The sequence below is a fragment of the Nocardioides sp. URHA0020 genome (genome assembly GCF_000620705.1).
Lineage (GTDB): Bacteria > Actinomycetota > Actinomycetes > Propionibacteriales > Nocardioidaceae > Nocardioides.
The window spans coordinates 141,143-256,485 of sequence record NZ_KK211171.1; the positions used below are offsets into that span (position 1 = coordinate 141,143).

The following is a 115,343-nucleotide window of genomic DNA, read 5'->3' on the forward strand; positions in this document are numbered from 1 at the left end:
TCGGGTGCGGGGGTCTCGACGACGCTCGCTGGCGCTCGCTGCTCGACCACCGGTTGTCCCGGGTGCCGGGGTGGTTTCGAGGCTCAGGCCTGGCGGCCTTCGCACCTCGACCAGCGGATGGTGCGGGTGCGGAGGTCAGCCGGCCAGGTCGGTGAGGGTCTCGGCGACGAGGTGGATGCCGCGCTCGACCTCGGCGAAGGAGGTGGAGAGCGGGGAGAGGCCGAGCCTCAGGCCGCCGGGGTCGCGGTAGTCGGGGATGACGTCGCGCTGCCAGAGGGCGGCGGTGACCTCGCGCATCAGGGGGTGGTTGAACGTGACGTGGCCGCCGCGGTCGGCGTCGGCGCGGGGCGAGGCGAGGACGACGCCGAGCGGCGCGAGGACCGACTCACCCAGCGAGATGGCGTACGACGTGAGCGCGACCGACTTCTCGCGCACGGCGTCGATCCCGGCCGATGAGACGAGCGAGATCATGTCCTGCATCGCGAGCATCCCGACGACGGCCGGCGTCCCGGAGACGAAGCGGCGGATGCCCGCGGCCGGCGCGTACGACGGGCCCATCAGGAAGGGGTCGACCGAGCCGAGCCAGCCCTGGATCGGCTGCGACAGCGACGACAGGTGCCGCTCGGCGACGTAGCAGAAGGCCGGTGAGCCGGGACCGCCGTTGAGGTACTTGTAGGTGCACCCGACCGCCAGGTCGACGTCCCACGCGTCGAGCTCCACCGGCACCGAGCCGGCCGAGTGGCACAGGTCCAGGAGCATGAGCGCCCCGGCGTCGTGGGTGATCCGGGTGAGCAGCGCCGCGTCGGCCAGCCACGACGAGCGGTAGGCCACGTGCGACAGGACGACCAGGGCCGTCGACGGTCCCACCGCGGCCGCCAGCAGGTCGGGCGTCACGCCGGCGTCGAGCGAGACGTCGATCCACCGCAGCGTCAGACCGCACTCCTCGGCGATGCCGGCGGCCAGGTAGCGGTCGGTCGGGAAGTTGTCGCGGTCGATCACGATCTCGGTGCGACCCGGCCGCGCGGCGACGGCGGCGCGCATCAGCTTGTAGAGCAGCACCGTGGTGGAGTCACCGATCGTGGTCTGCCCGGGCGCGGCGCCCAGCGTCACCCGGCCGAGCTCGTCGCCGATCTCCTGCGGCAGCGACATCCACCGCTCGTCCCACCCGCGGATCAGCCGCCCGCCCCACTCCTCCTCGACGAACCGCGCCAGCCGCGGGCCCGTGGCCGAGAGCGGCCGACCGAGCGAGTTGCCGTCGAAGTAGACGAGGTCGGAGGAGGCACCGACGAAGAGGTCGCGGTACGACGCCAGCGGGTCGGCGGCGTCGAGCGGGTGCGTCACGGCCGCACGGCCGTCAGGTCACGGACGTCGGCGTACCGCACGCGGACCGACGGGGTCGGCTCCGCCTCGGTCGACACGACCCCCGACAGCGGCCAAGCCGGCGGCTCGTCGCCGCCCGCGAGCACCCAGGCGGCCTGCCGCGCCGCCCCTCGCGCGACGTACTCCCCCGGCTCGGGCACCGTCACCGGCAGCCCGAGGACGGCCGACGCGATCTCGCGCACGGCGCGCGAGCGGGCCGCACCGCCGACGAGGATGATCCGCTCGACCGGCGTGCCGAGCGCGCGGACGGCGTCGACCGCGTCGGCCAGGCCGCAGATCATCCCCTCGACGGCGGCGCGGGCGAGGTACGCCGGGTTGGCGGTCTCGAGGCGCAGCCCGTGGACCGCACCGGTGGCGTCGGGCTTGTTGGGGGTGCGCTCGCCCTCGAGGTAGGGCACCAGGACGAGCCCGCCGGCGCCGGCCGGGGCCGACAGCGCGAGCTCCGAGAGCTCCTCGTGCGAGACGCCGAGCATCCGGCAGGCGGCGTCGAGCACGCGCGCCGCGTTGAGGGTGGCGACCAGCGGCAGGAACCGCCCGGTCGCGTCGGCGAAGCCGGCCACGGCGCCGGTCACGTCGCCGACCGGTGCGTCCGCGACCGCGCACGCCACGCCCGACGTGCCGATCGACACGACGACATCACCCGAGACCGCCCCCAGGCCGAGGGCCGCGCCGGCGTTGTCGCCGGTGCCGGGCCCCAGCAGGGCTCCGGAGGGCATCGAGAGTCCGGACTCGGCCGGACCGAGCACCCGCGGGAGGATCACGTCGTGCCCGAGGCCGAGCGCGAGCAGGTCGCGGCGGTAGTCCCCCGTCGCCGGCGACCAGTAGCCGGTGCCGCTCGCGTCGCCGCGGTCGGTGACCAGGGCGTCCAGGCCGGGGGCGCCCGCGAGCCGCCAGGTCAGGTAGTCGTGGGGCAGGCAGACGGCCGCCGTACGACGCGCGTTGTCGGGCTCGGCGTCGCGCAGCCAGCGGAGCTTGGTGACGGTGAACGACGCGACCGGCACCAGCCCGACGGCCTCGACCCACGCCTGCGGGCCGCCGAGCTCGTCGATCAGGTCGAGGGCGGCCTGGGCCGAGCGGGTGTCGTTCCACAGCAGCGCCGGGCGTACGACGTCGCCGGCCTCGTCGAGGCAGACCATCCCGTGCTGCTGACCCCCGACCGCCACGGCGGCGACGTCGTCGAGCCCGCCGGCCGCCGCGATGGCGGTCTGGAGCGCGTCCCACCACGCTTCGGGGGCGACCTCGGTGCCCTCGGGGTGGGGCGCGTGGCCGCTGCGGACCACCTCCCCGGTCTCGGCGTCGCAGACGACGACCTTGCAGGACTGGGTGGAGGAGTCGATCCCGGCTACGAGAGGCACGTGCAAACCCTAGGGTGTCCCCGTGCGTGCTGCCGCGGGTCTCCCGCTCTCCGTGTCCCACGGCCCTTACCAGGCCGAGATCGTCACCGTCGGGGCGTGCCTGCGCACGCTGACGCGCGACGGCGTCGACCTGGTCGCCGGCTCCGAGCCCGGGGAGATGTGCCGGAGCGCTCGCGGCGCCGTGCTGATGCCCTGGCCCAACCGCATCGCCGACGGCGCCTACGACTTCGCCGGCAGCCACTACCAGCTGCCGCTCAGCGAGCCGGCCAAGCACAACGCCATCCACGGCCTCGCGCACTGGGTCGCGTGGGAGGTCGCCGAGCACACCGCCGACCGGGTGGTGCTGACCTACGAGCTGCAGCCGCAGACCGGCTACCCGTTCGCGCTCGACCTGACCGCCGACTACCGGCTCGGCGACGACGGGCTCACCACGACGCTGTCGGCCACCAACGTCGGCAGCACCACCGCGCCGTACGGCGCCGGCCTGCACCCCTACCTCACCGTCGGGCGCCGGGTCGACGAGTGCCTGCTCACCGTCCCGGCGACGACGTGGTGCGAGATGAGCGAGCGCGGCCACGCGGGCCCGGCCGAGCCGGTGGCCGGGACGGCGTACGACTTCCGGGAGCCGCGCCCGATCGGTGACATCGTCCTGGACCACCCGTACGGCGGGGTGGTCGACGGTGCGACCGCGACCCTGGTCGACCCCGACACCGGTCGCGGCGTCTCGCTGACCGGGCGGGAGGGCATCGGCTGGCTGCACGTCTTCACGGGCGACACGATCAAGGGCCGCGAGCGCGAGGCGCTCGCCGTCGAGCCGACCACGGCACCGCCCGGCGCCTACAACTCCGGCGTGGACCTGGTCGCCATGGCGCCCGGGGAGAGCCACCGCGCCACGTTCACGATCGCGGCGGTCACTGGAAGCTGACGAACCGCACCGTCGGCCGGACGGCGCGCACGTGGCGGGCCCTCATCCGGTGGACGTCCTCGTCGTAGAACAGCTTGAAGCCCATCCGGAACTGCCGCGGCCGGGCCACCGCGTGGTAGGTGCCCAGCTTCTGCCGCCGGGTGCCGTACCCGTCGACGTGCTGCACCATGGCGAGCTCGGGGCGGCGCTGGATCCGGCTGATGTGGTGCACCATGTCGACGCGGAACTGGTGCAGCACGAAGAGCTTCTGCGGCAGCCGCTCGCGCCGGGTCAGTGCGGCCAGCCAGGCAGCGGTGCGGTTGACCTCGGAGGCGTCGACCTGCCCGACGGTGCGACCCGGGACCTGGTGCCGGCCCATCCGCCACTCGGGGTCGAGGGCGAGCCCGACCCACGGGTCGCGCAGCGCCCACGCCCAGCGCTTGGCCACCGTCGTGAAGCCGGAGCGGCCGGGCTGGAGGTCGAGGAGCAGCAACGCGTTGTTGCGGTGGGCGGCCCGGATGTAGCGGCGTACCTCCGCGCGAGGGATGTCGTGGTTGTAGTCGCGGCCCGGCCCGGGGTGCGCGTCGGCGATCGTGACGATCAGCTCGTAGACGTAGCGCAGCGGCTGGCCCGGCCGCCGGAAGGACGCAGCCGCGCGGTGCAGCCGACGGTCCATCCGGGCGGGCGAGGTCTCGCCGAGGACGCCGAGCGCCCCGCTCTGGGCGGTCCCGTAGTAGGCCACCAGGAAGCGGTTGCCCCCGAAGACCCGCGTGCCGCCGCCGGGCAACGTCGGCGCCGCGGCCGCGGGGGTCTCGACGCTCGGCGCCGGCGTGCCTCCCTGCTCGACCACCGGTGGGGCGCTCGGGTCCACGGACTCACCGCCTCGCGTGGGCGCGGGAGTCTCGACGGCGCCGGGCGCGGGCGCGCCGCGCTGCTCGACCGACGAGGGGTGGTTGACGCCCCAGGCGATGACCAGCAGGCCGACCATCATCAGGAGGACGAGGAAGAGGACCGGTCCACGCTGGTCGGGCGGGCGTCCGGACGACACGTCAGCCGGTGATGGCGCCGTGCGCGGCGGACTGCACCATCTTGGCGTACTTGCCGAGCACGCCGCGGGTGTACTTCGGCGGCAGCGGCTCCCAGCCGACCTTGCGCTGCTCCCACTCTGTCTCGTCGACGCCCTCGATCTCGAGCAGCCGGTTGGCCACGTCGAGCGTGATGGCGTCGCCGTCGCGGACGTAGGCGATCGGCCCGCCGTCGACGGCCTCCGGTGCGATGTGGCCGACGCACAGGCCGGTCGTGCCGCCCGAGAAGCGGCCGTCGGTGATCAGCAGGACGTCCTTGCCGAGCCCGGCGCCCTTGATCGCGCCGGTGATGGCGAGCATCTCGCGCATGCCCGGGCCGCCCTTGGGCCCCTCGTAGCGGATCACGACGACGTCGCGGGCCTCGATCTGCCCGGCCTCGAGCGCGTCCATCGCGGCGCGCTCGCCGTCGAAGACCCGGGCGGTGCCGTGGAAGACCGAGTCGTCGAAGCCGGCGGTCTTCACGACCGCGCCCTCGGGGGCCAGCGAGCCCTTGAGGATCGTCAGGCCACCGGTCGCGTGGATCGGTCGGTCGAGCTTGCGGATCACGTCGTCGTCGAGCGCCGGCGGGGCGAGCTCGGCGAGGTTCTCCGCCATCGTCTTGCCGGTGACGGTGAGCACGTCGCCGTGCATCAGCCCGGCGTCCAGCAGGGCCTTCATGACCACCGGGATGCCGCCGATCTTGTCGACGTCGTTCATCACGTAGCGGCCGAAGGGCTTCAGGTCGGCCAGGTGCGGGACCTTGTCGCCGACCCGGTTGAAGTCGTCGATGGTCAGGTCCACCTCGGCCTCGCGGGCCATCGCCAGCAGGTGCAGCACGGCGTTGGTGGAGCCGCCGAGGGCCATCACCACGGTGATGGCGTTCTCGAACGCCTCCTTGGTCATGATCTGGCGCGCGGTGATGCCCTGGCGCAGCAGGTTGACGACCGCCTCGCCGGAGCGGTGGGCGAAGCCGTCGCGGCGCCGGTCGACGGCCGGCGGCGCGGCCGAGCCGGGCAGCGACATGCCGATCGCCTCGCCGACGGCGGCCATCGTGTTGGCGGTGTACATGCCGCCGCAGGCACCCTCACCGGGACAGATCGCCTTCTCGATCCGGGTGACCTCCTCGCGGCTGATCTTGCCGGCGAGGCAGGCTCCGACGGCCTCGAAGGCGTCGATGATCGTGACGTCGTTGCCGTCGACCTGGCCCGGCATGATCGAGCCGGCGTAGAGGAAGACGCTCGAGAGGTCGAGCCGCGCGGCGGCCATCATCATGCCGGGCAGCGACTTGTCGCAGCCGGCCAGCAGCACCGAGCCGTCGAGGCGCTCGGCCATCATCACGGTCTCGACCGAGTCGGCGATGACCTCGCGGGAGACCAGCGAGAAGTGCATGCCCTCGTGGCCCATCGCGATGCCGTCCGAGACGGAGATGGTGCCGAACTCGAGCGGGTAGCCGCCGGCCGCGTGCACGCCGTTCTTGACCGCCTGGGCGAGCCGCTGGAGGGAGAGGTTGCAGGGCGTGATCTCGTTCCAGCTCGAGGCCACCCCGATCTGCGGCTTCTCCCAGTCGTCGTCGCCCATGCCCACGGCCCGGAGCATCCCTCGCGCGGCGGTCGACTCCAGACCATCGGTCACGTCGCGGGAGCGGGGCTTGATGTCGGGCTCGGTCATGGCCCCAGCGTATTCGCCGTGGGGTCACCGGTCGCGACCTGCCCGGCACCCGAGAGGCGGACCTCACTGCGCCGAGGCGGCCCGACCCCTAGCCTTTGCGGGTGAACCCCGTGACGTGGTCGGACTATGACGCTGTGCTCTTCGACCTCGACGGCGTCGTGACGCCGACCGCCGAGGTCCACATGCGGGCGTGGGGAGAGATGTTCAACGCCTACCTGGAGTCGTACGACGGGCCGGGCGACTCCTCCCCCTACACCGACGACGACTACTTCGCGCACGTCGACGGCAAGCCGCGCTACGACGGGGTCCGCGACTTCCTCGTCTCACGCGGGCTGCCCGCGCCCCAGGACCTCGTCGTCGAGCTCGGCGACCGCAAGAACGACGCCTTCAACCAGGTGCTCGAGCGCGACGGCGTCGCGGCGTACCCCGGATCGGTGCTGCTCCTCGACCACCTGCGCGACCTCGGGCTGCCCCTGGCGGTCGTCTCGTCGTCGGTCAACGCGCCGGCCGTGCTGGCCGCGGCCGGGCTGGCCGACCGCTTCCGGACGGTGGTCAGCGGCGCCGTCGCGACCGAGCTGGGGCTGCCCGGCAAGCCGGCCCCGGACACCTTCCTGCACGCCGCGGCCGAGCTCGGCGCCACGGCCGCGACGTCGGTCGTGCTGGAGGACGCCGTCTCGGGGGTGCGGGCCGGGGCCGCGGGCGCCTTCGTCCTGGTCGTCGGGGTCGATCGCGGCGTGGGCGCCGCGGCCCTCACGGAGGCCGGTGCGACGATGGTCGTCCAGGACCTGGCCGAGCTGGTCCCGACGGAGGGCGCAGCATGAACGGTCACGCCGTGGGACCGAACCCGCTCGACCGGGGACGGTTCCCGATCGAGCCGTGGGCGCTGGTCGAGACGGGCTACCGGCCCGACGACCTGGGCGTCACCGAGACCCTCTTCTCGGTGGCCAACGGCTACCTGGGCATGCGCGGCAACCCGGAGGAGGGGCGGCCGTCGTACGCCCACGGCACCTTCCTCAACGGCTTCCACGAGACCTGGCCGATCCGCCACGCGGAGGCGGCCTTCGGCTTCGCCCGGACCGGTCAGACGCTGGTCAACGTGCCCGACACCAAGGTCATGAAGATCTACGTCGACGACGAGCCGCTGACCTTCGGCACCGCCGACCTGGAGCACTACGAGCGCTGTCTCGACTTCCGTGACGGCGTGCTGCGGCGCAGCCTGATCTGGCGTACGCCGTCGGGCAAGCGCGTGCGCATCGACTCCACCCGCATGGTGTCGATGACCCAGCGTCACCTGGCGATCATGACCCTCGAGGTCGAGGTGCTGACCGGTGACGCTCCGATCGTGATCTCGTCGCAGATCCTCAACCGCCAGGACGGCGTCGACGAGTACCGGATGCCGTCGTCGGCCGCCGGCGAGGTCGTCGACCCACGCAAGGCCGGTGCCTTCGGCGCGCGCGTCCTGCTCCCCCGGATGAGCTACGCGACCGACGACCGGCTGATGCTGGGCTACCAGTGCGCGCACTCCGGCATGACCGTCGCCGTGTCGGCCGACCACTCGCTGCACACCAGCGACGAGTTCGAGATCGTGGCCCGCGCCGAGGACGACCTGGCCAAGGTCGTCTACCGGGTCGACGCCACGCAGGGCACCACCATGCGGCTGCAGAAGACCGTCGCCTACCACTCCTCGCGCGGGGTGCCGGTGCGCGAGCTGTCCGACCGCTGCGACCGGACCCTCGACCGGGCCGCCCGGCACGGCCTGGCGCACTACGTCGCCGACCAGCGTGGGTGGTACGCCGACTTCTGGGACGCCGCCGACGTCGAGATCGGCGGCGAGAGCGACGAGCAGCGGGCGGTGCAGCAGGCGACCCGCTACAACCTCTTCAGCCTCGCCCAGGCCAGCGGCCGGATCGACGGCCTCGGCGTGCCCGCGAAGGGGGTGACCGGCTCCGGCTACGAGGGCCACTACTTCTGGGACACCGAGGTCTACGTCATCCCGTTCCTCACCTACACGCAGCCGGAGGTGGCGCGCAACGCGCTGCACTTCCGCTCGGTGATGCTGCCGGCCGCCCGCGAGCGGGCGCGCGAGATGGCGCAGAGCGGAGCGATGTTCCCGTGGCGCACCATCAACGGCGAGGAGGCGTCGGCGTACTACGCCGCCGGGTCGGCGCAGGTCCACATCGACGCCGACATCGCCTACGCCCTGATCAAGTATGTCCGGGCCACCGGCGACGAGGGCTTCCTGGTCCGCGAGGGCATCGACATCCTCGTCGAGACCGCCCGGATGTGGGCCGACCTGGGCTTCTGGCGCAGCAACGGCGACGAGTCCTTCCACATCCACGGCGTGACCGGGCCGGACGAGTACACGACCGTCGTCAACAACAACCTCTTCACCAACGTGATGGCGCGCTTCAACCTCGAGCAGGCCGTCGCCTCGGTCGAGCGGATCCGGAGCGCCTACCCGCAGGACTACGTCCGGGTCGCGGCCCGGCTCGGCCTGTCCGACGAGGAGACCGAGGAGTGGCGGGCCTGCGCGGCCGGCATGACGATCCCCTTCGACGAGGGCCTCGGCATCCACCCGCAGGACGACTTCTTCCTCGACCGCGAGGTCTGGGACCTGTCCAAGACGCCGTCGGAGCTGCGGCCGCTGCTGCTGCACTACCACCCGCTGGTGATCTACCGGTTCCAGGTGCTCAAGCAGGCCGACGTCGTGCTCGCGCTCTTCCTGCAGGGCGACCGCTTCTCGCTGGAGGAGAAGCGCGCCGACTTCGAGTACTACGACCCGATCACCACCGGCGACTCCACCCTCTCGGCCGTCGTGCAGTCCGTGATCGCGGCCGAGGTCGGCTACCACGAGGCGGCCCTGCACTACTTCCACGAGTCGTTGTACGTCGACCTGATGAACCTGCACGGCAACACCGTCGACGGCCTCCACGTCGCGTCGACCGGCGGCGTCTGGAGCGCGCTGGTCTTCGGCTTCGGCGGCATGCGCGACCACGCCGGCCTGCTCAGCTTCGACCCGCGCCTGCCCGCCACGTGGCCGGCGCTGCGCTTCCGCTTCTGCTGGCAGGGCTCGCGGGTGCTCGTCGACCTGACCGAGGACCGGATCACGTTCAGCCTCGCCGACCCCTCGTCGGCCGACGTGGCGCTGAGCGTGCGCGGCACGTCGTACGTCGTCACCGGTGCGGCGCCGCTGGTGGTCGCGCTCGACGACCAGGGGGACCGGATCGACGGGCTCCTCGGCGACCACCCGGTCATCGGCGGCACCCGCGCCGACGGCAGCACGATCACCGCCGGCGTGCCGGACCCGATCCTGCCGCCCGACGAGTTCGAGGCCACCGGCGAGCTGCCGATCTACGCACCGGAGATCACGGCCTCGCAGGCGTCGCAGTTCTGACGCGCCCGGGTCAGGCGGTGAGCCGCCAGCCGGCGACGTCGAGCAGGAAGTGGGAGAGCACGAGCGCGCCCAGGTAGAACGTCGACACGGCCAGGGCCGCACCGGTGCGCGCCGGCAGCGAGCGGTGCCGGACGTGGGCGAAGGCCGTGGCGGCCGCCCAGCCCAGCGCCGCCTCCGCCGGTACGACGTACACCGCCACCCCGAGCAGCCGGTGGGTGTCCCCCGTCGGCTCCCACAGTCCCAGGGTCGGGGCGAGGAGCTCGGCACCGAGGAAGATCACGCCCGCGAGCACCGCGGCGTGCCCCGGCCGACCGCCGCTCAGGGCGACCGCGGCGAAGAGCGGCGCCACCCACATCGCGGCCATCGCCAGCGGGATCACGTCGTCCACGCGGGGACCGCCGTGGTCGGGGAAGCGCAGCGTGCCGACCAGGTCGGCGAGCACCCAGTCCGGCAGCACCTGGAAGACCGAGACCAGTGCGACGAACCCGGCCAGCGCCAGCAGGTCGGCGCGACCCGTCGCGCGGCAAACCGCGAGCAGCGCGACGACGTACGCCACGACGAGCAGGAGGACCCCCCAGCCCTGCGCGGGCGCACCCAGCGACAACGCGACCGCGCCCCCGACCAAGAGCCCGGCGTGGACACCGATGATCGGCCCGAGTCCCTCGCGGGACGTGAGGTCGGGCGGGCTGAGGGTCGCGGTCACGCTCGCCAAGGTAGCGGTGACCAAACCCGCGGATCCGTGAAATCGCGGTGCCGGGAGACGATCTGTGATCAGGACTCGGCGACCTTCTTGAGCCGGGTCGGTCCCTTCTCGACGTCCTTGCCGCTCATGCCGGGATCCTCGCGGCCCGGACGACCATCACGTCGGGCAGGTCGGCCACGACCTGGCTCCAGGTCTCGCCCTCGTCGGCCGTGCTCCAGACGGCGCCGTTGCGGGCGCCGAAGTAGAGCCCGGCGTGCTCGTGGTCGTCGGCGCACATCGCGTCGCGCATCACCGCGACGTAGAAGGAGTCGGGCAGGCCCTGGCCGAGCGGCTCCCACGTCTCCCCGGCGTCGCGGGAGCGCCAGACGCGGGCCTTCGCCTCGGGCGGGTAGCGCTTGTCGCCGCCGTTGATCGGGAAGACGAAGATCGTGTCCGGCTCGTGCGGGTGCACCACGATCGGGAAGCCGAAGTCGGCCGGGAGCCCGTCGGCGATCGACTTCCAGACCTCGCCCTCGTCGTCGGAGCGGTAGACCCCGCCGTGGTTCTGCAGGTAGAGCCGCTCGGGGCGGCTCGGGTGCCGGGTGATCTTGTGGACGCACTGCCCGAACTCCGGGTACTGCTGGCCCTCCGGCAGGAACTCCGCCCGGATCCCGTGGTTGCGCGGGTCCCACGAGGCACCACCGTCGCTCGTGCGGTAGACGCCGCCGGTCGACAGCGCAGCGATGACGCTCTGCGGGTCGGTGGGGTGCGGCAGCACGGTGTGGAAGGCCTGGCCACCGAAGCCGGCCTCCCACTGGGTCCGGTGCGGGTGGTCCCACAGCGCCTGCTCGAGCCGGAACGTCTCACCGCGGTCCGACGAGCGCCACACCGCTGCGGGCTCGGTGCCGGCGTACACGACGTCGTCCTCGGCACCCGGCACCAGCTGCCAGACCCGCTCGACGGTGGCGTCGGCGCCCTCCGGGAAGCGGACAGCGCCGTTGGGCGTCTCCTGCCAGCTCGCACCCAGGTCGTCGGAGCGCCACACCTGAGGGCCGAGCCAGCTCGACGAGGACCCGACGAGCAGCCGGGGTACGGCGCCGCGGGTGTCGACGAGGCAGGAGTAGACCTCCTCCATGTCGAAGTGCGGTCCGCTGAACTCCCAGTCCACGCGGTCCTCGTCCGACGTGCCGATCCACAGGCCCTTGCGGGTCCCGACCATCAACAGCGTCCGGTCTGCCATGCCGCCTCCTCGGTCCGTCGAGCATTCTCCTAGATTGACCCGGTGACCGGTAGAGACTCATCGCTTCGCCTGGTCTCCCCCGTCTGGCTGGTCCTGGTCGGGATCCTGTCGGTGCAGTTCGGGGCCGGCATCGCCAAGAGCCTCTTCGACGAGATCTCCCCGACCACGATCGTGTGGCTGCGGCTCGTGACCAGCGCCGTCGTGCTGGTCGCCATCGCCCGACCGGTGCTGCGTGGTCGCTCCCGCTCGGACTGGATGGTCGTGCTGGCCTTCGGCGTCTGCCTCGGGGTGATGAACTGGGCGATCTACCAGGCCTTCGCCCGGATCCCGCTCGGCATCGCGGTGACGCTGGAGTTCATCGGCCCGCTGACCCTGGCGGTGATCGGGTCTCGGCGGGTGCGCGACCTGCTGTGGGTGCTGCTGGCCGGGCTCGGTGTCGCGGTGCTCGGGCTGGAGGGCGGCGGCGACGTCAACCTGGCGGGCGTGCTCTTCGCGCTGCTCGCCGGGGCGATGTGGGCGTCGTACATCCTCCTGGCCGGGCAGACCGGGCAGCGCTGGCCCGGCTTCGACGGACTGGCGCTGGCCAGCGTCGTGGCCACCGTGCTGCTGACGCCGCTCGCGATCGGCGAGGGCGGCGGCGACCTGCTCGACCCGCGGATCCTGCTCCTGGGCGCCGCGGTCGGGCTGCTGTCGTCGGTGGTGCCCTACTCGTGCGAGCTGGTCGCGCTGCGCTCGATCAGGGCGTCGGTCTTCTCGATCCTGATGAGCCTCGAGCCCGCGGCCGCGGCCCTGGCCGGGATCATCGTGCTGGACGAGTTCCTCACCTGGGAGCAGTGGCTCGCGATGACCTTCGTCGTCGTCGCCTCCGTCGGCGCCACCCGCTCCTCCCGCACGCTCGCCCCCGCGCCGGACTGAGACCGGCCCGACGAGACCGGGAGACCGGTGCCGCATGGAGTCCCGGCCGGGGGCTACCAGGCGGCATCCGGTCGCTGGCTGCCTCGGGAGCGCGGACGTCATGGGAGAGCGGCCCGGGTACTCCAACGTCCTAGGGAAGACCATGAGGAGAACATCACGCACCATCGCGACATGTCTGGCAGGGGCGATCGCCATCACCCTGCCGGTCCCGGCCCACGCAGCCACCGACCACCACCCCGACCAGCGCAGCCGGTTCACCGGGCCTCGCAGCGAGCCACCCCGGGTCGCCCCCGACCACCGCTTGCTGCCGGTCACCCGCTGGGACCGCTCACCGGCCGTCGAGCGGCGGGTGAACGCCCTGCTCGCGCAGATGACGACCGAGGAGAAGGCCGATCTCGCGACCGGTGAGCTGAACAACAACTTCGGCTTCTACAACAACCCGATCCCGCGACTGGGCATCCCCGCCCAGACCATGGCCGACGGACCCATCGGCGTACGCGTCGCCAACCCCGCCGTCGACCGCAGGACGACCCAGCTCCCCTCCGGATCCTCCCTGGCCGCCAGCTTCGACACCAGCCTCGCCCGCCGGTACGGCGTGGTCCTCGGCCGCGAGTCGTTGCGCACCGGTCACAACGTGCTGCTGGGGCCCACCCTCGACATCACCCGGACGCCCCTGTGGGGACGCTCGTTCGAGGGCTTCGGCGAGGACCCGCTGGTCTCCGGGCTCACCGGCAGCCAGGTGGCGCTCGGCATCCAGGACTACCCGGTCATCGCGACGCTCAAGCACCCCTTCGCCTACAACCAGGAGACCGACAGGTTCGACGTCGACGCCCGGGTCTCGGAGCGGGCGCTGCAGGAGATCTACCTGCGACCGTTCGGCATCGCGCAGCGCAAAGCCCACCCGGGAGCGATGATGTGCTCCTTCAACCAGATCAACGGCGCCCACGCATGCGAGAGCCCGCTGATGAACACCCTGCTCAAGCAGCAGCTGCGCTTCCGCGGGTTCGTGATGAGCGACTACAACGCGACCCCGAGCACGGTCCAGGCCGCCAACAACGGGCTCGACCAGGAGCAGCCGGGCGACCAGGGTCCCGGCTCGGCGAACTTCGGGGAGCGCCTCGTCGCGGCGGTCCAGGCGGGCGACGTGTCCATGGCCCGGCTCAACGACATGGCGCGACGGATCCTGCGACCCATGATCGGTCTCGGTCTGCTCGACACGCCGGCGACCGTCGGCCCGTGGCCGAAGAAGGCCGACGACACGACCGCCCGCACCATCGCCGCGCGCGGCATGGTGCTGCTGAAGAACGCCGAGAAGGTGCTGCCGCTGCGGAGGAACGGACGGTCGATCGCGGTCATCGGGCCCGACGCCGACAACATCTCCGCCCAGGGAGGCGGCTCCTCGCAGAACACCTTCCCGACCGCCTCCGTCAGTCCGCTGGAGGGGATCCGGGCCGCCGCACGCGGGTCCCAGGTGACGTACTCGCCCGGCGTCGACGGGATCTCCGAGGGCGACCTGCTGCCGGGACCGGCTCCCGTGCCGTCCACGGTCCTGAGCCCCGCGGCCGGGAGTCGCGAGGACGGGCTCACGGCGCAGTACTGGTCGAACGCCAGCTTCTCCGGTGAGCCGCACCTGAGCCAGGTGGATCCGAACGCCAACGTGAACTTCGGGTTCCAGAACTTCCCCGGCTTCAACGCCGCGTCACCGAAGATCCCGACCGTGCGCGGGGACTTCGCCCTGCTCGGCGACCTCTCCGCGCGGTGGACCGGGGTCTTCACGGCACCGAGGGCAGCGACGTACACGCTGGGACTCACCGCCCGCGGCGACGCCACCCTCTACGTCAACGGCACCCGCTTCGTGCAGCACACCGGCGCACTGTCATCGGTCTCGAAGCAGATCCGCCTGCGCAAGAACCAGGAGCTCGACATCCGCATCGACTACTCGGCAGCCGCGGCGAGCTCCTACCAGGGCGGCCAGGTCCGGTTCTTCTGGAGGCACCCGGACTCCGTCACGACACCGAAGATCGACGCTGCGGTCGCGGCCGCACGCCGGGCGCGCACCGCCGTGGTCGTCGTGCGTGACTACGAGACCGAGGGCTACGACCGCCCCAGCCTGGTCCTGCCCAAGGAGCAGGAGCAGCTGATCCGGAAGGTCGCGGCGGTCAATCCCCGCACGGTCGTGGTCGTCGAGACCGGCACCGTGTCCCGGGTGTCCCCGTGGATCGGGCGGGTCGAGGGCGCGATCCAGGCCTGGTACCCGGGCCAGCGACAGGGCAACGCGATCGCCGACGTGATGTTCGGGCGGGTGAACCCGTCCGGCCACCTGCCGGCGACGATCCCGCAGAGCGACCGCCAGGTGCCCAAGATCGGGACCGGCGTCACCCGCTTCACTGAAGGCGTGTTCGTCGGCTACCGCGGATATCTGCGCAGCGGAGCGCGGCCGAGCTTCGCCTTCGGCCACGGTCTGTCGTACACCCGGTTCCGGTTCGACCGGCTCAGCGCCCGTCTCGCCGCGGGTGCGAACCCGGACATCCTGGTGCGGCTCCGCCTGCGCAACGTCGGCGACCGGACCGGCCGGGCGGTCCCGCAGATCTACCTGGGACGTCTCCCGGGCGGGCCGGCCACGCCGACGCGTCAGCTCGCCGGCTACCGGTCCGTGCCGCTGAGGGCGGGGGCGAGCCGGGTCGTGACGATCCGGGTGCCCCGGGAGGCCGCCTCCTACTGGGACAGCCAGCGGGACCGCTGGGTCACCCCCCACGGCCGCCTGCGGGTGGTCGTCGGGCACCGGGTGACCGATGTCGCCGACTCGACGACGGTGCGGGTCACCCGCTGACGCCGCCGTCCTACTGAGCACGTGGGCCGCCCGAGGACCGGGCGGCCCACGTGTGCGCGCGGCCGGATCCGTTCACCCAACCGTCACACGACGTTGACCGCAGAGGAGCCGTCGACCTCCTAGCGTGGGAGCACGTTGTCACTCGGGGACACTGATGGGGAGCTCGCGATGCACCTGCTACCGCGCCGCGCCGCACGACCGGTCGACCGAGCGGTGGCGGCCGTACGACGGTGGCCCGTCGAGTCCCAGCAGCGCTCTCGCCGCAACGCCATGATCGCCTCCACCGCTCTCGCACAACGGCGTGCGGAGCTCCACGACGTCGAGGACTTCCTGGCCGCCCGCGGTCACTCCCCGGCGCCGGAGGTCGCAGCCCAGGCTGCACACGGCTGAGCCTGCCGGGCTGGAACGGCCTCTCCCCGGTGCCGTCCGGCGGGCTCAGCCTCACCTGCGCGTGCGTAGGGTTCCGACATGAGACGCCTCGCCGCCCTCGCCAGCGCCGCCGCCCTCACGACGGCCGGGCTGACCGCCTGCAGCAGCGACGGCAGCGACGGGCCCAGCGCCACGGTGACCGCGACGCCGCAGTCCCAGGCTGCGTCGCCGACCCCGTCCGACGCCGGCCCGACCGCGTCGGCGTCCCCCACCAGGGACACGACCCCACCGAAGGTCGTCGGCACCGTCGCGACCGGCCTCGCCACGCCGTGGGGCATCGCCTTCCTCCCCAACGGCGACGCGGTCGTCACCGAGCGCGACACGACCAAGGTCCTCCTGCTGACGAGCCCGTCGTACGACGTGAGCGAGGTCGGCACCATCGCGGACGCCGTGGGCCTCGGTGACCAGGGCGGCGAGGCGGGGCTGCTGGGCGTCGCCGTCTCACCCGACTTCGCGAGCGACCGGATGCTCTTCTTCTACGTCAGCACCGCCGACGACAACCGGATCGTCAAGGCACCGCTGCGCGGCAAGCGGCTCGGCAGGCCGACGGCGATCCTCACGGGCATCCCCAACGGCTTCATCCACGACGGCGGGCGCCTGGCGTTCGGACCCGACGGCTACCTCTACGCCTCGACCGGCGAGACCGGCTCGTCGGAGCTCGCGCAGGACAAGGGCACGACCGCCGGCAAGGTTCTGCGGATCACCACCGACGGCGACCCCGCGCCCGGCAACCCGTTCGACGGATCGCCGGTCTGGTCCTACGGGCACCGCAACGTGCAGGGACTCGCCTTCGACGACCAGGACCGGCTCTGGGCCTCGGAGTTCGGGCAGAACACCTACGACGAGCTCAACCTGATCAAGGCGGGCAAGAACTACGGCTGGCCGACCGTCGAGGGCCGCGGCGGTGGCCCCGGGATGGTGGACCCGCAGGTGGTGTGGGACACCGACCAGGCCTCCCCGTCCGGTCTGGCCTGGCTCGACGGCAACCTCTGGCTGGCCGCGCTGAAGGGCGAGCGGCTCTGGCGCATCGACGTCAGCGGCGCGCGGGCGCGGCGCCCGGTCGACTTCTTCGTGGGCAGGTACGGCCGGATGCGCACGGTCGTCGCCGCCCCCGACGGCAACCTGTGGGTGACGACCAGCAACACCGACGGCCGTGGCAGCCCGCAGCAGGGCGACGACCGGATCCTGCTCATCCGGCCCTGACGGCTCCGGTCACGGTCGCCCGGCGCGCCGCACGCCGCAGGGTCGCGAGGATCGCCGGCCCGAGCAGCACGATCGCGACCGCGGTGGTGATCGCGCGCATCGTGTCCCAGCTGGCCGTCGAGGTCAGCAGCGTGTAGACGAGGAAGCGGTGCAGGTTGTCGACGAGGTCGGCCCCCGGCACGTAGGACAGCGACCCCTCGTGACCGGCCACGGCGATCCCTGCGACGAACGGCCAGCCGGAGAGGTTCATCAGCAGGCCGTAGGCGTACGACGCGAGCACGGCGTAGCCCGCGAGCAGCGCGATCTCGGCGCGGCCGGTGAGGCGCCGCGGCAGCAGCCCGGCGCCCATCCCGATCCACGCCGAGCAGAGCATCTGGTAGGGCAGCCACGGGCCGACGCCGGCGGTCATCAGCGCCGAGGCGAAGAGCGACGTGCAGCCGAGCACGAACCCGAAGCCGGGACCGAAGACCCGGCCACCCAGGATCAGCAGGAAGAACGTCAGCTCCACCCCCGCCGTCCCCGGCGAGATGCCGCGCAGGATCGCGTTGGCGGCGCTCAGCACCCCGAGGACCGCCAGGACCCGCGGGTCCAGGCCGCCCTCGTTGAGCTCGGCGAGCACGACGGCGATCACGACCGGGAGCAGCCCGAGGAAGAGGAACGGCGGGTCGACGCGCTCACCGGTCCCGGCCCGCAGCAGGAGCGGCCAGCACAGCATCATCAGGCCGGCGACCGACGCGACGGCGAGGACCGTCGCGGACCGTGGCGAGATGCGTACGGCGACGGTGCTCATGCGTCCAGCCTCGCGACGACCTCGTCGATGCGCAGCCACGGCACCCCGAGCACCTTGGTCACCTGGGGCGCGAACGCCGGCGACTCCGCGACCACCCGGCGCACCGGCCCCGACGAGACGACCTCGCCCTCGGCCAGCACGACGACGTCGTCGGCCGCCTGCGCCACGAACTCCACGTCGTGGGTCGCGACCAGCACTGCATGACCCTCGGCCGCGAGACCGCGCAGGATCCCGGCCAGCACGTGCTTGGCGGCGTAGTCGAGCCCGCGCGTCGGCTCGTCGAGCAGCAGGACCCGCGGCCGCGCCACCAGCACCAGCGCCAGCGCGAGCGCGAGCCGCTGGCCCTCGGAGAGGTCGCGCGGGTGCTGCCCGCCCGCGATCCCGGGGACGAGCCGGTCGAGCAGCGCGCGGCACGCGCCGGACCCGCCGTCGGCGGCGGCGCACTCCTGGTCCACCGTCTCGAGGTAGAGCAGGTCGGCGGCGTTCTGCGGCACCAGCCCGACCAGCGCCCGCCGGCCGGCCGGGGCCAGGGCGGCGGGGTCGCTGCCGGCGACGTCGACCCGGCCCGCCGTACGCCGGCCGCTGCCCTGCACCGCCCACAGCAGCGAGGACTTGCCGGAGCCGTTGCGCCCCATCAGGGCGGTGACCCGGCCGTCGGCGAGGTCGAGGTCGAGCGCGCGGACGGCGATTGTCTGGCCGTGCACCACGTCGAGGCGTCGTACGGCGGCCGCGGTGGTCGTGGCGGCGTCGACGGGCTCAGGCGGCGGCCCGAGCCGGTCGGCGAGCGGGCGCGACAGGCGGCGGGCGTCGCGGACGCTGAGCGGCAGCGGGTCCCACCCGGCGGCGCGACCGAGCTCGACGATCGGGGGTACGACGGGCGAGGTGGCCAGCAGGGCGGCGGGCTCGCCCACGGTGACGTGACCGTCGCCGGTGAGCAGGCACATCCGGTCGGCGAAGGGGATGACGCGCTCCAGCCGGTGCTCGGCGAGCAGCACCGACACCCCGAGGTCGTGCACGAGCCGGGTCAGGGTGGCGAGCACCTCCTCGGCGGCGGTCGGGTCGAGCGCGGAGGTGGGCTCGTCGAGCACGAGCAGGCGCGGGTGCATGGTCAGCACGGAGCCGATCGCGACCCGCTGCTGCTGCCCGCCCGAGAGGGTGCGCAGGTCGCGGTGGCGCAGCTCGGCGATGCCGAGCAGGTCGAGCGTCTCCTCGACCCGGCGGCGCATCGTCTCGGGCGGCAGCCCGAGCTGCTCCATGCCGTAGGCGAGCTCCTCCTCGACGGTGTCGGTGACGAACCCGGCGGCCGGGTTCTGCCCGACGTACCCGATCGCGTGCGCCCGCTCGCGCGGCGGCGCGTGCACGATGCTGACGCCGTCGAGCAGCACGTCACCGTCGAGCGTGCCGCCCGAGAAGCGCGGCACCAGGCCGGTCACGACGCCGAGCAGGGTGGACTTGCCGGCACCGGTCGGGCCGGACACCAGCACCAGCTCGCCCTCGTCGACGACCAGGTCCACGTCGGCGAGGACCGGTGCGTCGTCGTAGGCGAAGGTGATCCCCCGGAGCTCGATCATGCGGCCACCACGGCTCGCGCCGCCGGCGGGGAGCAGAGGGCGCCGAAGAGCGCGATGGCGCCGGCCGCGAGCGCGGCCGCGCTCAGGGTCGGGAACTCGTCGAGCGGAGGGTAGGCGACCAGCACCTGGTAGCGGCTGACCCACCACCCGATCCCGGCCACCGCGAGGCCGGCGGCGACCACCGCGAGCTCGGGCGAGCGCCAGGGGTCGGGCCGGTAGCGGGTGCGTCCCACGCGGCGTCCGGCGCTGCGCAGCCCGGCGACGGCGGCGGCCAGGCCGATCGCGAGCATCGGCAGCGCGAGCAGCCGCGGCGCGGTGCGGTCGAGGACGGCGTACGTCCCGACGCAGATGCCGACCAGCCCGAGCAGCATCAGGGCTCCGGTCGTACGACGTTGCGCGGGCGTGGCGGCACCCGAGCGACCGTAGCCGCGGGAGTCCATGCCGGCGGCCAGCGCGAGCGAGCGCTCGAGGGCGTCCTCGAGGACCGGCACCAGCAGCCGGCGCAGTCCGCTGACCCGGCCGGTCTCCCCTGCCCGCAGCGCCTGGGCGGCCCGGACCCGGCGGACGCTGTCGGCGAACTGCGGGAAGATGCTGACCGCCACCACCAGCGCGGTGCCGATCTCGTAGAGCGCCGGCGGCACCGAGCGCAGCAGCCGCTTGGGGTTGGCGAGCGAGTTCGCGGCCCCCACGCAGATCACGATGGTGGCGAGCCGGAGCCCGTCGTACAGCGCGAACAGCAGCGACTGCGCGTAGATCGGGCCCAGCAGCGTGACGCCGTCGACCCAGCCCGGCAGCGGGATCGTCGGCAGGTCGAGCAGCACCGGGCCGTCGAAGCTGCCGCTGAAGACGAGGCGGAAGGCGACGCGCACCACCACGATGACGACGCCGAGCCAGACGTAGAGCCGGAAGGACTGGCCCCACGGCTGCTCCGAGCGCCGCAGCGACACGACGAGGGCCGCGACGCCGATCAGCATGAGCAGGATCAGCGGGTTGGTGGTCAGCGACGCGGCGACCGACAGCCCGATCGCCCACAGCCACCAGGCGACCGGATGCAGGTCGCGGGCGCGGATCACGGTGCCGGGCTCCCCCGACGGCGTACGACGGCGACGGCCGCCCCGGCCCCGAAGAGGAGCACGACCACGACCGGACCGACCCACGTCGGCAGGCCACCGTCCGACGGGTCGGCGGGGTCGGAGGACGCCACGGGTGCGGTCGCCGGGCCGATCGAGGACGATGCCGAGCCGCTGGGGGTCGGGCTCGCGGTCGGCGTCGTGGTGGGCGTCGCGCTGGTGCTCGGCGTGGAGGTCGTCGTCGGCGTCGGGGTGGCCGACTCCGGCACCATCTGACCGACCTCGTCGTCCGGGGTGCGGGTCGGCTGGCTGACGGAGCCGGGCGCGGTGGTCGAGGTGGTCGAGGTGGTCGACGGCGGCTTCCTCGTCGGTTTCTTCGAGGGCTTGGCGGACGGCTTGCTCGTGGGTCGAGGCGTCGCGGTCGCCTTCGGGTGCGGTGCCGCGGCGGGGCCGGGGACGGCGCGCGAGCCGGTGCTCCACGACAGCGCGACGTACCCGCCGTCGGGGATCGTGAGCCCGTCGACACCGCTGGACGCGTAGGTCCAGCTGCCCGAGGTGCCGTCGGACCACCACAGACCCCAGTAGGCGTCGGCCGGTGGCGTCCGCTGGCACGGCTCGGCCTCAGCGGAGGGCCGACCCGAGACGCGGCAGACGAAGCCGGGTTGGCTCTGCACGCGAGTGAGGGAGAAGCCGGCCGCCGGGAAGAGGTCCGCGGCCAGGTCACCGCCACCTCCGCGCACGCACGTGGTCCGGGCACCGCCGCCGAGCTCGTGGAAGTCGACGACGACGCTGACTCCGTCGGCGCTGGAGCAGGTGCCGGCCGTCGCGGGAGCCGCCGACCCGACGACGCCCGCCGCCGCGGCCAGGAGGCACGCGGCGGCGAGGCGTACGCCGATCCTCATGGTCAGCGGACGACCTTGAAGGTCTTGCGGTTGGTGCGGTTGCTGAACTCGCCGGTCACGGTGACGGTGACCTTGCGAGGCTTGCCGGTGGCCTTGACCCTGGCGTTGAACGTGCCCTTGCTGGTCGCCTGTCCGCGCTTGACCTTGCCGAGCACCCGGACGGTCACCGACTCGGCCGGTGCGAGGCCGCTCACGCGCACGGACTGGTAGCGGCCCGTGCGGACCTTCGCCTTGACCGTGAAGGGGACCTTCGTGGCACCGAGACCGTGGATCAGCGCGGTGCCGATCTTCTTCTCGACGCCGGAGACGGCCACGCTGCTGGTCGCCGTGGTCGTCGGGATCTTGACCGCCAGCGAGGCGGCGCCGCCGGCGGTGGCCCACCGGATGACGCGCTGGGTGCCGAGCCGGGCGCAGAGCTGCTCGCCCGGGTCGACGCCGGTGACGCCCACCGTCTGGGTGGTGCCGCCGCGGACGTACTCGGCCGTGAACAGCACCTTCGGCGTGCCGCCCTCGGGCGCCCACTTCAGCGCGGGCGCCGCCTGCGCCGTGGCGCGGAGCCACTTGGCGTAGCTGCCGGTCGTGATGCCGTCCTTGAGAGCGGCGGCCCGGTCCACGTCGTCGTACCCAATGGCACCGGACGCACTTGCCCGGAAGGGCGCGCACCCGCTCTGGACGTTGATCTGGTGCTGACGGACCCAGATCGCGCCCTTCGCGGCCGCCTGGGCAGAGCCGGTGGAGCCCAGCGCCTGCGTGGCGACACCTGTCGAGTTCGCGTTGGGAGTGCCGGCGGCACCGTCGCTCGTGAAGCCACCGGAGCTCTGCTGCACGGACTTCAGCCACGTCGTCGCCTTGATGACGGCAGCGTCGGCGTCCTCACCACCGACCTGTGCCAGGGCGATGACCGCCAGGGCAGTGGCGTCGACGCTGGTTGACGAGAAGGTGGTGGCGTCGCAGGTCTGGGCGACCTCCTCGCCCGGCAGGCCCTCCTGGAAGGAGCCGTTCTCGCACTGGAGCCGCCACAGGTAGTCGGACGCGACGGCTGCCTCTGCGCTGCCAGCCGATGCCAGTCCACGGACCGCGAAGCTCTGACCGATCACGTTCGTGTAGCCGTTCGCTGACGGCGCTCCGTCGGTGGTCTCCGGGGAGATCGCCCGGCCGGCCAGGTCGTCACCGGCATTCCGCACCAGACCCTCGAGCCTGGTGACGACGCCGCTGCTGTCGGTCCCGGCGGCCTGGAGCCCGACCAGAGCCTTTGCGACAGCGCCAGCACTGGTGCCAGCGATCGCGTGCTCGCCCTCAGGGCACGGCGGCGTCCCGTACGTCACGTCGCAGTAGGCGTAGTCCGTGTAGGCGGTCAGGTGGTCCGCGACCCCGGCACCGATCGCCTGGACCGTCGACTCGTGGCCACCGAGAGCGTCAAGGGCCAGTTCCTGGTCGATCGTGTTGCCGATGGCGAACGAGCCGTAGTCAGGTGCCTGCAGCGCCAGCCAGCCGGCCGCGGCAGCGGCCGGGGCGGGCAGCGGCGCGGGGACGGCCGAGGCCGTCGGGGGGGCCGCCACGAAGGCGAGGGTGACGAGGGCCGGCGCGGCCACGAGGGCGGCGGCACGGCGTACGAAGTGGTGCATGGTTCCTTCCCGCTGCTCAGCGGGAGGTGCTCGGAGGTGGATCCCCGGGTCGCCACCCGCTGTTTTCCACGACAGCGATGTGATCAGGACGCGTCGCGACAGGTGCTCCGGCTCGCCGCCACCTCGGGGAGGGACGGCCTACGGTTGCGGGTCAGCGCCGGACTCGGACCGGCTTCCCCCACCACGGGCGTGCAGTATTGGTCGTGCCCGCGCAGCATAGCTCCGCCGCGCGGGCAGCAACGACTCAGGAGAGCTTCTCGAGCACCAGCTCGCGCACCCGGCCGGCGTCGGCCTGGCCCCGCATCTCCTTCATGACGGCCCCGATCAGGGCGCCGGCCGCGGCCACCTTGCCGTCGCGGATCTTGTCCGCGACGTCCGGGTTGGCGGCGATGGCGGCGTCCACCGCTGCCGAGAGCGCACCCTCGTCGGAGACGATGGCGAGCCCGCGGGCCGCGACGATCTCCTCGGGGGTGCCCTCGCCGGCGAGCAGCCCGTCGAAGACCTGGCGCGCCAGCTTGTCGTTGAGCGAGCCGCTGTCGACCAGGGCCTGGACGGCGGCCACCTGGGCGGGCGTCACGTCGAGGTCGGTGATGTCCAGGCCGGCGTCGTTGGCCCGCCGACCGAGCTCGGAGAGCCACCACTTGCGCGCGGCCTGCGGCGAGGCGCCGGCCGCGACCGTCTCCTCGATCAGGCCGACCACCCCGGCCGCGATCACGTCGCGCATCTCGAGGTCGGTGTAGCCCCAGTCGCCCTGGAGCCGGGCACGCTTGAGCAGCGGGTTCTCCGGGAGGGTGCCACGCAGCTCCTCCACCGACTCGCGCGACGGGGCGACCGGCACCAGGTCGGGCTCGGGGAAGTAGCGGTAGTCCTCGGCGTCGGACTTCTCGCGACCACTCGTGGTGATCCCGGTGTCCTCGTGCCAGTGGCGGGTCTCCTGCAGGATCGAGCCGCCCGCGTCGAGGATGCCGGCGTGGCGCTGCATCTCGTAGCGCACCGCCCGCTCCACCGAGCGGAAGGAGTTGACGTTCTTGGTCTCGGTGCGGGTGCCGAGCACCCCGGAGCCCTTCGGCGCCAGGGAGAGGTTGACGTCGGCCCGCAGGTTGCCCTGGTCCATCCGGGCCTCGGAGACTCCCAGGGCGAGGATCAGGTCGCGCAGCTGGGAGACGTACGCTCGCGCCACCGCCGGCGCCTTCTCCCCCGCACCCTGGATCGGCTTGGTGACGATCTCGATGAGCGGGATGCCGGCCCGGTTGTAGTCGACCAGCGAGTGGTCGGCGCCGTGGATGCGACCGGTGGCGCCGCCGACGTGCAGCGACTTGCCGGTGTCCTCCTCCATGTGGGCGCGCTCGATCTCGACGCGGAACATCTCCCCGTCCACGTCGACGTCCAGGTAGCCCTCGAAGGCGATCGGCTCGTCGTACTGGCTGGTCTGGAAGTTCTTCGGCATGTCCGGGTAGAAGTAGTTCTTCCGGGCGAAGCGGCACCACTCGGCGATCTCGCAGTTGAGCGCGAGGCCGATCCGGATCGCCGACTCGATCGCCTTGGCGTTGACGACCGGCATCGCGCCGGGCAGGCCGAGGCAGGTCGGGCAGACCTGGGTGTTGGGCTCGCCGCCGAAGACCGCGGGGCAGCCGCAGAACATCTTGGTGTTGGTGTTGAGCTCGACGTGGACCTCCAGGCCGAGCGCGGGGTCGTACGACGCCAGCACGTCGTCGAAGCCAACCAGCGTGTCCGTCATGGTCATGCACCTTCCAGGGCGGGAGCCTTGTCGAGCAGGGGTCCGCCCCACTGGGCGAGCAGCGCGGCCTCGAGGGCGGCGCCGACGCGGTAGCAGCGGTCGTCGGCGAGCGCCGGCGCCAGTATCTGGAAGCCGGCCGGCAGGCCGTCCTCCTCGGCCAGGCCGCTCGGCACCGAGATGCCGGGCACGCCCGCGAGGTTGGCGGGGATGGTCGCGAGGTCGTTGAGGTACATCGCGATCGGATCGTCGAGCTTCTCCCCCAGCTTGAACGCCGTGGTCGGCGCCGTCGGGGAGACCAGCACGTCGGCCTTCTCGAAGGCGGCCTCGAAGTCGCGCGAGATCAGCGTGCGCACCTTCTGGGCCTGGCCGTAGAAGGCGTCGTAGTAGCCGCTGGACAGGGCGTAGGTGCCGAGGATGATCCGGCGCTTCACCTCGTCGCCGAAGCCGGCGTCCCGCGACGCGCGCATCACCTCCTCGGCGCTGGCGTCGGGCTTGCCCTCGGGCCAGACCCGCAGGCCGTAGCGCATCGCGTCGAACTTCGCGAGGTTGCTCGATGCCTCCGCCGGCAGGATCAGGTAGTACGCCGCCATCGCGTGCACGAAGTTGGGGCACGAGACCTCGACGACCTCGGCGCCCGCCTTCACGAGCAGGTCGACCGACTCCTGGAAGCGGTCCATCACGCCCGGCTGCCAGCCGTCGCCCGAGAGCTCGGTGATCACGCCGACGCGGACGCCGCTCAGGTCCCCGGTCGCGCCCAGGCGTGCCGCCGCGACGAGGTCGGGCAGCGGCTGGTCGATGCTGGTGGAGTCCTTGGGGTCGTGGCCGCCGATCACCTCGTGCAGCAGCGCCGAGTCGAGGACCGTGCGGGTCACCGGGCCGGCCTGGTCGAGGGAGTTGGCGAGCGCGACGAGCCCGTAGCGCGAGACCCCGCCGTACGTCGGCTTGACGCCGACCGTGCCGGTCACGGCTCCGGGCTGGCGGATCGAGCCGCCGGTGTCGGTGCCGATCGCGAGCGGCGCCTCGAAGGCGGCCACCGCGGCCGCCGAGCCACCGCCCGAGCCGCCGGGGATCCGCTCCAGGTCCCAGGGGTTGTGGGTGGGTCCGTACGCCGAGTGCTCGGTCGAGGACCCCATCGCGAACTCGTCCATGTTGGTCTTGCCGAGGATCGGCAGGCCGGCCGCGCGCAGCCTCGCGACGACGGTCGCGTCGTACGGCGGGATCCAGCCCTCGAGGATCTTCGACCCGCAGGTCGTCGGCAGGCCCTCGGTCGCGAGCACGTCCTTGACCGCGATCGGCACGCCGTCGAGCGCGGACAGCAGCGCGCCGGCCGCGCGGCGGGCGTCCGACTCGGCCGCCTGCGCGAGCGCGCCCTCGGCGTCGACGTGCAGGAAGGCGTGGACGACGCCGTCGACGGCCGCGATCCGGTCGAGGTGGAGCTGGGTCAGCTCGACCGAGGTGGTCTCACCGGCGGCGAGCGCGTCGGCCAGCTCGGCCGCGGTCCTCTGGATGAGGCTCATCAGGCCTCCTCGCCCAGGATGCGCGGCACGGAGAAGCGCTGCTCGTCGACTGCCGGGGCTCCGGAGAGCGCCTGCTCGGGCGTCAGGCTCGGGGTCACGACGTCCTCGCGGAAGACGTTGGTGAGCGGGAGTGCGTGGGACGTCGGCGGGATGTCGTCACCGGCGACGCCGCTGATCGAGGCGACCGACTCGAGGATCACCGACAGCTGCGGGGCGAGATGGTCGAGCTCGGCGTCGGAGAGATCGATCCGGGCGAGGTTCGCCAGGTGGGCGACCTCGTCGCGCGTGATTTCGGGCATGGGGTCAATCCTAGGAGAGATGGGCCCGACCCAACCGATCGGGCCGATGCGGCATCTTGTCGGGTGACCGCTCGAGGAGGATCGATGGCGAGAACACTGACGGACGAGGAGTTCGCCGAGTTCGTGCATGCCGTCTGGCCGGCGCTCTACCGCACCGCCTACCTGATGCTGGGCGAGCACCAGCTCGCCGAGGACCTGGTGCAGACGTCGCTGGCCAAGACCTACGCCTCGTGGCGCAAGGTCAAGGAGCCCGCCGCCGCACCGGCGTACGCCCGCGTGGTCCTCGCCAACACCGCGGCCTCGTGGTTCCGGCGGCGCTCCTGGCGCAACGAGCACCCGACCGAGGTGCTCCCCGACGCCGGGCGCGACCTCGACCCCAGCACCCGGCCCGCGGTGGAGACGGCCCTGGCGACCCTCGCTCCCAGGCAGCGGGCGGTCGTGGTGCTCCGCTACTACGACGACCTCAGCGTCCGCGAGGTCGCCCACGCCCTCGGCATCTCCGAGGGCACCGTGAAGAGCCAGACCTCCGACGCCCTCGCGCGGATGCGAGCCCTCCTGGGCGACGACGTCGTCCCCTCGACCGAGGGAGCACACCATGACTGAACGACTCTCGAGCCTGCTGCACGACGAGGCGACGGCGCTGGCCGTGCCACCTCCGGCGGCCGATCGCGTCCTGGCGCAGGGACGGGCGCTCCAGCGGCGGCGCCGTACGACGCTCGCTGTCGCGTTCGCCGCCGTCGTCGTGCTCGTCGCCGGGGTCACGGTCGGCGCGGTCGTCGGCGACCGCAGCGACGACCAGCTCCAGCCGGCCGGGCCCGCGGACCAGAAGGCGTACGTGGAGAAGGGCGCCTGGGCGACCGGCGACGAGGTGCACATCGGCAACCACGTCGTCACGGTGCCGCACGTGGGCCTGCTGTCCTACACGTCCGTGGGGGTGCTCGTCTGGTCGCCGAGGTTCACGAAGAAGCCGGCCCCCGACAACATCCGCAGCGTCACCATCCTGGTGACCCCCGACGGCAAGACCCACCCGATCGACCACCCGGGGATCACCAGGCTGGGCGCGGCTCCGGCCAGCGACCCCACCTCGCCGTACATCGCGTACACCCGCCAGTCAGCCGGCTCGAAGGCCTCGGAGCTCGTCGTGATCAACCTCCTCACCGGTCGGGAGCAGGTGGTCAGCACCCCCGCCGCGCAGCGGGACGAATACCGCATCGGCCAGGCCGCCCTCGACGGTGACGTGGTGATCTACACGGGCACCGAGGACGAACGGGTCCAGGTCGACTGGCGCACCGGTCGGCAGCTGCCGCTCAACGACAGCCACGGCATGATCATCGCGCGGGGCGGCTATCAGCAGGGCCGCGGACTCGCCAGCTACATGGGCGAGGGTCGGTGGGAGGTGTGGTCGGCTGTCGACGACGAGCTGCTGCTCAGCGTCACGGTCCGGTCGGCGGCGTACGACGTCGGCGCCTCCCTGTCGCCGAACGGGAAGTACCTCGCGGTCCCCAACGGCAGGAAGGGGATCCGGGTCTACAGGGTGGACACCGGCGACTTCGTCCTGCTCGGCGGCGACCGCGACGTCAGCGAGTACGGCTGGACCCCGGACGGTCACCTGGTCGGCAAGAAGTACCTGCAGCAGCGGTCCGAGGTCGAGACCTGCGACCCCGACACCGGGAAGTGCACCGGCACCGGCATCGAGGTCACCCCGCAGGTGCGGCTGGTGCAGGGCGCCCAGGGCCTGCCCGTCTAGGGCAGGCCCGGGCACCCGCCGGGATCAGCAGCGACCGATCTTCGTCACCTTGACCGGGCCGCCGTCACCCATCTGACCCTGGAACTGTCCGGCGCCCAGGGTGTAGCCGGCGTTGCGCGGGAAGACGACCTTGCCGGTCTTCGAGGTCTTGCCCTTGGCGATCAGCGGCGAGTGCCACTCCGAGCGCGTCTTCGATCCCTTGGTGACCATGAGGGCGGCACCGATCTCGGCCTTGTTGCCGTTGACCAGGCGGGTGTAGATCACGAAGGCCTTGCCCTTGCGGATCGACACCTTGCACGCCTGGTGCTTGGCGCCCTCCCACTTCGCGATGGTGGTCCAGGACTTGCCGGCGCGCGCAGGCGCGGCGTCGGCCGAGGTCACGGCGACGGTGGGGACGGAGACGAGGGCGGCGGTCAGGGCGGTAGCGGCGAGGCGCTTGATGGTGGTCACCGTCACAAGGTTTCACGACGATGAGCGTCCGGAGGGCAAACGGTCAAACTCCCACCCCTAGGGGTGGTGTCAACCATTTGCAGCCGGCGGACCGTCCGCCAGCAGCGCCTTGAAGGCGGCCTCGTCGAGGATCGGTACGCCGAGCTGCTCGGCCTTCTCGGCCTTCGACCCAGCGTTGTCGCCGATCACGACGTAGTCGGTCTTCTTCGACACCGAGCCCGCGGCCTTGCCGCCGCGGATGAGGATCGCCTCCTTGGCGGAGTCGCGGCTGAAGTCGACCAATGAGCCGGTCACCACGACCGTGAGTCCCTCGAGCGTGCGCGGGGTCGACTCGTCGCGCTCGTCGGCCATCCGCACCCCCGCCGCCGTCCACTTCTCGACGATGGTCACGTGCCAGGGGATCTCGAACCAGGCGATCACGGCCTCCGCGATCGTCGGCCCCACCCCCTCGGCCGCGGCCAGCTGCTCCTCCGTGGCCGCGCGGATCGCGGCCATCGACCCGAACTCCTGGGCCAGGGCACGCGCGGCGCTCGGGCCGACGTGCCGGATCGACAGCGCCACCAGGACCCGCCACAGCGGCACGTCCTTGCGGTCGCCGAGGTTGTCGAGCAGCCGCTGGCCGTTGGCGGAGAGCTGGGGGCCCTCCTCGTCCTTCTTCGGCGCCCGGGTGAAGAGCGGAGCCCGCAGCAGCTGCTCGGCGGTGAGGTCGAAGACGTCACCCTCGTTGGCGACGACCCCGGCGTCGAGCAGCGCCGTCGCGGCCTCGTAGCCCAGCCCCTCGATGTCGAACGCGCTGCGACCGGCGACGAAGTAGACCCGCTCGCGGACCTGACCGGGGCAGAGCTCGTGGTTGGGGCAGCGCCGGTCCTTGTCGCCCTCCTTCTGCTCCACCAGGGGGGTCCCGCACGAGGGGCACTCGGTGGGCGGCACCCACTCCGCGAGGCCCTCCGGGCGCAGCGCGAGGACCGGTCCGAGGATCTCGGGGATCACGTCGCCGGCCTTGCGCAGGATCACGGTGTCGCCGGGGCGCACGTCCTTGCGCACCACCTCGTGGAAGTTGTGCAGCGTGGCGTTCTCGACCGTCGAGCCGGCGACCAGCGTCGGGACCATGACGCCGTACGGCGTGACCCGGCCGGTGCGTCCGACGTTGACCCGGATCTCGAGGAGCTCGGTGTTGACCTCCTCGGGCGGGTACTTGAAGGCGATCGCCCATCGGGGCGCCCGGCTGGTGGAGCCCAGGCGGCGCTGCAGCGAGACGTCGTCGACCTTCACCACGACGCCGTCGATCTCGTAGGGCACGATCGTGTGGCGGTGCTCGCCGGCGTGCTCGATGTAGGCCTCGACGTCCTTGAGCGTCGGGACGACCTTGACCTTGTCGCTGACCGGCAGCCCCCACGCCTGGAGCGCGTCGTAGGCGTGCGACTGCGCCGTCGGCTCGAACCCCCGGCGCTCGCCGATGCCGTGGCAGACCATGCCGAGCGCGCGGCTGGCGGTGACCCGCGGGTCCTTCTGCCGCAGCGACCCGGCGGCAGAGTTGCGCGGGTTGGCGAACGGCGCCCGGCCCGCCTCGAGCAACGACTCGTTGAGCCGCTCGAACGCCTCGACGGGCAGGAACACCTCGCCGCGCACCTCGATCAGGTCCGGCACCGGGAACTCGTCGGTCCCGGTGAGCCGGTCGGGCACCGACGCGATCGTGCGGACGTTGGGCGTGACGTCCTCCCCCGTGCTGCCGTCGCCGCGGGTCAGCGCCCGCTTGAGCCGACCGCCCTCGTAGAGCAGGTTGATGGCGAGGCCGTCGACCTTGAGCTCGCACAGCAGGGCCGGCTGCTCGACGCCGTCGCGCGCGAGACGGGCGTACCAGGACTCGATCTCGTCGTACGAGAAGGCGTTGTCGAGGCTCTCCATGCGGCGCAGGTGGTCCACCGCGGTGAACTCGGTGGAGACGGCACCGCCGACCTTCTGCGTCGGCGAGTCCGGCGTACGCAGCTCGGGGAACTCCGCCTCGAGCTCCTCGAGCCGGCGCATCCGCCGGTCGAAGTCGGCGTCGTCGAGGGTCGGGTCGTCCAGCACGTAGTAGCGCCAGCGGGCGTCCTCGATCTCCTCCGCGATCCGTCGGTGCTCGACCTGCGGCTCGGACGGGGTGCTCATGGCGTCCATTCTGCCGGTCGGCACCGACGGTCGGCACCCGCCCCGACGGGCCCTCGCCGGGGCGCTGAAAAAAGTCTGAGAAATATTCGCTGGAGCGGAATGAACCGGGCGGTCTAGCCTGTTGGGGATGAAACGAAACCGTTTCGTTTCATCCAGGTTAACGAAGAATGAACACCCGAGGACCCCACCGATGACCCCCACGAACGAGCGCCCCCGCATCGAGGGCGAGCGCGAGCAGGAGATCCTCGAGGCGACCCTCCAGGTCCTCGCCGACGTGGGCTACGACCGACTCACCATGGACGCGGTCGCCGCCAAGGCGAAGGCGTCCAAGGCCACGCTGTACCGACGGTGGACCAACAAGGTCAGCCTGGTGATCGAGGCGCTCCAGCACACGAAGAGTGCCCGCGACCTCCCCGACACGGGCTCCCTGCGCGGCGACCTGCAACAGGTCTTCTGCGGCGTCGGGGGCTTGGTCGACCCGACCGCCGTCGCGATGTTCGCCAGCGTGCTGACCGCGATCACCCGTGACGCCGACTTCGCCGCGGCCTTCCGCCGCGACGTGATCGCGCCCAAGATCGCCGTCTCCCGCCAGCTCTGGGAGCGCGCCCGCGACCGGGGCGAGCTCCGCGACGACATCGATGTCGACCTCCTCGAACCGGCCCTGGCCGGGATCGTCCTGCACCGCGTCTTCGTGATGGGCGAGATCCCCGGGCCCGACCTGATCACCCGTGTGATCGACCAGATCATCTTGCCGGCCGCCACCCGCGACCCGGCCACACTCCAGACGACCCAGAAGGAAGACTGATGACTGAAGTCGCCAGTGTCGAGAGCACCGATGCTCCCGGCAAGAAGCTCAACCTGACGTGGGCACTCGTGCTCATCTCGATGGCGCAGCTGATGGTGGTGCTCGACGCCTCCATCGCCAACATCGCGCTGCCCTACATCGGCGAAGACCTGAACATCAGCAGCGCCAACCTGACGTGGATCGTCACGGGCTACGCCCTGTCCTTCGGCGGCCTGCTGCTGCTCGGCGGACGCCTGGGTGACCTGTACGGCCGCCGGAAGGTCTTCATGATCGGCCTGTCGGTCTTCGCGATCGCCTCGCTGCTCGGTGGTCTCGCCCAGAGCGAGGGCCTGCTGCTCGCGTCCCGCGGCCTGCAGGGGCTGGGCGCGGCGCTCGCCTCGCCCGCCGCCCTGGCCCTGATCACCACCACCTTCCCGGCCGGCCCCGCGCGCAACCGCGCCTTCGCGGTGTACGCCGCGATGTCCGGCGCCGGCGCGGCGGTGGGCCTGATCCTCGGTGGCTGGCTGACCGGCACCAACAGCTTCCTCGGGCTCGTCGACATCGACGGGTGGCGGATGACGTTCCTCATCAACGTCCCGATCGGCCTGATCGCCGCGGCGCTCGCCCCGCGCTTCCTCAACGAGTCCGAGTCGCACCCCGGCCAGCTCGACGTCCCCGGCGCCATCACCGGCACGCTGGGCCTGCTCGGCCTGGTCTACGGCTTCAGCCGCGCCGGCCAGGCCGCGCACGGCTGGGACGACCCGTGGACGATCGCGTCCCTCGCGGCCGGCGTCGTGCTGCTCGCGGCGTTCGCGTTCATCGAGTCTCGTGTGAAGCACCCGCTCCTGCCGGTCCGGGTCTTCGCCAACCGCACCCGGGCGACCAGCTTCCTGGTGATGATGGTCGTCCCGGCGGCGATGTTCTCGATGTTCTACTTCCTGAGCCTCTTCATCCAGCTGGTGATGGGCTACAGCCCGCTGCACGCCGGCTTCGCGTTCTTGCCGTTCTCCTTCGGCATCGTGATCGGCGCGGCAGTCTCGTCGAACCTGGTGAACCGGATCGATGCCCGCTTCATCGCCGGTACCGGCACCCTGATGGCCGCGGCCGCCCTGGTGGGCTTCTCGCAGCTGTCCGTGCCGGACTCGGCGAGCGGCGTGCTCGAGGCGATGCAGGGCGGCGCCCTGGGCGACAGCGTGAACTACTGGACGGAGATCTTCCCGTTCATCGTGCTGATGTCGATCGGCATGGGCGCGGTGTTCGTGCCGCTCACCCTCACCGCGGTGCACCACCTGCGCTCCGAGGACTCCGGCATCGGCTCCGGCGTGCTCAACACGATGCAGCAGGTCGGCGGTGCCCTGGGGCTCGCGATCTTGAGCACCGTCGCGCTGAGCGCGGCCAGCGACAAGAAGTCGGAGCTGGCCGGTGCCTTCACCCAGCAGGGCCTCCCGACGGAGCAGGTCGGCCAGCTGGCCTACCTCGGCTCGTTCACCGACGGCGCCACCGCGGCCTTCCTGGTCGGCGCGGCGCTGATCTCCATCGGCTCCCTGGCGACGTGGCTCTTCCTCAACGTCAAGCACCAGGAGCTCGCCACCGACGGCCCGGAGGACGTGCCGGTCCACGTCGGCTGACCGCACGGGTCGGCGCCGGATCGCAGTCGGGTCGGCGTCAGGTCGCACCTCAGGGTGCAATCTGGCGCCGACTCGGCGATTTCAGGACAGGTTGGCGGCGGCGGCCCTCAGCAGGGCGAGCGACGAGCGCGCCCACGCCGGCGAGGCTCCGGCCAGCCCGCAGGTCGGGCTCAGCACCAGCCGCTCCCCCACCTCGGTGGGGTCGAGCCCGAGCATGTCGAGCCAGCGCAGCACCCGCTCGGTGAGCTCGGTCTCCGTCGGCGCCGTCGCGGGGTCGAGGGTGGGTACGACGCCGAGCGCCACCGTGTCCCCGGCCTCGAGCGCCTCACCGAGCGCGTCGTGGTCGGCGGCCGTCATCAGCCCCAGGTCGACCGCCAGACCGCGCGCGCCCGACGTGCGCAGCAGCGCCAGCGGGGTCCCCGCCGCGCACGTGTGCACCCACGGCTCCGCCCCGGACCCGGTGACGGCGTCGAGCACCCAGGCCAGCGCCTCGGACGCCTCGGGCGGGTGCACCATCCGGTGCCGGCCGAAGCCGGAGGCGGTCGGCACCTTCGCGCCGAGCACGGCTGCGAGCGCCGGCTCGTCGACCTGCACGACGAGGCGGTCGACGCCCGGCAGGCGGCGGCGTACGTCGGCGACGTGGGTCCGCAGCCCCTCGGCCAGCGCCTGCGCCAGCTCGCGCCGGGCACCGAAGTCGCTGAGCACCTTGTCGCCACGGGGCTTCTCGACCGTCGCGGCGAGGGTCCACGGGCCGGCGACCTGGATCTTGAAGGCCCCGGTGTCGCCGGCGGTGAGGTCCTCGAGGGTGTCGAGGTCCTGGCCGAGCAGGCTGCGCGCGCGTCGGTGGTCGACCCCCGGCGCGTCGGTGAGCCGCCAGCCGGCCGGCTGCAGGTCCGCGCCGAGGTCGGCCATCACGGCCAGCGCCCGCCCGGTCATGGTCGCGGTCGCGCCGCGACCGGGGACCTCCGGTAGGTGCGGCAGGTCGGGCAGCTGGTCGAGGACGAGCCGGACCGCGTCGTCGTACGCCGCCTGGTCCTCCCCGGGCATCGACCCGATGCCGGTGGCGATCGTCATGCGCTCACTCTCTCCGCGACCGCGATGGTCGCGGAGCCGACCACCCGGCTGCCGTCGTAGAGGACCGCGGCCTGGCCGGGGGCGATGCCGTACGCCGGGTCGAGCAGCTCGATGTCGACACCGTCGTCGGTCACCGCGACGACGGCTCGGTGCTCGTCGCCGTGCGCACGCAGCTGGACCGTGACGCCGGGACCCTCGAGCCGGTCGGGCACGGAGCCGCACCAGCGCGGGCGGATGCCGCGGATCCGGGCGACCGCGAGCCGCTCACGGGGCCCGACCGTGACGGCGCCCGAGACCGGCTCGATGTCGAGCACGAAGCGCGGCTTGCCGTCCGGGGCGGGACGTCCGATCCGCAGGCCCTTGCGCTGGCCGATGGTGAAGCCGACCGTGCCGTCGTGCCGGCCCAGCACCTCGCCGCTCGCCTCGTCGAGGATCTCGCCGCCGTGGTTGGGCGCCCGGTCGCCGAGCTTCTCGCGCAGCCACCCCGCGTTGTCGCCGTCGGCGACGAAGCAGATGTCGTGACTGTCGGGCTTGTCGGCGACCAGCAGGCCGCGCTCGGCCGCCTCGCGGCGCACGTCGGGCTTCGTCGAGTCGCCGAGCGGGAAGAGCGAGTGCGCCAGCTGCTGCTGGTCGAGCACCCCCAGCACGTAGGACTGGTCCTTGCCGTGGTCGATCGCGCGGTGCATCTCGATCAGCCCGTCACCGCCGGTGCGCAGCTGCGCGTAGTGCCCGGTCGCGACCGCGTCGAAGCCGAGCGCGAGCGCCCGGTCGAGCACCGCCTCGAACTTGATCTTCTCGTTGCAGCGCAGGCAGGGGTTGGGCGTGCGGCCGGCGGCGTACTCGTCCATGAAGTCGACGACCACGTCCTGGTGGAAGCGCTCGGAGAGGTCCCAGACGTAGAACGGGATGCCGATCACGTCCGCGGCACGGCGAGCGTCGTTGGCGTCCTCGATCGTGCAGCAGCCGCGGGCACCGGAGCGGTACGACGCCGGGTTGCGCGAGAGCGCCAGGTGGATGCCCGTGACGTCGTGGCCGGCCTCGACCGCACGCGCCGCGGCGACGGCGGAGTCGACGCCGCCGGACATGGCAGCGATGACCCTCATCTGTGGACGGCCCTGGCCCGTTCGACCACGGGGGCGATCGCCTCGACGACCGCGTCGACGTCCGCCCGGGTCGAGGTGTGCCCGAGCGAGAAGCGCAGCGAGTGTCGCGCCGCCTCGTGGTCGCGACCCATCGCGAGCAGCACGTGCGAGGGCTGCGGGACCCCGGCCGAGCAGGCGGAGCCGGTCGAGCACTCGATGCCGCGGGCGTCGAGCAGCATCAGCAGCGAGTCGCCCTCGCACCCGGGGAAGCCCAGGTGGGCGTTGCCGGGCAGCCGCTCGCCGCCGTCGAGGGAGGCCCCGTGCAGGTGGGCGTCGGGGACCTGCTCGATGATCCGGCGCACCAGGTCGTCGCGCAGCCCCGAGACCCGGGCGGCGTGCTCGGCCTGCTGCTTGACCGCCAGCTCGACGGCCGCGGCGAAGCCGGCGATCGCGGGCGGGTCGATGGTGCCGCTGCGGATGTCGCGCTCCTGACCGCCACCGTGCACGAGCGGGGTGACCTCCAGCTCACGGCGTACGACGAGCGCGCCCACCCCGAAGGGACCGCCGACCTTGTGCCCGCTCAGGGTCAGTGCGTCGACGCCGGAGCGGGCGAACGCCACCGGCACCGAGCCGACCGCCTGCACGGCGTCGGTGTGCACCGGGATCCCGTGCTCGGCGGCGATCGCGACGACCTCGTCGATCGGCTGCAGCGTGCCGACCTCGTTGTTGGCCCACATCACGGAGATCAGCGCGACCGAGCCGGGGTCGCGCTCGACCGCTGCTCGCAGCGCGTCGACGTCGAGCCGGCCGTGGGTGTCGACGGCGAGCGGCCAGATCGCAGCGCCCTCCGTCTCCTCGAGCCAGTGCAGCGGGTCGAGCACGGCGTGGTGCTCGACCGCCGTGGCGAGGATGCGGGTGCGACGCGGGTCGGCGGCGCGCCGCGACCAGTAGACGCCCTTGAGCGCCAGGTTGTCGGCCTCGGTGCCGCCGGAGGTGAAGACGACCTCGCCCGGTCGGCAGTCCAGGGCCTGGGCGATCGTCTCCCGAGCCTCCTCGACGACGCGCCGGGCGTGGCGCCCCGACGCGTGCAGGGAGCTCGGGTTGCCGACCTCGAGCAGGTGCGCGACCATCGCGTCGACCGCCGCCGGGACCATCGGAGTGGTCGCAGCGTGGTCGAGGTAGACGGTCCGGGCGCTCATGGCAACGACCAGCGTACGGCTGTCAACCCGAGACCGCCGAGGCGAGGTTGCCCAGCGAGTCCTCCAGTGCCGACACCGGGACCAGCGGGAAGCCGATCTGGGCGAGCAGCGCCCGGTCGGTGACCTTGCCCCAGTCGTAGGTCAGCGTGACCGCCGTGGCCTCGGACCCCTCGGGCGTCAGCTCCCAGACCCACTCCCATCCGGGCGGCTCGGTGCCGGCCGGAGCGGTCTGCCAGGCGAGCAGGTGGTTCTTGTCGTAGCCGGTGACCGTGTTGTCCGTCTGGTAGTCACCCCCCATGTGGGGCCCGGACATGTTCATCCGGAAGACCTGCCCGGTGCCGGTGATGCGGTCGGACCTCTCGTCGCTGAGGACGAAGCCGGATCCGTCGAGCTCGGCGTGGCGCTCCGGGTTCGACAGGACGTCGAACAGGGCCTGCGAGGAGGCGTCGATGGTGCGCTGGACGGAGATGCTCGTGTCGGTGGTCATGCCTCCACCGTTGCTCGCGACCTCGGCGAACTCAAGGTCCCGGACGGACGACGCCCCGCGCCGGACGTGGCGAGCGGCCCCCGTGTCGCGCTGAAGGTCACTTCATCGCGACGGTCGCCACCACCCCACGGTGGTCGCTGCCGGGCACGGCGACGGTGCCCTGGTCGAGCGCCGCCAGCCGGTCGCCGACCAGGACGTGGTCGATCTGCGCGAGCGGCATGCCCGCGACGTCGAAGACCCCCCGCGTCGGCCAGGTCGGCTGCCATCCCTGGTTGGCCAGCTCCCCCGCGTCGCGGTAGCCGGCGTCCGCCAGCGCGCGCATCGGGGCGTGGTCGACGGTCGCGTTGAAGTCGCCGACCACGAGGTCGGGCTCGAGCTCGGCCACCGTGCGGGCCACGACCGCCTGGTCGTCGTACCACCCGTCGGCGTCCGTGGGCGGGCGCGGATGGACGGCGGCCACCCTCAGGTCGCCCATCGAGAAGGTCCACCCGCCGAAGTACGTCGGCAGCGACGTCGCGTCAGAGAGCTGGACCCGCGAGAAGGCCATCGTCCCCGAGGCGCCGACGCCCGGAGCGCCGGCGCGGTAGGGCAGCAGGTCGCCGAGCCCGGCCCGGTCCATGTCCGCGAGGACCGCGAGGGTCACCTCCTGGACCACGAGCAGGTCGACGTGGGCCTCGGACGCCTCGCGGACGACCTCGATCCCGTCCGCGCTGCCGACGAGCAGGTTGGCGCTCATCACCACGATCTCGGCGGCGCCGTCCTCGGGCGGCGGGCTGGCGCCGGTCAGCTGCGGGGCGAACCACCAGGCGTGCAGGACCAGCCCGGCCACGGCGAGCAGGGCGACCGGCAGCGCCGCGGTCCGCCACCGGCGCCGCAGCAGGATCCGCGCCGCCACCAGCACCAGCGCGACGGCGTACAGCGCGAGCCCGAGGGGGGTGAAGGCCTCCACCTTGATCCAGAAGCCACCGCGGGGCTCGACCAGCCGGGTGAAGGTCAGCAGAAGGGCCGGGACGAGGCAGACGGCGACGACCGACCAGAAGACCACCACCCGCGCACGCACGAGCCGCAACCTACCGGTCCGGGTGCTGCCTCAGAGCAGCACGAGGTCGTCGCGGTGCACGACCTCGCGCTCGTAGCCCGCGCCGAGCTCGCGCTTCAGGTCGCTGGAGGTGCGGCCGAGCAGCTGGGGCAGCTCCTCGGCGTCGAAGTTCACCAGGCCACGGGCGACCGGGGTGCCGTCGGGGTCCACGATGTCGACCGGCTCCCCGGCGTGGAACGTGCCCTCGACCGCGGTGATCCCCGCCGCGAGCAGCGACGCGCGACGCTCGACCACGGCGCGCACGGCGCCGGGGTCGAGCACGAGGCTGCCCTTGGGCTCGGTCGCGTGCGCCAGCCACAGCAGTCGCGTGGGCCGCCGGCGGCCGGTGGTGTGGAACAGGGTGCCGACCGGGTCGCCGGCCAGGGCCGCGCCGGCGTTGTCGGCGGAGGTCAGCACGACCGGGATGCCGGCACCGGTCGCGATCCGGGCCGCGTCGACCTTGGTCTGCATGCCGCCGGTGCCCAGGCCGGCGGCCCCGGTCCGGCCGATGCGTACGTCGCCGAGGTCGTCGACCGACCGCACGTCGGTGAGCATCGAGCTGGCCGGATCGCTCGGGTCGGCGTCGTACAGCCCGTCGACGTCGCTGAGCAGCACCAGCAGGTCGGCGTGCACCAGGTGGGCGACGAGGGCGGCCAGCCGGTCGTTGTCGCCGAACCGGATCTCGCTGGTCGCGACGGTGTCGTTCTCGTTGACGATCGGCAGCACGCCGTACTCGAGGAGCTTGGCGAAGGTCTGGTAGGCGTTGCGGTAGTGGGAGCGCCGGGTGACGTCGTCCACCGTCAGCAGCACCTGGCCCGCGATCACGCCGTGCCGGGCGAGCTCCTCGGTGTAGCGGTGCACCAGCAGGCCCTGGCCGACCGAGGCGGCCGCCTGCTGCGCGGGGAGCGCCTTCGGCCGCTTCTTCAGCCCCAGCGGCGCGAGCCCGGCAGCGATCGCGCCCGAGGACACCAGCACCACCTCCGCACCGCCGGTGCGGAGCTTGGCCAGCACGTCGACGAGGTCACGCATCCGCGCCGGGTCGATGCCGCCGGCGGCGGACGTCAAGGAGGAGGACCCGACCTTGACGACGATCCGCTTCGCCCCGGTCACCTCGGCGCGGGCGGTCACTTCCCGGGGTCGTTCTCGGCCCAGTCGGGGTCCTCGGCGCTGCCGATCTCGTACGACTTGGGGCCGTACGTCTCGGGCTTGTCCAGGCGACGGGCGACGTCGGCGCGGGTCTCGCCCTCGGCCCGCTCGGGCAGGGCCTCGTGGATCGCCCGGCGGCGGTGCGCGGCGGGACGGTCGTCGTCGAAGCGCTGGTCCTCGCCACGGCGGCTGAGGATCTCGACGCCCGCGTCGATGCCGGGCTTGAAGTCGAAGACGACGGCGTTGTCGGGGTGGCCGATGAGCACGGCGTCGCCCTCCTCGGCACCCAGCTTGAGCAGCTGGGTCTCGACGCCGAGCCGGTTGAGCCGGTCGGCGAGGAAGCCGACGGCCTCGTCGTTGCTGAAGTCGGTCTGCCGGATCCAGCGCTCGGGCTTCTCGCCCCGCACCCGCCAGCCGTCCGGCGTCGAGGTGATCGCAAACTCCTCCTTGCCGTCGGCCGACGGCGGGCGCAGCACGATGCGGGTCGCCTCGACGGACGGCTTGGCCGCCCGCGCCGACTCGACGATGGAGGCCATCGCGAAGATCAGCTCGCGCATGCCCTCCCCCGACGCGGCCGAGACCTCGAAGACGTCGAGGCCGCGCTCGCGCAGCTCGTCGACCACGAAGCCGGCGATGTCGCGGCCGTCGGGGACGTCGATCTTGTTCAGCGCCACCAGGCGGGGCCGGTCCTCGAGCCCGCCGTACCGGCTGAGCTCGTTCTCGATGATGTCGAGGTCGTCCACCGGGTTGCGGCCCGGCTCGATGCTCGCGGCGTCGATGACGTGCACCAGCGCGGCGCAGCGCTCGATGTGGCGCAGGAAGTCGTGACCCAGGCCGCGGCCGTCGCTCGCGCCCTCGATCAGGCCGGGGACGTCGGCGACCGTGAAGGTCGTGTCGCCCGCGGTCACCACACCCAGGTTGGGCACCAGGGTGGTGAACGGGTAGTCGGCGATCTTGGGCCGGGCCCGCGAGATCGCGGCGATGACGCTGGACTTGCCGGCGCTCGGGAAGCCGACCAGACCGATGTCGGCGACGACCTTGAGCTCCAGGACGATCTCGAGCTCGTCGCCGGGCTCGCCCAGCAGCGCGAACCCGGGGGCCTTGCGCTTGGAGGAGGCGAGGGCGGCGTTGCCGAGCCCGCCGCGGCCGCCCTGGGCGACCACGAGCTCGGTGCCCGGGCCGACGAGGTCGGCCAGGACGTTGCCCTGCGGGTCGGTCACCAGGGTGCCGTCGGGGACGGGGAGCACCAGGTCGGCGCCGTGGCCGCCGTTCTTGTGGTCACCGGCTCCGTGGCCACCGGACTCGGCGCTGCGCTTGGGGCTGTGGTGGTAGTCGATCAGGGTGGTGACGTCCTGGTCGACACGGAGGATCACGGAGCCGCCGGGGCCGCCGTTGCCTCCGTCGGGGCCGCCGAGCGGCTTGAACTTCTCACGGTGGACCGAGGCCACGCCGTGCCCGCCGCGGCCGGCGCTGATATGCAGCGACACCCGGTCGACGAAGGTGGGGACAGCCATGGTTCTCAACTTTCGGTGGGTGAGGAGGTCGCTGGACAACCGACTCGGAAAACAAAGAAGGGCGGCCCCGGAGTTCAGGGACGCCCTTCGAAGGTGAAGCGAATGTGGGTGAGCGTCAGGTCACTCGCCCGGGACGATGTTGACGACGCGGCGACCGCGACGCGTGCCGAACTCGACGGCACCGCCGACGAGCGCGAACAGGGTGTCGTCGCCGCCGCGGCCGACACCGGCGCCCGGGTGGAAGTGGGTGCCACGCTGGCGCACGATGATCTCGCCCGCGTTGACCAGCTGACCGCCGTACCGCTTGACGCCGAGGCGCTGGGAGTTTGAGTCGCGGCCGTTCTTGGTGGACGCCGCGCCCTTCTTGTGTGCCATGTCGTGTCCTTCAGTGAGTGCCTGGAGACCTCGAGCCCGGAGCTCAGAGGGAGATGTCGGTGACCTTGACCTGGGTGTACTTCTGGCGGTGACCCTGGCGCTTCTTGTAGCCGGTCTTGTTCTTGTACTTCTGGATGATGATCTTCGGGCCCTTGGTGGCGCCGAGGATCTCGACGGTCACCGACGCCTTGTCGAGCGCCTTCGCGTCCGAGGTGACGGTCTCACCGTCGACGACGAGGACCACGGGGAGGTTCACCGAGTCGCCGGCCGCCGTGGCGACCTTGTCGATCTCGATGACGTCGCCGACGGCAACCTTCTGCTGCTTGGCGCCTGCGCGCACGATCGCGTACACCGCGGTCTCCTTCATCGTTCTTCGGGCTGTTCAGGAACGTCTGGGTCTGGGGCGCAACGCTCGGCGCCGCACAGAGACAGTGCGCACGAAATGCGCACCGAGGTTCAATAGTACGGATCCGGGCGACGTACGGCAAAACTGCGGCCCGTCGCCCGGACCCGGTGGCTCAGCGCTTGCGTGAGCCCTTCTTCTTGATCGGGACGTGCTCGACGTGCGGCTGGTCGCCGTCGGCGTGCTCGTCGTCGTTGCTGGAGTCGTCACCGGTCGCGTCGACCGGCTCCTGGGGCGCCACCTCGACCGGCGGGCCGGCGGGCCGGGAGGCCGCCCGGCCACGGGTGCGGGTGATGACCTTCGGGGGCTCCGGCGGGGCGGGGGGCGCCTCGACGGCGGGCTCCTCGACCACGGGCGCCTCGACCACAGGCTCCGCGACGGGCTCGGCGACCACGACCGGAGCCGGCTCGGCGGCCGCGCGCGGTGCGCTGCGACGACGACTGCGGGTCGTCACCTTCGGCGCGGCCGGCTCGGCTGCGGGGGTCTCGACGGGCTCGACCACCGAGGCGGGCTCGACCACCGGGGCGGTGTCGACGGGCTCGACCACCGGGGCGGTCTCGACGGGCTCGACCACCGAGGCGGTCTCGACGGGCTCGACCACCGGAGCGGTCTCGTCCACGAGGGCCTCGGCCGATTCGGCCTCGGGCCGGGCCATCGCGGCGACGTCCTTGGGCGACGGCGGCTTGACGCCACCACCGGTGTCGCCGCCACCGTTGCCGCCGCCGGAGGCGTTGTCGTCCTGCCCGCGGCCACGGCCGCGGCCACGACGGCCACCACCACTGCCACTGCCGCCGCCACTGCCACCGCCGCCACGACGGGGCTCATCGTCCGACTGCCGGGGCTCGACCGGGGTGTCCTGGATCACCAGTCCGCGGCCCTGGCAGTGCGAGCAGTTCTCGCTGAAGGCCTCGACCAGGCCGGTGCCGATCCGCTTGCGCGTCATCTGCACCAGGCCGAGCGACGTGACCTCGGCGACCTGGTGGCGGGTGCGGTCGCGGCCCAGGCACTCGACGAGGCGCCGGAGCACCAGGTCGCGGTTGGACTCCAGGACCATGTCGATGAAGTCGACGACGATGATGCCGCCGATGTCGCGCAGCCGGAGCTGGCGCACGATCTCCTCGGCCGCCTCGAGGTTGTTCTTGGTGACGGTCTCCTCGAGGTTGCCCCCGGAGCCGGTGAACTTGCCGGTGTTGACGTCGACGACCGTCATCGCCTCGGTGCGGTCGATGACGAGCGAGCCGCCCGAGGGCAGCCAGACCTTGCGGTCCAGACCCTTGGCGATCTGCTCCTCGATGCGGTACTCCGCGAAGACGTCGGCCTTGCCGCCCCGGCCGTTGGCGCCGGGCTCGTAGCGCTCGAGGCGGCTCTCGAGGTCCGGAGCGACGTGCTGGACGTAGCCCTGCACGGTGTCCCAGGCGTCGTCGCCCTGGATGACGAGCTTGGAGAAGTCCTCGGTGAAGAGGTCGCGGACGACCTTGAGGGTCAGGTCGGGCTCGCCGTACAGCAGCTGCGGGGCCTGGCCCTTGACGTGCGCCTCGATGTCCTCCCAGCGCGCCTTGAGCCGCTCGACGTCGCGGGTGAGCTCGTCCTCGCTGGCACCCTCCGCCGCGGTCCGCACGATGACGCCGGCGGTGTCCGGGACGATCTCCTTGAGCAGCGTCTTGAGACGATTGCGCTCGGTGTCGGGCAGCTTGCGCGAGATGCCGCTCGTGGTGCCGTCGGGCACGTAGACCAGGAAGCGGCCGGCCAGGCTGATCTGGCTGGTCAGGCGGGCGCCCTTGTGGCCGACCGGGTCCTTCGAGACCTGCACCAGGATGGACTGTCCGGAGGACAGGACCGACTCGATCTTGCGGGGCTGGCCGTCCTTGTGGCCGAGCGCCGACCAGTTGACCTCGCCGGCGTACAGGACCGCGTTGCGGCCCTTGCCGATGTCGATGAACGCGGCCTCCATGGAGGGCAGCACGTTCTGCACGCGACCGACGTAGACGTTGCCGATGAGCGACGTCTGCGAGGCGCGGGCGACGTAGTGCTCGACCAGGACCTTGTCCTCGAGGACGCCGATCTGGGTCAGCTCGTCGCGCTGCCGCACGACCATGACCCGGTCGACGGCCTCGCGACGGGCCAGGAACTCGGCCTCGCTGACGATCGGGGCGCGGCGGCGACCGGCCTCGCGGCCCTCGCGGCGACGCTGCTTCTTGGCCTCGAGACGCGTGGAGCCCTGGATCGAGGTGATCTCGTCCTCGGCGGAGCGCTGGCGGCGGACCCGGGTGACGGTGTTCTCCGGGTCGTCACCGCCCTCTCCACCGCCGTCCTCGCCGGTCCGGCGGCGACGACGTCGACGGCGCGACGACGGGCTGTCGCCACCGTCCTCGCCACCGGGAGCGGACCGGTCGCTGGAGCCCTCGGCGGACTCGTCGCTGGAGCCGCTGGAGTCGCTGGAGTCGTCGGAGTCCTCCGAGTCACCGTCGCCCGTAGCGTCGCCGGGCTTGCGGCGACGGCGACCGCCGCGGCGGCGCCGGCGGCGGGCGGGGCCGGAGCCGTCGCCCGACTCGTCGCCGTCGGCGGACTCGTCGGTCTCGTCGTCGACGTCGCTGGTCTCGTCCTCGTCCTCGTCCACCGGAGGGGCGGCCTTGGCGCCCTGGCGACCGCCCGAGCGCGACGCGGACCGCTTCCTCGGGGTGCGCGGGGCCTGCTCGGCGGCGTCCTCCTCGGACGGCGCGGCGGGGGCCTCGACGTCGGCGGGCGCCTCGGCAGCGGCGGCCTCGGCGGCGCGCTCGGCGGCGGTCTTGCGCGGGCGACGGGCCGCGGTCTTCTTGGTCGGCTCGGGAGCCTGGAAGAGCAGCGCCGTCGGGGAGGCCTCGGCGGGGGTCTCGACCGGAGCCTCGGCCGGGGTCTCGGGGGTCACCTCGTCCGCGGCCGGGGCCGGGGCGGCCTTCTTGGCGGCCCTCTTGGCGGGTGCGCGCTTGGCGGCCTTCTTGGCCGGCGCCGCCTCGACGCCCAGGTCGAGCTGGGCCTCGCCGGGCTCGGCCTCGGCCGTCTTCGCCGCAGCGGTCTTCTTGGCCGCCGTCTTCTTCGCGGCCGGCGCCTTCTTGGCGGCGGCCTTCTTGGCCGGCGCCTTCTTGGCGGCCGCCTTCACGGCGCTCGCCTTCTTGGCCGGCTTGTCGGCCGCGGGGTCGGCCCCCGCGGCGGTGGTGTCGTCTGCTCCGGGCTGGAGGTCGTCGGCCATCTGGTCACTCCTAGCGCCTGGCGCCTCGCGCCGGGCGGTCCGACGTTGCTCACCCGAGCACTCAGGGTGACCAACGCAAAGCCTTCGGGTGGCGGCGACACCCTCCGCAGGTGCGTCACCCGGGAGCACCGTCCGGCGCCTGCCGCGGTCGCTGGTCCGGGTCCGGTAGGACCACTCGGTTGGTCGCTGTCACCGACCCGCCGGCCGCGTCGCGGTCTGGCGACGATCGAGCCTCAAGGTGTGCCGGGCCACAGGGGGACCGGCCGAGAACGTCGTCGGATCACACCGAACTGTCCGGTGCAACCACGCCGAGTATCGCACATGACCCCGCGGGAGCCGTCAACCTCGCACGACGAGCGGGTCGCCGATCTCCCCGGTGGCCTCGTCGAGAGGTCCCTGCGCGAGGCGGGTCAGCAGCGGCGAACCCGTGGAGACGAGGCCCGTGAGGGCGCCGAGCCCGCTGAGCACGTCGTCGGGTCGCACGGCCGGCACGGCGTGTCGCAGCACGAGGTCGAACCGGGTGCCCGCGCCGTACGCCGCCGCCGACATCGAGATCACCGCGGCCCGGCAGTCGAACTCGCGCAGGCCCTTCTTGGTCATCCGCTCGACGGTGACGGTCTCGGCGGCCAAGAAGGCCGCGACCGCCGCGACGCCCGCGTCGGGGTCGGTCGCCAGGTCCACGAGCCAGTGGCTGCCGGTGAGCAGGTCGGACAGGGAGCCGCCCGCCGACTCGACGACCTCGAGCACGTCGAGCCCGTCGGGCAGGGACTCCTCGAGCTGCGCCCGGATGACGGCGGGGTCGACGACCTGGGCCAGGCCGATCTCGAGGTACTCGGCCTCGCTCGCGGCCCCGGTCGGGGACGCGCCGGCGTACGAGATGCGCGGGTGCGGGTTGAAGCCGGAGGAGTACGCCATGGGCAGGCGGGCGCGGAAGATCGCGCGCTCGAAGGCCCGGCTGAAGTCGCGGTGGCTGGTGAACCGGAGCCTCCCGCGCTTGGCGTAGCGGATCCGGAGCCGCTGGACGGGTGGGGCTTGTTGCTCGGGCTGCTCACGCACCGGTCAAGGCTACGGGGCGAGGGCGCTCTTCATCGCAATCGACGGGTAGACGGTGCTCACGCGGTGACCGGCCAGCCAGTCGGTGAGGCGCGCGGCCTCGCCCGCCAGCGCGGCGCGCGCCTCGGAGCCGACGTCCTCCAGCACGTTGAGCGCGACGACGCCGTCGGGGTCCTGCACCCAGCAGCCGACGATCCGGCCGTCCCACCAGGCCGTCGTGCCGGCGTTGCCGTTGGTGTCGAAGAGCGCCGGTGCGTGCGGGCCGAGGTAGAAGTCGCGCAGCTTCCATCCCATCACCGTCGGGTCGAGCACCGGGAGCAGCGCCGCCCACGGCTCGACGGTGGGCACGGGCTCGCAGTCGTCGGCGAGGAGCCAGCCGGTCGCTCCGCCGTCGAGCGCCACCTCGACGGCGGCGACGTCGGCCAGGGCGGCGCGCACGGCGCCCTTGGTCGCGCCCAGCCACCAGACGATGTCGGCCTCGGTGCCGGGGCCGAAGGTGACCAGCCAGCGGCGGACCAGCTCGGCGTACCCCTCGCGCTCCCCGGCCGGCTCGGGCACCTCCCCCAACCACGTCTGCATGGCGGTCCACTGCGGCCGCGCGGTGCGCCAGTGACCGCCGTTGCGGCCGCGCACGATCCTCGCCTCGACGCCGAGCTGGGTCAGGACCCGCGGCGCGATCGGCACGTTGACGCCGTACGACTTGCCGGGTGAGAGATCGAGCCGGCCGGCGAGCTCGGGGATCTCCTCGCGCAGCTGCTGGGCGGAGCGCTCGACACCGCCGGCGAGGTGCGCGAGCGTCGCGGCCTCGGCGGGCTCGACCCAGGCGGCGCCGTCCGTGGCCAGCCCGGCCGCCTCGACGTCCTTGGCCAGCCGCGCGCGATGGGCGGCGGCGACCCGGGCCGACGCACTCCCCCAGGCCGCCGGCAGCAGGTCGCGCGGGAAGACGAAGAGCGTGCGGCGCATCGCGAGCTGCTTGACCAGCGTGCGGTCGTCGTACAGCGCCCGGTCGACGTCCGCGACCGTCACCCCGTCGACGCGGGCCCAGACCGAGAGGTAGACCGACGGCGCCTCGGTGGCGTGCAGGACGGTCATCGCCCGGGTCGCCGCCTCGGGGTCGGCGGCCCGGTGTGCGGGGGCCAGCGCGTGGCGGCGGGCGAGTCTTCGGCGTCTCTCGTCGTCGTCCACCTGCCGCATTCGTCCCATCCTGCCGGAGACCGCCGACCGTGGTGCTGAGAGCATCGGGCGAGTGACTGCACCTCGCCGTACGTCGATCCTCGTGCTGGTCGGCCTGATCGCCCTCTCCTTCAACCTCCGCCCCGCCGCCGTCAGCATCGGCCCGGTGCTCGCCGAGGTCCGCTCGGCGTTCGGGATGTCACCGGCCACCGTCGGCCTGCTGACGTCGCTGCCGGTGATCGCCTTCGCGATCTTCGGGGCCCTGGCCCCGGCCGCAGCCCGTCGGATCGGCATCCACCGGGTCACCGCGCTCGCGACGCTGGCCGCCGTGGCCGGGCTGCTCGGCCGGGCGGTCACCCACAGCGAGGCGCTCTTCCTGGCGCTCTCCCTGCTGGCGCTGGTCGGCATGGCGATGGCCAACGTGCTGCTGCCGTCCCTGGTGAAGCTGCACTTCCCGGACCGGATCGGTCAGGTCACCGCGATCTACACGACCGCGCTGTCGATCGGCCTGACCGCGGCGCTCGTCTTCACGGTCCCGATCTCCGACGCGCTCGGCGGCTGGCGCTACGGGCTCGGCGCGTGGGCGGGGCTGGCCGTGCTCGCCGCGATCCCGTGGGTGCCGCTCGCCGCGAAGGACCGCCACCTCGAGCGCACGCCACGCTCGATCACCTTCCGCGACGTCGCCCGCACCCGTCTGGGCGTGGCGATGGCGCTCTTCTTCGGGCTCCAGTCGCTGCAGGCGTACGCCATCTTCGGGTGGGTCGCCCAGCTCTGGCGCGACAGCGGCTACTCGGCCACGGTCGCCGGGGTGCTGGCCGGGCTGCTCGCCGGCACCGCGATCCCGCTGTCGCTGTGGCTGCCCAACGTGCTCGCCCGCAGCCCCGACCCGCGCTGGGTGATGTTCGCGGTGATCGCGTGCTACCCGATCGGCTACGTCGGACTGATGATCGCGCCGTACCGGCTCGCGCCGCTGTGGGCCGTCATCATCGGCATCGCGACCGTGACCTTCCCGCTCATCCTGACCCTCATCGGGCTGCGAGCCCGCACGCCCGAGGGCACCGCCGCGCTCTCGGCCTTCACCCAGTCGACCGGCTACCTGATCGCCGCCGCGGGACCCTTCACGATCGGGGTGCTGCACTCCGCGACCGGCGGGTGGACCGTCCCGTTGGCCGTGCTCCTCGTCCTGTCGCTGCCCCTCTTCGCGCTGGCGGCGTACGTCGCGAAGGTGGTGTACGTCGAGGACCAGATGCGGGCCTGACCGCTCAGTGGGACTGGGTCGCGTCCCACGCGAAGGTCAGTGACGCCGTCGAGCCCTGGTAGCTGTTGCCGGCCGAGCCGGGCAGGGCGACGGTGATGTCGTAGGTGCGCTTCTCGTCGGGCTTCCAGGTGCCGAGCCGGACCGAGTCGAAGTCGGCGAGCGCCCCGGTGTAGACGACCGCGCCCCCCGGCGACTCGACGACTCGCAGGGTGAGCACCTCGGACAACGTGCCGCCGCCCGGTCCGGGCCGGTCCTCGAGGGCCTCGCCGGAGAGGGTGAAGTCCCCCGAGGCGTCGCCGGCGTTGGTGATCGAGGCCGATCCGGTGGTCGACTGACCGGGCACCAGGTCCTTGCCCGTCAGGATCGCCTCGTCGTCCGCGGTGCTGACCTGGGTCATGCTGCCCGAGGTGAGCAGGTTCGACGGGTTGGCCGACGACGAGGTGAACACGCCGTAGGTGTAGCTGACCGCCACGGCGACCGCGAGGAGCAGCAGCACCAGGGCCAGGAGCCACACGCTGAGGTGGCGCACCAGCCACCGGAGGCGCTCGGCCGCACCGGGGTCGCTCATGGCTCCGTCCCCCAGATCAGCGTGCCGTTCAGGTACGCCGTGACGCGCGGCGTGACGGCGTACTCGGTGTTGGATCCGTGGCTGTGGTCGTCGGTCTCGTCGAAGTCCGAGAAGTCGGACTTGTTGAACCTGAGCTGGATCACGCCGGATGTCCCGCCGACCTCGACCGTGCCGCCAGTGAAGCCCGCCTGGAGATAGCTGTCGGCCCCTGGCCGCGCCGGGCTGACGGCTGCGAACGAGGTCGTCACCTTCGAGCACCCGAGCTGCGCGTAGTCGCAGAAGCCCTGGAAGGTCCCGTCGCCCGAGTCCTTGGTGAACCAGTAGCGCAGCGTCACGTCGGCGAGCGCGAGGTCGGTGGTGCCGGTGTTGTGGAGGCGCAGCCCCGGCTTGATCTGGGCGTCGTGGTCGTTGCCGTCGAGGTTGGCGTAGGCCACCTCCAGCGAGGTGGTCACCGGGGCCACCGCGGGCTCGGTGCCCCAGACCAGGGTGTCGCCGACGTACACGGTGACGGTCGGGTTGTCCGTGAAGCTCCCCCGGTCCAGGAAGCTGTAGTGGCTGGACTGGACGAAGGTGCCGCCGCTCTGGTCGCGGAACGCGAGCTGGTCGAGCGTGGCCGCCGCTCCGGCGGCGAGGCTCCCGTCGTCGAAGGACACCTGGAGGTAGCGGTCCGCGTCGACCCGGACGGGGCGGACGGTCTTGATCGCCAGGCTCAGCCGGTCGCAGCCGAAGGCGGCGAAGTAGCAGTCGGGGACGATGCTGTCGCCGCCGCCGTCGTTGGCGAACCAGTAGCGAATCCGCACCGTCGACAGGTCGACGGCAGCCGTGCCGGTGTTGCGGAGGTTGATGCCGAGCTGGACCTGCGAGCCGCTGGCCCCGCCGTCGTTCGTCCGCGACTGTGCCGTGAGGGTCGGTTCCCCGGTCGGATCTGGGTCCGGGAACGGCGAGACCGCGGTGAAGGTCTGCGGGTTGCTCGCCCCCGAGGTGAAGGCCGCCACCGCCGCGCTCGTGAGGGCGACGAGGAGCAGGACGACCGCGGTGGCGACCACGGGCGCTCGCCTCATGACGCGACCTCCTGCGACTGCTCGGCCGCCGCGCGCTCACGTTCCTCCAGGACCGCTGCCCCCGCGGTCCGCCAGAGCGCGAAGCCCAGGTAGATCGCGATCGCGAGCGCCGGGAGACCGATCAGGAGCAGCTGTACCCAGCCGTGGTTGAGCAGCATGTAGACGTAGCCGACGTACGCGATCGTGTGGACGACGCGTGCCTGGTCCGGTCCCTCGAGCACCATCGTCCACTGGTCCTCGGCGGCGTTGGCGTCGCCCCGGGTGCGGAAGGTCCGCTCGCCGTCGTCGGTGGTGCCGATCTCCACGATGCGGTGCGTGACCGGGTCGTCGATGCCGTACTCCGCCGGAGGGACGAAGGTGATGATGTCGCCGACCTCGAGCTCTCCGACCGGGACGACCTCGTCGTACACCACCGATCCGACGGAGATCGTGGGCTCCATGGAGCCCGACACGATCACGTAGCGCTGCATCCCGAGAAGGGTCGGAAGCACCAGGATCCCCGCCACCACCATCGAGGCACCGAGCAGGACCCAGCTCGCGATCCTGCCGGTGCGGCCCCAGGCGCCACGCCGGCCGCCGTGCGGGTGCCCGCTCATGCGACGGACTCCGCGCGCCAGTCAAAGGAGAAGGTCACGTCCGCGCCCTGCAGGGACGGGTCGTCCTCGTCCGCCGGCCAGCGGACGGCGATCTCGTACGAGCGGCTCTCCCCGCGCTCGAAGGTCCCGAGCGCGACGGAGGCCAGGTTGCTCAGCCTGCCGTCGTAGACGGTCCGGGTGGACGGGCTCGTCTGGGTGACGACGACCTGGAGGACGTCGGCCAGCCGCGAGCTCGCGCTCAGGTCACCGGTCCCCAGTGTGACCGCGGAGCGGTGCCCGCCGTTGGTCACGGTCTGCGTCCCGGCCTCGCTCGCACCCGGGAAGAGACCGGCGCCGTCGATCAGGGAGCCCGAGCGGGCGAGGTCGAGCTCGACCGTGGCGGCGGTGAAGGCGTTGTCGGGCGAGGTCGACCGGGACGAGAAGTAGGCGCCCGAGAAGCCGATCACGCTGACGACGACCAGCGCCATCACCCCGAAGGCGATGAGCATCGACAGCAACCACCGGTCGCGCAGCAGCGCCCCGGAGCGGCCGACGGGGTCCGGCGGCGGCCCGAGGTGCTCAGGAGTCGACACCCGGAGCCGATCAGTCGGTGCTCTGCTCGGCGTTCCAGGTCAGGTCGAGGGTCGTCGAGGCGTTCTGGTACTCGTTGCCCGCGGCGGCGTCGAAGGTGACCGTGAACGTGAAGTCGTGCTTCTCGTCGCCCGCCCAGGTGCCGAGGTCGACGGTCGACAGGTCGGCGAGCGGTCCGTTGTAGACCTCCTGCGAGCCGTCTGTGACCACCAGCGTGAGGGCGCTCGACAACGCCGGGTCGGCCGGGTCGTCGCTGAGGTTGGACGCCGTCAGGCTGAACTCGCCGTCGCTGTCACCGACGTTGGTGATCGAGACGGTTCCGTCGGCTCTGTCGCCGGGGAGCAGGTCCTCGGCGGTCAGGATCGCCCCGCCGTCCGCCGAGTTGTCCTGGGTCATGATCCCGGAGGTGGCCACGTTGCCGGGGTTGGCCGACGAGCTGGAGAAGAGGCTGAACGAGAAGGTCGCGACCACGACGGCGACCAGGATCACGACCAGCGAGATGATCAGCAGCCGCGAGTTCTTCGCCAGCCACGAGAACCGCTCGCCGGCCGTGGGCTGCGTCTCGTCGACCGTCACCGGCTCAGGGGTCGGATCCGCCACGCTGGACTCCTTCAGTCACCGAGCGTCGACCGTGAGCCCTCCGATGGCAGCCCGATCTCGCACCGTCGTCCCAACGTAGGACGGGTCCCGGGGCGCCTGCTCACCCGCTTCGGGTGATCGGGTCCTCGCTGGGGGTCGTCAGACGACGGCGAGCGGCAGCAGCTGCCGGCCCGTCGGGCCGATCTGGATCTCGGTGTTCATCTCCGGGCACACGCCGCAGTCGTAGCAGGGCGTCCAGCGGCAGTCCTCGACCTCGACGTCCGAGCTCCCGTCGGCGACCGCGAGGGCGTCCTCCCAGTCGGCCCAGAGCCAGTCCTTGTCGAGCCCCGAGTCGAGGTGGTCCCAGGGCAGCACCTCGTCGTACTCACGCTCGCGGGTGGTGTACCAGGCGACGTCGAGGCCCGTGCCGGCCAGCGCGGTCTCGGCGCTCTCGACCCAGCGGTCGTAGGAGAAGTGCTCGCTCCAGCCGTCGAAGCGGCCGCCGTCGCGCCACACCTGCTCGATGATGGCGCCGACACGACGGTCGCCGCGCGAGAGCAGTCCCTCGATGATGCCGGGCTTGCCGTCGTGGTAGCGGAAGCCGATCGCGCGGCCGTACTTCTTGTCGTCGCGCACGGTGTCGCGCAGCTTCTTCAGCCGCGAGTCCGTGGTCTCGTGGTCGAGCTGCGCGGCCCACTGGAAGGGGGTGTGCGGCTTGGGCACGAAGCCCCCGATGGACACGGTGCAGCGGATGTCGTTGCGCCCCGAGACCTCGCGGCCCTTGGCGATCACCTTGCGAGCGAGGTCGGCGACCTGGAGGACGTCCTCGTCGGTCTCGGTCGGCAGGCCGACCATGAAGTAGAGCTTCACCTGGCGCCAGCCGTGGGAGTACGCCGCGGCGACGGTCTGGATCAGGTCCTCCTCGGTGACCATCTTGTTGATCACCTTGCGCATCCGCTCGCTGCCGCCCTCGGGGGCGAAGGTCAGCCCGGAGCGCCGGCCGTTGCGGGAGAACTCGTTGGCCAGCGAGATGTTGAAGGCGTCCACGCGCGTCGACGGCAGCGACAGCGAGACGCTGGTGCCCTCGTAGCGGTCGGCCAGGCCCTTGGCGACCTCGCCGATCTCGGTGTGGTCGGCGCTCGACAGCGAGAGCAGGCCGACCTCGTCGAACCCGGACTTGCGGATGCCGTTCTCGACCATGTCCCCGATGGTCTCGATGGACCGCTCGCGCACCGGGCGGGTGATCATGCCTGCCTGGCAGAAGCGGCAGCCGCGGGTGCAGCCGCGGAAGATCTCGACCGAGAAGCGCTCGTGCACGGTCTCGGCGAGCGGCACCAGCGGCTTGGCCGGGTAGGGCCAGGCGTCGAGATCCATCAGCGTGTGCTTGCGGATCCGGAACGGGATGCCGGGACGGTTGGGCACGACGGCCTCGATGGTGCCGTCGGCGGCGTACGCCACGTCGTAGAAGCGCGGCACGTAGATGTTGCCGCTCACGGCCAGCCGGCGCAGCACCTCGTCGCGGCCGCCGGGGCGGCCCTCGCTCTTCCAGTCGCGGACCACCTCGGAGATGGCCAGGACGACCTCCTCCCCGTCACCGAGCACGGCTGCGTCGAGGAAGTCGGCGACCGGCTCGGGGTTGAACGCGGCGTGGCCGCCGGCGAGCACGATCGGGTCCTCGTCGGTGCGGTCCTTGCTGTGCAGCGGGATGCCGGCCAGGTCGAGGGCGTTGAGCATGTTGGTGTAGCCGAGCTCGGTGGAGAAGCTCAGGCCGAAGACGTCGAAGGCCCGCACCGGGCGGTGCGCGTCGACGGTGAACTGCGGGATCGGACCGGCGGCGTCGCCGGTGCGCATCACCTGCTCCATGTCGGGCCACACGGCGTAGGTGCGCTCCGCGACGATCCAGTCGCGCTCGTTGAGCACCTCGTAGAGGATCTGCACGCCCTGGTTGGGCAGGCCGACCTCGTAGGCGTCGGGGTACATCAGCGCCCAGCGGACGGTCTCGCCGCCGTCCGGCGCGCAGTCCCAGTCCTTGACGGTCGAGTTGAGCTCGCCGCCGACGTACTGGATCGGCTTCGAGACCGACGGGAGCTGGGGCTCGAGGCGGGCGAAGACCGACTCGGGTGCGCTCGCGAGCACGGGCATGGAACTGACCTCGCAGGCTGTGCTGGGGAGTGGGGAAGCCCCCAGCGTACGACGCGCAGGTGCCGCGCAGCGAACCCTCAGTCCGCGTCGGGCGCGAGCTCCTCGAGGGCCTGCCGGGCGATCGGCAGCTCCTCCTGCGCCAGGGTGATCAGGTCCTCGAGCCCACCGACGCCGTACCGGTTGGCGATGTGCTGCACGGCCTCGACGATCTCGGGCTCGTAGTCACGCTGCGTCATGGCTCCATCCAACACGACGTCTCCCTCAGGCGGGCGGCTCGCCCCCCTCGGCGCGCGCGGCCACGCTGGCCGACGTGGCGCGGAGCTCGACCGAGGGAAGCAGCAGCAGGATCAGGAACGCGAGCAGGCCGACCCCGGCGGCGAGCATGAAGACCAGGTCCATCGACTCCGCAAAGCCGACCTTGAACGGGTGGGCGAAGACCGGGTGCAGCTCCTCGACGAACGACGAGTCGTCCTGGAACCGGGCCGCGACCGCCGGGTCGAACGCGTGCCCCTCGGCCACCGTCTGCCGCCACTCCGGCGTCTGGGACTCGGCCGTGATCGCCGTCTCGATGTTGCCGCCGACCGTGCCGAAGAGCACGGAGAGGAAGATCGCGACGCCGAGCGTGCCGCCGATCTGCCGGAAGAACGTGGACGAGCTGGTGGCGACGCCGATCTCCGTGGGCGGCACCGCGTTCTGCACGATCAGCAGGATCGGCTGCAGGCAGTTGCCGAGCCCGAGTCCCAGCACCAGCATCGACAGGCTGACCCACACCAGCGCGGTGTCGGCCCCGCACCGCGACAGCAGGACGAGCCCGACGACCAGCACGGCCGAGCCCACGATCGGGAAGAGCCGGATGTGACCGGTCCTGGAGATCACCTGGCCGGCACTGATCGAGCCGGTCATCATGCCGACCACCATCGGCAGCATCAGCAGACCGGCCTCGGTCGGGCTGGCGCCGTGCACGATCTGCATGTACTGCGGGATGAGCATGATCGCGCCGAACATCGCCATGCCGACGATGACGCTCGCGGCGATCGAGACCGCGACCGCGCGGATCCGGAAGATCCGCAGCGGGATCAGCGCCGCGTCGCCCATCCGGTGCTCGGCGAGCAGGAACGCCAGGACGCCGGCCGCGCCGACGACGTACGCCGTGAGCGAGCGGGGCGAGTCCCAGCCCCAGGCCCGACCCTGCTCGGCGACGGTCAGCAGCGGCACCAGGGCGACGACGAGGAACAGCGCGCCCCACCAGTCGATGCGGACGTGGCGCGGCGTGTGATGGATGTGCAGGGTGCGGTAGACGACGAGCAGCGCGACGATGCCGATCGGGACGTTGACCAGGAAGACCCAGCGCCAGCCGTCGATGCCGAGGATGACGGCCTGCCCGGCGAAGAAGCCGCCGATGAGCGGCCCGAGGACGCTCGACGTGCCGAACATGGCCATGAAGTAGCCGGTGTAGCGGGCCCGTTCGCGGGGCGACACGATGTCACCGATGATCGCGAGCACGAGCGTGAAGAGCCCACCGGCACCCAGCCCCTGGAAGGCGCGGAACACGGCGAGCTGGGGCATCGACGTCGCGAACGAGCACAGCGCCGAGCCGGCGACGAAGACCGTGATCGCGAACATGAAGAGCTTCTTGCGGCCGTAGTTGTCGCCGAGCTTGCCGTAGATCGGGGTCGTGATCGTCGCGGTGATCAGGTACGACGTGGTCACCCACGCCTGCATCGAGAGCCCGTTGAGGTCGTCGGCGATCGTGCGGATCGACGTGCTGACGATCGTCTGGTCGAGGGCGCCCAGGAACATGCCGAGCATCAGTCCGGACAGGATCGTCAGGATCTGACGGTGGGTGTACTCCCCCGCCGCGGAGTCAGGTGCCGGCGCAACCGCCGGGCTCGCGTTGTCGGTCATCGGAAGCGCAGCCTATTGCGCGACGGAGCGGATCCGGTGTCCGTGCCTGACCTTGGCGGCGAGGTAGCGCCCGTTGCTGCCCGACAGGTGGGCCGCGGTGGGCACCAGCGCCGCCACCTCGATGCCGAGCGCCACGAGCTGCTCGGCCTTGTCGGGGTTGTTGGTGAGCAGGTCGACGCGACGCACGCCCAGCGCCTGGAGCATCTGCGCGGCGACGGTGTAGTCGCGCTCGTCCTCGCCGTACCCGAGCGCCAGGTTGGCCTCGTAGGTGTCCAGCCCCTCGTCCTGCAGGGCGTAGGCGTCGAGCTTGGCGTACAGCCCGATCCCGCGGCCCTCCTGGCGGAGGTAGAGGAGGTAGCCGCCGGCCTCGGCGATCCGCTCGACCGACTCGCGCAGCTGCGGGCCGCAGTCGCACCGGGCGCTGCCGAGCACGTCACCGGTGAGGCACTCGCTGTGCACCCGGACCAGGGGCGTACGGCGTGCCGGCGGTCCCCACCGCAGCGCGAGGTGCTCGCGGCCGTCGGCGAGCCCGTCGAAGCTGATCACGTCCGCGGTGGTCGACCACCCGTCGTGGAAGCGCATCGGGAGCTCCAGCTCGGTGCGGATCGTGGCTCTCACCCGGCCTCCTCGAAGCGCTCCGACAGCTGGTAGCGCAGCAGCACGACCTCGCCGATGCGGCGTACGTCGGCCAGGGTCGCGGGGTGCCCGGGGCGGACCGGGAACGGCCCGTCGTCGACGAAGCGACGCGCCGCGGAGTCGCCCACGAAGAACGGCGCGACGACCAGCTGCAGCTCGTCGGCGAGGCCCTCGGCGAGGAACTGGGTGTGGATCGTCCCGCCGCCCTCGACCATCAGCCGGCCGACGCCGCGCTCGTGGAGGTCCTCGCTCAGGGCGCGCATGGTCAGCCGGGCTCCGCCGTCGACGACGGTCGCGACCGCGCCCAGCCGGGAGCGGGCGGCGTCGACGTGGGCCGACGGGCTGTAGACGAGCTTCTCGGCGTCACCGGTCGTGAAGAACCGCCCGGTCGGGTCGAGGTCGGCGCGACCCGTGACGGTCACCTTCGCCGGCGACGGCTTCAGCCCGCGGGCGACCCGCTCGAGCTGTCGGTCGGGGCGACGCACCAGCAGCCGCGGGTTGTCCTTGCGCACCGTCGTGGCTCCGACCAGGATCGCGTCGCACCCGGCGCGCACCTCGTCGACCCGGTCCAGGTCGGCCTCGTTCGACAGGATCAGCCGCTCGTCCTCGGCGCTGTCGAGGTAGCCGTCGATCGACATGCCGCAGCTGAGCAGGGTGTAGGGGCGGTCAGGCACGGACCGCTCCCCTCGCCAGCAGCACGGCCCCGGGCAGGGTCGCGACCAGGGCGAGCACGCCGTAGAGGACCGCGACCGTCGCGCCCTGGGCGGCACCCAGCCCGGCCGCCGCGAACGCCCACGCCGCCATCCCCTCGCGCGGTCCCCAGCCGGCGACGTTGAGCGGGAGGGCGGCCGCGAGCAGCACGAGGAGCGCCAGCGGCACCAGCTCGGCCAGCGGGGCGTCGGTGCCGGCTGCCCGCGCCGCGACCAGGAAGACGAGCAGGTGACCGCCTGAGGACAGCAACGACGCCGCGACCACCTGCGGCCAGCGCAGCAGTGCCAGGCCCAGCCCGGTCGTCAGCAGCACCGACGCCCACGGCGCCGGACCGATGAGCAGCACGGCCCCGGCCGCGACGACCTGGACCGCCTGGCCGGACCCACGGTCGGCGACGACCGGCAGGGTGCCGTGCCGCACCGCCCGGTGGACGTCGCCGAGCACGCCGGTGGGCAGCGTCGCGTTGAGGAACTGCGAGCGGTAGTACGCCGCGACCGCGTCGCGCAGCGGGACCTCGACGCCGAGGCCGCGGGCCAGCACCCGCCAGCGCCAGGCACAGCAGACGGTGGTCACCGCCGTCAGGACGAGTGCGACGGCCAGCGCGACCGGGCCGACCGAGCGCACGGCCGCGACGAACGGCTGCGGACCGAGCCACCGGATGACGGCGCCCAGGATCAGCACGCCGCCGGCGAGCCTGGCCCAGCGGCTCACGAGGCGGCCTCCTCGAGCGCTCCCGCGACCAGTGCGGTGGTGAGGGACCAGTCGGCGAGCGCCGTACGCCGTGCTCGTGCCGCCGCCCGCAGCGCCGCCCGGTGGTCCGCGTCGGTCAGCCACCGCCGCAGCGCGTCGGTCAACGCCTCGGCATCACCGGGCGGCACCAGGACCGCGGCCCGGCGGGCCGCCTCGCGGACGCCGCCCACGTCGCTGACGATGACCGGCACCCCGTGCGCGAGCGCCTCGGTCACGACCATCCCGTAGGTCTCGGCGCGGGAGGCGAGCACCAGCAGGTCGGCCTCGGCGTACGTCGCGTCGAGCTCGCAGCGGCTCAGCGGACCGGTCAGCCGGATCGTCCCGCCCAGGCCCGCGGCGAACGTCGGCTCGACCTCCGTCGACCCGACGCCGCGGCACGACCAGGTGAGGTCGCCGAGTCCGTCCAACGCGGCCGACAGCACGTCGTACCCCTTGAGGAACGTGACCGCCCCGACGCAGAGCAGCACGCTGCCGGACGCGGAGCCGGGGGTCAGCGCCGACGGCTCGACCCCGGGCTCGGCGACGCGCACGCGCGACGGGACCAGGTCGTACCACTCCAGCAGCCGGCGCCGGGTCCACCGGCTGGTGGTCACCACTCCCGCCGCCGCCCGGAGCACGTCGCGCTCCCAGGGCACCGAGGTGCCGCGCGGCAGGTGGACCAGGACAACGAGCCGCAGCCGCGCAGCCTCGTCCCGGAGCTCGGGGGTCAGGAGGAGTCCGTCGACCAGCGTGAGCGCACCGTCCGGGACGGTCGCCGTCGCGGTGTGCTCGTGCACCGTCCAGCCGAGACCGGTGAGGCCGGAGATGACCCGCCGGTCGTAGACGTTGCCGCCGCTCGGTCGGGCCGGGTCGTCGATCCCGGCGGGCACCACGACGTGGACCACGCTCACAGCGACCTCTCGTAGCCCGCCCACGCGACGTGGGACTCGCGCAGGGTCACCTGGAGCCGTCGGGCGTCGCCGCCGAGCTCGCCGATGCGCCCGGCGATCCGGTCGGCCACCACGCGGGCGAGCACCTCGGTCGAGGTGTTCACGCCCGCGAGCTCGGGCTCGTCGTCGAGGTTGCGGTAGGTCAGCGCCCCGAGCACCTCGTGCAGCACCTCGGTGGCTCGGCCGATGTCGACGAGGATGCCGTCCGGTCCCAGCTCCGGGCCGGAGAAGGTCGCGTCCACGACGTACGTCGCCCCGTGCAGCCGCTGGGCCGGTCCGAAGACCTCGCCGCGCAGGCTGTGGGCGATCATCATGTGGTCGCGGACGGTCACCGTGAACACTCAGGGCTCCTCGGGGTAGCGGATCGTGTGGCACAGCGCCGGGAGCTCGCCGGACGCCAGGGCCGTGAGCACCGCCGGCAGGTCGGCGAAGTCGGAGTCGCCGGTCAGCAGCGCGTCGTACGCCGGGTCCGCGAGCAGCCGCAGCGCCAGGGCCAGCCGGTCGGCGCTGCTGCGCGTGTCGCGCCGGGCCGGGGCCACCCGGCCGACCTGGCTGGCGCGGATCGCGAGACGCCGGGAGTGGAACGCGCCCCCGAGGGACAGCTGGACGGGCTGGTCGCCGTACCAGCTGAGCTCGAGCACCTCCCCCTCCGGACGCACCAGCTCCAGCGCCAGTCCGAGCCCGGCGCCGGTCCCGCTGGTGTGCACCACGGCGTCGCGCTCGCGCGGCGCCGCGTCCGGGCCGGCGAAGCCGACGCCGAGCGCCGACGCGGCCGACGCCAGGCCGGGGTCGACGTCGACCAGGGTGACCTCCACGCCGGGGACCTGCACCAGCAGCCGCGCCACGGCGCAGCCGACCATGCCGGCTCCGACGACCGCGACCCGGTCGCCCACGAGGGGCGCCAGGTCCCACAGCGCGTTGACCGCGGTCTCGACGGTCCCGGCGAGCACCGCCCGGCGAGCCGGCACGTCCTCCGGGACGACGGTCACGGCCGCGGCCGGCACGACGTACGCCGTCTGGTGCGGGTGCAGGCAGAAGACGGTGCGCCCGCGCAGCGTCGCCGGGCCCTCCTCGACGACGCCGACGGAGAGGTAGCCGTACTTCACCGGCCCGGGGAAGTCGCCCTCCTGGTGCGGCGCGCGCATCGCGTCCCGCTGCTCGGGCGGCACGCCGCCGCGGTGCACGAGCAGCTCGGTCCCGCGGCTGATGCCGGAGTGCAGCGTGCGCACCCGGACCTCACCCGGCCCGGGTGGCGGCAGCGGCTCCGGGCGCAGCTCGCCGTGGCCGGGGCGGCGCAGCCAGTACGCCGTGGCCGTCCGGGTGTCGGTGAACCGCTCGGGTGCGGTCGCCGTATGGCTGGTCACACCCCACACACGGAGGCACGGTGCTCAAGGTTCAGCACCCGGCGAACGTCATCACGTCCGTGCGGGCCGTCCTGGCCGTCACGGTCGCCGTCATCGGCCCGACGGGCCCCGGCCTGGTGCTGGTCGTGGTCGCGCTGTCGCTGGACTGGGTGGACGGGCAGGTGGCTCGCCGGACGGGCACCGCCAGCGCGTTCGGCGCCCGCTTCGACATGGAGACCGACGCCTTTCTGATCCTGGTGCTCAGCGCGTACGCCGCGGCGTCGTACGGCTGGTGGGTGCTGCTGATCGGCGCTGCCCGCTACCTGCTCTGGCTCGCCGAGCGGGTCTGGGCGTGGCTGCGTCGTCCCGTCCCGCCGCGCTACTGGCGCAAGGTCGTCGCTGCGGTCCAGGGCATCGTGCTGACGGTGTCGGTCTCGGGACTGCTGCCGGCTGCGGCGGACCAGGCCCTGCTGCTCGTGGCGTCCGCGCTGCTGGCCGAGTCGTTCGGGCGTGACGTCTGGTGGCTGTGGTCGACCCGCTCGCACCACGTGCCCTACCCCGTGGGCGGCGGTGCCACCCTGCTCGCTCTCGGCGCGGTCTGGGTCGCCCTGGTGCTGCCGCACGAGCCCGGCGACCTGGTGCGGCTGCCCGTGGAGGCCCTGCTGCTCGTCGCCGTCGCCCTGCTGCCGTGGCGGCGTGCCCGAGCGGCGGCCGCCGCGGTGCTCGGCGTCGGGCTCGCCGCGATCGTGGTCGTCGAGGCCTTCGACACCGGGTTCCGCACCTTCCTCGACCGCTCCTTCGATCCCCTCACCGACTGGGCCTACCTCGGTCCGGGCGTCGGCGTGCTCGGCGACTCGATCGGCGTCACGGCCGCGCGCGCCACCGCCGGCCTGGTCGTCCTCACCGTCGTCGCCCTCCTGGTCCTGCTGCCGCTGGCGACCGTGCGGGTGGCCCGGACGATCGCTCCGCACCGGCGCCCGGCCCTCGCAGCCGCACTCGTGCTCGCGCTCGCCCCGCTGGCACAGGTCGGCTCCACGAGCGGCGCCGAGGTCGCGTACGACGAGGTGCGCCAGGTGCGCGCCGACCTCGCCGACCGGCGCACCTTCGCGGCCGACATCGCGACGGACCCGTACGCCGACCAGCCAGCCCACGAGCTGCTCCGAGGGCTGCGTGGCAAGGACGTGCTGATCGTCTTCGTCGAGTCGTACGGCCGGGTGGCGCTGAAGGGCACGTCGTACGCGCCGGGGGTCGAGGCCGTGGTGGACGACGGCACCCGCCGCCTCGACGCCGCCGGCTGGTCGAGCCGCAGCGCCTTCCTGACCTCGCCGACCTTCGGCGCCGGGAGCTGGCTGGCGCACTCCTCGATCCAGTCCGGGCTGTGGGTCGACAGCCAGCGGCGCTACGACCAGCTGCTCGGCGCGGACCGGCTCACCCTCACGTCGGCGTTCTCCGACGCGGGGTGGCGCACGGTCTTCGACGTGCCCGCCGACACGAGGGACTGGCCCGAGGGTCGGCGGTTCTACGGCTTCGACCAGGGCTACGACTCCCGCAACGTCGGCTACCGCGGCCCCGAGTTCGGCTACGCCCTCGTGCCGGACCAGTACACGCTGGCGCGCTTCCAGCAGCTCGAGCTCGACCCTCGCGCCCGTCCCCCGGTGATGGCCGAGATCGACCTCGTCTCCAGCCACCACCCGTGGGCGCCCCCGCCCGCGCCGGTGCCGTGGGACCGGGTCGGGGACGGCGCGGCGCTCGCAGCGCCCCCGGCGCACGACGACCCCGACATCCCCACCCTCTACGGCCGGTCGGTCGAGTACACGATGTCCACCCTGGTCTCCTGGCTGGAGTCGAGCCCCGATCCGGACCTGGTGCTGCTCGTGCTCGGCGACCACCAGCCGCACACCTACGTCACCGGCCCGCGCCCCGGCCACGACGTCCCGGTCTCGGTGATCGCGCGGGACCCGGAGGTGATCCGCCGGATCGCGGGCTGGGGCTGGCAGCCCGGGCTGCACCCGGCCCCGGATGCCCCGGTGTGGCGGATGGACGCCGTGCGCGACCGGTTCCTGGAGGCCTTCAGCCGGTGAGCTCGAGGACCGGTCGTCCCGAGGCGGTGCGGACCTCCACCGACGCGATCTGGTCGGCATCGACGGCGGTCGCGCCGGTGAGGTGCATGGTCCGACCCGGCAGCGCCTTCCAGGTCGCCACCTGCTCGATCGCGCCGTCCCGGGTGCGCACCACGAGCGAGTACGTCGGACCTGCGGCGTCGCCGTAGGCACCGCTCGGCTCGTCGTAGCTGCAGGTCAGGTCGACCCGGGTGCCCCACGCCACCGAGGTCAGGGCGACGCTGGCGTCCACCCGGTCCTGGTCGAGCGGCGTCATGGTCTGAGCCGTCGCGGTCGGCGGCGGCTCGTCCTCGGTCGTCACCGCCACGACGGTCGCCCCGGCGGCGCCGATCTCGACCACGGCAGCCGCTGCGGCCAGACCGACGGTCCAGTGGCGACGCCGCTGCGCGCGCCGTACGCCCTCGAGCAGGCCCGGCAGCAGGGTCCCCGGCACCGGCTCGGGCTCGGGCGCCGACTCGACCTCGTCGAGCGGCAGCCGGCCGAGGAGGCCCGGCAGCCCGGCGAGCCGGCGCACGCTCTCCGCGCACGCGGCGCAGGTGGCGAGGTGCCGCTCGAACGCCAGCCGGTCCGGGGGCGACAGCGCCCCGAGGACGTACGCCGCGTCGTCGTGCGCGAACGCGCAGCCGTGCGTGTCCGTCATGCCACCACCCCCATCTCCTCCAGTGCCAGGCGCAGCGCCCGCAGCGCGTAGTGCGTCCTGGACTTCACGGTGCCGACCGGGACGCCGAGCCGCTCCGCGGCCTCGGCGACGGGGAGGCCCCGGTAGTAGCACTCGACGAGCACGGCGCGGTGCTCGGCGGAGAGCCGGGTGAGCGCGTCGGCGACCACCCACGACAACAGCACCTGGTCGGTGCGGTCGGCCTCCCCCGCACCGTCCGGCACGTCGCCGACCGAGACCTCGCTCTGCGAGCGCTTGGTGCGCCAGTCGTCGATCACGATGTTGCGCGCCACGGTGAACAGCCACGACCGCACCGAGCCCTGCGACTCGTCGAGCGACGGCAGCCGCCGCCAGGCCCGCAGCAGCGTCTCCTGGACGACGTCCTCCGCGCGGGCGCGGTCGTTGCCGGTCAGGCGCAGGCAGTAGCCCCACAGGGCGCCAGCGTGCTCGTCGTGCAGCTGGCGCATCAGCGCCACCGGGCTCTCCCCCATCGTGTGACCTCCACCCCTGACACGGCCCGTACGGCGGTCCGGTTCAGAGTGTCACCCACGGCGGGTCCCTCAGGCGTCCTGCTTCTCCTCGAGCGCCTCGGTGAGCAGACCGACGAGGGCCTCCAGCTGGACGTCGACCGAGGCCGCGACCGTCTCGCCGGCGCCGTCGAGCGCGCGGGCGGCCAGGCCGGCCTTGCTGTCGATCAGCTCCGCGATCCGGGTGTCGATCGTCTGCGCGGCGATGATCCGCCAGGCTGTGACCGGCTCGGACTGGCCGATGCGGTGCACCCGGTCGATGGCCTGGGTCTGCTCGGCGTCGGTCCACGACAGCTCGGCCAGCACCAGGTTGGACGCGACCTGCAGGTTGATGCCGACACCGGCCGCGGTGAGCGAGCAGACGATGACCTCGACGTCGGGGTCGTTGACGAAGTCGTCGATGTTCTTCTCGCGCGTCTTGGTGGTCTGGTCGCCGCGGATCGAGGTGTAGCGGATGCCGCGGCGGGCGAACGTCTCCTCGGCGGTGTCCATCACGTCGATGTGCTTGGCGAAGAAGACGACCTTGCCGACGCTGCGGGCCAGCTGGGCGGCGTAGTCGGCGGCGAGCGCCGACTTGGCCTGCCCGATGTGGCGCATCATCGTGAAGACGTTCTCGCCCGACGAGCTGTCGGTGTCCTCGCGCTCCCACGTCGCGACCTGGCGGACCAGCGCGTGGTCGATGCCCTCGACGGTCCGGCCCGACGTACGGGTGGCCAGGGCGGTCTCGTAGCGCTGGACCATCCGGCGGGCGAGCTCGCGCTCGGCGTCGCGGATGGAGCGACCGGCCTCGCCGTCGAGCTCGACCGGCAGGTCGGCCACCCGGCGGGCCGGGATGTCGGCGGCGACGTCGACCTTGCGGCGACGCACGATGCCCATGTCGACGACGCACCGGCGCGCGGCCGGGTAGAAGGACGGGTCGGCCGGCGTCAGGCCGGTGTCCTCGAGCGGGCCCATCAGCTCGGCCAGCGGCTTCTTGTCGTCGATCCAGCCGAGGAACTGCCAGATCGCCCGGAAGTCCTCGATGTCGTTGATCAGCGGGGTGCCGGTCAGCGCCATCAGCAGCGGACGAGCGGTGCGCTGCCGGATCTGCTCGGAGAGGTGCAGCACGTGCTGCGAGCGCTGCGAGCTCTTGTTCTTGATGAAGTGCGCCTCGTCGACGACCATCCCGCGGAAGCCGTGGTCGCCGATCCAGCCGACGTGGCGGTCGAGCACCTCGTAGTTGACGACGACGATGTCGGCGAAGCCGTCGATGTCGTCACCGTCGCCGTTGATCACGGTGACCGCGCGGTGCGGCGTCCAGATGCCGGCCTCGCGCGTCCAGTTCATCTTCACGACGTTGGGGACCACGACCAGCAGCGGGTAGGCACCGGCGGCCTCGGCGGCCAGCAGCGACTGGGCGGTCTTGCCGAGGCCCGGCTCGTCGGCGAGCAGAAAGGTGCGGTGCCCCTGGCGGGCGGCCTCCACCAGCTGTGCCTGGTGGTGCATCAGCTCGTGGCCACCGGCCGCCTGCAGCGAGGCCGGCTCGGGCAGCGCCATGCACGAGGTGGCACCGGCACCGGCGAACTCGAAGGAGCGGAAGAGCGGGCCGAGCAGCTCCCAGGTCGCGAGGCGGTGGGTCAGCGGCTTGCGGTCGGCTGCGGAGAAGTCCGGCGCCAGGAACGGGTGGGCGAGCTGGCGCGAGATGACGGACTGCGGCACGACCCGGCGCTCGACTCCGGGCGCGGCGGCGGTCTCCTCGACCTGCTCGGCCTCCTCGGCCTCGGCCTCCAGACCGGCGGCGGCCACCATCTCCTTGCGCAGCGCCTTGGCGGCGTCGGAGATGACGGCGTCCTCGGCGAGCAGCGTGAAGAGCGTGGAGTCGCGGGCGGCCGTCTTGGCCAGGATCGTCGCGATGCCGTCGAGCCGCTTGAGTTGCTCGTTGCGCTGCGCCTCGCTGAGCTCGGGGTCGCCCTTGACCCGGATCCGCTCCTCGCGGGCGAGCAGGGCGACGACCTGGAACTTGGTGCGCACGCCGGGCATGGCGGAGCGACGCTCGACGGCGTTCTCGACCTCGCGCACCGCGCGGGCGAGGACCGGGATGATCCCGTCGTTGTCGAGCGGACGACGGCGCGAGCTGCGCCCGTTGCCCCCACGCTGGGATGACGAGCGCTGCTGGGTGCGCTGCGTCGTACGGCGGTTTGCCGTCTGCTGCTGGCCCGATCGAGCCAAGGACCCCTCCTCGGAGTGGCGATCCCGACGACGGTGGAGGCAGGTGCACCTCCACGGTCTCCGAGACCGGGACGAACGTGCGTCAACGAAGGTGGACGTGCTGCCACTTCTCTGACGCGAGGCGGTCCGCGTGACCCCCACGCGACCGACGAAGCCGGAGCCCGAGCGGGCCGACGACGTCGTCATCCTAGCGCGCCGCCGCGCGATCCGTGATTCAGACCGTGAAGTCCACCCCTTGGGCGAGCGGGAGCTCGCCGGAGAAGTTGATCGTGTTGGTGGCGCGGCGCATGTAGGCCCGCCACGCGTCGGACCCCGACTCGCGTCCGCCGCCGGTCTCCTTCTCGCCGCCGAAGGCGCCGCCGATCTCGGCGCCCGAGGTGCCGATGTTGACGTTGACGATGCCGCAGTCGGAGCCCTCGGCCGACAGGAACCGCTCGGCCTCGGCCAGGTCGGCGGTGAAGACGCTCGACGACAGGCCCTGCGGCACGGCGTTGTTGAGCTCGATCGCGGCGTCGAAGTCGTCGTACGGCAGCACGTAGAGCAGCGGCGCGAAGGTCTCGCGCGCGACGACCTCGGTCTGGGTGTCCATCCGCACGATCGCGGGTCGGGCGTAGTAGGCGTCCGGGGCGAGGTCCGCGTGGGCGCGACCGCCGCCGGCGAGCAGCTTGCCGCCGTCGCCGGTGGCCGCGGCGATGGCGGCCTCCATCGCGTCGTACGACCGCTGGTTGATCATCGGCCCGACCAGCGTGCCGTCGGCCATCGGGTTGCCGATGGGGAGCCGGGAGTACGCCGAGGCGAGCCGGTCGGTCAGCTCGTCCACGACGCTCGTGTGCGCGATCACCCGGCGCATGGTGGTGCAGCGCTGGCCCGCCGTACCGGCGGCGGAGAAGACGATGCCGCGGACCGCGAGGTCCAGGTCGGCGCTGCCGGACACGACGGCCGCGTTGTTGCCGCCGAGCTCGAGGAGCGAGCGACCGAAGCGCTCGGCCACCAGGGGGCCGACGAGGCGGCCCATCCGGGTGGAGCCGGTGGCGCTGAGCAGGGCGATGCCCGGGTGCTCGACGAGGGCCTGCCCGACCTCCGGACCGCCGAGCAGCACCTGCGAGAGCGCCTCGGGCGCGCCGTGCTCGGCGATCGCCTGCGCGAGCACCGCGTGGCAGGCCAGCGAGGTGAGCGGGGTGAGCTCGGACGGCTTCCAGATCACCGGGTCGCCGCAGACGAGCGCGACCGCGGTGTTCCACGACCACACCGCTGCGGGGAAGTTGAAGGCGGAGATCACGCCGACGACGCCGATCGGGTGCCACGTCTCCATCAGCCGGTGGCCGGGCCGCTCGGAGGGCATCGTGCGGCCGTAGAGCTGGCGCGACAGCCCGACCGCGAAGTCGCAGATGTCGATCATCTCCTGGATCTCCCCGCGCGCCTCGGAGGTGATCTTGCCGGCCTCGATGCTGACCAGGACCGCCAGGTCGTCCTGGTGCTCGGCGAGCAGCTCGCCGAACCGCTTGACCAGCGCTCCCCGCGCCGGCGCCGGCACCCGGCGCCAGGTCCGGAACGCCTCGTCGGCCCGGCCGACCGCCTCGTCGACGTACGCCGCCTCGCGCCAGCCCAGGGTCGCCACCTGCTGCCCGTTGACCGGCGAGCCGGTCACCACGTCACCGCCCAGCGCGTCGACGTCGACCCCGCAGCGGCGCGCGGTGTCGAGGGCGAGCGCGGACAGCTCGGACTGGCTGGGGATCGTCGTCATGGGTCGTTCCTACACGATGGTCGTCGGAGCGGATCGTCGGGATAGTCCCTGACGCTTCCGGGGTCGTGCGGGCCGGCAGACCCCGGAAGCGTCAGGGACTAACCCGGCGGTGGGCCTCAGACGATGTTGAGCTCGGGCCGCACGCCGGAGCCGAAGCGGTCGACCGACAGGCCCGCGACGTCGACGGGCGGGGTGCGACCGAGCACCAGGTCGCGGAGCACCTCGCCGATCGCCGGGCCCATCAGGAAGCCGTGGCCGGAGAAGCCGGTGGCGTAGAGGAACCGCGAGACCCCGTCGGCCTCCCCCACGAGCGCGTTGTGGTCGGGCGTCATCTCGTACAGCCCGGCCCAGCCGGAGGCGATGCCCACGTCAGCCAGGGCGGGCACCCGTCGCTCGATGGCCTCACCGAGCCGCGGCAGCCAGGCGTCGGTGCGCCCGAGCTCGAAGCCGGGCCGCTCGTCGGGGTCCGACATGCCCAGCAGCAGCCCCGGGCCCTCGAGGTGGAAGTAGAGGCTCGTCGCGAAGTCGATCGTGAACGGCGTCGCGGGGTCCAGGCCCGGCATCGGCTCGGTGGTCAGGATCTGCCGGCGGACCGGCTCGACCGGGAGCTCGACGCCGACCATCTCGCCGACCGCGCGCGACCAGGCGCCCGCGGCGCAGACGACCGTGTCGGTGGCGATGGGCCCGGCCTCGGTGAGCACCCCGCGCACCTGCCCGTCGACCACGTCGATCCCGGTGACCGCGCAGTGCTGGACGATCCGCGCGCCGGCTCGTCGGGCACCTCCGGCGTACCCCAGGACGACGGACTCGGGCGTGCAGTGCCCGTCCTCGGGCGACCAGGCGGCGGCCAGGATCCCGTCGAGCTCGACCATCGGCGAGAGTGCCTTGGCCTCCGCGGGCGAGATCATCCGGCTCGGCACGCCGAGGGAGGTCTGCAGCGCGACGTTGTCCTCGAACGCCGCCACGTGGTCGGGATCGTCGAGCAGGAAGAGGTAGCCCGACCGCTGCAGGTCGAGCTCCTGGCCGAGCTCGACGGCGAACCGCTCGTACGCGCGCAGGCTGCGCTGGCCGAGCAGGATGTTGACCGGGTCGGAGAACTGCGCCCGCACCCCACCGGCCGCCTTGCAGGTCGAGCCCGAGCCGAGGGTGTCGCGCTCGACCAGCACCACGTCGGCGACGCCCGCGCGAGCCAGGTGGTACGCCGTGCTCAGGCCCATCACGCCGCCGCCGATGATGACGACCGAGGCGCTGGTCGGGAGCTCAGCCACTGCCGACCCCGCACAGCACCCGAGCCGCCTCGGCGATCTCGTCCTCGGTCACTAGCACCGTCCGCGACGCCGGACCGAGCGGCACGTAGGAGTCGGCGCTCGCCACCCGGGCGAGGCGGCCGTCGTACCCCCGCTCGAGCAGCGCGCTGACGATCCCCTCGCCCACGCCCCCCGAGCGCCGGGTCTCGTCGACCACGAGGACCCGGTCGAAGCCGGCGGCGTACGCCGCGAGCTCGTCGACCGGCAGCGGGGCGAGCCAGCGCAGGTCCAGCACGGTGGCGCGGACGCCGTCGGCCTCGAGCGATCGGCAGGCCCGCAGCGACATCGGGACGCCGTTGCCGAAGGTGACCACGAGCAGGTCCTCGCCGTCGCCGTGTGCCCGCGGTCCGCGCGGCGAGCGGGTCTGTGTGTGCTCCGCGGTCCAGAGCTCGTCACCGGGCGCGTGCAGGTCGCGCGAGTGGTAGAGCGCGATCGGCTCGACGACGACGCACACCCGTCCCTCGAGCTCGGCGAGCTCGGCGCACTCGCGGATCAGCGGCCGGGCGTCGGCGGGGTGGCTGGGCACGCAGAGCACCAGGCCGGGGATGTCGCGCAGCACGGCGAGCGAGTTGTCGTTGTGGAAGTGGCCGCCGAAGCCCTTCTGGTAGCTGAGGCCCGGGATCCGCACGACCATCGGGTTGCGGTAGTGCCCGTCGGAGAAGAAGGCCAGCGACGCCGCCTCGCCGCGCAGCTGGTCCTCGGCGTTGTGGAGGTAGGCGAGGTACTGGATCTCGGGGATCGGCAGCAGCCCGGCCAGCGCCGCTCCGAGTGCGGTCCCGAGGATGGTCTGCTCGTCGAGCAGCGTGTCGATGACCCGTCGACCTCCGTGCTGCTTGCGCAGCCCGCGCGTCACGCCGTACACCCCGCCCTTGGCGCCGACGTCCTCGCCGAGCACGATCGCGTGCGGTCGCTCCTCCAGGAGCTCGGCCAGGGTCGCGTTGATGGACTGGGCCAGGCTCAGCGGCCCGACCGGCGCCGCCGAGGCCGGTCGCCGCGATGGCGCCGGGCGCGGCTCGGGGCGGTCGATGGGCCGGACGACCTCGCCGCGGGAGACGAGCCGTCGCTCGCCGATCACCGACCTCGCCTCGTGCATCACCGCGACGCGGGTGCGCTCGTAGCGGTCGGCGACGTCGTCGGGCGTGCAGGTGCCGGTCTCGACGAGGTACGCCGCGGTCGCGAGCAGCGGGTCGCGCTCGTGGTCGCGGGCGATCTCGGTGCTGGTCCGGTAGCCGAGCTCGACGTCGGACCCGGCATGACCGAGGAACCGCACGGTCCGGAGGTGGAGCAGCACCGGGCGTCGGCGGTGGCGGACGTGGTCGACGGCGGCACCGACGTCGGCGAGCAGCCGGTCGGGCCGCGCCGACGCGGCCTCGACGTACTCGATCCCGGGGAAGCGCCGCAGCGTCGCCTCGAGCCAGCCGGGCGGCGTTCGCGTGCTGATGCCGAGCCCGTTGTCCTCGACGGCGACCAGCAGGGGCAGGTCGAGGCCACGATGGGCGAGGTACGACGCCGCGTTGAGCGCGCCCTGAGCGGTCGAGTGGTTGACCGAGGCGTCGCCGAGGCTCGTCACCACGACGGCGTCGGCGGGCCACCGGCGCGCGGGCGCGAGGTCGGCGAGGTTGCCGAGCGTGAAGGCCAGCCCGACGGCCCGGGGCAGGTGCGAGGCGATGGTCGAGGTCTGCGGGACGATGTGCAGCGCCGGGTGCCCGAAGACCTTGTGCCGGCCGCCCGAGATCGGGTCGGCGGCCGCGGCGCCCAGGCCGAGGAGCACGTCGCGGACGGGGGTGGTCGCGGCGTCCGGGCGCTCGGCCGCGTTGCGAGCCGCGCGGGCGGCGTAGAAGCCGCCCGAGCGGTAGTGCAGCAGCGCGGGGTCGTCGACGCGGGTCAGCAGGCCGAGCGCGGCGTTGGCCTCGTGGCCGGCCGAGCCGATCGTGTAGAAGCCCTCCCCCTGTGCCTGCAGCCAGCGCGCGGCGAGGTCGAGGTGACGGCTCTGCAGCTGGGCATCGAAGAGGGCCAGCACGCGCGCGGGGTCGACGTCCGCCGCCGCGGTGCCGGGGGTGAGCGCGCGCACGGACGCGACGAAGTGCTCGTCGATCGCCTCCGCCATGCGTCCTCCTCGGTCCGACCCCGCTCACTCTTCCACCGCGGGGGCGATCGCGGCGTCGCGACACGATCTGACACGGATCGTGGTGGTCGGCCACAATGCAGCCATGCGTGCGGAGCTGGTCGAGCTGACCCGGACGGTCGACGTCGTCGTCCTGGGTGCCCGGCTCCGCAGCGCCCGCCTGCGCGCCGGGATCACGCAGGCCGACGTGGCCGGGACCGCGATGTCGGTGGGCTACGTCTCCCGCATCGAGAGCGGCCAGCGCCGGCCCGATCCCGACCTGCTCGAGTCGATGGCGGCCCGCCTCGGCGTCGACGTCGAGGAGCTGCTGGTCGGGGTGTCCCCCGACCGGGTGACCGAGCTGCACGTGGCGCTCGACCGCGCCGAGCTGGCCCTCGTGACCGGTTCGGCCGCCGAGGCGCTCGCGTCGGCGGAGCTGCTGCTCGCCGACCCCGACGTCGCCACGCTGACCGAGCTGCGCCGCAGCGCGTCGTACGTCCGCGCGGGCGCCCTGGAGGCCACCGGCGACGTGCAGGCGGCGATCCTCCTGCTCGAGGACCTCGCCGCCGACGAGCGCGGCGACCTCGCGTGGATCGACGGCCTCACGTCGCTGTGCCGGTGCTACCGCGACTCCGGCGAGCTGGGGCGGGCGATCGAGATCGGCAACCAGGCCGCGCGACGCATCGAGGAGCTGGGCCTCGAGGGGCTCGACGAGTCGATCCGGCTGAGCCTGACGGTGGCGGCCGCGTACTTCGAGCAGGGCGACGCGGACTACGCCGTACGCCTGTGCCAGCGCGCGGTCGACCGCGCGGACGCCATCGACTCCCCCGTCGCCAAGGCGATGGCCTACTGGAACAGCTCGGCGATGGAGTCCAGGCGCGGCAACGCCGCAGCCGCGCTGCCGCTGACGCAACGGGCGCTCGCCGTGATCGAGGCGAGCCAGGACGCCCGCAACGTCGCCCGGCTGCGCACCCAGCTGGGCATCCAGCACCTGCTGGTCGACCCGCCGCAGCCCACGGAGGCGCTGGAGGTGCTCACCAGGGCGGCGGACGAGCTCGCGCTCACCAGCGCCGCGCCGGCCGACCTGGCCGACAACCGGCTGGCGCAGGCCCGGGCCCGGTTCCTGCTCGGAGAGACGGAGGTCGCCCGCCAGCGGGCGACCGAGACCGTCGAGTCGGTGCGCTCGACCGTGCCCCTGGTGGCGGCGGACGCCCTGGCCCTGCTCGGGCAGATCGCCGTGCACGACGGCGCCGTGGACGCGGCGCGCACCCACTTCCAGGAGGCCGTGCTGCTGCTCAGCGCGGTGGGCGCCGACCGGTCCGCCGCGCAGCTCTGGTTCGAGCTGGCCGGCCTCCTCGAGACCGTCGGCGACGTGACCGCGGCTCTCGACGCCTACCGCCGCTCTGCCGCCGCGACCGGCATGGTCGCCTCGGCCACGCGGCGCGCGGCGCCGGCGTCCGCCACCTGATCGGACCGCTTGTCGGCGTCCTGTCACATCCGGTCACACCGTGTGACATCATGACGCCACCGTGCATGGGCCGGACACGGATCCGCGTGCTACTCGGGGGTGCACGGTCCACCGGGGAGCCATCGACTCCGGCCGTCCTGTGGGGGAGACGGTCGGGGTCGATGGCCAGGCTGGGCGGCCGGGTCGACGGTCGGCTCGGTGGCCGCGTCGACTAGCGCCAGCCGAGCGCCGGGGCGACGAGCTGCACGATGCTCTCGAGCACGTGGGCGTTGTAGTCCACGCCGAGCTGGTTGGGGACCGTGAGCAGCAGCGTGTCGGCGGCCGCGATCGCCTCGTCCTCGGCCAGCTCCTTGACCAGCTGGTCGACCTCCCCGGCGTACGACTTGCCGAACCGCGCCAGCCCGCCGTCGATGTGGCCCACCTGGTCCTGACTGCGCGACTCGTGGCCGAAGTAGGCACGGTCGAGGTCGTTGACGATCGGGAAGATGCTGCGGCTCACCGAGACCCGCGGCTCACGCTCGTGCCCGGCCGCCGTCCAGGCGTCGCGGAAGCGCTGGATCTGCTCGGCCTGGAGCTGGTGGAACGGCACACCGGTGTCCTCGGTCAGCAGCGTCGAGCTCATCAGGTTCATGCCCTGCTGCGCCGTCCACTCGGCGGTCGCGCGCGACCCGGCGCCCCACCAGATGCGGTCCCGGAGCCCGGGCGAGTGCGGCTCGATCCGCAGCAGGCCGGGCGGGTTGGGAAACATCGGGCGCGGGTTGGGCTGCGCGAAGCCCTCGCCCTCGATCACGTCGAGGAAGACCCGGGTGTGGTCACGGGCCATGTCGGCGTGGTCCGCGCCCTCGGCGGGCACGTAGCCGAAGTAGCGGTAGCCGTCGATGACCTGCTCCGGTGACCCCCGGCTGATGCCGAGCTGGAGCCGGCCGCCCGAGATGAGGTCGGCCGAGCCCGCGTCCTCCGCCATGTAGAGCGGGTTCTCGTAGCGCATGTCGACGATGCCGGTGCCGATCTCGATCCGGCTGGTGCGGGCCCCGACGGCCGCGAGGAGCGGGTACGGCGAGGCGAGCTGGCGGGCGAAGTGGTGCACCCGGAAGTAGGCGCCGTCGGCGCCCACCTCCTCGGCCGCGACCGCGAGGTCGATCGACTGGAGCAGCGCGTCGGAGGCGGAGCGGGTCGCCGACTGCGGCGACTCCGTCCAGTGCCCGAAGGACAGGAACCCGATCTTCTTCATGCTCTCCCAACACAGATTGAATTCTCAATCTTCCCGGCGTCGGATCAGGGCGCGTTCCAGGTCTGGATCACCGGGTGCTCGTGCTCGTAGCCGAGCACCGAGAGGGTCGCGGTGTCGAGCTTGAACCACTGGCCGGCCTCCACCGGGCGGTCGATCCAGCGCGCCGCCAGGGCGCGGAGGGAGTGACCGTGCCCGAAGACCAGCGTCCGGCCCTCGGTCGAGCGGACCCGCTCCACCACGCGGTCGAGCCGCTCGCACACCTGCTCGGCGGTCTCGCCGCCGGGCGTGGGGTGGGTCCAGATCGCCCAGCCCGGGTCGTGGACCCGGATCTCGTCGGTCGTGATCCCCTCGTAGTCGCCGTAGTCCCACTCGGCGAGGTCCTCGTCGGGCTCGGCGGCGTCGAAGCCCGCGAGCTCCGCCGTACGCCGGGCGCGGAGGCGGGGACTCGTCAGGACCTGGGCGAAGTCCACCCCGGCCAGGCGCTCGCGCAGCCCCCGCGCGACCTCCTCCCCCTCGGGCAGCAACGGGACGTCGGTCGTGGAGGTGTGCTTGCCCGCGCTGCTCCACTCGGTCTTGCCGTGCCGGACGGTCCAGAGCTCGTTCACGCGTCCATTCAAGCGTGCGGGGGTTCATTGGTGGCAGGCTGTGTCCATGAGCGCTCCCGCCACGATCGTCGTCGGCTACGTCCCGACTCCCGAAGGTCTCGCCGCCGTCGAGTACGCCGTCGACGAGGCCCAACGCGGCCAGGCCCGTCTCGTGATCGTGAACTCGGGGGTCCGCGGCTACGACTCGGACCCCTCGTTCGCTTCCGCCACCGACCTGGACGCCCTCGCGGACCGACTGACCGGGCTCGGCATCGAGCACGAGATCCGCCAGGCCACTCAGGCGATCTCCCCCGCGGAGGAGATCCTCCAGGCGGCCACCGACGTCAGCGCCGACCTGATCGTGATCGGCCTGCGCAAGCGCTCCCCCGTCGGCAAGCTCTTCCTGGGCAGCAGCTCCCAGCAGGTCATTCTCGACGCCGCCTGCCCCGTCGTCGCCGTCAAGCGCCCCGACTGATCTCTGTCGCTCGCCCCTGCCCCGGGGGTTGAGGTGCGAGGCGCGCCAGCGCCGAGCCTCGAAACCCGCAAGGGGCGGTACGTCCCGGGGTTGAGGTGACGCGGTACGTCGTCCCGGTGGTTGAGGTGCGAGGGCCGCCAGGCCCGAGCCTCGAAACCCCGGCAGCGAAGGCAGGGCAATGAGCGTGACCTTCGGGTCGGCAGATACGCGGGTACGGCGCACACACGGGCTCGCGCCCGCCGGCAGGCCTACCGGTGGTTGAGGTGCGAGGCGCGCTAGCGCCGAGCCTCGAAACCCCCGCAGCGAAGGCAGGGCGATGAGCTCAGCCTTCGGGTCGGCTGGGCTCGTTCGTCGACAGGCTGACTACGCGGGTACGGCGCGCAGTGGTTGCGGCCGCGTGCCGGCTTCCCGGTGGTTGAGGTGCGAGGCGCGCCAGCGCCGAGCCTCGAAGCCACCACGCCAGAGACACGTCTTTCGCGTCGTTCGAACGCAGATGGATGCCCCTCCACAGGCCGTCGATCCAGGTGTGGATGGACCCCACTGATCGTGACCTCTTCGTGACCCATAACCCTGTGAAAACAGGGGTTCTGAGCCTTTCACTGTCGGTGGTCAGTGCTTGGCTAGAACCATGACCACGATCGCCACCCCACGACACCAGGTGTCCAAGGCGATCGCGCACGCCCACCATGATCTCGACCAGGTTGTCGACGCCGCGATGTGGTCCATGGACACCCACGAGACGGCCACTGCGCTCATCGACATCACCCGGCTCGAAGCCCGCGTCATCGAGCTCAAGGCTCGCGTCGCTGCGCATGCCGACGAGGTCCAGGTCGGCACCGAGACCGGTGCGACCAGTACGTCGAACTGGCTGGCCCACCAGACCCGCGAGACCAGGTCGGCGGCCTACCGGACCGTGCGCCGCGGCTACGACCTCGCGATCTACGACCGGGTCCGATCAGCGCTCGCCCACGGGGACCTGCGCCTGGAGCAGGCAGACGTGATCATCCGGTCGATCACGGCGCTCCCGGATGGTCTGGATCCGGAGCTGCTGATCAAGGCCGAGGAGCATTTGGTCACAGCCGCGGAGGAGCACGACGCGAAGCGCCTCACCATCCTGGGGCGCCGGCTCCTCGAGGTCATTGCACCCGACCTCGCCGACCGGCACGAGTCCGACCTCCTCGAACGTGAAGAAGCCAAAGCAGCCCAAGCGTGCCGGCTCACGATGAGCGACGACGGCCACGGCAAGGTCCACGGACGGTTCACGTTGCCCGCCCTCCAGGCAGCAGAGCTGAAGAAGATGCTCTTCGCACTCGCCGCCCCCAAGCACCTCGCAGCCAAGGAAGGGGCAGGTGTCGAACGACGCCCCGGTCCGGAGCGGATGGGCAGAGCGTTCGCCGAGCTCATCGACCGCATCAGCGCGAAGGACCTCCCGCAGGTCGGAGGGCGGGACGCGACGATCGTGGTCACGATCGACCACGACACCCTCCTCGGACGCCTGCACAAGGCCGGGGTCCTCGACACCGGCGAACGCATCAGCGCATCCGCCGCCAGAAGGCTTGCCTGCACCGCGAAGATCATCCCCGTCGTCCTCAGCGCCGACTCGCAGGTCCTCGACGTCGGCAGGGCACACAGGTTCTTCACCAAGGCCCAACTCACCGCCATGTCCATCAGGGACGGCGGCTGTGTCGCCGAAGGATGCGACTGGCCACCGTGGATGTGCCACGCCCACCACTGGACCAGATGGACCGACGGCGGACCTTCCGACCTCGACAACGCCGGGCTCCTCTGCCCGAGACACCACGCCCGAGCCCACGACCCGGCGTACGAAATGGCAAAGCACCACAGCGGCAAGGTCACCTTCACCCGACGCCAATAGGCCATCCGGATCTGCACACGTTGCCCTGCCTGCGCTGCGGGGGTTTCGAGACGGCGCTGGCGCGCCTCCTCAACCACCGGCGATGCGGGGTGCCGAGACGGCGCTGGCGCGCCTCCTCGACCACCTGGACCGGCCGCTCCTGCGACGGCCCCGTCAGTAGACGATCACCCCACGCAGGTTGGTGCCGGCGTGCATGTCCTCGTAGCCCTGCGCGATCTCGTCGAGCTTGTAGGTGCGCGTGACCAACTCGTCCAGCTTGAGGCTGCCCTCCTGGTAGAGGCGGAGCAGCTTCGGGATGTCGGTCTTCGGGTTGGAGGCGCCGAAGAGCGAGCCCTGGATCCGCTTCTGGAAGAGCGTGATGTCGGCCAGCGAGATCGGTGCGCCGACGGCCTGGACGTCGCCGAGGCCCGTGACGACGACGGTGCCGGCCTTGCGGATCGAGGCCATCGCTTGGCCCAGGTGGTCACCGGTGATGACGCCGACGGTGACGATCGCGGAGTCCGCGCCCTGGCCGTTGGTGACCGACTGGGCGAGCTCGGTGGCCTCCTCCATCGTCGCGACGGCGTGGGTGGCGCCGAGCTCGAGGGCCTTGGTCCGCTTGAACTCGACCGGGTCGACGGCGATGACCAGGGAGGCTCCGGCGTGCGCGGCGCCCTGCACCGCGTTGATGCCGATCCCGCCGACGCCCATCACGACGACGACGTCACCGGGGCGTACGTCGGCGGAGTTGATCGCCGATCCCCAGCCGGTGCCGACGCCGCAGCCGACCAGGCAGGCCTTGTCGAGCGGGATGTCCTTCGACACCTTCACCGCCGAGTCCACCGCCACGGTCGTGACCTGAGCGAAGGTCGAGATGCCGCACATCTGGCCGACCGGCTGGCCCTCGTACGAGAGCCGGAAGCTGGTCGGGTCGTCCCACCGGGAGCCCATCAGGAGGGTCGCACCCAGGTCGCACAGGTTCTGCATCCCGCGCGAGCACCAGGTGCACTGACCGCACGACGGCAGGAACGAGAAGACGACGTGGTCGCCCTCCTTCCACCCCTGCGTGTGGGGTCCGACCGCGCTCACCACGCCGGCGCCCTCGTGACCGCCGCAGAAGGGGTACATCCCCACGGGGATGTCGCCGGTCGCGATGTGGTCGTCGGAGTGGCACAGTCCGGACGCCGTCATCTCGACCTGGATCTCGCCCTGCCGTGGGTCCTCGACCTCGAGGTCGACGACCTGGTACGTGCCCGGTGCTTCCTTGATGACTGCGCCTCGTGTGTGCATCGTTCCTCCTGGACTCGACGGGGTGACCGGCGTCACACGTCGATCCTGCGCCGCGCCCGTTGGCGACCGGTTGGTTGGCGGCCGGTTGGTCGGGCTGAGGCGTGGCTCAGCGGCCCGTGCCGGCCCAGGCCGTGGGTACGTCGGAGCCGCCCTCCTGGGCGATCCTCGGACCGAACCGGGCGAACGTCGCGTGCGACGCGATCTTGCCGGCGACCAGCGCCTCGCCCTGGCGGAAGTCCGTCGCCCGCGACAGCAGCGGCTCCGGGGCGAAGGACAGGGTGTCGGCCAGGTAGGCGAGGTCGGCGGCGGCGTTCATCCGCATCAGCACGAGGTTGTCGCACTGCGAGACCACCAGCTCGTTGACCCGCTGCGGCCGCTGCGTGGAGACCAGGAGGTAGAGACCGAACTTGCGGCCCTCCGCGGCGATCCGCGCCGTGAGCTCCGAGGCCATGGCCGTCACCGCGTCGCCCGGCACGCGTGGGCAGACGTTGTGGGCCTCGTCGATGACGATCAGCACAGGCTCGCGCTCGGAGCGGCGGCGCCACAGCGCTGCCAGCACGGCCTCGGCCGCCACGGCCTGCTCGCCCGGGGTGCCCAGCGACCCGAGGTCCACGACGACGCACCGCGGGCCGCCCGGGGCCACGAGCTCTTGCACCGATCCGGCCTCACCCTGCGACCAGACCTGCCAGCGGTCGATGCCGAGGTTGCGCAACCGGGTGCCCAGCGACCGGGTCTCGGGCCTGGCAGCGGCGGCGAGCAACCCGCGCAGCTCGGCGACACCACCTCCAGCCGCCTCCAGGGTGTCGCTGTCGACCAGGTCGGCCAGGGCGCCGTACTCCTCCCGGTCCCGGATCGGGTCGAGCTTGAGGATGGCCGCCTGCTCGTCCGCGGAGCAGTTCCGGAAGTTGACGTGCAGGCGGTCGCCGTCGGAGCCGTCGGCGTCGGGGTCCGCGCCGACGTCGCCGGCCCGGCGTACCGCGATCTCCGCAGCCGCCGCACGGTAGGCCTGGGCCACATCGGGCGGGACGTCGTCGCGGACCTCGCCGAGCCGGACGAAGTCGGAGTTGGGGTCGAGCACCACGATCCGCAACGACGTCTCCGTCAGCAGCCGCTCGAGGACCGTGCCGAGTGCGTAGGTCTTGCCGGAGCCCGACTGGCCGCAGAAGAAGGTGTGCCGGTCGAACCCACCGGCATCCAGGGGAAAGCGCACCGCCGGCACCCGGGACAACGTGCCGACGTCGAGGGTCGCCCGGGCCGGCCGCGTGCGCTCCACCCAGTCGACGACGAGGTCCGCGCTGGCAGCGACGAAGACCTCCTCGTGGAAGGGCACGTCCAGGCCGTCGAGCAGGACACCGTGCCCCTGAGCCAGCGACACCGGGCCGTGGGCGGCCACCTCGATCGAGTGCACGTGACCGAGGCGATCGGCGCCGATGCGCAGGTAGTCGCCGGGCATCAGCGTCAGACCCGGCAGCGCCGTACGGAAGGAGAAGCGCCGGCCGTCCAACGACGAGGCCACGCTGGGCACGGCCTCCTCCAGGTCTCGGCGGGTCCGGGCATCCGGTGCGAGCGGCACTTCGACCATCGACTTCTCCTTGGGCGGACGGATCTGGGACTACGGCTCCAGCGTGTAGCCGAGGCCGGCGCTGGTGACGAGGTGCACGGGGTGGGCCGGGTCGGCCTCGAGCTTGCGGCGCAGCTGGGCGGCGTACACGCGCAGGTAGTTGGTCTCGTGCTCGTACGTCGGACCCCACACCTCCCGCAGGATCTGCTCACGGGTGACGAGCCGGCCGAGGTTGCGGGCCAGCAGCTCCAGGAACGACCACTCCGTGGGCGTCAGGCGGACGTCGAGCCCGTCGCGCGAGACGCGCTTCCTGGCCAGGTCGATGAGCAGGGAGCCCACCTCGACCACCGACGTGGTGGGCGATGAGTCCCGGGAGCGTCGTACGGCGGCGCGCAGGCGGGCGAGCAGCTCGTTCATCGCGAACGGCTTGGTGACGTAGTCGTCGGCGCCCAGGTCGAGCGCCTCGACCTTGTCCTCACCGTGCTGGCGCGCCGAGAGCACGACGATCGGCACGGTCGACCAGCCGCGCAGGCCGGCCAGGACCTCGGTGCCGTCGAGGTCGGGCAGTCCGAGGTCGAGGAGCACGACGTCGGGGTGCTCGGTCGCGGCGGCGTCGAGCGCGGACCGCCCGTCCGCGGCGGTCACGACCTCCCAGCCGTGCGCGCGCAGGTTGATCGCGAGCGCGCGGGCCAGCGCCGGCTCGTCGTCGACGACCAGGACCTTGCTCATGCCGCCCTCCGCAGCTGCCGCGCGGCGGTGGACGATCCACCGACTGCCGTCGGGAGACGGTGGATGACCCACCGCTCGCCGCACGGGGTCCGGAGCCGCCCGCTCACGCGTCGGCCCGCGGGATCGACAGCACCATGGTCAGCCCTCCGCCGGGAGTGTCCTCGGCGGACAGCGTGCCACCGACCGCCTCGGTGAGCCCACGCGCCACGGCGAGCCCGAGACCCAGACCGCCCGCGCTGGTGTCGTCGAGTCGCTGGAACGGGTCGAACATCCGCTCGCGTCGGTCCTCCGGTACGCCGGGGCCGCGGTCGACGACGAGCACCTCGACGGTGTCCGCCAGCACGTGCGCGAGCACCCGCACCGGCGTACCGGCCGAGACGCGCACCGCGTTGGAGACCAGGTTGGCGACAACGCGCTCGAGCAGGCCCGCGTCGGTGCGCACCGGCGGCGCGGACTCCTCGACCTCGAGCGAGACCGTGCCGACGGGCTGGCCGGAGACGGCCAGCGGCAGGATCTCCTCGAGGCTGCGGTCGCGCAGCACCGGGTGCACGAGCCCCGACTCCAGCCGGGACAGGTCGAGGAGGTTGTCGATCAGCCGCTCCAGCTGCTCGGTCGAGGAGTCGACGGCGGCGACCAGCTCGGCGCGGTCGGCCGGATCCAGGGCGTCGGACACGAGTCCGTCGACCGACGCGCGCATCGTCGCGAGCGGCGTACGCAGGTCGTGGGACACGGCCCGCAGCACCGAGGTGCTGGTGGCCTCGGCGCGCTCCAGGGCGGCGGCGCGCTCCTCACGCTCGCGGAGGCGGCGGTACTCGAGCACCAGTCCGGTCTGCACGGCGAAGCCCTCGAGCACCCGTTGGTCGGTCGCGCGCAGCGCCGAGCCGCGCAGGGCGATGACATGGTCGTCGTCGACCTGCACCCGCGTGTCCGCGCCCTCCGGCTCGACGGGCGGCGCCGCACCGCTGCTCGCCACCACGACCCACCCCGCCGGGCCTCGCTCGAGGAGCGCGGCCGACTGCTGCCCGAACACCTCCCGCAGCCGCTCGACGATCGCCTCGGCGGTGTCCTGGCCGGTGAGCACCGAGCGCGACAGGGCACCGAGCGTCGCTGCCTCGGTGCGCGCCCGTACGGCGTCGGCCGCGCGTCGTGACGCCCGGTCGACGACGCTCGCCACGCCGATCGCCACGGCGACGAACACCAGCAGGGCCACCAGGTTGGTCGGCTCGGAGATCGTCAGCTTGCGCACGGGCGGGGTGAAGAACCAGTTCATCAGCAGGAACCCGCCCAGCGCCGCGATCAGCGCCGGGAGCATCCCCCCGACCAGTGCGACCAGCACGGTGACCGCGAGGAAGAGCAGCACGTCGACCGGCAGCTGGTCGGGGTCGCTCGAGGTGCGCAGCACCACGGTCAGCAGCACGGGCAACACCACCGACAGCGCGAGCCCGACCACCTGGCGCGGGCGACTGAGGGGCGAGAGGTACCACCGCGTGCGGGCGGCCCGCGCCACCTCGCCGTGCGTGACGAGGTGGACGTCGATCGACCCGGCGAGCGAGGCGATGCGGTCCCCCGTCGTACCGGTGAAGAGACGTCGGAGCCGGCCGTGCCGGGAGACGCCGACGACGACCATCGTGGCGTTGGCACCGGTCGCGAAGTCGACGACGGCCGCCGACACGTCCTCGCCGACGACGGAGTGGAAGGTGCCGCCGAGCGACGCGACCAGCTGCTGGGCCCGCGCGATCCGGCTCTCGTCGGGGTTCGCCAGGCCGTCGTTCGCGATGACGTGCACGGCGAGGAGCTCCGAGCCGGACGCGCGCTGGGCGAGCCTCGCTCCGCGCCGCAGGAGGGTCTCGCTCTCGGGACCGCCCGTGACGGCGACGACGATGCGCTCCTTGGCCGGCCACGGCGCCTCGATCCGGTGAGCGCGCCGGTAGTCCCCCAGCGCGTCGTCGACCCGGTCGGCCAGCCACAGCAGGGCGAGCTCGCGCAGCGCGGTCAGGTTGCCGACGCGGAAGTACGACGTGAGTGACGCGTCGATCTGCTCGGGCCGGTAGATGTTGCCGTGGGCCATCCGGCGGCGCAACGCGTCCGGCGACATGTCGACGAGCTGGATCTGGTCGGCGGTGCGGACCACCTCGTCCGGCACGGTCTCGCGCTGCCGGACCCCGGTGATCCGCTCGACCTCGTCGTTGAGGGACTCCAGGTGCTGGATGTTGACGGTGGTGATGACGTCGATGCCGGCGGCCCGGAGCCGCTCGACGTCCTCGGCCCGCTTCTGGGTCACGCTGCCCGGGACGTTGGTGTGGGCGAGCTCGTCGACGCACACGACGGCCGGCCGCCGGGCGAGCACGGCCTCGGTGTCCATCTCGGTGAACGTCGTACCCCGGTAGGAGACCTCCACCCGTGGCACGACCTCGAGCCCGTCGACCATGCCCGTCGTCAGCTGGCGACCGTGCGTCTCGACGTACCCCACGACCACGTCGGTGCCGCGCTCGCACCGCCGCCGCGCCTCGGACAGCATCGCGTAGGTCTTGCCGACGCCGGGTGCGGCACCGAGATAGACCGTCAGCCGCCCGCGGCGCTCCGGTCGTGGCTCGGCCTCCATGGTCACGATCCTGCCAGCACGCGCACCGCGAGGTTGAGCTCGAGCACGTTCACCCGCGGCTCACCGAGCACGCCCCAGGTGCGGCCCGAGGTGTGCTCCGACACCAGGCGCCGTACGGCGTCCTCGGCGAGCCCGTGTGCTCTGGCGACCCGCGGCACCTGGAGGGCGGCGTACGCCGGCGAGATGTCGGGATCGAGACCGGAGCCGGACGCGGTGACCGCGTCCGGGGGTACGTCGGCGGGGTCGACGCCCTCGCGAACGGCGATCTCGGCCTTGCGCTGCTTGATCGCCGCGATGAGGTCGGGGTCCTCCGGGCCGTAGTTGGAGCCGTAGCTGTCGAGCGGGTCGTAGCCGGCGCCCGCGGCCGACGGTCGGGGCTGGAAGAGCCCCTCGTCGTCGACGAGCTGGCCCAGGAGCGCCGACCCGACCGCCGTGCCAGCATCGGTGGTGTGGGCGCCGGTCCCCGTGACCAGCGACCCGTGCGACCTCCACGGGGCGGCCACCGCGGCGACGCCGTACACGACACCGGGGTAGACGACCCCGAGCACCAGCGTCGCGGCGATCAGCACGCGCAGGCCGGCAAGGCTCTGGCGGAGGAGTGCGTAGAGGTCCTTCATCTTCATGCTCCTGGGATCTGCGAGATGACGAGGTCGAGCAGCTTGATGCCGACGAACGGCGCGATCAGTCCGCCGGCCCCGTAGATCAGCAGGTTGCGGCGCAGCAGGTCGGCGGCCGACGACGGGCGGTAGCGCACCCCTCGCAGGGACAGCGGGATCAGCGCGACGATGACGAGCGCGTTGAAGACGACCGCGGAGAGGATCGCGGACTCCGGTGACGACAGGTGCATCACGTTGAGCACGTCGAGTTGGGGGAAGGCAACGACGAACATCGCGGGCAGGATCGCGAAGTACTTGGCGACGTCGTTGGCGATCGAGAAGGTCGTGAGAGCCCCCCGGGTGATGAGCAGCTGCTTGCCGATCTCCACGATCTCGATGAGCTTCGTCGGGTCGGAGTCGAGGTCGACCATGTTGCCGGCCTCCTTGGCCGCGATCGTCCCCGTGTTCATCGCGACGCCGACGTCGGCCTGGGCGAGCGCCGGGGCGTCGTTGGTGCCGTCGCCGCACATCGCGACCATCCGGCCGCCCTCCTGCTCCTTGCGGATGAGGGCGAGCTTGTCCTCCGGGGTCGCCTCGGCCAGGAAGTCGTCGACCCCGGCCTCCTCCGCGATCGCACGGGCGGTGGTGGCGTTGTCACCGGTGATCATCACCGTGCGGATGCCCATCGCCCGCATCTCGTCGAAGCGGGCGCGCATGCCCTCCTTGACGACGTCCTTGAGATGGATGACACCGAGCAGGCGGCCGCTCTCGGCGACCACCAGCGGCGTACCCCCCGACGAGCCGACCTGGTCGACGAGCGCGTCGAGCTCGGGGTCCGAGCAGCCGACCCAGGCGGTCACGGCCGAGGCCGCACCCTTGCGGATCTCCCGTCCGGGGAGGTCGATGCCGCTCATCCGGGTGGTGGCGCTGAACTGCACCAGCGTCCCACCCGGGTCGTCCGCCTGAGGCTGGCGCATGGAGATGCCTGAAGCGGACGACCCGATCAGGGCGACGATCGAGCGCCCCTCCGGGGTCTCGTCGGCGAGCGAGGAGAGCAGCGCGGCCCCGGCCAGCTCGTCCTCGGTCACGCCGTCGAGCGCCAGCAGCGCCACGGCCCGGCGGTTGCCGTAGGTGATGGTGCCGGTCTTGTCGAGGAGCAGTACGTCGACGTCGCCCGCGGCCTCGACCGCGCGCCCGGACATGGCCAGCACGTTGCGGCGCACGAGCCGGTCCATGCCGGCGATGCCGATGGCCGAGAGCAGGGCCCCGATCGTGGTGGGGATCAGGCAGACCAGCAGGGCGGTCAGCACGACCGCGGACTGGTGCGCGCCGCTGTAGTCGGCGACGAGGTAGAGGCTCCCGACGACCACCACGAAGATCGCGGTGAGCGACCCGAGCAGCACGTTGAGCGCGATCTCGTTCGGGGTGCGCTGGCGCTCGGAGCCTTCGACCAGGGCGATCATCCGGTCGACGAAGGACCCGCCGGGCTCCGAGGTGATGCGGACGACGACCTGGTCGGAGAGCACCACGGTCCCGCCCGTGACGGCCGACCGGTCGCCACCCGACTCGCGGATCACCGGCGCGGACTCCCCGGTCACCGCCGACTCGTCCACCGAGGCGACCCCCTCGACGACCTCGCCGTCACCGGGGATCCGCTCCCCCGCGTCGACGACCACGACGTCGCCGGCGCGCAGGGACGTCGACGTGACCAGGTCCCAGCCGCCGTCCGGGCGGCGCCGACGGGCGGTCGTCTCCTGCTGCAGAGCCCGCAGGCTGGCGGCCTGCGCCTTGCCCCGACCCTCGGCGACCGACTCGGCCAGGGTCCCGAAGAGCACGGTGAGCCACAGCCAGATGGTGACCCCGACGGCCATGGTGGTCGGGTCGAGGACCGCCATCACGGTGGTCGCGGCGGCGCCGATCTCCACGACCAGCATCACCGGGGTGGCGAGGAGCTCGCGCGGGTCGAGCTTGCGGAGGGCACCGGGCAGAGCGCCCGTGAGATCAAGGTTCACGACAGCGACTCCACGATCGGACCGAGGACGAGGACCGGGACGTAGGTCAGACCGACCACGACCAGGGCGACGCCCGAGAGGAGGGCCACGAAGAGTGGCCGGTGGGTGGGCAGGGTGCCGGCGCCCGGTGGCAGCCGTCGCTGCGCCGAGAAGCGACCGGCGAGGGCGAGCACCAGCACCATCGGCACGAAGCGGCCGAGCAGCATGCACAGCCCGAGCAGGGTGTCCCAGAACGGCGTGCCCGAGGACAGGCCGCCGAAGGCGCTGCCGTTGTTGTTGGACGCCGACGTGACGGCGTACAGCGCCTCCGACAGACCGTGCGGCCCGGACTCCTGGAGCCCGGCCAGGCCCTGCGACGCGGTGATGGCGGTCGCGGTGCCGACCAGCACCAGCACCGGGGTGGTGAGGACGTAGAGGGCGACGAGCACGATCTCGCGCTGGCCGATCTTCTTGCCGAGGTACTCCGGCGTACGTCCGACCATCAGGCCGGCGAGGAAGACGGTGACGACGGCGAGGATCAGCATCCCGTACAGGCCTGACCCGACGCCGCCGGGCGCGACCTCGCCCAGCATCATGTTGAACATCGCGACCCCGCCGCCCGGGGCGGTGAACGAGTCGTGCATGGAGTTGACCGCCCCGGTGGAGGTCCCGGTCGTGGCCGCGCCGAAGAGCGCAGAGGCCGCCGCGCCGAAGCGCACCTCCTTGCCCTCCATCGCACCGCCGGCCACGCCAGGGGCGGTGCCCGGCCCGGCCATCTCCGCCCAGGTGAGCAGGGCGATCGAGACGCCGAGCAGCAGCGCCATCACGGCGAGCACCGCGCCTCCCTGGCGCCGGTCGCCGACGATCCGACCGAAGGCCCAGGCCATCGCGAACGGGATGAGGAGCATCAGGAAGATCTCGACGAGGTTCGTCAGCGGCGTGGGGTTCTCGAACGGGTGCGCGGAGTTGGCGTTGTAGAAGCCGCCGCCGTTGGTGCCCAGCTCCTTGATGGCCTCCTGGCTGGCCACCGGTCCCCCGGTGACGGCCTGGGTCCCACCCGTCAGCGTGTGCACGGCCTGCGGCTCGAGGAGGTTCTGGACGACGCCAAGCACGACCAGCACCACCGCGGCGACCAGGGCGAGGGGTAGCAGCACCCGGACGACGGTGCGCACCAGGTCGGCCCAGAAGTTGCCGACCCGGCCGTCCTGGAGGTTGCGGGCGAGGCCACGAGCCAGCGCCGCGGCGACCGCCATGCCGACGCCGGCGGACACGAAGTTCTGCACGGTCAGGCCGGACATCTGGACGAGGTGGCCGACGGTCGACTCGCCGGAGTACCACTGCCAGTTCGTGTTGGTCACGAACGAGACCGCGGTGTTCCAGGCCCCGTCGGCCGGCAGGCCGGCGAACCCGAGGGAGAGCGGCAGGTGGCCCTGCAGGCGACCGAACGCGTAGAGGCCGAGGATGCTGACCAGCGAGAAGCCCAGCACCGACAGCGCGTAGGTCTTCCAGTGCTGGTCGGCGTCGGGGTCGAGGCGGAGCGCGCGGTACGACGCCCGCTCGACCGCGAGGTGCCGCGGCGACGTGTACACGTGGGACAGATAGCGCCCGAGGACGGGCACGGCCACGGCGAGCGCGATGACGAGCACGGCGATCTGGCCGAGAGCGGGCCCGAGGCTGCTCACTGGGACAGCCGTCGGTCGAGGACGCTCACGAGGGCGGCGAGCAGCCCGAAGGCCAGCAGGGTCAGGAGGATGAGGGCGAGATCGGGCACGAGGACATTCCTAGGTCCGCCGTACGCCGTCCCTCGACCGTCTTGACGGTTCCCTGACGCCCCGGACGGCGGTGTTGACGGTTCCCGAACGCCCACCACTGCCGGGGGCCGGCCCCCGGCGCGGTGGTTGGATGGCGCGCATGGCGAACTACTCCGACTTCCAGCTGGGCCTCTACTTCGCAGGCCTGGCCGGCGAGACCCCGCCGTACCCGCTCACCTTCGCCGGCCTCGAGGCCGCGGCCGAGGCAAAGATGGAGCACCGCCTGTGGGACTACGTCTCCGGCGGCGCGGGTGACGAGCACACCCAGCGCGCCAACGTGACGGCCTTCGAGCGCTGGGGCATCCTGCCGCGGATGCTGTCCGGTGCGGCCGACCGCGACCTGTCGATCGAGCTCTTCGGCCACACCCTGCCGTCCCCGATCTTTTTGGCCCCGATCGGCGTCCTGGGGGTGATGACCGACGACGAGCACGGCGACCTCGCCGCGGCCGCCGCAGCAGCGGCGTCGGGGGTGCCGATGGTGGCCTCGACGCTGATGCAGGACCCGATGGAGGACGTCGCCGCCGCGCTCGGCGACACCCCGGGCTTCTTCCAGCTCTACACGCCCAACGACCGCGAGCTGGCCGAGAGCCTCGTCCACCGGGCCGAGGCCGCGGGCTACGCGGGGATCGTCGTCACGCTCGACACCTGGACGCTGGGCTACCGTCCGCGCGACCTCCAGCACGCGACCTTCCCGCAGCTGCGCGGGAGCTGCCTGGCCAACTACACCTCCGACCCCGTCTTCCGCGCGAAGCTGGCGGTGCCGCCGGAGGAGGACCTCGCCGCCGCGGCCGTCCAGTGGGCGTTCACCTTCGGCAACCCGAGCCTGACCTGGGACGACCTCGCCTGGCTGCGCGGTCTCACCGACCTGCCCCTGCTGCTCAAGGGGATCTGCCACCCCGACGACGTACGCCGGGCCAAGGACGCCGGCGTCGACGGCATCTACTGCTCCAACCACGGCGGTCGGCAGGCCGCGTCCGCGCCGGCGCTGGACCTGCTGCCCGCGGTCGTCGAGGCCGCCGAGGGGCTGCCGGTGCTCTTCGACTCCGGTGTCCGCTCGGGCGCCGACGTGGTCAAGGCGCTGGCCCTGGGCGCGACCGCCGTGGGCATCGGTCGGCCCTACGGCTACGGCGCGGTGCTGGGCGGCACGGCGGGCATCGAGTTCGTGCTCTCGTGCCTGCTCGCCGAGGCCGACCTGACGATGGGGCTCAACGGCTACGCGAGGATCGCCGACCTCACCCGTGACGTCCTGGTCGCCGTGCGCTGACGTCCGGACGTGACGAGGCCCCCACAGCCAACGCTGTGGGGGCCTCGTTGCGTCGTACGACGCGTTGTCTGCTCAGACGCCCCGGCCACCGCGAACGCGGCCCAGGATGAAGAGCACCAACGCAACGATCGCGAGGATGATCAGAATGGTCCACAGCATGACAAGGCTCCGTCCGTTGGATGATGCGAGACGACGCAGCACCGCGCGGGATCGCCGCGGGTCGGTCGCCGTCTCGAGCGCGCACCAGGTGGCGCACTCAACAGGTGCCCGTTGCTGCGGACAGCCAAACCCTCCTCAGTGCGACTCGCGTGAGACGGCGTCGCCGCTGGAGCCGACCAGGAAGTCGAGGTCGGCGCCGGTGTCGGCCTGCAGGACGGTCTCGACGTACAGGCGCTCCCACCCCCGCGTGGGGGCCGCGAAGGCGTCGACGGCGGCGCGCGCCGGCGTCCTGCTCGCCAGCTCCTCGTCGGACAGCTCGACGTCGAGACGCCGGCCCGCGACGTCCAGCACGATGACGTCGCCGGTGCGGACCAGGCCGAGCGGGCCACCGGCGGCCGCCTCGGGCGAGACGTGCAGCACGACGGTGCCGTACGCCGTACCGCTCATCCGGCCGTCGCAGACCCGGACCATGTCGCGCACCCCCGCCTCCACCAGCTTCTTGGGCATCGGGAGGTTGGCGACCTCGGGCATGCCGGGGTAGCCGCGAGGTCCGCAGCCGCGCAGCACCAGCACGGAGTCGGCGTCGACCTCGAGGTCCGGGTCGTCGATGCGCGCGTGCAGGTCCTCGACCGAGTCGAAGACCAGCGCGCGACCGCGGTGCTGGAGCAGCTCCGGGGTGGCGGCGGCCGGCTTGATGACCGCGCCGGTCGGGGCGAGGTTGCCCCGGAGCACGGCGATGCCCGCGTGCGCCTGGAACGGCTCGGCCCGGGGCCGGATGACCTCCCGGTCCCAGATCTGGGCCTCGCCGAGGTAGCTGACGAGCGGGCGGCCGGTGACCGTGATCGCCTCCGGGTCGAGCAGGTCCTCGACCTCGCGGAGCACGGCCAGCAGGCCGCCGGCGCGGTGCAGGTCCTCCATCAGGTACTGCCCCGCCGGCTGCAGGTTGACCAGCAGCGGCACGTCGGCACCGGTGCGGTCGAAGTCGTCCTGGGTCAGCTCGACGCCGAGGCGGCCGGCGATCGCGAGCAGGTGCACGACGGCGTTCGTGGAGCCACCGACCGCGGCCAGCGCAACGATCGCGTTGAGGAAGGAGCCGCGGGTGAGGACGGCGCTCGGGCGACGGTCGGCGGCGACCATCTCGACCGCCAGCCGGCCCGCCTCGTGGGAGCCCTCCAGCAACCGACTGTCCGGCGCTGGCGTACCGGCCGTGCCCGGGATCGTCGACCCCAGCGCCTCGGCCACCATCGCCATCGTGGAGGCGGTCCCCATCGTGTTGCAGTGCCCGCGGCTGCGGATCATCGACGACTCCGACCTCAGGAAGTCGGCCTCCGAGAGCTGCCCGGCGCGCACCTCCTCACTGAGCCGCCAGACGTCGGTGCCGCAGCCGAGGGGTACGCCGCGGAAGGTGCCGGTCAGCATCGGTCCGCCGGGGACGACGAGCGCCGGGATGTCCACCGACGCGGCCGCCATCAGCAGCGACGGGATCGTCTTGTCGCAGCCGCCGAGCAGCACCACGCCGTCGACGGGGTTGGCCCGGAGCATCTCCTCGGTGGCCATCGCCGCCATGTTGCGCCACAGCATCGCGGTCGGGCGGACGAGCGTCTCGCCGAGCGACACCACCGGCAGGTTGAGCGGGATCCCGCCGGCCTCGTAGACACCCTGCTTCACGCTCGCGGCGACCTCGTCGAGGTGCGCGTTGCACGGCGTCAGGTCAGAGGCCGTGTTGGCGATCGCGATGTGCGGGCGCCCGTCGAAGGCGTGCGCCGGCAGCCCACGGCGCATCCAGGCCCGGTGGATGTAGGCGTTGCGGTCGGTGCCGGCGTACCACTGGCTGCTGCGCGGAGGACTCATGCGTTCCAATTCTCGAAACTGTGGTCTAGCATCCGGAATCGTGACCGAGGCTACAGCGAGCGACGAGCGGCTGGTCGGATCCGACCGCGTGCTCGCCGTCCTCGCGGTCCTCGCACGCTACTCCGACGGCGTCGGCCTGGAGGAGATCACGGCTGCGGTCGGCAGCCCGAAGCCCACCGTGCACCGGGCGCTCGGGTCGCTGCGCCGCGCCGGGTTCGCCGTCCAGGACGGCCGCGGCCGCTACCTGCTTGGCGACGAGTTCCTGCGCCTGGCCTTCACCCACCACGAGGGCCGGCCCGACCACGTGCGGGTCGGCGCGACGCTGCAGCGGCTGGCCGAGCGGTACGGCGAGACCGCGCACTACACCGTGCTCCAGGACGAGTCCGTCGTCTACCGCTCGAAGGTCGACCCGGCCCAGGGGGCGGTCCGGCTCACCTCGGTCGTCGGCGGCCGCAACCCCGCGCACGCCACGGCGGCCGGCAAGCTGCTGCTCTCCTACCGGCTGCCCGACCGCGCCGCGGTCGCCTCGTGGGCCCGCGGTCGCACCCTGGCCCGTCGCACCGACACGACGATCACCACCGTCGACGCCCTGCACGAGGAGCTCGAGCTGGTCCGCGCCCGCGGCTACAGCGTCGACGACCAGGAGAACGAGCCCGGCATCCACTGCCTCGCGATCCCGGCGTTCCTCACCGGTCCCACCGTGCCCAGCGGGGCGATCAGCATCAGCGCCCTCGCCTACCGCACCCCACTCGCCCGTCTCGTCGACGACGTCGACGCGATCCGCGCTCTCACGGAGGAACGCCCATGACCAGTGCCGAGCAGGTCACCGACCCGATCTACGAGCTCGCGGAAGGACCGGTCTGGGACGCACCCCGCAGCCGTCTGCTCTGGGTCGACATCCTCGCGGGCCTGGTGCTCGAGGGACGCCTCGACGCCGGTGCGGTCGAGGTGACGCGGCAGCACCGGTTCGCGTCGTACGTCGGCGCCGTGGCGCCCGCCGCGGACGGCACGCTGCTGGTCGCCGACCACCGCCGGCTGACGCGGGTCGCGCTGGACGGCGTGCGCACCTCCGGCCCCGACCTCTTCGTCGACCACCCCGACGACCGGTGGAACGACGCGGTCTGCGACGCGCGCGGACGCTTCCTCGTCGGCACCGTCTCGCTGACGGGGGCGCGCCACTCCCAGCGCCTCTTGCGGGTCGACGGCGCGCGCACGACCGTGCTCGACGACGACCTCGGGCTGGGCAACGGGATGGCGTTCTCCCCCGACGGCTCGCAGCTCTACAGCGTCGACAGCGTCCCGGCCCGGCGGGTCTGGGTCCGCGACTACGACCAGGACTCGGGCGCCGTCGGACCGCGCCGCCCGGCGCTCGACCTGGACGACGCCGTGCCCGACGGCCTGTGCGTCGACGCCGACGGCAACCTCTGGCTCGCCGCCTGGAGCCAGGGCCAGGTGCGTTGCTACTCGACGGCCGGCGCCCTGCTCGACGTGATCCAGCTGCCCGCTCCCCACACGACCAGCCTCGCCTTCGTCGGCGCCGACCTCGATCAGCTGCTGATCACCACCGCCCGTGGTGAGCTGTCGCCCGAGGAGCAGGCGGAGCACCCGCTCTCGGGCAGCCTCTTCCTCGCCCGGCCCGGCTGCACCGGCCTGCCGACCCACCCCTGGTCCGGGCACCTCGACACCCAGGAGACACCGTGAAGCTGATGCGCCTCGGCCCTCTCGGCGCCGAACGCCCCGTCGTACGCCTCGACGACACGACGTACGTCGACGTCTCGGACGTGGTCGACGACTTCGACGAGTCGTTCTTCGGTGCCGGCGGCCTCGCCTCGCTCGGTGCCCCGGTCGAGGAGCGGACGGCGAGCGGTGACGTCTCCACGTTCGGCGACGAGCGCGTCGGCGCCCCGATCGCGCGACCGCACCAGATCCTCTGCATCGGCCTCAACTACAGCGACCACGCCGCCGAGACCGGCCAGAGCGTCCCGGACGAGCCGATCCTCTTCACCAAGTCGCCCAACACCATCGTCGGCCCGTACGACGACGTGCGGATCCCGCGCGGCTCGACCAAGCCCGACTGGGAGGTCGAGCTCGGCATCGTGATCGGCCGGCGCACGTCGTACCTGGACTCGGTCGAGGAGGCGCGGGACGCGATCGCGGGCTTCGTGCTGGTCAACGACGTCAGCGAGCGTGCCTTCCAGATGGAGCGCAGCGGCCAGTGGTCGAAGGGCAAGTCGGCCGAGACCTTCAATCCGACCGGCCCGTGGCTGGTCACCCCGGACGAGATCGACGACGTGCTTTCGCTGGGGATGTGGCTCGACGTCAACGGCACGCGGCGGCAGACCGGATCGACGGCGACGATGGTCTTCGACCCCTACGTCATCGTCCACCACCTCAGCCAGTTCATGGTGCTCGAGCCGGGCGACCTGATCGACACCGGCACGCCGCCCGGGGTGGGCATGGGGCTGGATCCCCAGGTGTGGCTGGCTCCTGGCGACGTGATGGAGCTGGGCATCGACGGTCTGGGGACGCAGCGCCAGCACGTGATCGGGCCACGCTGACGTGCGTGCCTTCGTGCTCACCGGCCCCGGGGAGTCATCGGTCCAGGACGTCCCGCCGCCGGCCGCCGGACCGGGCGAGGTGGTGGTCGACGTCGCCCGCGTCGGGGTCTGCGGCACCGACATGGAGATGGCCTCCGGACAGATGGAGTACCTGCACGACGGGCTCGCCCACTACCCGGTGCGCCCGGGCCACGAGTGGTGCGGCACCGTGTCCGCGGTCGGCGCCGGCGTGCACGAGTCGTGGCTGGGACGCCGTACGACGGGTGACACGCAGCTCGGCTGCGGGCGCTGCCACCGCTGCCGGACCGGCCGGCAGCACGTCTGCGACGACCGCTTCGAGATCGGTCTGCGTCGCGGCTTCCACGGCGCCCTGGCCGAGCAGCTGGCCGTGCCGGTCAGCACCCTCCTGCCGCTGCCCGACGCGGTCGACGATGCCGCCGGAGCGATGGTCGAGCCCGGAGGCAACGCGCTGCGCGCGGTCCGCGCGGCGTACGTCGAGCCGGGCGAGCGGCTGCTGGTCCTGGGACCCGGCACCATCGGCCTGCTGGCGGCCCGCTTCGCGCTGGCGCAGGGCTGCGAGGTCCACGTCGTCGGCGTGACCAGGTCGTCGCTGGAGTTCGCGACGTCGCTCGGGGTCGACGGCGCCTGGACGGCCGAGACGCTGCCCGACCTCCGCTGGGACGGCGTCATCGACGCCTCCAACCACGCGTCGTCGCCGACGCGGGCGGCCGAGCTCGTCGACGCCGGCCGCCGGATCGTCCTGATCGGGCTGTCCGAGGCACCCAGCCTGCTCGACACCCGGACGCTGGTGATGAACGACGTCACCGTCACCGGCATCCTCAGCGCCTCGCCCGGTCTGGCCGGCGCGATCGAGCTGTACGCCGCGGGCGAGGTCGACCCCCGCCCGCTGATCGCCGCGACCGTGGGCCTCGACGAGGTCGGCGCCGTGCTCGCGGGCACCCGACCGGCGGGCGCGGGAGCCGGACCCAAGATCCACGTCGATCCACGGACCAGGAGCTGAGATGAGCGACTTCGACGGACTGACCGCCCTCGTCACCGGCGGCGCGAGCGGGATCGGCGCGGCGACCGCCGCGCTGCTGGCCGCGCGCGGCGCGCGCGTCGCGATCCTGGACCGCGCCGTCCCCGGCACCAGCGGCTTCCTGGAGCTGTCCTGCGACATCACCGACCGCGCCGCCGTGGACGCCAGCGTCGCCGAGGCTGCGGCCGCGCTGGGTGGGATCGACGTCCTGGTCAACAACGCGGGCATCGGCGCCATCGGCGACGTCTCGGACAACGACGACGCCGAGTGGGCGCGGGTGCTCGACGTCAACGTGGTGGGGATGGCGCGGGTCTCGGCCGCTGCCCTCCCCCACCTGCGTCGATCCGGGCACGCGGTGGTCGTCAACGTCAGCTCGGTGGTCGCCGCGGTCGGCGTGCCCCAGCGTGCGCTCTACTCGGCCAGCAAGGGCGCCGTCGCGACCCTGACCCTCGCGATGGCCGCCGACCACGTCACGGAGGGCATCCGCGTCAACGCGGTGCTCCCCGGCACGGCCGACACCCCGTGGATCGGACGCCTCCTCGACCAGGCCGAGGACCCGGTCGCGGCCGCTGCGGCGCTCAAGGCCCGTCAGCCGCTCGGGCGCCTGGTCGCTCCGGAGGAGGTCGCGCACGCGATCGTCTACCTGGCCAGCCCGCTCAGCGCCTCCACGACGGGCACGCTGCTGGGTGTCGACGGCGGGATGGCGTCGCTACGGTTGCCGTCATGACCGACCGCACCCTGCTCGACCAGCTGATCGCCCAGGAGCAGCGGCTGGTCTTCGAGTCCTTCGGCGTCGAGGACGCCTGGCAGCTCGGCGTCGCGCTGCGCGAGGCCGCGGCGGCGCGCCGCCTGCCCGTCGCCATCTCCGTGCGCCGCAACGGTCAGCGGCTCTTCCACAGCGCGCTGTCCGGGGCCTCGGCCGACAACGACGGCTGGCTGGATCGCAAGTGCGCCGTCGTCGACCGCTACGGCTGCTCGTCGCTGCGGGTCGGTGAGCAGTTCCGGGTCGCCGGCAAGTCCTTCGACACCGACGCGCGGCTCGACCTCACGACGTACGCCGCGCACGGTGGTGCGTTCCCGATCCTGGTGCGCGGCACCGGCTGCGTCGGCACGGTCGCCGTCTCCGGCCTCCCGCAGCTCGAGGACCACCAGCTCGTCGTCGACGTGCTCGAGCTCGTCCTGGGACTCCGCGAGTAGCGTCCGAGTGGTGAGCAACCTCGCCGACGCGATCTTCGAGCACGCCGCCCACGACCCGGGCAGACCGGCCGTCCGGTCGGGTGACCAGGTCGTCACGTACGGCGAGCTGCGCGACCGCGTGGCGGCGTACGCCCGTGAGGTCGGCGCGGCCGGCATCCGCCCCGGGGACCGGGTCGTGCTGATCGCGCCGACGGGGCCGGAGTTCGTGGTCGCCTACTACGGGCTGCACGCGGCCGGAGCCGTGCTGATCACCATGAACGTGATGGCCACCGCCCCCGAGATCGACTACGTCCTCGGGGACGCCGAGGCCTCGCTGGTCGTCGCCTGGCACGAGGCCGCCACGGCCGCGACTGCGGCGGCGACCGGCCGCGGGCTCCCGCTCCGGGTCCTCGGGCCGCTCGCGGACCAGCCTGTCGTGGTCCCGGCGGCGACCCCCACGGCGCCGGTCGACCGGGCCGACGACGACACCGCGGTCATCATCTACACCTCCGGCACGACCGGGCGGCCGAAGGGCGCCGAGCTCGGGGTCGCCGGGATCTTCGCGCTCGTCGAGGCGGCGCGGGCGCGGCTGAGCTTCGACCCCGCGACGGACCGGGCCGGCACCGCGCTGCCGCTCTTCCACGTCTACGGTCAGCTGATCGTCCTGCACATCTCGATCTCGCTGGGCGCGCCGGTCTCGCTGCTGCACCCCTTCGAGCCGACCCGGATGCTCGAGATGGTCCGCGACCACCGGCTCACCATCGTCTCCGGGGTGCCGGCCATGTGGATCGCCATGCTCCACGCCGCGGGCGACACGGCACCGGAGGACTTCGCGCAGCTGCGGCTGGCCTCCTCCGGTGGCGCGTCGCTCCCGGCGGAGGTGATCCGCGCCTTCCAGGAGCGCTTCGGCGTGCTGCTCCGCGAGGGCTACGGCCTCAGCGAGACCTCCGGGTGGGCCACGTCGACGCCCCACGACCAGGAGCCGAAGATCGGCGCGGTCGGCCGCGCCGTGCCCGGCATGCAGCTCGAGATCCGCGACCCGCTCGGTGCCGCGGTGCCGACCGGCGAGGTCGGCGAGGTGTGGGTCAAGGGGCCGATCGTGATGAAGGGCTACTGGCGCAACCCCGAGGCCACCGCCGAGGCGATCCAGGACGGCTGGCTGCGCACCGGCGACCTCGGCACCCTCGACGAGGACGGCGACCTGCGCATCGTCGACCGGCTCAAGGAGCTGATCATCCGCGGCGGCTACAACGTCTACCCCCGCGAGGTCGAGGAGGTGCTCTACCAGCACCCCGACATCGTGGAGGCCGCCGTGATCGGGGTCGCGGACGCGACGTACGGCGAGGAGGTCGCCGCCGTGATCGTGCTGCGCGACGGCGCTGACCTGTCGACCGAGGCGCTCCGCGCGTGGGCGAAGGAGCGCCTCAGCGCCTACAAGGTCCCGCACCTCGTGCAGGTGCTTCCGGCCCTGCCCAAGGGACCGTCGGGCAAGATCCTCAAGCGCGCGATCGACCGCGACCGGCTGCGGGCCGGCGGCTAGCTCAGCCGGCCGTAGCTCGGCAGCTTGAAGCTGCGCTCCAGGTGCCCGCCCCGCATGTCGGTGCGGCGGTTGCCGATGACCGCGATGATCGTGTAGCCGCGGCGCTCGAAGGACTTGCGGCACCGCACCTTGCCGGCGACCAGCGACTGCTGCGGGCTGTGCCGGACGCAGACGGCCCTGAACCGGTAGCCGGCGTCGCGCAGGACCTGCGGGGTGTCGCCGAGCTGGCCCTTCGTGCGCCCGGTCGCGAAGTAGACCGTCACGCCCAGCCGGTCCGCCCGGCGGGCGAACGCCAGGACCTTCTTCACCGGGCGGGGCCAGGCGTACTCGGTCGCGATCGAGGTGTTGTCGATGTCGAGGACGACCGCGAGTCTCTCGCCGGGCCGGCGCGCCTCGGCGCGGCGTCCGAGGTAGCTCCAGGAGCCCTCCATGGCGCGGCTGACGTCACGGAGCCAGACCTGCTTCGAGGGCAGGCCCTGGGCCCGCTGCGACGGTCCAGCGGAGCCGGCGGCCGGACGGTCGGCGTACGCCGCGCCGGGCGCGCCGACGAGGAGGCAGAGACAGAAGAGGAGCGGAGCGAGCACGAGGCGGGACACGCTTCGAGCATAGGCACCTCGTCGGCCGATCCACCAAGCCTCCACCCCGTCGGGTGGGGTGGTCCTCGCACGCGGGTGGGGACACGCCGTCGGCTCCGCCGATGTATCCACGCGCGATCGGAGCCGCTCCTCCCCGTATCTCGTTCTGCCACCGGCAGAGCACTCTCGGAGGGGAAGAACCGATGCGACGCACCACCCTCACACTTCTCGCGCTCGGCACGAGCGCCGCACTGCTCGCCACGGCGATGACCGCCAACGGCGCCGTCGAGACCAGTCCCAGCAACGGCTACACGGTGACCTACACCCCCGACGACGGCATGGTGCCGCTGACGGCGGCCGAGTTCCCGCAGCTCCAGGCCCAACGCCTCGCGACGGCCCTGTCCAACAACAACGCAGTCACGCCGGGCAACCCCGCCGGGCTCCACAACGGCTACGCCGCCCAGGGCTTCGACGCCCCGGACTTCGCCGGCTCCCCGCGGCAGATCCTGGCGCTGGACTGCACGACGATCGGCGGCTGCGACTCCGGCAACGCGCCGGCCGACCGGATCAACATGCCGGTCGCCAACTACCGCAGCTCCGCCGAGGACTGCCTGCGCCTCGTCGTCGGCCACGAGCTCTTCCACCACATCCAGTACGAGTCGATCGGGTTCGGCAACTGGTCGACCTGGGGCGCGGACCCGGTCGAGGGCACCGCTCGGGTGATGCAGGACAAGCTCTACTCCGACCTCGACAACAACGCCGGCTGCATCACCTACCTGGCGCAGGTCAACAACTACCTCGGCGACCCGAGCCGCACGATGTGGGGCCTCTCCTACACCACCGCGCTCTTCTGGAACTACCTGATGGAGCGCCTCGGCAACGACCGCGCGGAGCCGGGGGTCGGCACCGACTTCATCCGTGAGTTCTGGCAGAACGCCCAGGACGCGGGCTCCAACCGCGACTTCCTCGGCACCCTGCGCACGACGATCCACGACTTCGACTCCACCGCGAGCCTCGAGGGCCTCTTCCACGACTTCACGGTCGCCAACTACACCAAGCAGATGGACGTCAGCGCACTGCCCGACGGGAGCAAGTACCGGTACGTCGACGAGCAGCAGCCGGGCGCCGCGGCGTACGACGCGGTGCCGGTCACCGACGTGGGCACCATCCCGCCGAGCGTCGGCCCGACCCCCCTCAACGTGAGGGCCTGGGCCGCGAAGTACCTCCAGGCCGACATCGGGGACTGCACCGGCGTCGCCGGCCTCGTGGTCGACGGCGACCGCGCCGGGGTCGCCCTGACCAGCCAGGACTCGGGCGGCGCCGTGGTGCGCCTCGACAAGTCCGTCGGCACCCACTTCGCCCGCGCCATCCTGGTCCGGACGAGGGCCACCGAGGGCAAGCGGATCACCCGCCTCGGCGCCGTCGTCACCGGCCTCAACGACGCCGCCGACGTGGACTACCGCTTCGCCTGCGGCGCCTACGACCTCCAGATCAAGGATCCGACAACCGCCAACAAGGCGTTCGTCGGGACTAAGTCGGACCCGAACCGGTTCATCGTCCGGGTGCAGGTCCACGGACCCGCCGAGCTCGGCACCCCCTCGGTCGAGGGCCTGCGCGCCAGCGACTTCACGGCCCGGGTCGGCAACCAGGACGCGAGCGTCCTGAACGGCGCCTACGTCCAGGGCGAGTACTGGCTGACCGTCCAGGCGCCGTCGTTCCCGGCAGCCGCCCCCGACGTGCAGGACCTCACGGTCCGGCTCGGTGACGTGAGCGACTCCAACGCCCAGTCCGTGAGCTACCAGGTGCGTCACCTCGACCAGATGCTGACCATCGACCGCTCGGGCTCGATGCTCGAGCCGGCGGCCGCACCCAAGATCGACGCGGCCCGCAACGCCGCCTCGATGTACGTCGACGCCGCACGCTCCGACGACAAGCTCGGGGTGGTCAGCTTCAGCGGCAACAACGTCGAGCCCGACGACGACGCGACCCTCGACGCCCTCCTCTCGACGATGACCTCCGGCAACCGTGACAACGCGCGCATCAAGGTGCTCGGGCTGACCGCCAACGGGATGACGAGCATCGGGGACGGTGTCTTCAAGAGCGCCGCCGAGTTCCCGATCCGGGGCACGACGATCGGCGAGGACCACATCGTGCTGCTCTCCGACGGCATGGAGAACGAGGGCAAGTACTGGACCGACGTGCGCGCAGCCGTCATCGCGGCCGGCGTCAAGGTCGACACCATCGCGCTCGGCCCGCTCACCGACCAGGCCCTGCTCCAGCAGATCGCCGACGACACCGGTGGCACCTACTACTACGTCGACGTCAACAGCGGGCTCGGCGGCAGCCAGCCGCTGCGCCGCTCCACCCGGTCCCTCAAGTCCGGCACGTCCCCCCTGGGCGCGATCGGCGGCTCCAGCCTCGCCAACAACCTCGCCGACGTCTACTTCTCTGCCACGGAGGACTCGGCCGGCCTGGAGCGCTTCTGGCAGGACGGAGACACCCTGCCGGGCGGCGGGTCCACCGTGCCGGAGATCAAGCTCGACGAGGGCGGCATGACCGACGCCGTCATCGCGGTCAACTGGCCCGGGGTCTCCGACCCGCTCAAGGTCGAGCTCGAGGCGCCGGACGGCACCCTGGTGTCCCCCGGCGCGGGCGTCGAGGTCACCAGGACCGACACCCACGTGGTCTTCCGGATCGCGACCATGGACACCGGCACCTGGCGGCTGCACCTCGACAACCCCGACAAGAGCACCGGATGGGTCGCCATGGCGGCGGGGCGGCCGACGTACAGCACCTCGATGTGGACGAGCGTCGCCGACACCCACGTCTTCCGCAAGGAGCTCGACGGGCACCGGTGGGGCGAGCAGATCCCGATCGTCGCGAGCCTCACCGACAAGGACGGCGGCGTGGCCCGCGGTCGGGTGTACGCCGACGTGACCCACCCGGACGGCACGACGCTGCGCCTGCCGCTGCTCGACGACGGCAACCACGCCGACGGGACGGCGGGCGACGGGATCTACGCCGGCGTCTACACGCGGACCACCGAGTTCGCGAAGCGTGGCGCCGACGACGACAGCGCGAAGCCCGACGGCTCCTACCAGGTGCAGATCAGCGCCGAGGGCAAGAACAACCTCGGTGAGCCCTACACCCGCTACGAGCACCGCTCGTTCGCGCTCTACGAGAACGGCGACCCCAACCCGGACACCGACGGTGACGGCATGCCCGACCGGTACGAGGGCTACCACCCCGGGTGCCTGAAGGCCACCGATGCCGGTGACGCCGGTCTCGACCCCGACGGCGACGGGCTGCGGTCGCTCCGCGAGTGGCAGGCGGGCACCGACCCGTGCCACCCCGACACCGATCGCGGTGGTGAGCCGGACGGCTCGGAGCTCAAGCGCGGTGCGAACCCGTTCGACCCGAGCGACGACGCCCTCCCGCGCCCCGAGGGCGCTGCGGTCATCGGTGCGGTGATCGACCACCTGCCGCGGCCCAAGCTCACCTCGGGCACGCTGCTGATCCGCTACCCGGCGAACCCGGCGTACAAGAGCATCCGGCTGCTGCGGTCGACCAGCGCCGCCGGACCGTACGCCGTCGCGCAGACCTTCGACTCCACCGCCAAGGGCGGACGGGTGCGCGACACCGGCCTGGTCAACAGCAAGCGGTACTACTACAAGGTCGTCGGCGTCGACTTCGCCGGCAACCGCTCCGACGAGAGCCCCGTCTTCAGCGGGATCCCGCGCAAGGAGCCGATGCCCCCCATCGGCTCGGTGACCATCAACGCGGACCGGCCCTTCGTGAGCAGCGCGGCCACCAAGCTGACGCTCAAGGTCGACGACGCCGACGTGGTCTCGATGATGGTGTCCAACGACGTCGACTTCACCGGAGCCGCGTGGCAGCCCCTGGCCGCCACCCTGCCCTGGACGCTGTCGCCCCGAGCCGACGGGTTCTCGACCGTCTACGCGAAGTTCCGCGACCGGGCGGGCAACGTGTCGAACGTCGTCACGGACGAGGTCCGGGTCAGGGCCGGTCTGATCTCGCTCACCGGCGTCATCAAGCCCGACAAGGCCCCGCGGGACGGCACTCCCGACGGCGTCTGGCTCCGGGTGCTCGGGCACCCCGAGCTGCCGCTGGTCCGCACCAGCACCACGGGCAGGTTCACGCTCTCCGGGCTGCCGGCCGGGGTGACCTACCACGTGTCCGGACGCGGCGCGGGCTACGTCGTCAAGAAGGCGGTCGCCATGGTGCCCAACGCGGTCACCTCCGTGCCGGCCACCTGCAGCTCGACCTGCTGACGGACCACCGGAGACCGGCAGCGGGTGACGAGGACCGGTACGGCGATCCGCCGTACCGGTCCTCGCGCGCTCGCCGGTGCGCCCTCAGTCGTCGCGCAGGCGGCTGTAGGCCTGCTGGAGGAAGTCGGACGTCCCGATGACCGAGAAGACCGCCGCCCACGCGCGGGTCGCCCGCGGCGCGAGCGCGAGACCGGCGACGTACGCCGTCGCGATCCACACGTCGAGGCAGAAGGGACAGCTCAGCAGCTCGCCCACGGTGTGCCGGACCCCGTGACTGCCGCGGATCCGGTCGACGTGCTCGCTGGACCCCGCAGGACCGGCGAACTCGGTGAAGGGCGCGCGCACGGGGCTGGTCACCGCCCCCTTGGCGAGCAGCCTGCTGAGCTTGTGGGTGGCCACGGCTCCGACGACCAGGTCGGCCACGTCGTAGGAGTCGGGCGTGCGTCCCGATGACCGGGCGGTGGCGACTGCGGCGGCGCAGGCGACGGCGTACACGCCCATGCTCCCGGCGAAGCCGCGGACGTTCACCTCCCCGCTGGGGTCGTAGCGCGGCAGGGCGGAGAGGGCGGAGTTCATGACGTCGGGTATCCCCCACGCGCGCTCTCACTCCGTCGGATCCTCCACCCCTTGGGGCGTGTTGACGACCACCGGCCGGGGGTACCGGCTCGGGATCGTCGGAGAGCCTCCGGACCGGGCAGGTCCGGGGGTCGTGCAGGAAAGGGAGAGCCCATGCTGGAGATGCTCGTCATCCTCGTCTCGTTGGCCTCGGCCTACGTCGCCATCCACGTCGTCGGTCCGGGCCGCGAGCGGCGCCGCTAGCGGTGACCGCCGCGCACGACCTGGTCGCCGTGCCCGGTCTCGGGCTGGGTGCGGAGGCCTGGTCGCCGTGCCTGGAGGCGCTGTCGACCGGCCCCGGCACCGTCCGCACGCTTCCGGGGTACGGCGAGCCGACCGCCGGGTCCGACGCCCTGTGGCCGGTCGACCTCGCCGCCCGGCTCTGCGACGGGCTGTCCGGGCCCACCACCCTGCTCGGCCACTCGTCCAGCTGCCAGGTCGTCGCGCACGCCGCGCGGGTGTGCCCCGAGCTGGTGCAGAGGATCGTGCTCGTCGGACCGACCACGGACCCGCGCGCCGTCTCGTGGTCCGCGCTCGCAGGCCGGTGGCTGCGCAACGCGATCCACGAGGACCCGCGGCAGCTCCCACGACTGGTGCGGCAGTACCGCCGCACCACGCTCCGGTCGATGCGCGCCACGATGGACCGAGCCCGCCACGACGACATCCGGGCGACGCTGTCGTCGGTGCGGTGCCCGGTCGTCCTGGTCCGCGGGGCGCACGACCACATCGCCCGAAGCGACTGGGTCCACGCCCTGGCCGCCCTCGGAGCACCGACGGTCGTCGTCGAGCTCCCGGCCGCGGCGCACATGGCGCCGCAGACCCATCCTGACCTGGTCGCCGACCACCTCGACAGGCACCTGACGTGACGGACTCGGAACCGGTGCGGGTGCGCTGGTACGACGTCGCGGAGCCTCACGACAGTCGCGGCAGCGCTCGTGGGCCGGGCCTCGGAGCGATCGGCCCGGGCGGCCCGCTCCGCTCGAGCAGGTCGGCGCACCCGGCCAGCTCCGCGGCGTGGACGAACGCCCGTGAGGGCGAGCGGACGACCAGGGAGCCGCCGCGGGCCTGGAGGTGCTCCTTGGTGGCGGAGAGCGCGATGAGCGACTCCCGCTGGATGCGCTCGACGCGGGCGCAGTCCACCGCGAGCCGGTCACAGCCCGCGGTGAGGGCGTCGTCGATCCGGCGCTGCAGCTGCTGCTCGCCGTAGCCGTCGAGGCCGTCGGCGAGGCGGAGGGTCGCCCGGCGTGCAGCGAAGATGATGAGGAGCTGGCAGTACACGTGCCTGGCCTGTCACGAGCGGCGACGCGAGCGCCCCGTGCTGAGCACTCGTCGCCTGGACCTCGGTGGTACCCCAATCTCACCCGACATCACCCTCCGGAGAGGTGAAGAGCCGTGCGTGTGTGTGGGACGAGAGGGGTACCTCCCGTGGTCGCAGCTGAGCAACGGGTGCGGCACGACGCGAGCAGGTGTCCCGTGACCACCCTTCGCGCGGCACCCTCGGCCGCCGCCACCGCGATCACCGCACGACCCTCGCTCGGCCTGCAGCTGGCGCGGATCCTCAGCACCACCGACCACAAGCTGATCGGCAAGCTCTACCTCGGTACGTCGTTCGCCTGGTTCCTGGTGGGTGGGTTGATGGCGATGCTGATCCGCTCCGAGCTGGCCTACCCCGGCATGCAGGTCGTCAACGACGAGCTCTACAACCAGCTCTTCACGATGCACGGCACGATCATGCTGCTGCTCTTCGCGACGCCGCTGTTCTTCGGGTTCGGCAACGTGATCATGCCGCTGCAGATCGGGGCGCCCGACGTGGCGTTCCCGCGGCTGAACATGTTCAGCTACTGGCTCTTCCTCTTCGGTGGCCTGATCGCGGCCTCGGGCTTCCTCACCCCCCACGGCGCGCCCGACTTCGGCTGGACCGCCTACACCCCGCTCTCCGACGCCGTCAGCTCGCCGGGCGTCGGCGGCGACCTGTGGATCATGGGGCTGTGGATGGCGGGGCTCGGGACGATCCTGGGCGCGGTCAACTTCATGACGACGATCATCACCATGCGTGCCCCCGGGATGACGATGTTCCGGATGCCGATCTTCACCTGGAACACGCTGGTGACCAGCCTGCTCGTGCTGATCGCGTTCCCCACCCTGGCCGGGGCGCTGCTGATGCTGGAGGCCGACCGCCAGCTCGGGGCCCACGTCTTCGACTCCCGCGCGGGCGGCCCGATCCTGTGGCAGCACCTGTTCTGGTTCTTCGGGCACCCCGAGGTCTACATCATCGCGCTGCCGTTCTTCGGCATCATCACCGAGATCCTGCCGGTCTTCAGCCGCAAGCCGATCTTCGGCTACATCGGCCTGGTCGGCGCGACGATCGTGATCGCGCTCTACTCGGTGGCTGTCTGGGCGCACCACATGTTCGTCACCGGAGCGGTGGACCTCCGGTTCTTCTCGGGCATGACGTTCATCATCGCCATCCCGACCGGCGTGAAGTTCTTCAACTGGATCGGCACCATGTGGGGCGGATCGATCTCGTTCGACACCCCGATGCTCTGGTCCGCGGGCTTCCTGGTGACGTTCCTCTTCGGCGGCCTCACCGGGGTGATCCTGGCCAGCCCGCCGCTGGACTTCCACGTGACCGACTCCTACTTCGTGGTCGCACACTTCCACTACGTCGTCTTCGGCACCGTGGTGTTCGCGATGTTCGCCGGCTTCTACTTCTGGTGGCCGAAGATGACCGGGCGGATGCTCGACGAGCGTCTCGGCAAGCTGCACTTCTGGCTGCTCTTCGTCGGCTTCCACACCACCTTCCTGATCCAGCACTGGCTGGGCGTCGAGGGCATGCCGCGTCGCTACGCCGACTACCTGCCCGACGACGGGTTCACCCTCCTCAACCAGATCTCCAGCATCGGCGCCTTCCTCCTCGGCGCCTCGACGCTGCCGTTCCTCTACAACGTCTACGTCTCGCGCCGAGGACCGCTGGTCAACGTCGACGACCCGTGGGGCTGGGGCCGCTCGCTGGAGTGGGCGACCAGCTGCCCGCCGCCGCGCCACAACTTCGTCACGATCCCGCGGATCCGCTCCGAGTCCCCCGCCTTCGACCTGCACCACCCGGACGTGGCGATGATGGAGCTGGACCAGAACCCCAAGGAGCAGGCCGGCGAGCAGCAGCCCGTCGACGCACCCGAGCAGCAGGGCCGCCGGGAGCACGTCGCCGAGCAGGCACCCGCCGACGGCGCCGAGGACGCATGAGCGATCCGTGCCGGGCGCGGCCGGGTCAGCGGTCGATCATCTTCTGCATGGCCTCGGGGTACCGCTCGCCATGCACCTCCACGGTGGTCGAGGCGACGTCCAGCTCCGCCAGGTCGTCCGCGGTCAGCTCGACGGCGGCCGATCCCAGGTTCTCGTCCAGGCGCTCGAGCCGTCGGGTGCCGGGGATGGGGACGATCCAGGGCTCCTGGGCGAGCAGCCAGGCCAGGGCCACCTGGCCGACGGTGACGCCCTTGCGGTCGGCGACCTTCGTGACCAGGTCGACCAGGGCGAGGTTCGCCGCGAGCGCCTCCCGCTCGAAGCGAGGCAGCGTGGCGCGGATGTCGCCCTCGCCGAACTCGGTCGCCGCCGTGACCTGGCCGGTCAGGAACCCACGCCCCAGCGGGCTGAACGGCACGAACCCGATGCCGAGCTCGTCCAGCGCGGGGAGGATCGCGTCCTCCGGCTCGCGCCAGAAGAGGGAGTACTCGCTCTGCAGCGCGGTGACCGGCTGTACGGCGTGCGCGCGCCTGATCGTGGCGACGCCGGCCTCGGACATGCCGAAGTGCTTGACCTTGCCGGCCTCGATGAGCTCCTTGACCGCGCCCGCCACCTCCTCGATCGGGACGTCGGGATCGACCCGGTGCTGGTAGAGCAGGTCGATCGTCTCCGTCCGCAGGCGACGAAGGGATCCGTCGACCGCGGCGCGGATGCTCTCCGGCCTGCTGGTGACTCCGGTCTGACGACCCTGGTCGTCGAAGGCGAAGCCGAACTTGGTGGCGATCACGACGTCGTCGCGGACCGGCTCCAGCGCCTCCCCGACGAGCTCCTCGTTGTGGAAGGGGCCGTAGACCTCCGCGGTGTCGAAGAGCGTGACCCCGCGCTCCACCGCGTCGCGGAGGAAGGTGATCATCTCGTCCCGTGGCGGGCGGGCACCGAAGGACTGGCTCATGCCCATGCAGCCGAGGCCGAGCGATGAGACCTGGAGCCGGCCGAGGGTGCGCGTGTCCATGTCTCGAGCCTAGGTCGGCCCGGCGCGACAAGCACGCGCCGGCGACGTGGTCACCGCACGGAGTCGAGGTAGCCCATCGTCCGGTTCATCAGGTCCGAGGCCCGTCGCAGGTCCGCCGAGGCGCTCGGTGGCTCGTCCTCGGGCAGGGCCAGCCCTGCGGGGCGCCACCCCGGTCGGTACTCGTCGGCGAGGGTCGCCGCCACGCGGCTCGCGTCCCGCACCACGCGCGGGTCGACGGTCCACACCGCGTCGAACCGGCGGAGCGCGTCGGCGACCCCGTCCTGACCCGGGCGCTCGACCGCCGCCAGGCACGCCGGCAGGTCGGGGGCGTCGCAGACGACGGCCCACTCGCGGTTCAGCGCCGCCTTCTGGGGCAGTGCGACCTCGATCGGCGCACCCGGGCGCGGCGCCGCCGGGACGGCGGACTCGGCGAAGACGACGGCTGCCCGGGCGGTGCGGGCGAGCTCCACCCAGCGCGCCCGGGACGCGCGGAGGAACGTGTCGCGCTGGAAGCAGCCGAAGAGCAGCGGCTCCTGGGCCCGCGCACAGCACTCGTCCTCGATGGCCCGGCTCAGCGCGACCAGGCTGGCCTTCGACAGGACCTGGGTGGCCATCAGGGGATGCCACCGGCGGAGCTCCGCGTAGATCGACCGGGGCCGGGCCGACTCGGTGGTCACCCGGCGTACGGCGGCCTCGAGCGCCAGTCCCCCGTCCCGGTGCCGCACCACCTCGAGCACCGCGGCGACCTCGGGCTCGCCGTACCTCCGGTGGCCGCCGGCCATCCTGGTGGGCCGCGGGAAGCCGTAGCGTGCCTCCCAGCTGCGCAGGGTCGCCGGCGGGACGCCGGTGCGCCGGGCCAGGTCGCTGATCGTCAGCGGATGCTTCAGTTCCGAGCGCTCCATGGCATCCTCTTCACAGTGCATAGATTATTCTCAAAGTCTTGCATAAGTTTCTCCCATTGCCCGCCACGAGGAGACGGTCGTGATCCCACGCACCACGGATGATGCGCTGCAGCGGCTGCTCGACGACGGCCGGACCCGCGCGGCCGCGATCGACCCGGCGCACGCCCAACTCTGGGAGACCGTGGCCGCCGCCAGCGAGGGCGGCAAGAGGTTCCGGCCGGCGCTCGTCACCGCCGCGCACGACGCCCTGCAGGGCACCTCGCCCGAGGCCGCAGCCGAGGTCGGCGCCGCCGTCGAGCTGCTCCACACGGCGTTCGTGATCCACGACGACGTCATCGACGGCGACGACGTACGCCGCGGCCGCCTCAACGTCAGCGGCACCTTCAGCTCGAGCGCCCGGGCCGCCGGCGCCGGCCCCGAGGACGCCGCCGGGATCGGCCGGGCGGCCGGCATCCTCGCGGGCGACCTCGCGCTGGCCGCCGCCATCCGCGCGGTGGCGACCTGCGGCGCGAGCCCCGACGTCGCGCACCGCCTGCTCGACCTCTTCGACGCCGCCCTGCACACCACCGCGGCCGGCGAGCTCGCCGACGTCCGCCTCGCGCTCCACCTCGACACGGCCTCGCTCGGCGAGAGCCTGGCGATGGAGGAGCAGAAGACGAGCGCCTACTCCTTCGCCCTCCCGCTGCAGGCCGGCGCGGTGCTCGCCGGCGCGGACGAGCACGTCGTGGACCGGCTCGGAGCGGCCGGCCTGATGCTCGGGGTCGCCTTCCAGCTGGTCGACGACCTCATCGGCGTCTTCGGGGACCCCGCCCAGACCGGCAAGAGCGCCACCAGCGACCTGCGCACGCGCAAGCAGACGCCGCTGCTCATCCACGCCGCCTCCACCGCGGAGTGGGAGCAGATCAGCGACTACGTCGGGCGCGACCTCACCGAGGAGGAGCTGGGCGAGGCGCAGGGCCTGCTCACGGCGTCGGGCTCGCGCCGCTTCGTCGAGGAGCTCGCCGAGGCCCACCTCACCGGCGCCCGGAGCATCGTGGAGGAGCTGGGCGTCTCCACCGACCTGGTCCCCGCCGTGACCGCCTGCCTGCCCGCACTGATCGACCCCAAGGAGGTGGCGGCGTGAACCCGCTGCTCTTCAGCCGTCAGCCCGCCCGCACCCTCTACGACTCGGTCTCCGAGGGCAGCGCCGCGGTCGTCATCCGCCGCTACTCCAGCTCGTTCGGCCTCGCCTCCCTGCTGCTCGGGAAGCCCGTGCGGACCCCGGTCCGCAACGTCTACGCGCTGGTGCGGGTGGCCGACGAGATCGTCGACAACCCCGACCCGACGCTCGGACGCGAGCCCCGGGAGCGGATGCTGACCTGGCTGCAGGACGACGTCCGCCAGGCCCTGCAGACCAGCTACAGCGGCAACCTCGTCGTCCACGCGTTCGCGAGGACGGCGGTCGCGTGCGGGATCACCGCGGAGGTGATCGACCCGTTCTTCGACTCGATGCGGATGGACCTGGACACCTCCGTCCACACCCCCGAGACCTTCGAGCGCTACGTCTACGGCTCGGCCGAGGTGGTCGGCCTGATGTGCCTGCGGGTCTTCCTCGCGCACGAGCCCGGCCGCGACCGGGACTACGACCGGCTAGCGCCGGGGGCACAGCGGCTCGGGGCCGCCTTCCAAAAGCTCAACTTCCTCCGCGACCTCGCCGAGGACCACGACGTCCTGCGCCGCTCCTACTTCCCCGGGCTCGACGTCGACGGGTTCTGCGACGAGGACCGCGACCAGATCCTCGACGACATCGACGAGGACCTCGCCGCCGCCGCCGCTGTCATCCCGGCGCTGCCGTCGGGCAGCCGCCGGGCCGTCCTCGCGGCGTACGCGACGTTCGCCGAGCTGGCCACACGGCTGCGGGCGACGCCCGCGACCGAGATCCTCCAGGCGCGCGTCCGGGTGCCCGACCCGGTCAAGGTCCGCGTCGTGGCCGGCGCCTTCTACGGGAGCCGGGCGTGAGCCGCGTCCTCGACGACCGGTCGACCTCCGGGCCGAGCGCGACCGGACCCGGCTCCGAGCGCGTCGTCGTCATCGGCGGTGGGATCGCCGGGCTCGCCACGGCAGCGCTCCTCGCCTCGCGTGGCTACAGCGTCGACCTCCTCGAGAAGAACCACGAGCTCGGCGGCCGCGTCGGCAGCGTGGAGCGCGACGGCTTCCGCTTCGACACCGGCGCGTCGTGGTACCTCATGCCCGAGGTCTTCGAGCACTTCTTCTCCCTGCTCGGCACCACCGCGGAGGCGGAGCTCGACCTGACCGTGCTCGACCCGAGCTACCGCGTGTTCTTCGAGGGTCACGCCGAGCCGGTCGACATCCGGCCCGACCGGGAGCACAACCGGGCGCTCTTCGAGTCCCTGGAGCCGGGTGCGGGAGAGAGGTTCGACGCCTACCTCCGCTCCGCCGAGGACACGTACGACGTCGCGCTGCGCCGCTTCCTCTACAACAACTTCGACGCCCGCTCCACGCTGCTGCACCCCGAGGTCGTCCGCCGCAGCCCGCGGCTGGGCCGCCTGCTCACCCGCTCGCTGGGCAGCCACGTCGCCTCGCAGTTCTCCGACAACCGGCTGCGCCAGGTGCTCGGCTACCCCGCGGTCTTCCTGGGCTCCTCGCCGAGCCGGGCGCCGAGCATGTACCACCTGATGAGCCGGCTCGACCTCGGCGACCAGGTGCTCTACCCCCAGGGCGGCTTCACCCGGCTCATCGAGGCGATCGCGGCGCTGGCCGAGCGCCACGGGGCGCGTCTCCACACGGGCGCCGCGGTCACCGGCATCCTGACCAGCGACGACGGTGCTCGCCGCCCCCGGGCGACCGGTGTGGTGGCGACGGTCGACGGCGACGCGCGCACCTTCCCGGCCGATGTGGTCGTCGGCGCCGCGGACCTGCACCACATCGAGACCACCCTGCTCCCGCCGCGGCTCCAGACCCACCCGCCCACGTCGTGGCGCCGTCGGTCGCCGGGACCGGGAGCGGTGCTCGCGATGCTGGGTGTGGAGGGTCGCCTGCCGCAGCTCCCCCACCACTCGCTCTTCTTCACCTCCGACTGGGACCAGAACTTCGGCGACATCTTCGGAGCCGATGCCCGCGTGCCCGACCCCGCGTCGGTCTACGTCTGCAAGCCGTCGGAGACCGACCCGACGGTGGCACCGGAGGGCTCCGAGAACCTCTTCGTCCTGGTCCCGGTCCCCGCCGACGTCGAGATCGGCGGAGGCGGCCACGACGGTGCGGGCTCCGAGCTGGTGGAGCGCACGGCGGACGCGGCGATCGACCAGATGGCGGCGTGGGCGAAGATCCCGGACCTGCGCGAGCGCATCCGGGTCCGCTACACCGTCGGGCCCGACGACTTCGCCCGTCGCTACAACGCGTGGCGGGGCGGTGCCCTGGGCCTCGAGCACACGCTGCGCCAGAGCGCGTTCTTCCGCCCCAGCAACGTCTCGGCCAAGGTGGACGGGTTGCTGTACTCGGGAGCCAGTACGGTTCCGGGCGTGGGACTTCCGATGTGCCTGATCAGCGCCGAGCTCGTGCTCAAGCGGCTCACCGGCGACCGGTCGGCCCTGCCGGTGCCCGGATGAGCCTGCCGCACTGGTCATACGTCGCGATGCTGGCCTTCTGCCTCGTGGGGACGCTGCCGCTCATCGTGGCCTTCCGACTCGGGGTGCTGCGCCAGCCGAGGCGACTGCTGCTCGCCATCCTGGCGGGTGGGGTGCCGTTCCTGGTCTGGGACCTCTACGCCACCTCGGCGGGACACTGGCGCTTCGACCCCGACCAGACGCTGCCCTGGCGGGTCGCCGGGCTCCCGCTCGAGGAGATCGCCTTCTTCGTCGTCATCCCCCTGGTCTCGGTCCTGACCTACGAGTCGGTCCGGGTGGTCGGCGCGCGACAGCGCAAGGAGCTCCGATGACCTACACGGCGATCGCCGTGGTCGCGGTGCTGGCCGCCCTCGCCCTGGACCGCTGGCTGGCGCGGACCCTGCTGACGAGCTCGCGGACGTGGTGGTCGGCGTACGGCATCATCGTGGTCTTCCAGCTGCTGACCAACGGCTGGCTCACCGGTCGGGGCATCGTCCGCTACGACCCCGACACGATCCTCGGCAGCGGACACGTCACCTTCGTCGGGGACGGCCGGCTCGCCTACGCGCCGGTCGAGGACCTGGCCTTCGGCTTCGCCCTGGTGCTGACCACCTGCGTGGCCTGGACCTGGCTGGGCGACCGCACGGGCGAGAGCGACGCGTGAGCATCGCGACCCGCATGCAGGCGCTCCAGCCCACCGACCTCGGGATCCCCGGGCCCACCTCGCTGGACATGGCCCGCGCCTTCCGCTCGGTGCGCGCCGACCCGCTCAGCTTCTTGACCGAGGTGTCCGAGAAGTACGGCGACCTCGTCGCCTTCCCGGTGCCCGGACCGCCCGCCCTGCTGCTCAACGACCCCGCCGACGTGCGGCACGTGCTGCAGACCGCGGCGCGGAACTGGGGCAAGCAGACGGTGCAGTACGCCGCGCTCGCGCGGGTGACGGGCCCCGGGCTGCTGGCCTCCGCGGAGCCGAACTGGATCGAGCATCGCCGGCTCGCCGCGCCGGCCTTCCACCACCAGCGTCTCGCGGCAGTCGGCGACCAGGTGCGGGCGGCGGCGGACGCCGCCATCGCCGGCCTCCTCGAGGTCGACCCCGGTCCCGGCGGTCGGCTGGTGGACGTCGCCGCGCTCACGCACCGCATCGGCCTCGACGCCGTCGGTCGCGCCCTCTTCTCCACGGACCTGTCCGGTCACGCCCAGCGGCTCCTGGACGCGACGAGCGACGCGGCGACCCTCGTCGTCCGTCTGGGCCGCTCGGTGCTCCCGACGGCGGCGTGGGCCCCGACGCCGACCAACGTGCGGCTGCGCTCGACGCGGCGTCGCCTCGACGCCATCTCCGCCGACCTGATCGCCCAGCGGCGGCGACGCGGCGGCTCGTCCGGCTCCGGGCACGGCGACGACCTGCTGGGCCTGCTGCTCGACAGCGAGCTCAGCGACGCCGAGATCCGCGACGAGCTGGTCACGATGGTCATCGCCGGCCACGAGACCGTCGCCGCGGCGCTGGCCTGGACGCTGATGCTGCTGGCGGAGGACCAGCCGGCCCAGGACCGGGCCCGGGCCGAGCTCACGGGCCACGCCGGCCCGGTGTCGCTGATGGGACACCGGGAGACGCTCCCGTGGACGCGCGCGGTGGTCGACGAGTCGCTGCGACTCTTCCCGCCCGCGTGGGCGCTGTCGCGGCGCTCGCAGGCGGCCGACGTGATCGGCGGGCACGCGGTGCCGGCGGGCACGCTGGTCATCGTCAGTCCCTGGCTGGTCCACCGCCGCGGTGACGCGTGGCCCGACCCGCTCGGGTTCCGCCCGGAGCGCTTCCTCGGCGCGAGCGGCACGCTCCCCGCCTACCTGCCGTTCGGCCAGGGACCGCGGCTCTGCATCGGCCGGGAGTTCGCGATCGGCGAGATGGTCGTCGTGCTGAGCCGGCTGCTCACGGCGTACCGCGTGGACGTGCCGGACGGCTGGACCCGGCCGCCGGCCGAGACCCAGGTCGCGGTGCACCCGCGCGGCGGCATGCCGCTCGTGATCAGTCCGCTGGCATGACCGACCTGGTCGTCGCGGCACTGCTGCTGGCCGCCCTGGTCGGAGCCGGCTGGCTGCTGCGCGACCTCCGGACCCTCCCCTTGGGAGCCCCACGCCGCGCGGAGGCGACGACGGTCTCGGTGGTCGTCCCCGCGCGCGACGAGGAGGCGACCCTGCCGGCGCTCCTGAGCTCGCTGAGCGGGCTCAGCGTCGGCGTCCGCGAGATCGTGGTGGTCGACGACGCCTCCCGGGACGCGACGGCATCGGTGGCGGCAGCCGCCGGAGCGACCGTGCTCCCCGCCGGCGACCCGCCGGCCGGCTGGACCGGCAAGGCGTGGGCCTGCCACGTCGGCGCCGGGGCGACCGGCGGAGACCTGCTGCTCTTCCTCGACTCCGACACCCGACTGGCATCGGACGCGCTGGACGGCCTGCTCGAGGTCCATTCCGGGTACGGCGGTCTTGTGTCGGTCCAGCCCTTCCACACCGTCGTGCGGCCCTACGAGCAGCTGTCGGCGTACTTCAACGTGGTCGGGGTCCTGGCCACCGGCCAGTTCCGCCGCCGGCCCCGCGGCCGGTCGATGGCCTTCGGACCCTGCCTGGTCACCTCCCGCGCGGACTACGAGCGGGCGGGCGGGCACGCCGCCGTACGCGGGGAGATCCTGGACGACGTCGAGCTGGCGGCCGCCTACCAGCGCGCCGGCCTCCCGGTGCGGTGCGCGGTCGGCGGCCGGTCGGTGCGGATGCGCAGCTATCCGGGCGGCTTCCGCCAGCTGGCGGCGGGCTGGACCAAGAACTTCGCCTCGGGAGCCTCGGCCGCCGCGCCCGGCCCCACCCTCGGAGCCGTCGCCTGGGTCAGCGCGCACCACGCCGTCGCCGTCGGCGCCCTCCTCGCCCTCGCCGGAGCGGTCGCCGGGCACCGCCTGTCACCGGCGTACGGCGCTCCCGCGCTGTGGGCGCTCGCGTGGGTCGCGGTCACGTGGCAGCTGCGGTCGGTGCTGCGCCGCCTCGGCACGTTCCGCTGGTGGACGTGGGCGCTCTTCCCGGTGCCGCTGCTCGCCTTCGACCTCGTCTTCGCGCGCTCGCTGCTCCGCACCGCCGTCCGACGCTCCGTCGACTGGCGCGGTCGCGACGTGCCGCTCAACGGCTCGGGATCGGTCGAGGGAGGCGCCTGATGCTCCGGCTGGTGATGCCGCAGACCCTGACCGTGCTGGTCGACATCGTGGCGTGGGGCGCCTTCCACGCCGCCACCGGCTACGCCGCCTACCGTCTCGACGACAGCAGGCTGGCCCGCGACGGCTGGCTGCTGCGGCAGCGGTCCTTCGAGGACAGCGGTCGCTGGTACCGCCGTCGGCTGCGGATCCACCGCTGGAAGGACCGGCTGCCCGAGGCCGGCGACCTCTTCCGCGGAGGGACCAGCAAGCGTCGGCTGCCGGCGTACGACGTCGCGGGGCTGGAGGCCTTCGCCCGTGAGACGCGCCGCGCGGAGCTGGCTCACTGGTGGGCCCTGGCCTGCGGCCCCCTCTTCGTGCTGTGGAACCCGCCGCTGGCCGCCGCCCTGCTCGTCACCTACGGCGTGCTGGTCAACCTGCCGTTCATCCTGATCCAGCGCTACAACCGGTTCCGGATCGATGCGCTGATGGAGCGACTGCGGCGATGAGCGAGCCAGACTCCCGACACGGCCCGATCGCCCAGCTCCTCATCTCCTGGGCGCCGCTGAGCGTGATCCTCCTCGTCTACGCCGCCGCCCAGTGGGTCAGCGGCCCGATCACGCAGCACCACGACGATGGCGCCAACCGGCTCGGCTTCAGCCTGCACGTCTCCGGTCCCGCCCGGGTCGACGAGGCCGTCTTCGGCGTCGTCCCCTCGGTCTGGCTCCAGCAGCGGCTCGTCGACGGCTCGACGCACTGGTACGACGCCGTCGCCGCGCTTGTCTACGTCACCCACTTCGTCTCGATCCCGCTGGTGACCGCCTGGGTGTGGTTCCGGGTCCGGGACCGCTTCCGCGCCTGGATCGCTGCCGTGCTCGTCTTCACGGTGGTCGGGGTGTCCGGCTACGTCGTCTACCCGGCGGCGCCACCGTGGCTGGCCTCGCAGCAGGACCAGATCGGTCAGGTCGACCGCATCTCCCGGTTCGGATGGCACTTCCTGCAGCTCGACCCGATCGCGCGGCTGAGCGGCCTCGGACAGGGCGAGAGCAACCCGGTGGCGGCGATGCCCTCGCTGCACGCCGGGGCCGCGCTCCTCGTCACCCTCTTCCTGTGGCCGTCGGTCACCCGGTGGTGGCGCGCGGCGCTGGGTGCGTACGTCGTGCTGATGGCCCTCACCCTCGTCTACACCGGCGAGCACTACGTCGTCGACGTGGTCGCCGGCTGGCTGACGGCGGGCATCGCCGTCGCGGCCGGCGCCGCCACCCGGCGCCGGTCTCCTCCCGAGCGGTCCGGGGCCGCGGA

At 72.6% G+C, this 115,343-nt stretch carries 99 protein-coding genes (1 of these 99 cut by a window edge); 36 read left to right on the forward strand and 63 right to left on the reverse strand.

All coding sequences use genetic code 11. The annotated features are described in order from the left end of the window. Nucleotides 1–135: 135 nt before the first annotated feature. Together N542_RS25850 and xylB are read right to left on the reverse strand one after the other, a co-directional pair. Nucleotides 136–1,341, reverse strand: coding sequence for a kynureninase (locus tag N542_RS25850; RefSeq protein WP_036509032.1), 1,206 nt, complete (start codon nt 1,339–1,341; stop codon nt 136–138). Then, on the reverse strand, nt 1,338–2,735 hold the full coding sequence (xylB, locus tag N542_RS0120125; protein ID WP_028645460.1) for a xylulokinase: 1,398 nt from the start codon (nt 2,733–2,735) through the stop codon (nt 1,338–1,340). Before xylB ends, N542_RS25850 begins: the two co-directional genes overlap by 4 nt. Before the next feature lie 22 nt (nt 2,736–2,757). On the opposite strand from xylB, the gene N542_RS0120130 reads away from it, so the two are divergent. Beyond that, a complete protein-coding gene (locus tag N542_RS0120130) occupies nt 2,758–3,660 on the forward strand; it encodes an aldose 1-epimerase family protein (protein ID WP_028645461.1) in 903 nt (300 codons plus the stop codon). Here the strand turns inward: N542_RS0120130 and N542_RS25855 are convergent. Next, nucleotides 3,647–4,687 (reverse strand): hypothetical protein, encoded by a 1,041-nt coding sequence (locus tag N542_RS25855; RefSeq protein WP_051552145.1) that lies wholly within the window; start codon nt 4,685–4,687, stop codon nt 3,647–3,649. The two genes, N542_RS0120130 and N542_RS25855, sit on opposite strands and share 14 nt — an antisense overlap. A gap of 1 nt (nt 4,688) precedes the next feature. After that, nucleotides 4,689–6,371, reverse strand: coding sequence for a dihydroxy-acid dehydratase (ilvD, locus tag N542_RS0120140; RefSeq protein WP_028645462.1), 1,683 nt, complete (start codon nt 6,369–6,371; stop codon nt 4,689–4,691). Nucleotides 6,372–6,481: 110 nt separating this feature from the next. On the opposite strand from ilvD, the gene N542_RS0120145 reads away from it, so the two are divergent. Further along, nucleotides 6,482–7,192: an HAD family hydrolase gene (locus N542_RS0120145; protein WP_028645463.1), complete on the forward strand. Its 711-nt coding sequence runs from the start codon at nt 6,482–6,484 to the stop codon at nt 7,190–7,192. An 11-nt stretch (nt 7,193–7,203) separates the two neighbouring features. Then, the gene (locus N542_RS0120150; RefSeq protein WP_442937505.1) at nt 7,204–9,765 is read left to right on the forward strand and encodes a glycoside hydrolase family 65 protein; all 2,562 of its coding nucleotides are present in this window, start codon (nt 7,204–7,206) and stop codon (nt 9,763–9,765) included. Nucleotides 9,766–9,775: 10 nt separating this feature from the next. Here N542_RS0120150 and N542_RS0120155 read toward each other — a convergent pair whose 3' ends face one another. Both N542_RS0120155 and N542_RS0120160 read right to left on the reverse strand, forming a co-directional pair. After that, the gene (locus tag N542_RS0120155; protein ID WP_028645465.1) at nt 9,776–10,468 is read right to left on the reverse strand and encodes a DUF6989 domain-containing protein; all 693 of its coding nucleotides are present in this window, start codon (nt 10,466–10,468) and stop codon (nt 9,776–9,778) included. 124 nt (nt 10,469–10,592) lie between these two features. Then, nucleotides 10,593–11,687, reverse strand: a complete 1,095-nt coding sequence (locus N542_RS0120160; protein WP_028645466.1) for a WD40/YVTN/BNR-like repeat-containing protein — start codon at nt 11,685–11,687, stop codon at nt 10,593–10,595. Between the two features lie 42 nt (nt 11,688–11,729). Here N542_RS0120160 and N542_RS0120165 point away from each other — a divergent pair, with 42 nt between their 5' ends. The 4 genes from N542_RS0120165 (at nt 11,730) to N542_RS0120180 (ending at nt 17,064) form a co-directional block, all read left to right on the forward strand. Beyond that, nucleotides 11,730–12,602: an EamA family transporter gene (locus tag N542_RS0120165; RefSeq protein WP_028645467.1), complete on the forward strand. Its 873-nt coding sequence runs from the start codon at nt 11,730–11,732 to the stop codon at nt 12,600–12,602. A gap of 142 nt (nt 12,603–12,744) precedes the next feature. Continuing rightward, nucleotides 12,745–15,432 carry a beta-glucosidase H gene (locus N542_RS0120170; RefSeq protein ID WP_028645468.1) on the forward strand — a complete coding sequence of 896 codons (2,688 nt, stop codon included), beginning with the start codon at nt 12,745–12,747 and terminating at the stop codon, nt 15,430–15,432. Between the two features lie 168 nt (nt 15,433–15,600). After that, nucleotides 15,601–15,822 (forward strand): hypothetical protein, encoded by a 222-nt coding sequence (locus N542_RS0120175; RefSeq protein WP_028645469.1) that lies wholly within the window; start codon nt 15,601–15,603, stop codon nt 15,820–15,822. Between the two features lie 78 nt (nt 15,823–15,900). Continuing rightward, complete coding sequence (locus tag N542_RS0120180; RefSeq protein WP_028645470.1) at nt 15,901–17,064, forward strand: PQQ-dependent sugar dehydrogenase; 1,164 nt, start codon at nt 15,901–15,903, stop codon at nt 17,062–17,064. Here the strand turns inward: N542_RS0120180 and N542_RS0120185 are convergent. The 8 genes from N542_RS0120185 to gatC all read right to left on the reverse strand — a co-directional run bounded on the left by N542_RS0120185 (nt 17,051) and on the right by gatC (nt 26,576). Then, entirely contained in the window at nt 17,051–17,854 is an 804-nt protein-coding gene (locus tag N542_RS0120185; protein ID WP_028645471.1) for an ECF transporter S component, read from the reverse strand. The two genes, N542_RS0120180 and N542_RS0120185, sit on opposite strands and share 14 nt — an antisense overlap. After that, the gene (locus N542_RS0120190) at nt 17,851–19,425 is read right to left on the reverse strand and encodes an ABC transporter ATP-binding protein (protein WP_028645472.1); all 1,575 of its coding nucleotides are present in this window, start codon (nt 19,423–19,425) and stop codon (nt 17,851–17,853) included. The genes N542_RS0120185 and N542_RS0120190 overlap by 4 nt, the downstream gene beginning before the upstream one ends. Then, nucleotides 19,422–20,498, reverse strand: coding sequence for an energy-coupling factor transporter transmembrane component T (locus tag N542_RS0120195; protein ID WP_028645473.1), 1,077 nt, complete (start codon nt 20,496–20,498; stop codon nt 19,422–19,424). The genes N542_RS0120190 and N542_RS0120195 overlap by 4 nt, the downstream gene beginning before the upstream one ends. Beyond that, nucleotides 20,495–21,397, reverse strand: coding sequence for a hypothetical protein (locus N542_RS25860; protein ID WP_051552149.1), 903 nt, complete (start codon nt 21,395–21,397; stop codon nt 20,495–20,497). Before N542_RS25860 ends, N542_RS0120195 begins: the two co-directional genes overlap by 4 nt. 2 nt (nt 21,398–21,399) lie before the next feature. Continuing rightward, a complete protein-coding gene (locus tag N542_RS0120205; RefSeq protein ID WP_028645474.1) occupies nt 21,400–23,022 on the reverse strand; it encodes a prenyltransferase/squalene oxidase repeat-containing protein in 1,623 nt (540 codons plus the stop codon). A 244-nt stretch (nt 23,023–23,266) separates the two neighbouring features. After that, the gene (gene gatB / locus N542_RS0120210) at nt 23,267–24,760 is read right to left on the reverse strand and encodes an Asp-tRNA(Asn)/Glu-tRNA(Gln) amidotransferase subunit GatB (RefSeq protein WP_028645475.1); all 1,494 of its coding nucleotides are present in this window, start codon (nt 24,758–24,760) and stop codon (nt 23,267–23,269) included. Between the two features lie 2 nt (nt 24,761–24,762). Then, nucleotides 24,763–26,280: an Asp-tRNA(Asn)/Glu-tRNA(Gln) amidotransferase subunit GatA gene (gene gatA, locus N542_RS0120215; RefSeq protein WP_231482797.1), complete on the reverse strand. Its 1,518-nt coding sequence runs from the start codon at nt 26,278–26,280 to the stop codon at nt 24,763–24,765. After that, entirely contained in the window at nt 26,277–26,576 is a 300-nt protein-coding gene (gatC, locus tag N542_RS0120220; RefSeq protein WP_028645477.1) for an Asp-tRNA(Asn)/Glu-tRNA(Gln) amidotransferase subunit GatC, read from the reverse strand. The genes gatA and gatC overlap by 4 nt, the downstream gene beginning before the upstream one ends. 84 nt (nt 26,577–26,660) lie before the next feature. Between gatC and N542_RS0120225 the strand changes: the two genes are divergently transcribed. Both N542_RS0120225 and N542_RS0120230 read left to right on the forward strand, forming a co-directional pair. Beyond that, nucleotides 26,661–27,179, forward strand: a complete 519-nt coding sequence (locus N542_RS0120225; protein WP_028645478.1) for a SigE family RNA polymerase sigma factor — start codon at nt 26,661–26,663, stop codon at nt 27,177–27,179. Then, the gene (locus N542_RS0120230) at nt 27,172–28,323 is read left to right on the forward strand and encodes a WD40 repeat domain-containing protein (RefSeq protein ID WP_028645479.1); all 1,152 of its coding nucleotides are present in this window, start codon (nt 27,172–27,174) and stop codon (nt 28,321–28,323) included. The genes N542_RS0120225 and N542_RS0120230 overlap by 8 nt, the downstream gene beginning before the upstream one ends. A 24-nt stretch (nt 28,324–28,347) precedes the next feature. On the opposite strand, the gene N542_RS0120235 is transcribed toward N542_RS0120230, so the two are convergent. Both N542_RS0120235 and ligA read right to left on the reverse strand, forming a co-directional pair. After that, nucleotides 28,348–28,773, reverse strand: a complete 426-nt coding sequence (locus N542_RS0120235; RefSeq protein WP_155993251.1) for a hypothetical protein — start codon at nt 28,771–28,773, stop codon at nt 28,348–28,350. A 69-nt stretch (nt 28,774–28,842) separates the two neighbouring features. Continuing rightward, entirely contained in the window at nt 28,843–30,930 is a 2,088-nt protein-coding gene (gene ligA / locus N542_RS0120240) for an NAD-dependent DNA ligase LigA (protein ID WP_036509038.1), read from the reverse strand. A 181-nt stretch (nt 30,931–31,111) separates the two neighbouring features. Here ligA and N542_RS0120245 point away from each other — a divergent pair, with 181 nt between their 5' ends. Next, a complete protein-coding gene (locus N542_RS0120245; protein ID WP_028645482.1) occupies nt 31,112–31,726 on the forward strand; it encodes a TetR/AcrR family transcriptional regulator in 615 nt (204 codons plus the stop codon). Then, entirely contained in the window at nt 31,726–33,333 is a 1,608-nt protein-coding gene (locus N542_RS0120250; RefSeq protein ID WP_028645483.1) for an MFS transporter, read from the forward strand. Before N542_RS0120245 ends, N542_RS0120250 begins: the two co-directional genes overlap by 1 nt. Before the next feature lie 81 nt (nt 33,334–33,414). Here the strand turns inward: N542_RS0120250 and N542_RS0120255 are convergent, their stop codons facing one another. From N542_RS0120255 to N542_RS0120310, 12 genes are all read right to left on the reverse strand, one after another. Then, nucleotides 33,415–34,407 carry a methionine synthase gene (locus N542_RS0120255; protein ID WP_028645484.1) on the reverse strand — a complete coding sequence of 331 codons (993 nt, stop codon included), beginning with the start codon at nt 34,405–34,407 and terminating at the stop codon, nt 33,415–33,417. Continuing rightward, nucleotides 34,404–35,510 carry a tRNA 2-thiouridine(34) synthase MnmA gene (gene mnmA / locus N542_RS0120260; protein WP_028645485.1) on the reverse strand — a complete coding sequence of 369 codons (1,107 nt, stop codon included), beginning with the start codon at nt 35,508–35,510 and terminating at the stop codon, nt 34,404–34,406. Before mnmA ends, N542_RS0120255 begins: the two co-directional genes overlap by 4 nt. Then, the gene (locus tag N542_RS0120265; protein ID WP_028645486.1) at nt 35,507–36,688 is read right to left on the reverse strand and encodes a cysteine desulfurase family protein; all 1,182 of its coding nucleotides are present in this window, start codon (nt 36,686–36,688) and stop codon (nt 35,507–35,509) included. Before N542_RS0120265 ends, mnmA begins: the two co-directional genes overlap by 4 nt. Before the next feature lie 22 nt (nt 36,689–36,710). Further along, nucleotides 36,711–37,175, reverse strand: coding sequence for an SRPBCC family protein (locus N542_RS0120270; protein WP_028645487.1), 465 nt, complete (start codon nt 37,173–37,175; stop codon nt 36,711–36,713). A gap of 97 nt (nt 37,176–37,272) precedes the next feature. Next, nucleotides 37,273–38,235, reverse strand: a complete 963-nt coding sequence (locus tag N542_RS25865) for an endonuclease/exonuclease/phosphatase family protein (protein ID WP_155993253.1) — start codon at nt 38,233–38,235, stop codon at nt 37,273–37,275. 30 nt (nt 38,236–38,265) lie between these two features. After that, nucleotides 38,266–39,381 carry a glutamate 5-kinase gene (gene proB, locus N542_RS0120280; protein WP_028645488.1) on the reverse strand — a complete coding sequence of 372 codons (1,116 nt, stop codon included), beginning with the start codon at nt 39,379–39,381 and terminating at the stop codon, nt 38,266–38,268. After that, entirely contained in the window at nt 39,378–40,913 is a 1,536-nt protein-coding gene (gene obgE / locus N542_RS0120285; protein WP_028645489.1) for a GTPase ObgE, read from the reverse strand. Before obgE ends, proB begins: the two co-directional genes overlap by 4 nt. Before the next feature lie 120 nt (nt 40,914–41,033). Continuing rightward, nucleotides 41,034–41,288 (reverse strand): 50S ribosomal protein L27, encoded by a 255-nt coding sequence (rpmA, locus tag N542_RS0120290; protein ID WP_028645490.1) that lies wholly within the window; start codon nt 41,286–41,288, stop codon nt 41,034–41,036. A 43-nt stretch (nt 41,289–41,331) separates the two neighbouring features. After that, nucleotides 41,332–41,640 carry a 50S ribosomal protein L21 gene (gene rplU, locus N542_RS0120295; protein ID WP_028645491.1) on the reverse strand — a complete coding sequence of 103 codons (309 nt, stop codon included), beginning with the start codon at nt 41,638–41,640 and terminating at the stop codon, nt 41,332–41,334. Between the two features lie 166 nt (nt 41,641–41,806). After that, on the reverse strand, nt 41,807–44,917 hold the full coding sequence (locus N542_RS25870) for an Rne/Rng family ribonuclease (protein WP_051552152.1): 3,111 nt from the start codon (nt 44,915–44,917) through the stop codon (nt 41,807–41,809). 339 nt (nt 44,918–45,256) lie between these two features. Then, on the reverse strand, nt 45,257–45,973 hold the full coding sequence (locus N542_RS0120305) for a TIGR03936 family radical SAM-associated protein (RefSeq protein ID WP_028645492.1): 717 nt from the start codon (nt 45,971–45,973) through the stop codon (nt 45,257–45,259). A 9-nt stretch (nt 45,974–45,982) separates the two neighbouring features. Next, nucleotides 45,983–47,164, reverse strand: coding sequence for a winged helix DNA-binding domain-containing protein (locus N542_RS0120310; protein WP_028645493.1), 1,182 nt, complete (start codon nt 47,162–47,164; stop codon nt 45,983–45,985). Between the two features lie 52 nt (nt 47,165–47,216). Here N542_RS0120310 and N542_RS0120315 point away from each other — a divergent pair, with 52 nt between their 5' ends. Continuing rightward, nucleotides 47,217–48,401: an MFS transporter gene (locus N542_RS0120315; protein ID WP_231482784.1), complete on the forward strand. Its 1,185-nt coding sequence runs from the start codon at nt 47,217–47,219 to the stop codon at nt 48,399–48,401. Nucleotides 48,402–48,405: 4 nt separating this feature from the next. On the opposite strand, the gene N542_RS0120320 is transcribed toward N542_RS0120315, so the two are convergent. The 14 genes from N542_RS0120320 to N542_RS0120385 all read right to left on the reverse strand — a co-directional run bounded on the left by N542_RS0120320 (nt 48,406) and on the right by N542_RS0120385 (nt 60,212). Beyond that, nucleotides 48,406–48,969 (reverse strand): hypothetical protein, encoded by a 564-nt coding sequence (locus N542_RS0120320; RefSeq protein ID WP_028645495.1) that lies wholly within the window; start codon nt 48,967–48,969, stop codon nt 48,406–48,408. After that, nucleotides 48,966–50,030, reverse strand: a complete 1,065-nt coding sequence (locus N542_RS0120325; protein ID WP_081795402.1) for a cellulose binding domain-containing protein — start codon at nt 50,028–50,030, stop codon at nt 48,966–48,968. The genes N542_RS0120320 and N542_RS0120325 overlap by 4 nt, the downstream gene beginning before the upstream one ends. Then, nucleotides 50,027–50,626, reverse strand: a complete 600-nt coding sequence (locus N542_RS26850) for a signal peptidase I (protein WP_051552154.1) — start codon at nt 50,624–50,626, stop codon at nt 50,027–50,029. Before N542_RS26850 ends, N542_RS0120325 begins: the two co-directional genes overlap by 4 nt. Then, on the reverse strand, nt 50,623–51,198 hold the full coding sequence (locus N542_RS0120335) for a hypothetical protein (protein ID WP_028645497.1): 576 nt from the start codon (nt 51,196–51,198) through the stop codon (nt 50,623–50,625). Before N542_RS0120335 ends, N542_RS26850 begins: the two co-directional genes overlap by 4 nt. A gap of 10 nt (nt 51,199–51,208) precedes the next feature. Further along, the gene (locus N542_RS0120340; RefSeq protein ID WP_155993255.1) at nt 51,209–51,796 is read right to left on the reverse strand and encodes a hypothetical protein; all 588 of its coding nucleotides are present in this window, start codon (nt 51,794–51,796) and stop codon (nt 51,209–51,211) included. A gap of 138 nt (nt 51,797–51,934) precedes the next feature. Further along, nucleotides 51,935–53,917 (reverse strand): TIGR03960 family B12-binding radical SAM protein, encoded by a 1,983-nt coding sequence (locus N542_RS0120345; RefSeq protein WP_028645499.1) that lies wholly within the window; start codon nt 53,915–53,917, stop codon nt 51,935–51,937. Between the two features lie 77 nt (nt 53,918–53,994). Beyond that, the gene (locus N542_RS27675) at nt 53,995–54,153 is read right to left on the reverse strand and encodes a hypothetical protein (protein WP_155993257.1); all 159 of its coding nucleotides are present in this window, start codon (nt 54,151–54,153) and stop codon (nt 53,995–53,997) included. Nucleotides 54,154–54,178: 25 nt separating this feature from the next. Next, entirely contained in the window at nt 54,179–55,822 is a 1,644-nt protein-coding gene (locus tag N542_RS0120355) for an MDR family MFS transporter (RefSeq protein WP_028645500.1), read from the reverse strand. A gap of 12 nt (nt 55,823–55,834) precedes the next feature. Then, on the reverse strand, nt 55,835–56,440 hold the full coding sequence (locus tag N542_RS0120360) for a GTP cyclohydrolase II (protein ID WP_028645501.1): 606 nt from the start codon (nt 56,438–56,440) through the stop codon (nt 55,835–55,837). Next, nucleotides 56,437–57,132: a RibD family protein gene (locus N542_RS0120365; RefSeq protein WP_028645502.1), complete on the reverse strand. Its 696-nt coding sequence runs from the start codon at nt 57,130–57,132 to the stop codon at nt 56,437–56,439. The genes N542_RS0120360 and N542_RS0120365 overlap by 4 nt, the downstream gene beginning before the upstream one ends. Beyond that, the gene (locus N542_RS0120370) at nt 57,125–57,880 is read right to left on the reverse strand and encodes a lysylphosphatidylglycerol synthase domain-containing protein (protein ID WP_231482786.1); all 756 of its coding nucleotides are present in this window, start codon (nt 57,878–57,880) and stop codon (nt 57,125–57,127) included. Before N542_RS0120370 ends, N542_RS0120365 begins: the two co-directional genes overlap by 8 nt. Continuing rightward, nucleotides 57,877–58,809, reverse strand: a complete 933-nt coding sequence (locus N542_RS0120375) for a glycosyltransferase family 4 protein (RefSeq protein WP_028645504.1) — start codon at nt 58,807–58,809, stop codon at nt 57,877–57,879. The genes N542_RS0120370 and N542_RS0120375 overlap by 4 nt, the downstream gene beginning before the upstream one ends. Continuing rightward, complete coding sequence (locus N542_RS0120380; RefSeq protein WP_028645505.1) at nt 58,806–59,189, reverse strand: 6-pyruvoyl trahydropterin synthase family protein; 384 nt, start codon at nt 59,187–59,189, stop codon at nt 58,806–58,808. Before N542_RS0120380 ends, N542_RS0120375 begins: the two co-directional genes overlap by 4 nt. Beyond that, nucleotides 59,190–60,212, reverse strand: coding sequence for a zinc-dependent alcohol dehydrogenase (locus tag N542_RS0120385; RefSeq protein WP_051552156.1), 1,023 nt, complete (start codon nt 60,210–60,212; stop codon nt 59,190–59,192). Nucleotides 60,213–60,232: 20 nt separating this feature from the next. On the opposite strand from N542_RS0120385, the gene N542_RS0120390 reads away from it, so the two are divergent. Beyond that, nucleotides 60,233–62,272, forward strand: coding sequence for a CDP-alcohol phosphatidyltransferase family protein (locus tag N542_RS0120390; protein WP_231482788.1), 2,040 nt, complete (start codon nt 60,233–60,235; stop codon nt 62,270–62,272). Here N542_RS0120390 and N542_RS0120395 read toward each other — a convergent pair. The 6 genes from N542_RS0120395 to N542_RS0120420 form a co-directional block, all read right to left on the reverse strand. After that, nucleotides 62,262–62,951: an anti-sigma factor family protein gene (locus tag N542_RS0120395; protein ID WP_028645508.1), complete on the reverse strand. Its 690-nt coding sequence runs from the start codon at nt 62,949–62,951 to the stop codon at nt 62,262–62,264. The two genes, N542_RS0120390 and N542_RS0120395, sit on opposite strands and share 11 nt — an antisense overlap. After that, nucleotides 62,948–63,460, reverse strand: a complete 513-nt coding sequence (locus N542_RS0120400) for a sigma-70 family RNA polymerase sigma factor (protein ID WP_028645509.1) — start codon at nt 63,458–63,460, stop codon at nt 62,948–62,950. The genes N542_RS0120395 and N542_RS0120400 overlap by 4 nt, the downstream gene beginning before the upstream one ends. A gap of 69 nt (nt 63,461–63,529) precedes the next feature. Next, nucleotides 63,530–65,704: a DEAD/DEAH box helicase gene (locus N542_RS0120405; RefSeq protein ID WP_028645510.1), complete on the reverse strand. Its 2,175-nt coding sequence runs from the start codon at nt 65,702–65,704 to the stop codon at nt 63,530–63,532. Nucleotides 65,705–65,918: 214 nt separating this feature from the next. Then, nucleotides 65,919–67,448, reverse strand: a complete 1,530-nt coding sequence (gene amaB, locus N542_RS0120410) for an L-piperidine-6-carboxylate dehydrogenase (protein ID WP_028645511.1) — start codon at nt 67,446–67,448, stop codon at nt 65,919–65,921. Between the two features lie 116 nt (nt 67,449–67,564). Further along, complete coding sequence (locus tag N542_RS0120415; RefSeq protein WP_028645512.1) at nt 67,565–68,716, reverse strand: NAD(P)/FAD-dependent oxidoreductase; 1,152 nt, start codon at nt 68,714–68,716, stop codon at nt 67,565–67,567. Then, complete coding sequence (locus N542_RS0120420; RefSeq protein WP_028645513.1) at nt 68,709–70,862, reverse strand: transketolase C-terminal domain-containing protein; 2,154 nt, start codon at nt 70,860–70,862, stop codon at nt 68,709–68,711. The genes N542_RS0120415 and N542_RS0120420 overlap by 8 nt, the downstream gene beginning before the upstream one ends. Nucleotides 70,863–70,965: 103 nt before the next feature. Between N542_RS0120420 and N542_RS0120425 the strand changes: the two genes are divergently transcribed. Next, a complete protein-coding gene (locus N542_RS0120425) occupies nt 70,966–72,327 on the forward strand; it encodes a helix-turn-helix domain-containing protein (protein ID WP_028645514.1) in 1,362 nt (453 codons plus the stop codon). 211 nt (nt 72,328–72,538) lie between these two features. Here N542_RS0120425 and N542_RS0120430 read toward each other — a convergent pair whose 3' ends face one another. Both N542_RS0120430 and N542_RS0120435 read right to left on the reverse strand, forming a co-directional pair. Continuing rightward, nucleotides 72,539–73,558, reverse strand: coding sequence for an LLM class flavin-dependent oxidoreductase (locus N542_RS0120430; protein ID WP_028645515.1), 1,020 nt, complete (start codon nt 73,556–73,558; stop codon nt 72,539–72,541). 44 nt (nt 73,559–73,602) lie between these two features. Continuing rightward, complete coding sequence (locus N542_RS0120435) at nt 73,603–74,163, reverse strand: histidine phosphatase family protein (RefSeq protein ID WP_028645516.1); 561 nt, start codon at nt 74,161–74,163, stop codon at nt 73,603–73,605. 46 nt (nt 74,164–74,209) lie between these two features. Here N542_RS0120435 and N542_RS0120440 point away from each other — a divergent pair, with 46 nt between their 5' ends. Both N542_RS0120440 and N542_RS26855 read left to right on the forward strand, forming a co-directional pair. Further along, nucleotides 74,210–74,617, forward strand: coding sequence for a universal stress protein (locus N542_RS0120440; RefSeq protein WP_036509230.1), 408 nt, complete (start codon nt 74,210–74,212; stop codon nt 74,615–74,617). A 628-nt stretch (nt 74,618–75,245) separates the two neighbouring features. Next, entirely contained in the window at nt 75,246–76,493 is a 1,248-nt protein-coding gene (locus N542_RS26855) for an HNH endonuclease signature motif containing protein (protein WP_081795408.1), read from the forward strand. A 153-nt stretch (nt 76,494–76,646) separates the two neighbouring features. On the opposite strand, the gene N542_RS0120450 is transcribed toward N542_RS26855, so the two are convergent. The 7 genes from N542_RS0120450 to kdpA form a co-directional block, all read right to left on the reverse strand. Beyond that, complete coding sequence (locus tag N542_RS0120450; RefSeq protein ID WP_028645519.1) at nt 76,647–77,762, reverse strand: NDMA-dependent alcohol dehydrogenase; 1,116 nt, start codon at nt 77,760–77,762, stop codon at nt 76,647–76,649. 106 nt (nt 77,763–77,868) lie between these two features. After that, on the reverse strand, nt 77,869–79,344 hold the full coding sequence (locus tag N542_RS0120455) for an ATP-binding protein (protein WP_051552157.1): 1,476 nt from the start codon (nt 79,342–79,344) through the stop codon (nt 77,869–77,871). A gap of 30 nt (nt 79,345–79,374) precedes the next feature. Further along, complete coding sequence (locus N542_RS0120460; RefSeq protein WP_028645521.1) at nt 79,375–80,052, reverse strand: response regulator; 678 nt, start codon at nt 80,050–80,052, stop codon at nt 79,375–79,377. A 103-nt stretch (nt 80,053–80,155) separates the two neighbouring features. Beyond that, nucleotides 80,156–82,654 carry a DUF4118 domain-containing protein gene (locus N542_RS0120465; RefSeq protein WP_028645522.1) on the reverse strand — a complete coding sequence of 833 codons (2,499 nt, stop codon included), beginning with the start codon at nt 82,652–82,654 and terminating at the stop codon, nt 80,156–80,158. 2 nt (nt 82,655–82,656) lie between these two features. Continuing rightward, a complete protein-coding gene (gene kdpC, locus N542_RS0120470) occupies nt 82,657–83,271 on the reverse strand; it encodes a potassium-transporting ATPase subunit KdpC (RefSeq protein ID WP_081795410.1) in 615 nt (204 codons plus the stop codon). Nucleotides 83,272–83,273: 2 nt separating this feature from the next. Next, nucleotides 83,274–85,262, reverse strand: a complete 1,989-nt coding sequence (kdpB, locus tag N542_RS25885) for a potassium-transporting ATPase subunit KdpB (RefSeq protein ID WP_036509049.1) — start codon at nt 85,260–85,262, stop codon at nt 83,274–83,276. Further along, entirely contained in the window at nt 85,259–86,923 is a 1,665-nt protein-coding gene (gene kdpA / locus N542_RS0120480) for a potassium-transporting ATPase subunit KdpA (RefSeq protein WP_028645524.1), read from the reverse strand. Before kdpA ends, kdpB begins: the two co-directional genes overlap by 4 nt. Before the next feature lie 229 nt (nt 86,924–87,152). Between kdpA and N542_RS0120490 the strand changes: the two genes are divergently transcribed. Next, the gene (locus N542_RS0120490) at nt 87,153–88,316 is read left to right on the forward strand and encodes an alpha-hydroxy-acid oxidizing protein (RefSeq protein WP_028645525.1); all 1,164 of its coding nucleotides are present in this window, start codon (nt 87,153–87,155) and stop codon (nt 88,314–88,316) included. Between the two features lie 294 nt (nt 88,317–88,610). Here N542_RS0120490 and N542_RS0120500 read toward each other — a convergent pair whose 3' ends face one another. Continuing rightward, nucleotides 88,611–90,326 (reverse strand): IlvD/Edd family dehydratase, encoded by a 1,716-nt coding sequence (locus N542_RS0120500; protein ID WP_028645526.1) that lies wholly within the window; start codon nt 90,324–90,326, stop codon nt 88,611–88,613. Between the two features lie 40 nt (nt 90,327–90,366). Between N542_RS0120500 and N542_RS25890 the strand changes: the two genes are divergently transcribed. From N542_RS25890 to N542_RS0120535, 7 genes are read left to right on the forward strand one after another with little or no spacing between them, the layout of a single operon-like run. Next, entirely contained in the window at nt 90,367–91,134 is a 768-nt protein-coding gene (locus N542_RS25890; RefSeq protein ID WP_036509052.1) for an IclR family transcriptional regulator, read from the forward strand. Next, a complete protein-coding gene (locus tag N542_RS0120510) occupies nt 91,131–92,027 on the forward strand; it encodes an SMP-30/gluconolactonase/LRE family protein (protein ID WP_028645527.1) in 897 nt (298 codons plus the stop codon). Before N542_RS25890 ends, N542_RS0120510 begins: the two co-directional genes overlap by 4 nt. Before the next feature lie 5 nt (nt 92,028–92,032). After that, nucleotides 92,033–92,884, forward strand: coding sequence for a fumarylacetoacetate hydrolase family protein (locus N542_RS0120515; protein WP_231482802.1), 852 nt, complete (start codon nt 92,033–92,035; stop codon nt 92,882–92,884). Between the two features lies 1 nt (nt 92,885). After that, nucleotides 92,886–93,905, forward strand: coding sequence for a zinc-dependent alcohol dehydrogenase (locus N542_RS0120520; protein WP_028645529.1), 1,020 nt, complete (start codon nt 92,886–92,888; stop codon nt 93,903–93,905). A 1-nt stretch (nt 93,906) separates the two neighbouring features. Beyond that, nucleotides 93,907–94,650: an SDR family NAD(P)-dependent oxidoreductase gene (locus N542_RS0120525; protein WP_028645530.1), complete on the forward strand. Its 744-nt coding sequence runs from the start codon at nt 93,907–93,909 to the stop codon at nt 94,648–94,650. Further along, the gene (locus tag N542_RS0120530) at nt 94,647–95,120 is read left to right on the forward strand and encodes a heme-degrading domain-containing protein (RefSeq protein ID WP_028645531.1); all 474 of its coding nucleotides are present in this window, start codon (nt 94,647–94,649) and stop codon (nt 95,118–95,120) included. Before N542_RS0120525 ends, N542_RS0120530 begins: the two co-directional genes overlap by 4 nt. Nucleotides 95,121–95,130: 10 nt before the next feature. Next, nucleotides 95,131–96,639: an AMP-binding protein gene (locus N542_RS0120535; RefSeq protein ID WP_028645532.1), complete on the forward strand. Its 1,509-nt coding sequence runs from the start codon at nt 95,131–95,133 to the stop codon at nt 96,637–96,639. On the opposite strand, the gene N542_RS25895 is transcribed toward N542_RS0120535, so the two are convergent. Further along, nucleotides 96,636–97,235, reverse strand: coding sequence for an HAD family acid phosphatase (locus tag N542_RS25895; RefSeq protein ID WP_051552161.1), 600 nt, complete (start codon nt 97,233–97,235; stop codon nt 96,636–96,638). The genes N542_RS0120535 and N542_RS25895 overlap by 4 nt on opposite strands. Nucleotides 97,236–97,417: 182 nt before the next feature. On the opposite strand from N542_RS25895, the gene N542_RS0120545 reads away from it, so the two are divergent. Further along, nucleotides 97,418–101,506, forward strand: coding sequence for a choice-of-anchor X domain-containing protein (locus N542_RS0120545; RefSeq protein ID WP_028645533.1), 4,089 nt, complete (start codon nt 97,418–97,420; stop codon nt 101,504–101,506). Between the two features lie 84 nt (nt 101,507–101,590). Here the strand turns inward: N542_RS0120545 and N542_RS0120550 are convergent, their stop codons facing one another. Beyond that, on the reverse strand, nt 101,591–102,082 hold the full coding sequence (locus N542_RS0120550) for a DUF1360 domain-containing protein (protein WP_036509062.1): 492 nt from the start codon (nt 102,080–102,082) through the stop codon (nt 101,591–101,593). Between the two features lie 245 nt (nt 102,083–102,327). On the opposite strand from N542_RS0120550, the gene N542_RS25900 reads away from it, so the two are divergent. After that, nucleotides 102,328–102,987: an alpha/beta fold hydrolase gene (locus tag N542_RS25900; protein WP_051552162.1), complete on the forward strand. Its 660-nt coding sequence runs from the start codon at nt 102,328–102,330 to the stop codon at nt 102,985–102,987. Nucleotides 102,988–103,033: 46 nt separating this feature from the next. Here N542_RS25900 and N542_RS0120565 read toward each other — a convergent pair whose 3' ends face one another. Next, a complete protein-coding gene (locus tag N542_RS0120565; protein ID WP_028645535.1) occupies nt 103,034–103,399 on the reverse strand; it encodes an STAS domain-containing protein in 366 nt (121 codons plus the stop codon). 195 nt (nt 103,400–103,594) lie between these two features. Between N542_RS0120565 and ctaD the strand changes: the two genes are divergently transcribed. Further along, nucleotides 103,595–105,364: an aa3-type cytochrome oxidase subunit I gene (gene ctaD, locus N542_RS0120570; protein WP_028645536.1), complete on the forward strand. Its 1,770-nt coding sequence runs from the start codon at nt 103,595–103,597 to the stop codon at nt 105,362–105,364. A gap of 25 nt (nt 105,365–105,389) precedes the next feature. Here the strand turns inward: ctaD and N542_RS0120575 are convergent, their stop codons facing one another. Then, on the reverse strand, nt 105,390–106,373 hold the full coding sequence (locus N542_RS0120575; RefSeq protein ID WP_028645537.1) for an aldo/keto reductase: 984 nt from the start codon (nt 106,371–106,373) through the stop codon (nt 105,390–105,392). 50 nt (nt 106,374–106,423) lie between these two features. Further along, a complete protein-coding gene (locus tag N542_RS0120580; protein WP_028645538.1) occupies nt 106,424–107,275 on the reverse strand; it encodes a DICT sensory domain-containing protein in 852 nt (283 codons plus the stop codon). Nucleotides 107,276–107,354: 79 nt separating this feature from the next. Between N542_RS0120580 and N542_RS25905 the strand changes: the two genes are divergently transcribed. The 9 genes in view from N542_RS25905 to N542_RS25925 are tightly spaced (each overlapping or abutting the next) and all read left to right on the forward strand, a layout consistent with a single transcriptional unit that may run on beyond the window. Beyond that, complete coding sequence (locus N542_RS25905; RefSeq protein ID WP_051552164.1) at nt 107,355–108,398, forward strand: polyprenyl synthetase family protein; 1,044 nt, start codon at nt 107,355–107,357, stop codon at nt 108,396–108,398. After that, entirely contained in the window at nt 108,395–109,273 is an 879-nt protein-coding gene (locus tag N542_RS0120590) for a phytoene/squalene synthase family protein (RefSeq protein WP_197026040.1), read from the forward strand. The genes N542_RS25905 and N542_RS0120590 overlap by 4 nt, the downstream gene beginning before the upstream one ends. After that, a complete protein-coding gene (gene crtI, locus N542_RS0120595) occupies nt 109,270–110,880 on the forward strand; it encodes a phytoene desaturase family protein (RefSeq protein ID WP_081795418.1) in 1,611 nt (536 codons plus the stop codon). The genes N542_RS0120590 and crtI overlap by 4 nt, the downstream gene beginning before the upstream one ends. Continuing rightward, nucleotides 110,877–111,209 (forward strand): lycopene cyclase domain-containing protein, encoded by a 333-nt coding sequence (locus N542_RS25910; protein ID WP_197026041.1) that lies wholly within the window; start codon nt 110,877–110,879, stop codon nt 111,207–111,209. Before crtI ends, N542_RS25910 begins: the two co-directional genes overlap by 4 nt. Continuing rightward, nucleotides 111,206–111,541, forward strand: coding sequence for a lycopene cyclase domain-containing protein (locus N542_RS0120605; protein ID WP_028645541.1), 336 nt, complete (start codon nt 111,206–111,208; stop codon nt 111,539–111,541). Before N542_RS25910 ends, N542_RS0120605 begins: the two co-directional genes overlap by 4 nt. Beyond that, on the forward strand, nt 111,538–112,914 hold the full coding sequence (locus N542_RS26860) for a cytochrome P450 (protein ID WP_051552166.1): 1,377 nt from the start codon (nt 111,538–111,540) through the stop codon (nt 112,912–112,914). Before N542_RS0120605 ends, N542_RS26860 begins: the two co-directional genes overlap by 4 nt. After that, nucleotides 112,911–114,065 (forward strand): glycosyltransferase, encoded by a 1,155-nt coding sequence (locus tag N542_RS25920; RefSeq protein ID WP_051552167.1) that lies wholly within the window; start codon nt 112,911–112,913, stop codon nt 114,063–114,065. Before N542_RS26860 ends, N542_RS25920 begins: the two co-directional genes overlap by 4 nt. Beyond that, nucleotides 114,065–114,550 carry a hypothetical protein gene (locus N542_RS0120620; RefSeq protein WP_051552168.1) on the forward strand — a complete coding sequence of 162 codons (486 nt, stop codon included), beginning with the start codon at nt 114,065–114,067 and terminating at the stop codon, nt 114,548–114,550. The genes N542_RS25920 and N542_RS0120620 overlap by 1 nt, the downstream gene beginning before the upstream one ends. Further along, nucleotides 114,547–115,343 carry the 5' portion of a phosphatase PAP2 family protein gene (locus N542_RS25925; RefSeq protein WP_051552169.1) on the forward strand. The gene runs 34 nt beyond the window's last position, so only the first 797 of its 831 coding nucleotides appear in the window; the start codon lies at nt 114,547–114,549; its stop codon lies off the right edge, out of view. Before N542_RS0120620 ends, N542_RS25925 begins: the two co-directional genes overlap by 4 nt.

Bases quoted from the DNA above. Each gene is read 5' to 3' on its own strand.
- ilvD (WP_028645462.1), bottom strand. From the start codon at position 6,371: ATGACCGAGCCCGACATCAAGCCCCGCTCCCGCGACGTGACCGATGGT.
- N542_RS0120160 (WP_028645466.1), bottom strand. From the start codon at position 11,687: ATGGCAGACCGGACGCTGTTGATGGTCGGGACCCGCAAGGGCCTGTGG.
- N542_RS0120170 (WP_028645468.1), top strand. From the start codon at position 12,745: ATGAGGAGAACATCACGCACCATCGCGACATGTCTGGCAGGGGCGATC.
- N542_RS0120175 (WP_028645469.1), top strand. From the start codon at position 15,601: ATGCACCTGCTACCGCGCCGCGCCGCACGACCGGTCGACCGAGCGGTG.
- N542_RS0120180 (WP_028645470.1), top strand. From the start codon at position 15,901: ATGAGACGCCTCGCCGCCCTCGCCAGCGCCGCCGCCCTCACGACGGCC.
- N542_RS0120185 (WP_028645471.1), bottom strand. From the start codon at position 17,854: ATGAGCACCGTCGCCGTACGCATCTCGCCACGGTCCGCGACGGTCCTC.
- N542_RS0120190 (WP_028645472.1), bottom strand. From the start codon at position 19,425: ATGATCGAGCTCCGGGGGATCACCTTCGCCTACGACGACGCACCGGTC.
- N542_RS25860 (WP_051552149.1), bottom strand. From the start codon at position 21,397: ATGAGGATCGGCGTACGCCTCGCCGCCGCGTGCCTCCTGGCCGCGGCG.
- N542_RS0120205 (WP_028645474.1), bottom strand. From the start codon at position 23,022: ATGCACCACTTCGTACGCCGTGCCGCCGCCCTCGTGGCCGCGCCGGCC.
- gatB (WP_028645475.1), bottom strand. From the start codon at position 24,760: ATGACGGACACGCTGGTTGGCTTCGACGACGTGCTGGCGTCGTACGAC.
- gatC (WP_028645477.1), bottom strand. From the start codon at position 26,576: ATGCCCGAAATCACGCGCGACGAGGTCGCCCACCTGGCGAACCTCGCC.
- N542_RS0120225 (WP_028645478.1), top strand. From the start codon at position 26,661: ATGGCGAGAACACTGACGGACGAGGAGTTCGCCGAGTTCGTGCATGCC.
- N542_RS0120230 (WP_028645479.1), top strand. From the start codon at position 27,172: ATGACTGAACGACTCTCGAGCCTGCTGCACGACGAGGCGACGGCGCTG.
- ligA (WP_036509038.1), bottom strand. From the start codon at position 30,930: ATGGACGCCATGAGCACCCCGTCCGAGCCGCAGGTCGAGCACCGACGG.
- N542_RS0120245 (WP_028645482.1), top strand. From the start codon at position 31,112: ATGACCCCCACGAACGAGCGCCCCCGCATCGAGGGCGAGCGCGAGCAG.
- N542_RS0120250 (WP_028645483.1), top strand. From the start codon at position 31,726: ATGACTGAAGTCGCCAGTGTCGAGAGCACCGATGCTCCCGGCAAGAAG.
- N542_RS0120255 (WP_028645484.1), bottom strand. From the start codon at position 34,407: ATGACGATCGCCACCGGCATCGGGTCGATGCCCGGGGAGGACCAGGCG.
- mnmA (WP_028645485.1), bottom strand. From the start codon at position 35,510: ATGAGGGTCATCGCTGCCATGTCCGGCGGCGTCGACTCCGCCGTCGCC.
- N542_RS0120265 (WP_028645486.1), bottom strand. From the start codon at position 36,688: ATGAGCGCCCGGACCGTCTACCTCGACCACGCTGCGACCACTCCGATG.
- N542_RS0120270 (WP_028645487.1), bottom strand. From the start codon at position 37,175: ATGACCACCGACACGAGCATCTCCGTCCAGCGCACCATCGACGCCTCC.
- obgE (WP_028645489.1), bottom strand. From the start codon at position 40,913: ATGGCTGTCCCCACCTTCGTCGACCGGGTGTCGCTGCATATCAGCGCC.
- rpmA (WP_028645490.1), bottom strand. From the start codon at position 41,288: ATGGCACACAAGAAGGGCGCGGCGTCCACCAAGAACGGCCGCGACTCA.
- N542_RS25870 (WP_051552152.1), bottom strand. From the start codon at position 44,917: ATGGCCGACGACCTCCAGCCCGGAGCAGACGACACCACCGCCGCGGGG.
- N542_RS0120310 (WP_028645493.1), bottom strand. From the start codon at position 47,164: ATGCGGCAGGTGGACGACGACGAGAGACGCCGAAGACTCGCCCGCCGC.
- N542_RS0120320 (WP_028645495.1), bottom strand. From the start codon at position 48,969: ATGAGCGACCCCGGTGCGGCCGAGCGCCTCCGGTGGCTGGTGCGCCAC.
- N542_RS0120325 (WP_081795402.1), bottom strand. From the start codon at position 50,030: ATGAGGCGAGCGCCCGTGGTCGCCACCGCGGTCGTCCTGCTCCTCGTC.
- N542_RS26850 (WP_051552154.1), bottom strand. From the start codon at position 50,626: ATGAGCGGGCACCCGCACGGCGGCCGGCGTGGCGCCTGGGGCCGCACC.
- N542_RS0120345 (WP_028645499.1), bottom strand. From the start codon at position 53,917: ATGCCCGTGCTCGCGAGCGCACCCGAGTCGGTCTTCGCCCGCCTCGAG.
- N542_RS27675 (WP_155993257.1), bottom strand. From the start codon at position 54,153: ATGACGCAGCGTGACTACGAGCCCGAGATCGTCGAGGCCGTGCAGCAC.
- N542_RS0120355 (WP_028645500.1), bottom strand. From the start codon at position 55,822: ATGACCGACAACGCGAGCCCGGCGGTTGCGCCGGCACCTGACTCCGCG.
- N542_RS0120395 (WP_028645508.1), bottom strand. From the start codon at position 62,951: ATGACGGACACGCACGGCTGCGCGTTCGCGCACGACGACGCGGCGTAC.
- N542_RS0120400 (WP_028645509.1), bottom strand. From the start codon at position 63,460: ATGGGGGAGAGCCCGGTGGCGCTGATGCGCCAGCTGCACGACGAGCAC.
- amaB (WP_028645511.1), bottom strand. From the start codon at position 67,448: ATGACGACGATCCCCAGCCAGTCCGAGCTGTCCGCGCTCGCCCTCGAC.
- N542_RS0120420 (WP_028645513.1), bottom strand. From the start codon at position 70,862: ATGGCGGAGGCGATCGACGAGCACTTCGTCGCGTCCGTGCGCGCGCTC.
- N542_RS0120425 (WP_028645514.1), top strand. From the start codon at position 70,966: ATGCGTGCGGAGCTGGTCGAGCTGACCCGGACGGTCGACGTCGTCGTC.
- N542_RS0120430 (WP_028645515.1), bottom strand. From the start codon at position 73,558: ATGAAGAAGATCGGGTTCCTGTCCTTCGGGCACTGGACGGAGTCGCCG.
- N542_RS0120440 (WP_036509230.1), top strand. From the start codon at position 74,210: ATGAGCGCTCCCGCCACGATCGTCGTCGGCTACGTCCCGACTCCCGAA.
- N542_RS26855 (WP_081795408.1), top strand. From the start codon at position 75,246: ATGACCACGATCGCCACCCCACGACACCAGGTGTCCAAGGCGATCGCG.
- N542_RS0120450 (WP_028645519.1), bottom strand. From the start codon at position 77,762: ATGCACACACGAGGCGCAGTCATCAAGGAAGCACCGGGCACGTACCAG.
- N542_RS0120455 (WP_051552157.1), bottom strand. From the start codon at position 79,344: ATGGTCGAAGTGCCGCTCGCACCGGATGCCCGGACCCGCCGAGACCTG.
- N542_RS0120460 (WP_028645521.1), bottom strand. From the start codon at position 80,052: ATGAGCAAGGTCCTGGTCGTCGACGACGAGCCGGCGCTGGCCCGCGCG.
- N542_RS0120465 (WP_028645522.1), bottom strand. From the start codon at position 82,654: ATGGAGGCCGAGCCACGACCGGAGCGCCGCGGGCGGCTGACGGTCTAT.
- kdpC (WP_081795410.1), bottom strand. From the start codon at position 83,271: ATGAAGGACCTCTACGCACTCCTCCGCCAGAGCCTTGCCGGCCTGCGC.
- N542_RS0120490 (WP_028645525.1), top strand. From the start codon at position 87,153: ATGGCGAACTACTCCGACTTCCAGCTGGGCCTCTACTTCGCAGGCCTG.
- N542_RS0120500 (WP_028645526.1), bottom strand. From the start codon at position 90,326: ATGAGTCCTCCGCGCAGCAGCCAGTGGTACGCCGGCACCGACCGCAAC.
- N542_RS0120510 (WP_028645527.1), top strand. From the start codon at position 91,131: ATGACCAGTGCCGAGCAGGTCACCGACCCGATCTACGAGCTCGCGGAA.
- N542_RS0120515 (WP_231482802.1), top strand. From the start codon at position 92,033: ATGCGCCTCGGCCCTCTCGGCGCCGAACGCCCCGTCGTACGCCTCGAC.
- N542_RS0120525 (WP_028645530.1), top strand. From the start codon at position 93,907: ATGAGCGACTTCGACGGACTGACCGCCCTCGTCACCGGCGGCGCGAGC.
- N542_RS0120530 (WP_028645531.1), top strand. From the start codon at position 94,647: ATGACCGACCGCACCCTGCTCGACCAGCTGATCGCCCAGGAGCAGCGG.
- N542_RS0120545 (WP_028645533.1), top strand. From the start codon at position 97,418: ATGCGACGCACCACCCTCACACTTCTCGCGCTCGGCACGAGCGCCGCA.
- N542_RS0120550 (WP_036509062.1), bottom strand. From the start codon at position 102,082: ATGAACTCCGCCCTCTCCGCCCTGCCGCGCTACGACCCCAGCGGGGAG.
- N542_RS0120575 (WP_028645537.1), bottom strand. From the start codon at position 106,373: ATGGACACGCGCACCCTCGGCCGGCTCCAGGTCTCATCGCTCGGCCTC.
- N542_RS0120580 (WP_028645538.1), bottom strand. From the start codon at position 107,275: ATGGAGCGCTCGGAACTGAAGCATCCGCTGACGATCAGCGACCTGGCC.
- N542_RS25910 (WP_197026041.1), top strand. From the start codon at position 110,877: ATGAGCCTGCCGCACTGGTCATACGTCGCGATGCTGGCCTTCTGCCTC.
- N542_RS0120605 (WP_028645541.1), top strand. From the start codon at position 111,206: ATGACCTACACGGCGATCGCCGTGGTCGCGGTGCTGGCCGCCCTCGCC.
- N542_RS25920 (WP_051552167.1), top strand. From the start codon at position 112,911: ATGACCGACCTGGTCGTCGCGGCACTGCTGCTGGCCGCCCTGGTCGGA.
- N542_RS0120620 (WP_051552168.1), top strand. From the start codon at position 114,065: ATGCTCCGGCTGGTGATGCCGCAGACCCTGACCGTGCTGGTCGACATC.